Annotated in this window: 108 protein-coding genes, 3 tRNA genes and 2 rRNA genes (1 of these 113 running past the window's edge); 63 read left to right on the plus strand and 50 right to left on the minus strand. The window is 56.2% G+C overall.

Features of this window, described 5'->3' with window-relative positions; translation table 11 throughout:
- Positions 1-6 precede the first annotated feature (6 nt).
- The 3 genes from rrf (ID864_RS10090) to rrf (ID864_RS10100) all read left to right on the plus strand — a co-directional run bounded on the left by rrf (ID864_RS10090) (position 7) and on the right by rrf (ID864_RS10100) (position 397).
- A 5S ribosomal RNA gene (gene rrf / locus ID864_RS10090) occupies positions 7-122 on the plus strand.
- A gap of 48 nt (positions 123-170) precedes the next feature.
- A tRNA-Thr gene (locus ID864_RS10095) sits at positions 171-246 on the plus strand.
- Between the two features lie 35 nt (positions 247-281).
- A 5S ribosomal RNA gene (gene rrf / locus ID864_RS10100) occupies positions 282-397 on the plus strand.
- Positions 398-556: 159 nt separating this feature from the next.
- Here rrf (ID864_RS10100) and ID864_RS10105 read toward each other — a convergent pair.
- The 16 genes from ID864_RS10105 to acuI all read right to left on the minus strand — a co-directional run bounded on the left by ID864_RS10105 (position 557) and on the right by acuI (position 15940).
- The gene (locus ID864_RS10105) at positions 557-1318 is read right to left on the minus strand and encodes an amino acid ABC transporter ATP-binding protein (RefSeq protein WP_048914403.1); all 762 of its coding nucleotides are present in this window, start codon (positions 1316-1318) and stop codon (positions 557-559) included.
- 8 nt (positions 1319-1326) lie between these two features.
- Positions 1327-2427: an amino acid ABC transporter permease gene (locus ID864_RS10110; RefSeq protein ID WP_048914404.1), complete on the minus strand. Its 1101-nt coding sequence runs from the start codon at positions 2425-2427 to the stop codon at positions 1327-1329.
- Positions 2428-2442: 15 nt separating this feature from the next.
- A complete protein-coding gene (locus ID864_RS10115) occupies positions 2443-3621 on the minus strand; it encodes an amino acid ABC transporter permease (RefSeq protein WP_191149797.1) in 1179 nt (392 codons plus the stop codon).
- Between the two features lie 67 nt (positions 3622-3688).
- Positions 3689-4714 (minus strand): amino acid ABC transporter substrate-binding protein, encoded by a 1026-nt coding sequence (locus tag ID864_RS10120; protein WP_048914406.1) that lies wholly within the window; start codon positions 4712-4714, stop codon positions 3689-3691.
- 339 nt (positions 4715-5053) lie between these two features.
- Positions 5054-5974, minus strand: coding sequence for a kdo(2)-lipid IV(A) palmitoleoyltransferase (gene lpxP, locus ID864_RS10125; protein WP_048914407.1), 921 nt, complete (start codon positions 5972-5974; stop codon positions 5054-5056).
- Between the two features lie 345 nt (positions 5975-6319).
- On the minus strand, positions 6320-6616 hold the full coding sequence (gene fis, locus ID864_RS10130) for a DNA-binding transcriptional regulator Fis (RefSeq protein WP_003855228.1): 297 nt from the start codon (positions 6614-6616) through the stop codon (positions 6320-6322).
- Positions 6617-6641: 25 nt separating this feature from the next.
- Entirely contained in the window at positions 6642-7607 is a 966-nt protein-coding gene (dusB, locus tag ID864_RS10135; RefSeq protein ID WP_048914408.1) for a tRNA dihydrouridine synthase DusB, read from the minus strand.
- Between the two features lie 307 nt (positions 7608-7914).
- Positions 7915-8796, minus strand: a complete 882-nt coding sequence (prmA, locus tag ID864_RS10140) for a 50S ribosomal protein L11 methyltransferase (protein ID WP_048914409.1) — start codon at positions 8794-8796, stop codon at positions 7915-7917.
- Between the two features lie 11 nt (positions 8797-8807).
- Positions 8808-10262, minus strand: coding sequence for a sodium/pantothenate symporter (panF, locus tag ID864_RS10145; protein WP_048914410.1), 1455 nt, complete (start codon positions 10260-10262; stop codon positions 8808-8810).
- Positions 10252-10497 carry a YhdT family protein gene (locus ID864_RS10150; protein WP_048914411.1) on the minus strand — a complete coding sequence of 82 codons (246 nt, stop codon included), beginning with the start codon at positions 10495-10497 and terminating at the stop codon, positions 10252-10254. The genes panF and ID864_RS10150 overlap by 11 nt, the downstream gene beginning before the upstream one ends.
- Before the next feature lie 171 nt (positions 10498-10668).
- Complete coding sequence (accC, locus tag ID864_RS10155) at positions 10669-12018, minus strand: acetyl-CoA carboxylase biotin carboxylase subunit (RefSeq protein WP_048914412.1); 1350 nt, start codon at positions 12016-12018, stop codon at positions 10669-10671.
- Between the two features lie 11 nt (positions 12019-12029).
- Positions 12030-12506, minus strand: a complete 477-nt coding sequence (accB, locus tag ID864_RS10160; RefSeq protein ID WP_048914413.1) for an acetyl-CoA carboxylase biotin carboxyl carrier protein — start codon at positions 12504-12506, stop codon at positions 12030-12032.
- Between the two features lie 21 nt (positions 12507-12527).
- The gene (gene aroQ / locus ID864_RS10165) at positions 12528-12980 is read right to left on the minus strand and encodes a type II 3-dehydroquinate dehydratase (RefSeq protein ID WP_048914414.1); all 453 of its coding nucleotides are present in this window, start codon (positions 12978-12980) and stop codon (positions 12528-12530) included.
- Between the two features lie 240 nt (positions 12981-13220).
- Complete coding sequence (gene msrQ, locus ID864_RS10170; protein WP_048914432.1) at positions 13221-13820, minus strand: protein-methionine-sulfoxide reductase heme-binding subunit MsrQ; 600 nt, start codon at positions 13818-13820, stop codon at positions 13221-13223.
- Positions 13821-13823: 3 nt separating this feature from the next.
- Positions 13824-14828 (minus strand): protein-methionine-sulfoxide reductase catalytic subunit MsrP, encoded by a 1005-nt coding sequence (gene msrP / locus ID864_RS10175; RefSeq protein ID WP_048914415.1) that lies wholly within the window; start codon positions 14826-14828, stop codon positions 13824-13826.
- Positions 14829-14962: 134 nt separating this feature from the next.
- Entirely contained in the window at positions 14963-15940 is a 978-nt protein-coding gene (acuI, locus tag ID864_RS10180) for an acrylyl-CoA reductase (NADPH) (protein WP_191149798.1), read from the minus strand.
- A 223-nt stretch (positions 15941-16163) separates the two neighbouring features.
- Between acuI and csrD the strand changes: the two genes are divergently transcribed.
- From csrD to tldD, 8 genes are all read left to right on the plus strand, one after another.
- The gene (gene csrD, locus ID864_RS10185) at positions 16164-18113 is read left to right on the plus strand and encodes an RNase E specificity factor CsrD (RefSeq protein ID WP_191149799.1); all 1950 of its coding nucleotides are present in this window, start codon (positions 16164-16166) and stop codon (positions 18111-18113) included.
- A 314-nt stretch (positions 18114-18427) separates the two neighbouring features.
- Positions 18428-19471, plus strand: coding sequence for a rod shape-determining protein MreB (mreB, locus tag ID864_RS10190; RefSeq protein WP_003855260.1), 1044 nt, complete (start codon positions 18428-18430; stop codon positions 19469-19471).
- Positions 19472-19540: 69 nt separating this feature from the next.
- A complete protein-coding gene (mreC, locus tag ID864_RS10195) occupies positions 19541-20566 on the plus strand; it encodes a rod shape-determining protein MreC (protein WP_048914418.1) in 1026 nt (341 codons plus the stop codon).
- Complete coding sequence (mreD, locus tag ID864_RS10200; protein WP_048914419.1) at positions 20563-21051, plus strand: rod shape-determining protein MreD; 489 nt, start codon at positions 20563-20565, stop codon at positions 21049-21051. The genes mreC and mreD overlap by 4 nt, the downstream gene beginning before the upstream one ends.
- A 9-nt stretch (positions 21052-21060) precedes the next feature.
- Positions 21061-21654 (plus strand): Maf family protein, encoded by a 594-nt coding sequence (locus tag ID864_RS10205; protein ID WP_191149800.1) that lies wholly within the window; start codon positions 21061-21063, stop codon positions 21652-21654.
- The gene (gene rng / locus ID864_RS10210) at positions 21644-23113 is read left to right on the plus strand and encodes a ribonuclease G (protein WP_048914421.1); all 1470 of its coding nucleotides are present in this window, start codon (positions 21644-21646) and stop codon (positions 23111-23113) included. The genes ID864_RS10205 and rng overlap by 11 nt, the downstream gene beginning before the upstream one ends.
- Before the next feature lie 26 nt (positions 23114-23139).
- Positions 23140-26946, plus strand: coding sequence for an AsmA2 domain-containing protein YhdP (yhdP, locus tag ID864_RS10215; RefSeq protein WP_191149801.1), 3807 nt, complete (start codon positions 23140-23142; stop codon positions 26944-26946).
- A 251-nt stretch (positions 26947-27197) separates the two neighbouring features.
- Positions 27198-28643 carry a metalloprotease TldD gene (gene tldD, locus ID864_RS10220; RefSeq protein ID WP_048914423.1) on the plus strand — a complete coding sequence of 482 codons (1446 nt, stop codon included), beginning with the start codon at positions 27198-27200 and terminating at the stop codon, positions 28641-28643.
- Positions 28644-28727: 84 nt separating this feature from the next.
- Here the strand turns inward: tldD and aaeR are convergent, their stop codons facing one another.
- Positions 28728-29642 carry an HTH-type transcriptional activator AaeR gene (aaeR, locus tag ID864_RS10225; RefSeq protein ID WP_048914424.1) on the minus strand — a complete coding sequence of 305 codons (915 nt, stop codon included), beginning with the start codon at positions 29640-29642 and terminating at the stop codon, positions 28728-28730.
- Between the two features lie 267 nt (positions 29643-29909).
- Between aaeR and aaeX the strand changes: the two genes are divergently transcribed.
- The 5 genes from aaeX to ID864_RS10250 all read left to right on the plus strand — a co-directional run bounded on the left by aaeX (position 29910) and on the right by ID864_RS10250 (position 34938).
- Positions 29910-30113, plus strand: a complete 204-nt coding sequence (aaeX, locus tag ID864_RS10230) for a p-hydroxybenzoic acid efflux pump operon protein AaeX (RefSeq protein WP_048914425.1) — start codon at positions 29910-29912, stop codon at positions 30111-30113.
- A gap of 7 nt (positions 30114-30120) precedes the next feature.
- Entirely contained in the window at positions 30121-31053 is a 933-nt protein-coding gene (aaeA, locus tag ID864_RS10235; RefSeq protein WP_048914426.1) for a p-hydroxybenzoic acid efflux pump subunit AaeA, read from the plus strand.
- 13 nt (positions 31054-31066) lie between these two features.
- Complete coding sequence (gene aaeB / locus ID864_RS10240) at positions 31067-33025, plus strand: p-hydroxybenzoic acid efflux pump subunit AaeB (protein ID WP_133622587.1); 1959 nt, start codon at positions 31067-31069, stop codon at positions 33023-33025.
- Between the two features lie 137 nt (positions 33026-33162).
- On the plus strand, positions 33163-34617 hold the full coding sequence (locus tag ID864_RS10245) for an NAD-dependent succinate-semialdehyde dehydrogenase (RefSeq protein ID WP_099753740.1): 1455 nt from the start codon (positions 33163-33165) through the stop codon (positions 34615-34617).
- A 51-nt stretch (positions 34618-34668) separates the two neighbouring features.
- The gene (locus tag ID864_RS10250; RefSeq protein WP_099753739.1) at positions 34669-34938 is read left to right on the plus strand and encodes a barstar family protein; all 270 of its coding nucleotides are present in this window, start codon (positions 34669-34671) and stop codon (positions 34936-34938) included.
- A 79-nt stretch (positions 34939-35017) separates the two neighbouring features.
- Here ID864_RS10250 and yhcN (ID864_RS10255) read toward each other — a convergent pair whose 3' ends face one another.
- From yhcN (ID864_RS10255) to argR, 4 genes are all read right to left on the minus strand, one after another.
- Positions 35018-35281 carry a peroxide/acid stress response protein YhcN gene (yhcN, locus tag ID864_RS10255; protein WP_048914429.1) on the minus strand — a complete coding sequence of 88 codons (264 nt, stop codon included), beginning with the start codon at positions 35279-35281 and terminating at the stop codon, positions 35018-35020.
- Positions 35282-35385: 104 nt separating this feature from the next.
- On the minus strand, positions 35386-35655 hold the full coding sequence (yhcN, locus tag ID864_RS10260) for a peroxide/acid stress response protein YhcN (RefSeq protein ID WP_048914430.1): 270 nt from the start codon (positions 35653-35655) through the stop codon (positions 35386-35388).
- A gap of 107 nt (positions 35656-35762) precedes the next feature.
- Positions 35763-36026: a peroxide/acid stress response protein YhcN gene (gene yhcN, locus ID864_RS10265; protein WP_048914431.1), complete on the minus strand. Its 264-nt coding sequence runs from the start codon at positions 36024-36026 to the stop codon at positions 35763-35765.
- A 454-nt stretch (positions 36027-36480) separates the two neighbouring features.
- The gene (gene argR / locus ID864_RS10270) at positions 36481-36951 is read right to left on the minus strand and encodes a transcriptional regulator ArgR (RefSeq protein ID WP_048914434.1); all 471 of its coding nucleotides are present in this window, start codon (positions 36949-36951) and stop codon (positions 36481-36483) included.
- A gap of 368 nt (positions 36952-37319) precedes the next feature.
- On the opposite strand from argR, the gene mdh reads away from it, so the two are divergent.
- Positions 37320-38255, plus strand: a complete 936-nt coding sequence (gene mdh, locus ID864_RS10275; RefSeq protein ID WP_133622589.1) for a malate dehydrogenase — start codon at positions 37320-37322, stop codon at positions 38253-38255.
- 131 nt (positions 38256-38386) lie between these two features.
- Here mdh and degS read toward each other — a convergent pair whose 3' ends face one another.
- The 3 genes from degS to zapG all read right to left on the minus strand — a co-directional run bounded on the left by degS (position 38387) and on the right by zapG (position 41427).
- On the minus strand, positions 38387-39442 hold the full coding sequence (gene degS / locus ID864_RS10280; protein WP_133622590.1) for an outer membrane-stress sensor serine endopeptidase DegS: 1056 nt from the start codon (positions 39440-39442) through the stop codon (positions 38387-38389).
- Between the two features lie 82 nt (positions 39443-39524).
- A complete protein-coding gene (degQ, locus tag ID864_RS10285; protein WP_048914436.1) occupies positions 39525-40907 on the minus strand; it encodes a serine endoprotease DegQ in 1383 nt (460 codons plus the stop codon).
- Positions 40908-41028: 121 nt separating this feature from the next.
- Positions 41029-41427 carry a Z-ring associated protein ZapG gene (gene zapG / locus ID864_RS10290; protein ID WP_048914437.1) on the minus strand — a complete coding sequence of 133 codons (399 nt, stop codon included), beginning with the start codon at positions 41425-41427 and terminating at the stop codon, positions 41029-41031.
- A 176-nt stretch (positions 41428-41603) separates the two neighbouring features.
- On the opposite strand from zapG, the gene zapE reads away from it, so the two are divergent.
- The 5 genes from zapE to sspB all read left to right on the plus strand — a co-directional run bounded on the left by zapE (position 41604) and on the right by sspB (position 45268).
- A complete protein-coding gene (gene zapE / locus ID864_RS10295; RefSeq protein ID WP_099753736.1) occupies positions 41604-42731 on the plus strand; it encodes a cell division protein ZapE in 1128 nt (375 codons plus the stop codon).
- Positions 42732-42975: 244 nt separating this feature from the next.
- Entirely contained in the window at positions 42976-43404 is a 429-nt protein-coding gene (gene rplM, locus ID864_RS10300; RefSeq protein WP_048914439.1) for a 50S ribosomal protein L13, read from the plus strand.
- Between the two features lie 15 nt (positions 43405-43419).
- The gene (rpsI, locus tag ID864_RS10305) at positions 43420-43812 is read left to right on the plus strand and encodes a 30S ribosomal protein S9 (RefSeq protein WP_034890399.1); all 393 of its coding nucleotides are present in this window, start codon (positions 43420-43422) and stop codon (positions 43810-43812) included.
- A gap of 308 nt (positions 43813-44120) precedes the next feature.
- Positions 44121-44762 (plus strand): stringent starvation protein SspA, encoded by a 642-nt coding sequence (gene sspA / locus ID864_RS10310; RefSeq protein WP_048914440.1) that lies wholly within the window; start codon positions 44121-44123, stop codon positions 44760-44762.
- Positions 44763-44767: 5 nt separating this feature from the next.
- Complete coding sequence (gene sspB / locus ID864_RS10315) at positions 44768-45268, plus strand: ClpXP protease specificity-enhancing factor (protein ID WP_048914441.1); 501 nt, start codon at positions 44768-44770, stop codon at positions 45266-45268.
- A 40-nt stretch (positions 45269-45308) separates the two neighbouring features.
- On the opposite strand, the gene ID864_RS10320 is transcribed toward sspB, so the two are convergent.
- On the minus strand, positions 45309-47066 hold the full coding sequence (locus ID864_RS10320; RefSeq protein WP_191149802.1) for a sulfite reductase subunit alpha: 1758 nt from the start codon (positions 47064-47066) through the stop codon (positions 45309-45311).
- A gap of 35 nt (positions 47067-47101) precedes the next feature.
- Entirely contained in the window at positions 47102-52633 is a 5532-nt protein-coding gene (locus tag ID864_RS10325; RefSeq protein WP_191149803.1) for a glutamate synthase-related protein, read from the minus strand.
- Positions 52634-53616: 983 nt separating this feature from the next.
- Between ID864_RS10325 and arcB the strand changes: the two genes are divergently transcribed.
- The 9 genes from arcB (at position 53617) to dagF (ending at position 64900) form a co-directional block, all read left to right on the plus strand.
- Complete coding sequence (gene arcB, locus ID864_RS10330; protein WP_048914444.1) at positions 53617-55956, plus strand: aerobic respiration two-component sensor histidine kinase ArcB; 2340 nt, start codon at positions 53617-53619, stop codon at positions 55954-55956.
- A gap of 793 nt (positions 55957-56749) precedes the next feature.
- Positions 56750-57475 carry a monofunctional biosynthetic peptidoglycan transglycosylase gene (gene mtgA, locus ID864_RS10335; RefSeq protein ID WP_099753735.1) on the plus strand — a complete coding sequence of 242 codons (726 nt, stop codon included), beginning with the start codon at positions 56750-56752 and terminating at the stop codon, positions 57473-57475.
- 106 nt (positions 57476-57581) lie between these two features.
- Entirely contained in the window at positions 57582-60353 is a 2772-nt protein-coding gene (locus tag ID864_RS10340; protein WP_191149804.1) for a sigma-54-dependent transcriptional regulator, read from the plus strand.
- A gap of 117 nt (positions 60354-60470) precedes the next feature.
- Positions 60471-60893 carry a PTS sugar transporter subunit IIA gene (locus ID864_RS10345; protein WP_230049532.1) on the plus strand — a complete coding sequence of 141 codons (423 nt, stop codon included), beginning with the start codon at positions 60471-60473 and terminating at the stop codon, positions 60891-60893.
- 22 nt (positions 60894-60915) lie between these two features.
- Positions 60916-61401 carry a PTS system mannose/fructose/N-acetylgalactosamine-transporter subunit IIB gene (locus ID864_RS10350; RefSeq protein ID WP_187496952.1) on the plus strand — a complete coding sequence of 162 codons (486 nt, stop codon included), beginning with the start codon at positions 60916-60918 and terminating at the stop codon, positions 61399-61401.
- Between the two features lie 24 nt (positions 61402-61425).
- Positions 61426-62178: a PTS mannose/fructose/sorbose/N-acetylgalactosamine transporter subunit IIC gene (locus ID864_RS10355; RefSeq protein WP_191149806.1), complete on the plus strand. Its 753-nt coding sequence runs from the start codon at positions 61426-61428 to the stop codon at positions 62176-62178.
- Entirely contained in the window at positions 62175-63032 is an 858-nt protein-coding gene (locus ID864_RS10360; protein ID WP_187496950.1) for a PTS system mannose/fructose/sorbose family transporter subunit IID, read from the plus strand. Before ID864_RS10355 ends, ID864_RS10360 begins: the two co-directional genes overlap by 4 nt.
- A gap of 10 nt (positions 63033-63042) precedes the next feature.
- Positions 63043-64152, plus strand: coding sequence for a D-glucosaminate-6-phosphate ammonia lyase (dgaE, locus tag ID864_RS10365; RefSeq protein ID WP_191149807.1), 1110 nt, complete (start codon positions 63043-63045; stop codon positions 64150-64152).
- A 1-nt stretch (position 64153) separates the two neighbouring features.
- Positions 64154-64900 (plus strand): 2-dehydro-3-deoxy-phosphogluconate aldolase, encoded by a 747-nt coding sequence (gene dagF, locus ID864_RS10370; RefSeq protein WP_191149808.1) that lies wholly within the window; start codon positions 64154-64156, stop codon positions 64898-64900.
- 47 nt (positions 64901-64947) lie between these two features.
- Here the strand turns inward: dagF and npr are convergent, their stop codons facing one another.
- From npr to ID864_RS10425, 11 genes are all read right to left on the minus strand, one after another.
- The gene (gene npr, locus ID864_RS10375) at positions 64948-65220 is read right to left on the minus strand and encodes a PTS phosphocarrier protein NPr (protein WP_048914448.1); all 273 of its coding nucleotides are present in this window, start codon (positions 65218-65220) and stop codon (positions 64948-64950) included.
- Entirely contained in the window at positions 65217-66071 is an 855-nt protein-coding gene (gene rapZ / locus ID864_RS10380; protein WP_048914449.1) for an RNase adapter RapZ, read from the minus strand. The genes npr and rapZ overlap by 4 nt, the downstream gene beginning before the upstream one ends.
- A 41-nt stretch (positions 66072-66112) precedes the next feature.
- Positions 66113-66595 carry a PTS IIA-like nitrogen regulatory protein PtsN gene (ptsN, locus tag ID864_RS10385; RefSeq protein WP_048914450.1) on the minus strand — a complete coding sequence of 161 codons (483 nt, stop codon included), beginning with the start codon at positions 66593-66595 and terminating at the stop codon, positions 66113-66115.
- Between the two features lie 176 nt (positions 66596-66771).
- On the minus strand, positions 66772-67059 hold the full coding sequence (hpf, locus tag ID864_RS10390) for a ribosome hibernation promoting factor (RefSeq protein ID WP_062818062.1): 288 nt from the start codon (positions 67057-67059) through the stop codon (positions 66772-66774).
- A 22-nt stretch (positions 67060-67081) separates the two neighbouring features.
- The gene (gene rpoN, locus ID864_RS10395; protein ID WP_048914454.1) at positions 67082-68515 is read right to left on the minus strand and encodes an RNA polymerase factor sigma-54; all 1434 of its coding nucleotides are present in this window, start codon (positions 68513-68515) and stop codon (positions 67082-67084) included.
- A gap of 48 nt (positions 68516-68563) precedes the next feature.
- A complete protein-coding gene (lptB, locus tag ID864_RS10400; protein WP_048914455.1) occupies positions 68564-69289 on the minus strand; it encodes an LPS export ABC transporter ATP-binding protein in 726 nt (241 codons plus the stop codon).
- A 5-nt stretch (positions 69290-69294) separates the two neighbouring features.
- On the minus strand, positions 69295-69843 hold the full coding sequence (gene lptA / locus ID864_RS10405) for a lipopolysaccharide ABC transporter substrate-binding protein LptA (protein ID WP_048914456.1): 549 nt from the start codon (positions 69841-69843) through the stop codon (positions 69295-69297).
- The gene (lptC, locus tag ID864_RS10410) at positions 69815-70390 is read right to left on the minus strand and encodes an LPS export ABC transporter periplasmic protein LptC (RefSeq protein WP_048914457.1); all 576 of its coding nucleotides are present in this window, start codon (positions 70388-70390) and stop codon (positions 69815-69817) included. The genes lptA and lptC overlap by 29 nt, the downstream gene beginning before the upstream one ends.
- On the minus strand, positions 70387-70953 hold the full coding sequence (gene kdsC, locus ID864_RS10415) for a 3-deoxy-manno-octulosonate-8-phosphatase KdsC (RefSeq protein WP_191149809.1): 567 nt from the start codon (positions 70951-70953) through the stop codon (positions 70387-70389). The genes lptC and kdsC overlap by 4 nt, the downstream gene beginning before the upstream one ends.
- Before the next feature lie 17 nt (positions 70954-70970).
- Complete coding sequence (gene kdsD / locus ID864_RS10420; protein WP_133622602.1) at positions 70971-71957, minus strand: arabinose-5-phosphate isomerase KdsD; 987 nt, start codon at positions 71955-71957, stop codon at positions 70971-70973.
- Between the two features lie 15 nt (positions 71958-71972).
- A complete protein-coding gene (locus tag ID864_RS10425; RefSeq protein WP_048914460.1) occupies positions 71973-72953 on the minus strand; it encodes a calcium/sodium antiporter in 981 nt (326 codons plus the stop codon).
- A gap of 228 nt (positions 72954-73181) precedes the next feature.
- Between ID864_RS10425 and mlaF the strand changes: the two genes are divergently transcribed.
- The 7 genes from mlaF (at position 73182) to murA (ending at position 78107) form a co-directional block, all read left to right on the plus strand.
- Entirely contained in the window at positions 73182-73994 is an 813-nt protein-coding gene (mlaF, locus tag ID864_RS10430) for a phospholipid ABC transporter ATP-binding protein MlaF (RefSeq protein ID WP_191149810.1), read from the plus strand.
- A 7-nt stretch (positions 73995-74001) separates the two neighbouring features.
- Positions 74002-74784, plus strand: coding sequence for a lipid asymmetry maintenance ABC transporter permease subunit MlaE (gene mlaE, locus ID864_RS10435; protein ID WP_048914462.1), 783 nt, complete (start codon positions 74002-74004; stop codon positions 74782-74784).
- A 4-nt stretch (positions 74785-74788) separates the two neighbouring features.
- Entirely contained in the window at positions 74789-75337 is a 549-nt protein-coding gene (gene mlaD / locus ID864_RS10440; RefSeq protein WP_048914463.1) for an outer membrane lipid asymmetry maintenance protein MlaD, read from the plus strand.
- 11 nt (positions 75338-75348) lie between these two features.
- A complete protein-coding gene (gene mlaC, locus ID864_RS10445; RefSeq protein ID WP_048914464.1) occupies positions 75349-75984 on the plus strand; it encodes a phospholipid-binding protein MlaC in 636 nt (211 codons plus the stop codon).
- Entirely contained in the window at positions 75984-76280 is a 297-nt protein-coding gene (mlaB, locus tag ID864_RS10450) for a lipid asymmetry maintenance protein MlaB (protein ID WP_048914465.1), read from the plus strand. Before mlaC ends, mlaB begins: the two co-directional genes overlap by 1 nt.
- Positions 76281-76507: 227 nt before the next feature.
- Complete coding sequence (gene ibaG, locus ID864_RS10455; RefSeq protein ID WP_048914466.1) at positions 76508-76762, plus strand: BolA family iron metabolism protein IbaG; 255 nt, start codon at positions 76508-76510, stop codon at positions 76760-76762.
- Between the two features lie 76 nt (positions 76763-76838).
- On the plus strand, positions 76839-78107 hold the full coding sequence (gene murA / locus ID864_RS10460) for a UDP-N-acetylglucosamine 1-carboxyvinyltransferase (RefSeq protein ID WP_099753981.1): 1269 nt from the start codon (positions 76839-76841) through the stop codon (positions 78105-78107).
- 51 nt (positions 78108-78158) lie between these two features.
- Here murA and ID864_RS10465 read toward each other — a convergent pair whose 3' ends face one another.
- Positions 78159-78419 carry a helix-turn-helix domain-containing protein gene (locus ID864_RS10465; protein ID WP_048914468.1) on the minus strand — a complete coding sequence of 87 codons (261 nt, stop codon included), beginning with the start codon at positions 78417-78419 and terminating at the stop codon, positions 78159-78161.
- A 239-nt stretch (positions 78420-78658) separates the two neighbouring features.
- Positions 78659-79633, minus strand: coding sequence for an octaprenyl diphosphate synthase (ispB, locus tag ID864_RS10470; RefSeq protein ID WP_048914469.1), 975 nt, complete (start codon positions 79631-79633; stop codon positions 78659-78661).
- Positions 79634-79888: 255 nt separating this feature from the next.
- On the opposite strand from ispB, the gene rplU reads away from it, so the two are divergent.
- The 4 genes from rplU (at position 79889) to cgtA (ending at position 82749) form a co-directional block, all read left to right on the plus strand.
- The gene (gene rplU, locus ID864_RS10475) at positions 79889-80200 is read left to right on the plus strand and encodes a 50S ribosomal protein L21 (RefSeq protein ID WP_048914470.1); all 312 of its coding nucleotides are present in this window, start codon (positions 79889-79891) and stop codon (positions 80198-80200) included.
- A 15-nt stretch (positions 80201-80215) separates the two neighbouring features.
- Positions 80216-80473 carry a 50S ribosomal protein L27 gene (rpmA, locus tag ID864_RS10480; RefSeq protein ID WP_048914471.1) on the plus strand — a complete coding sequence of 86 codons (258 nt, stop codon included), beginning with the start codon at positions 80216-80218 and terminating at the stop codon, positions 80471-80473.
- Between the two features lie 105 nt (positions 80474-80578).
- Entirely contained in the window at positions 80579-81574 is a 996-nt protein-coding gene (locus tag ID864_RS10485) for a DMT family transporter (RefSeq protein ID WP_048914472.1), read from the plus strand.
- Positions 81571-82749 carry an Obg family GTPase CgtA gene (cgtA, locus tag ID864_RS10490; protein ID WP_048914473.1) on the plus strand — a complete coding sequence of 393 codons (1179 nt, stop codon included), beginning with the start codon at positions 81571-81573 and terminating at the stop codon, positions 82747-82749. The genes ID864_RS10485 and cgtA overlap by 4 nt, the downstream gene beginning before the upstream one ends.
- 49 nt (positions 82750-82798) lie before the next feature.
- Here the strand turns inward: cgtA and ID864_RS10495 are convergent, their stop codons facing one another.
- From ID864_RS10495 to dacB, 8 genes are all read right to left on the minus strand, one after another.
- Positions 82799-83170: a hotdog fold thioesterase gene (locus ID864_RS10495; protein ID WP_048914474.1), complete on the minus strand. Its 372-nt coding sequence runs from the start codon at positions 83168-83170 to the stop codon at positions 82799-82801.
- Between the two features lie 49 nt (positions 83171-83219).
- Entirely contained in the window at positions 83220-83978 is a 759-nt protein-coding gene (gene dhbA / locus ID864_RS10500; protein WP_048914475.1) for a 2,3-dihydro-2,3-dihydroxybenzoate dehydrogenase, read from the minus strand.
- Positions 83978-84832: an isochorismatase gene (locus ID864_RS10505; RefSeq protein ID WP_048914476.1), complete on the minus strand. Its 855-nt coding sequence runs from the start codon at positions 84830-84832 to the stop codon at positions 83978-83980. Before ID864_RS10505 ends, dhbA begins: the two co-directional genes overlap by 1 nt.
- A gap of 15 nt (positions 84833-84847) precedes the next feature.
- Positions 84848-86461, minus strand: coding sequence for a (2,3-dihydroxybenzoyl)adenylate synthase (locus ID864_RS10510; RefSeq protein WP_048914477.1), 1614 nt, complete (start codon positions 86459-86461; stop codon positions 84848-84850).
- Between the two features lie 11 nt (positions 86462-86472).
- Positions 86473-87648, minus strand: a complete 1176-nt coding sequence (locus tag ID864_RS10515; RefSeq protein ID WP_048914478.1) for an isochorismate synthase — start codon at positions 87646-87648, stop codon at positions 86473-86475.
- Between the two features lie 227 nt (positions 87649-87875).
- Positions 87876-88931, minus strand: coding sequence for a two-component system sensor histidine kinase PmrB (gene pmrB / locus ID864_RS10520; protein ID WP_062818064.1), 1056 nt, complete (start codon positions 88929-88931; stop codon positions 87876-87878).
- Positions 88928-89590 carry a two-component system response regulator PmrA gene (gene pmrA / locus ID864_RS10525; RefSeq protein WP_191149811.1) on the minus strand — a complete coding sequence of 221 codons (663 nt, stop codon included), beginning with the start codon at positions 89588-89590 and terminating at the stop codon, positions 88928-88930. The genes pmrB and pmrA overlap by 4 nt, the downstream gene beginning before the upstream one ends.
- A 4-nt stretch (positions 89591-89594) precedes the next feature.
- Positions 89595-91028: a serine-type D-Ala-D-Ala carboxypeptidase gene (dacB, locus tag ID864_RS10530; protein ID WP_099753983.1), complete on the minus strand. Its 1434-nt coding sequence runs from the start codon at positions 91026-91028 to the stop codon at positions 89595-89597.
- Positions 91029-91277: 249 nt separating this feature from the next.
- Here dacB and greA point away from each other — a divergent pair, with 249 nt between their 5' ends.
- Positions 91278-91760 carry a transcription elongation factor GreA gene (gene greA, locus ID864_RS10535; protein ID WP_048914481.1) on the plus strand — a complete coding sequence of 161 codons (483 nt, stop codon included), beginning with the start codon at positions 91278-91280 and terminating at the stop codon, positions 91758-91760.
- A 130-nt stretch (positions 91761-91890) separates the two neighbouring features.
- Here greA and yhbY read toward each other — a convergent pair whose 3' ends face one another.
- On the minus strand, positions 91891-92184 hold the full coding sequence (gene yhbY / locus ID864_RS10540) for a ribosome assembly RNA-binding protein YhbY (RefSeq protein ID WP_048914482.1): 294 nt from the start codon (positions 92182-92184) through the stop codon (positions 91891-91893).
- 128 nt (positions 92185-92312) lie between these two features.
- On the opposite strand from yhbY, the gene rlmE reads away from it, so the two are divergent.
- From rlmE to ID864_RS10625, 17 genes are all read left to right on the plus strand, one after another.
- Positions 92313-92942: a 23S rRNA (uridine(2552)-2'-O)-methyltransferase RlmE gene (gene rlmE / locus ID864_RS10545; protein ID WP_048914483.1), complete on the plus strand. Its 630-nt coding sequence runs from the start codon at positions 92313-92315 to the stop codon at positions 92940-92942.
- 102 nt (positions 92943-93044) lie between these two features.
- The gene (gene ftsH / locus ID864_RS10550) at positions 93045-94979 is read left to right on the plus strand and encodes an ATP-dependent zinc metalloprotease FtsH (RefSeq protein WP_048914484.1); all 1935 of its coding nucleotides are present in this window, start codon (positions 93045-93047) and stop codon (positions 94977-94979) included.
- Between the two features lie 159 nt (positions 94980-95138).
- The gene (gene folP / locus ID864_RS10555) at positions 95139-95975 is read left to right on the plus strand and encodes a dihydropteroate synthase (protein ID WP_191149812.1); all 837 of its coding nucleotides are present in this window, start codon (positions 95139-95141) and stop codon (positions 95973-95975) included.
- Between the two features lie 4 nt (positions 95976-95979).
- Complete coding sequence (gene glmM, locus ID864_RS10560) at positions 95980-97314, plus strand: phosphoglucosamine mutase (protein WP_099753985.1); 1335 nt, start codon at positions 95980-95982, stop codon at positions 97312-97314.
- Positions 97315-97582: 268 nt separating this feature from the next.
- Entirely contained in the window at positions 97583-97915 is a 333-nt protein-coding gene (gene secG / locus ID864_RS10565) for a preprotein translocase subunit SecG (RefSeq protein ID WP_048914487.1), read from the plus strand.
- Positions 97916-97970: 55 nt separating this feature from the next.
- Positions 97971-98057, plus strand: a tRNA-Leu gene (locus ID864_RS10570).
- A gap of 48 nt (positions 98058-98105) precedes the next feature.
- Positions 98106-98182: transfer RNA gene (locus tag ID864_RS10575), tRNA-Met, on the plus strand.
- A gap of 212 nt (positions 98183-98394) precedes the next feature.
- A complete protein-coding gene (gene rimP / locus ID864_RS10580; RefSeq protein WP_048914488.1) occupies positions 98395-98847 on the plus strand; it encodes a ribosome maturation factor RimP in 453 nt (150 codons plus the stop codon).
- A 24-nt stretch (positions 98848-98871) separates the two neighbouring features.
- Positions 98872-100377, plus strand: a complete 1506-nt coding sequence (gene nusA / locus ID864_RS10585) for a transcription termination factor NusA (RefSeq protein ID WP_048914489.1) — start codon at positions 98872-98874, stop codon at positions 100375-100377.
- 24 nt (positions 100378-100401) lie between these two features.
- Positions 100402-103095 carry a translation initiation factor IF-2 gene (gene infB / locus ID864_RS10590; RefSeq protein WP_048914490.1) on the plus strand — a complete coding sequence of 898 codons (2694 nt, stop codon included), beginning with the start codon at positions 100402-100404 and terminating at the stop codon, positions 103093-103095.
- Positions 103096-103310: 215 nt separating this feature from the next.
- Positions 103311-103724: a 30S ribosome-binding factor RbfA gene (gene rbfA / locus ID864_RS10595; RefSeq protein WP_048914491.1), complete on the plus strand. Its 414-nt coding sequence runs from the start codon at positions 103311-103313 to the stop codon at positions 103722-103724.
- A complete protein-coding gene (gene truB / locus ID864_RS10600; protein ID WP_048914492.1) occupies positions 103724-104668 on the plus strand; it encodes a tRNA pseudouridine(55) synthase TruB in 945 nt (314 codons plus the stop codon). Before rbfA ends, truB begins: the two co-directional genes overlap by 1 nt.
- Positions 104669-104775: 107 nt before the next feature.
- Complete coding sequence (rpsO, locus tag ID864_RS10605; protein ID WP_048914493.1) at positions 104776-105045, plus strand: 30S ribosomal protein S15; 270 nt, start codon at positions 104776-104778, stop codon at positions 105043-105045.
- A 308-nt stretch (positions 105046-105353) separates the two neighbouring features.
- Positions 105354-107492: a polyribonucleotide nucleotidyltransferase gene (pnp, locus tag ID864_RS10610; RefSeq protein WP_099753986.1), complete on the plus strand. Its 2139-nt coding sequence runs from the start codon at positions 105354-105356 to the stop codon at positions 107490-107492.
- 129 nt (positions 107493-107621) lie between these two features.
- The gene (nlpI, locus tag ID864_RS10615) at positions 107622-108506 is read left to right on the plus strand and encodes a lipoprotein NlpI (RefSeq protein ID WP_048914495.1); all 885 of its coding nucleotides are present in this window, start codon (positions 107622-107624) and stop codon (positions 108504-108506) included.
- A 110-nt stretch (positions 108507-108616) separates the two neighbouring features.
- Positions 108617-108691 carry a protein YrbN gene (gene yrbN / locus ID864_RS23955; RefSeq protein WP_224750487.1) on the plus strand — a complete coding sequence of 25 codons (75 nt, stop codon included), beginning with the start codon at positions 108617-108619 and terminating at the stop codon, positions 108689-108691.
- Positions 108684-110597, plus strand: coding sequence for a DEAD/DEAH family ATP-dependent RNA helicase (locus ID864_RS10625; protein WP_062818065.1), 1914 nt, complete (start codon positions 108684-108686; stop codon positions 110595-110597). Before yrbN ends, ID864_RS10625 begins: the two co-directional genes overlap by 8 nt.
- Before the next feature lie 89 nt (positions 110598-110686).
- On the opposite strand, the gene ID864_RS10630 is transcribed toward ID864_RS10625, so the two are convergent.
- A complete protein-coding gene (locus ID864_RS10630) occupies positions 110687-111697 on the minus strand; it encodes a luciferase-like monooxygenase (RefSeq protein ID WP_191149813.1) in 1011 nt (336 codons plus the stop codon).
- Between the two features lie 339 nt (positions 111698-112036).
- On the opposite strand from ID864_RS10630, the gene ID864_RS10635 reads away from it, so the two are divergent.
- Genes ID864_RS10635 through ID864_RS10645 form a run of 3 tightly spaced genes read left to right on the plus strand, consistent with a single transcriptional unit; the run spans position 112037 to position 115253 of the window.
- The gene (locus tag ID864_RS10635; RefSeq protein ID WP_048914498.1) at positions 112037-113008 is read left to right on the plus strand and encodes an HlyD family secretion protein; all 972 of its coding nucleotides are present in this window, start codon (positions 112037-112039) and stop codon (positions 113006-113008) included.
- Positions 112990-114144 (plus strand): ABC transporter permease, encoded by a 1155-nt coding sequence (locus ID864_RS10640; protein WP_048914499.1) that lies wholly within the window; start codon positions 112990-112992, stop codon positions 114142-114144. The genes ID864_RS10635 and ID864_RS10640 overlap by 19 nt, the downstream gene beginning before the upstream one ends.
- Complete coding sequence (locus tag ID864_RS10645; protein WP_191149814.1) at positions 114141-115253, plus strand: ABC transporter permease; 1113 nt, start codon at positions 114141-114143, stop codon at positions 115251-115253. The genes ID864_RS10640 and ID864_RS10645 overlap by 4 nt, the downstream gene beginning before the upstream one ends.
- Positions 115254-115335: 82 nt before the next feature.
- Here the strand turns inward: ID864_RS10645 and ID864_RS10650 are convergent, their stop codons facing one another.
- Positions 115336-115343, minus strand: partial view of a U32 family peptidase gene (locus ID864_RS10650; RefSeq protein WP_048914501.1) — the 3' end only. 871 nt of this gene lie beyond the right edge of the window; only the last 8 of its 879 coding nucleotides appear in the window; its start codon lies off the right edge, out of view — the gene reads right to left on this strand; it ends in the stop codon at positions 115336-115338.

Genomic DNA, 115343 nt, shown 5'->3' on the forward strand with positions numbered 1-115343 from the left:
AATTTGCCTGGCGGCTTTAGCGCGGTGGTCCCACCTGACCCCATGCCGAACTCAGAAGTGAAACGCCGTAGCGCCGATGGTAGTGTGGGGCCTCCCCATGCGAGAGTAGGGAACTGCCAGGCATCAATTTAAAAAGGGCGACATTCGTGTCGCCCTTTACAGTTAAAAATGCTGATATGGCTCAGTTGGTAGAGCGCACCCTTGGTAAGGGTGAGGTCCCCAGTTCGACTCTGGGTATCAGCACCAGTTATAAAGCGTGAGTTCGGTAAATCAAGAATTTGCCTGGCGGCTTTAGCGCGGTGGTCCCACCTGACCCCATGCCGAACTCAGAAGTGAAACGCCGTAGCGCCGATGGTAGTGTGGGGTCTCCCCATGCGAGAGTAGGGAACTGCCAGGCATCAATTAAACAGACAAGCCTCATGCGAAAGCATGGGGCTTTTTTGTTTGTGCGCAATCCAGGAAAACACAATATTAGCGGATAACCGTTGAAAACATGGCGTTAAAAAAGCCCCAGCCATTACTGGTCGGGGCTTTGTACCTCAGTTACCACGTGAAATTAGTGGATGACCTGCGACAGGAAAGCGCGGGTGCGTTCTGACTTAGGATTAGAGAAGAACTCCTGCGGCGCAGCCTGCTCAACGATCTCACCGCGGTCCATAAAGATCACCCGGTCGGCCACGGTGCGCGCAAAGCCCATTTCATGGGTTACGCAAAGCATGGTCATACCATCTTCTGCCAGGCCAATCATGGTATCGAGAACCTCCTTCACCATCTCGGGGTCCAGCGCTGAGGTCGGTTCATCGAACAGCATGATTTTCGGCTTCATGCACAATGAGCGGGCAATCGCCACGCGCTGCTGCTGGCCACCGGAGAGCTGCCCCGGGAATTTGTGCGCATGCTCTGCAATACGCACGCGCTCGAGGTAATGCATCGCCAGCTCTTCAGCTTCTTTCTTCGGCGTTTTGCGTACCCAGATAGGGGCCAGAGTACAGTTCTGCAATACGCTCAGGTGCGGGAAGAGATTGAAGTGCTGAAACACCATGCCGACTTCCGTGCGCACGCGTTCGATATTACGCAGATCGTCATTAAGCAGGGTGCCATCTACCACAATACGGCCCTGCTGATGCTCTTCCAGATGGTTGATGCAGCGGATCGTTGTCGATTTTCCCGAGCCGGAAGGCCCGCAGAGTACGATACGTTCGCGCGGTTTTACCTGCAGATTGATATTCTTCAGGACATGAAACTGACCATACCACTTGTTCACGTTTTCCAGCGTAATCATCATCGCGTCGTCAGCTTGAGTAATAATTTGAGTCATGTTGAACCTCAGTGTGGCGTACGCCCGGTGTTAAAGCGCTTCTCCAGATACTGGCTATAGCGCGACATGCTAAAACAGAAAATCCAGTAGACCAGTGCAGCAAAGACGTAACCCTCGGTGGACATACCCAGCCAGGTTGGGTCGACGGTGGCCTGCTGCACGCTACTGAACAGATCGAAAAGGCCGATGATGATCACCAGGCTGGTATCTTTGAACAGGGCGATGATGGTGTTAACCAGCCCGGGGATGACCAGCTTCAACGCCTGCGGCAGGATCACCAATCCCTGGGTTTTCCAGTAGCCCAGCGCCAGCGACTCAGCGGCTTCGTACTGACCTTTTGGCAACGCCTGCAACCCGCCGCGCACCACTTCGGCAACATACGCTGACTGGAACAGGATCACCCCAACCAGCGCACGGATCAGCTTATCAATAGTGCTGCCTTCCGCCATAAACAGCGGCAGCATCACCGAGGACATAAACAGCACGGTGATCAGCGGGACGCCGCGCCAGAACTCGATAAACAGGATACAGAGCGTGCGCACCACCGGCATACGTGAGCGACGGCCCAGCGCCAGCAGAATCCCCAGCGGCAACGCACCGGCGATACCCACTGAAGCGATGATCAGCGTCAGCGTCAGGCCGCCCCACTGTCGGGTTTCCACGCGTTCCAGCCCCAGATAGCCGCCGTACAGCAGGAACCACACCACAATCGGATAGATCACGGCCCAGGCGGCGATATAGCTACCGCGACGCGGCAGGTTTTTCAGGAACATCGGGACGATTGATAGCAGGCCGATAACCAGCGCCAGATTAATGCGCCAGCGTAACTCGTGGGGATACAGCCCATACATAAACTGGCCGAAACGCGCATGGATAAACACCCAGCATGCGCCTTCCCTGGTACAGTCTGCACGGGTGTTGCCGAACCAGTTCGCCTGGAACACCAGCCAGTTCAGCGCGGGGGGGATCACCACCCACATCACCCAGATACAGAACAGGGTCAGCAGTGAGTTTCCCCAGCTGGAGAACAGATTTTTTCTTGCCCAAACGACGGCACGTGAGAACGCGTTAGTCGGTACGGGCGGAGTGTCATGAGTCGTTACAGTCATAATTATCCCGTTCTCTTAGCGTTCAATCAGCGCGATTTTGCGGTTATAGATATTCATTAACAGCGAAATCGTCAGGCTGATGATGAGATAAACACCCATGGTGATGGCGATTGTCTCAATGGCCTGGCCCGTCTGGTTCAGCACCGTCCCGGCAAACAGCGACACCATATCGGGATAGCCAATCGCGGCAGCCAGCGAGGAGTTTTTCACGATATTGAGATACTGGCTGGTCAGCGGTGGAATGATCACGCGCATCGCCTGTGGGATGATGACCTGGCGTAGCGTCACCGGGTTTGGCAGGCCGAGCGAGCGGGCAGCCTCATGCTGACCGTGCGGTACGGACTGAATGCCTGAACGGATCACCTCCGCGATAAATGACGAGGTGTAGATCGACAGCGCCAGCGTCAGGGCCGCCAGCTCAGGGATCAGAACAAAGCCACCGCGATAGTTAAAGCCCTTCAGCTCCGGGATATCCCAGTGCATCGGGCTGCCGGCAAACGTTGAAGCCAGCAGCGGAAACAGCACCAGCATCGCAATCGCCGCCGGCCAGGTGCGGCGCAGCTGGCCGGTTTTAAGCTGATGCTTTTTGTTATAGCGGAACAGGCCGGCCGTCGCCAGGACGGCAAGCAGTAGCGCCAACAGAAATGGCAGGGTGCCCGGCGCGTACTCAGGCCATGGGATGTAGAGCCCACGGTTACTGACGAAAGCGAGATCAAAGGCATTCAGCGCCTGGCGCGGTCCCGGCAGATTGCGCAGCACCGCAAAGTACCAGAAGAAGATCTGCAGCAGCGGGGGAATGTTGCGAAACGTCTCAATGTAGATATTGGAAATTTTCCGCAGCAGCCAGTTGTCAGACAGACGTGCCAGACCAATAAAGAAGCCGAGAAAAGAGGCAAAGACAATACAGAGTGCGGAAACCAGCAGCGTGTTAGTGAGACCCACCAGGAACACGCGTGCGTAGGTATCCCCCTCGCTGTAGTCGATCAGATGCTGGACGATACCGAAGCCAGCGCTACGTTCAAGGAAACCAAAACCGGAAGTAATGCCACGGCTTGCCAGGTTAATGATGGTGTTATGAATCAGATAACCTGCTACGGCAACAACCGCGACGATCGCAATGATCTGGTAAAGCCAGGCGCGCACCGCAGGATTGCTGAATGAAAAATCCCTTTTTACGGTTGGGCGTTGAGACATGATGAGACCTCAGTAACGAAAATTCTGTCGTGGGCACCCGCACACGGGTGCCCGGTAATCGGGGGAATTAACGTACTGGTGGCGCGTACTGGATGCCGCCCTGGTTCCACAGCGCATTCTGACCACGGGCAATTTTCAGCTGGCTATCTTTACCAACGTTACGGTCAAAGACTTCCTGATAGTTACCCACCTGCTTGATGATGTTGTAAGCCCATTTGTTGTCCAGCTTCAGGTCTTTACCGAAGTCACCTTCGGCGCCCAGCAGGTGAGCCATATCAGGGGTAGAGGGTTTAGCCGTCATCTCGTCGACGTTTTTAGAGGTAATACCCATCTCTTCCGCGTTCAGCATGGCGAACAGGGACCATTTAACGATGGTGAACCAGTCATCATCACCGCGACGTACTACCGGGCCCAGAGGCTCTTTAGAGATCACTTCCGGCAGTACGATGAACTCGTTTGGTTTGCCCAGCTTGATGCGCAGTGCATACAGCTGAGACTGGTCAGAAGCGAGGGTATCGCAACGACCGGTATCCAGCGCTTTCGCCGACTCGTCAGAACGGTCGAAGGTCACCGGGGTATACTGCATTTTGTTGGCTTTAAAGTAGTCCGCCACGTTCAGTTCAGTGTCGGTACCGGCTTGTATGCAAACGGTTGCGCCGTCCAGCTCTTTAGCACTTTTCAGACCTGCTTTCTGGTGGGTCAGGAAGCCGATGCCATCGTAGTAGTTAACGCCAGCGAAGATGAAGCCCATGCCGCCGTCACGTGCAGAAGTCCAGGTGGTGTTACGTGACAGGATATCCACTTCACCTGACTGCAGTGCGGTGAAACGCTCTTTTGCCGTCAGCGGGGTGTACTTTACCTTGGTCGCATCACCAAATACGGCTGCGGCAGCCGCACGACAAACGTCCACGTCGATGCCGGAAAACTTACCGCTGGCATCCGCATAGGAGAAGCCCGGTAAGCCGTCACTGATACCGCACTGCACAAAGCCTTTCTTCTTAATGGCGTCCAGCGTGGTGCCAGCGTGAGCCTGATTCGCAACCGCAAACAGCGTAGCAGCGGCAACCAAAGTTGAAAGCATCATCTTTTTCATAAAGCATCCTGTGTGGCGAAAACGTTTTGTTATGTTTAATGCACGCTTTGGTGCACTTTGCCTGTCTGTGGCCGAAGCCATTCACTGCTTTGCAAAGGTAATGCCAGATTTGCAGAGCCCTGAATCTATTGGAAAGCATTGCTAATATTCAGAAGCATTTGGTAAGTTCGATTAATATCGCGCACCAGGACGGGGCAAAAATAGCACTAATGGTCACAAATAGTGCAAATAGTTTCACTATATGGAAGCAGTGTGAGGGAGATAGCAGTTTTAGTGACTGAAGTGTAAAAAGAGTGGCTAACTCCAGCGCGCAGAGGCGCTGGAGGGGGGCAACGCGGGTTAATAGAGGGAACTGGCTCCGCCGGGACGCGTTTTAAAGCGGCGGTGTAGCCACATATACTGATTGGGCGCACGCATGATCTCGCGCTCAATGACGCGGTTCATGTACTCGGCGGCCTGCTGCTCGCTTTCGATGGGATAATCTTTCAGCTCTGGCTGGATCACTAATTCATAGCCGCTGCCGTCTTCGTTGCGAATCAGCACAACGGTGATCAGCGCAGGTTTTGCCATGCGTGCCAGCATCCAGGTGCCGCTGGTCGTGGCCGCCTCAGGCACGGCAAACAGCGGGGCGAAAACGCTACCTTTCGGGCCGTAATCCTGGTCCGGTGCAAACCACACCGCCTCACCCTGTTTCAGCGCCTGCACCATACCGCGCAGATCGCGACGATTGATCATCGCTTTGTTCGAGCGCATGCGTCCTTTAGTCTGCACCCACTCCATGAATTTGTTGTTATGCGGGCGATACATGGCCATCATCGGCTGACAGAGGCCCATTGCCCGTCCGCCAAGTTCCAGCGACATAAAATGCACGCCGATAATCAGCGCGCCACGGCCATCGGCCTGTGCAGCCTGCAGGTTGTGCAGCCCATTAACTTTAAACCAGCGCTTCACGCGGCGGTCGGACCAAAACCAGGCCATGCCGGTTTCAATCAGGCCCATACCCAGGGATTCGAAATTGCCGACGATGCAGCGCTCCAGCTGCTCTTTGTCCATATCCGGAAAGCACAGCTCCAGATTGCGGCGCGCAATCGAGACGCGGCGCTTCATAAAGCGCATAGAAGTGCGTCCTATCCAGATGCCGAACTTATGCAGTAAAGGATACGGGAGTTGGACCAGCAGAAAGAGTACGCTGACGCCAAACCAGGTTAACCAGTAGCGTGGGCGAAGAAAACCCCGGCGGAATTTTTGTGACGGCTTCATCTATTGCTCATTTTGACGTTAAGGACCAGAGAACCTGTAACGCAAGTTGACAACAATCAGCTGCGATACAATAACTCAGACACCCATTCAGGACGATGGTTTAGCCTGCTTCCTGAGATGGCAGAACTTTACATTTGCGGGGCGTGACTCACGGCTATCAGAAAGGTAAGGGCTGCAGGCCTGGGTAGGCATTTCCATTGGCTGTAATTTTACACAGATTAACGGGACTTCAGGAAGATGTGCAGAGGAATAATCTGACAAGAAAATTTTATCCGCTCAAAAAATAAAAAAGCGCCAGCCCCGAAGGGACAAGCGCTTTCGCAACAACATGATAGCCAAAGACTATTAGTTCATGCCGTATTTTTTCAGTTTCTTACGCAGTGTACCGCGGTTGATACCCATCATCAGGGCTGCACGGGTCTGGTTGCCACGGGTGTATTGCATCACCATGTCCAACAGAGGCTGCTCTACTTCAGCCAATACCAGCTCATACAGATCACTTACATCTTGACCATTCAGTTGAGCAAAATAGTTCTTCAGTGCCTGTTTGACCGAATCACGAAGTGGCTTTTGGGTCACCTGATCCTGTGAATTTACGGTAGATACGGTCAGTACGTCAGAATTTACGCGTTGTTCGAACATAGTTCTGTCAGCTCTTTATTTCTAATTACGCAAGATTTTCGAAGTATGCCTCCAACGCCTCCAGCTGTTCGCTGGCATCCTCTATGGCGTTGAATGTGCGCCGAAACTGGTCGTTTGGGGCGTGCTCCTGCAGATACCAGGAGACGTGCTTCCGGGCAATACGGTATCCCTTGCGATGACCATAAAAGTCGTGCAGTTCCCGTAAGTGCCCGATGAGCAAGCGCTTTACTTCAGCTAGTGGCATCGGTGCCAGCAGCTCCCCAGTGTCCAGATAGTGCTGGATTTCCCGGAAGATCCACGGTCTTCCCTGAGCCGCCCGTCCTATCATCAGGGCATCAGCCCCCGTATAGTCAAGTACGGCTCTGGCTTTATGCGGGTCAGTAATGTCTCCATTCGCGATAACCGGAATGGATACGTTCTGCTTAACTGTCCGAATGCTGTCGTACTCAGCTTCGCCGTTGAACAAACACGCGCGTGTGCGTCCGTGAATGGTCAGGGCCTGAATCCCACAGCGTTCAGCCAATTGGGCAATCTCTACGCAGTTGCGGTTGTCGCTATCCCAGCCAGTGCGAATCTTTAAGGTCACCGGTACGTCGACTGCATTAACCACCGCTGAGAGGATAGACTGCACCAGCTCAGGATGCTGCAGCAGTGCCGAACCTGCCATCTTACGATTCACTTTTTTGGCCGGACACCCCATGTTGATGTCGATGACCTGCGCACCCGATGCTGCATTGATACGCGCGGCTGCCGCCATCTCTTCCGGGTCACAACCGGCAATTTGCACGGTACGAATACCAGGTTCGTCACTGTGAACCATACGCAACCGTGACTTATCGCTGCTCCAGACTTCAGGATTAGACGACATCATCTCGGAAACAGTCATCCCAGCGCCCATTGCATAGCAAAGGGTCCTGAATGGCCTGTCTGTTATCCCGGCCATCGGGGCTGCAATCAAACGATTACGAAGCTGGTGATTTCCTATGCGCATGAAAAAAAAGTGACCATAGTGTGTCCGCAAGGCGGCGTATATTACGCATTTTTTCAGGAAGATGAAAGGCCAAACTTTGAACAATTCGCTGTTGCCAGGGGCTGGTAAGCCTTACCCGGCGGGCTTATTTTTTTAAATCATTTATAAAACAATGGATTAAAAAAAATTGACGAAATTGTGTACAAAGATTTTTCTTTTTTTGTGACCTGGATAACAACATAATTCACGTCAGTTTGCCTGTTATTCGGGACATCTGACGGATGTAAAGCGCTGGCGCAGCTCATCCGATCTGCGCCAGGTGGTTGTTTTATCGGCGGATCCCGGTAATGCGACACCACTCTTCTTTCTCGGCCACCGGGTCGAGAACAAAGGTATCGGCATAGGCTTCACACACGCTCTCGGCCTGGCTGGCCAGTACGCCGGAAAGGCCCAGATGCCCGCCGCCGATCGGCAGTACGCTAATCAGCGGTGCCAGTTCGCGCAGCGGCCCGGCAAGGATATTCGCCACCACCACATCGGCACTGAGGTTCTCCGGCTGCTGATGTGGCAGATAGAGCGACAGACGCTCTGATACGCCGTTACGCTCGGCGTTATCACGGCTGGCCTGAATCGCCTGTGGATCGATATCAATGCCGATGGCGGCGGCGGCCCCCAGCTTCAGCGCGGCAATCGCCAGAATGCCGGAGCCACAGCCGAAGTCGATCACCGTTTTGCCTGCCAGGTCGAGGCCGTCAAGCCAGGCAAGGCACAGCGCGGTAGTGGGATGGGTGCCGGTGCCAAACGCCAGGCCCGGGTCAAGCATCACGTTCACCGCCAGCGGGTCCGGCACATCGCGCCAGCTCGGGCAGATCCACAGGCGCTCGCCGAAACGCATCGGGTGGAAGTTATCCATCCACTCACGCTCCCAGTCTTTGTCCTCGATCTGCTCAATTTTATGCGGAAAACCTGCGCCTAACAGCGGGCACTGCTCCAGCCCGGCGATGACATCTTCCATCTCCGTTTCGGCATCAAACAGGCCAATCACATCGGTATCGCCCCACAGGCGCGTTTCGCCCGGCAGCGGCTCAAACACCGGATTATCATGCGTATCCTGGAAGGTGACCGAAACGGCCCCGTTTTCGATCAGCGCGTCGCTCAGCTCTTCAGCCTGGGCGCCGGTGCTGTTAATTTTCATTTGTATCCAGGGCATAGCGATTCTCTTTATTCAGACAATAGGGCGGCAGCGTCCGCTTCGGCGTCAACACGGCCAAAGCGGTTGCCAATGACAAACGCCAGCAGGCTAAGCAGCAGCGCTGGCACGATAGGGTGGAAGCCCCACGGTTGCAGATTCAGGCTGGCGAGCAGGGTATAGCAACCGGCACCGGCGATCATACTGCTCAGTGCGCCAGCAGCGTTAGCGCGCTCCCAATAAAGGCCCAGTACCAGCGGCCAGAGGAACACCGCCTCCAGACCGCCAAAGGCCAGCAGATTAAGCCAGATGATCATATCCGGCGGGTTCCAGGCCGCCAGCAGCAGCAGCATGCCCAGCACCAGGGTAATCGCGGAAGAGAGACGTTTCAGCAGCGGTTCGTTATCCAGGTGCTGCGGGCGCACGCGCAAAAACAGATCTTTAACGATCGTCGCCGATGATTGTAGCAGCTGGGCATTAATGGTGGACATGATCGCCGCCATCGGTGCCGCCAGGAAAACGCCGGCAGCCAGCGGCGGCAACACCTGGATCATCAGCGTCGGGATCACCTGATCGGGGATCGCCAGGTCAGGCAGCACCGCGCGTCCCAGCGCGCCCGCCAGGTGCATACCCAGCATCAGCACGGCGACCACCACGGTGCCGAGCAGGATCGCCAGATGCATCGCCTTACTGTCTTTATAGGAGATGCAGCGCACCGCCGTATGCGGCAGGCCAATCACCCCAAAGCAGACCAGCACCGAAAACGAGGCAAGGAAGGTGGGCGTCAAAATGCCCCCGACGCCGGATGAAGAGACCAGCTGCGGATCAATTTTCTGCAGCGTGCTGACGGCGCTGTGCATTCCGCCTGCGGCATGGATCACGGCAAACAGTAACAGGAAGGTGCCAATCAGCATCACCACGCCCTGCATCGCATCATTCAGCACGCTGGCGCGGAAGCCGCCAAGGGCGGTATACAGCGCAATGGTGCTGCCAAAAATCAGCAGACCTTTGTCGTAGGGGATCCCGGCGGCGGTTTCCAGCAGGCGCGCTCCGCCGATGAACTGCACGGTCATCGCGCCGATAAAGGCGACCAGCAGGCTCAGGCTTGCCAGCCACACCAGCAGCGGGCTGCGATAGCGCGCGTACAGCATATCGTTGAGGGTGACTGCATTGTAGCGGCGCGCCAGAATGGCAAACTTCTTGCCCAGCACGCCAAGCGACAGCCAAACGGCAGGCACCTGCACCATCGACAGCAGCACCCAGCCGAGCCCATATTTATAGGCTGCTCCCGGACCGCCGATAAATGAACTGGCGCTGATATAGGTGGTTGTCAGCGTCATGGCCAGCACAAAGCCGCCCATCGAGCGGCTGCCGAGGAAATACTCGCTCAGGAAGCTGCCGGCGCGGCGCTGGCGCATGGCAAAGACAGATAATCCGGCGACCAGCAGCAGATAGCCAATCAGCGGCAGAATAATTTCAAACTTCATGTTTATCGTCCTCCAGAGGAATGTCGCGGAAGACGACGCGCACCATCAGCCAGCAGAGAAAGATAAACAGGCCGGGTATCAGCAGGCAGGCCATTTCGAACCAGTGCGGCAGGCCAGTTACCCCCTGCGCGTCGCCCGGCAGCCAGGCTGACAGCGCCCAGCAGGCGAGATAAGCCACCGCCAGCCAGAAAGACCAGCGAGCTTCACGGTGGGCCTGTACAAAGCGTTTTTCCATGCGTTTCTTTCCCAAATAAGAAGGGGCCGAATAATCGGCCCCTCTGCATATCGATCGCTGACATTGTTGCGGGCCGGGCATGCCCGGCCCGCAACAATAGCGCAGTGGCGCGATAACCGCCCCCCACGGGACACAATCCCGCAGGGGCAGGCATGCCAGACCCGCGCTTGATTACTTCTCCTGCAGGCCGAGTTTCTTCTCCAGGTAGTGGATATTGGTCCCACCGTGCTGGAAGTTCTCGTCTGACATGATTTTCATCTGCAGTTCGATATTGGTTTTGATCCCATCGATGATCAGCTCAGCCAGCGCATTTTTCATGCGTGAAATCGCCACATCGCGGTTCTCACCGAAAGTGATCAGTTTGCCGATCATGGAATCATAGTACGGCGGCACGGTATAGCCGGCGTAGATATGAGATTCCCAGCGCACGCCAAAGCCACCCGGTGCATGGAAGCGGGTGATCTTGCCAGGGCTTGGCAGGAAGGTGTTAGGATCTTCAGCGTTAATACGGCATTCCACCGCATGACCACGGATGATCACCTCTTCCTGTTTGATCGACAGCGGCTGACCGGCAGCAATGCGCAGCTGCTCTTTGATCAGGTCAACGCCGGTGATCATCTCGGTAACCGGGTGCTCAACCTGAATACGGGTGTTCATCTCAATGAAGTAGAACTCGCCGTTTTCGTACAGGAACTCGAAGGTACCTGCACCGCGATAGCCGATCTCCACGCAGGCTTTCGAGCAGCGCTCGCCGATGTAGCGGCGCATCTCTTCGGTGATGCCTGGTGCTGGCGCCTCTTCCACGACTTTCTGGTGACGGCGCTGCATGGAGCAGTCACGTTCTGCCAGATAGATCGCGTTGCCCTGACCATCTGCCAATACCTGAATTTCGACGTGGCGAGGGTTTTCCAGGTACTTCTCCATGTACACCATGTCGTTGTTGAAAGCCGCTTTGGCTTCCGCTTTCGTCATGTTGATGGATTGTTCCAGATCTTTGTCGCTGCGCACGACGCGCATACCACGACCGCCGCCGCCGCCGGAGGCTTTGATGATTACCGGGTAGCCGATACGTTTGGCGAAGGCACGGTTTTTTTCCATATCTTCGGTCAGCGGACCGTCAGAGCCAGGTACGGTCGGTACACCGGATTTTTTCATCGCGGTAATCGCCGACACTTTGTCGCCCATCAGGCGGATCGTGTCAGCTTTCGGGCCGATGAAGATAAAGCCAGAGCGCTCAACCTGCTCAGCAAAGTCGGCATTCTCAGACAGGAAGCCGTAGCCAGGGTGGATAGCCACGGCGCCGGTGATTTCCGCCGCGGAGATCAGCGCCGGGATGTTCAGATAGCTTTTAACCGATGGAGCCGGGCCGATACAGACGGTTTCATCCGCCAGCAGCACGTGCTTCAGGTCGCGATCGGCCGTGGAGTGGACAGCAACGGTCTTGATGCCCAGCTCTTTACAGGCACGCAGAATACGCAGCGCGATTTCACCGCGGTTAGCAATTACAATTTTATCCAGCATGGTTCGCCTCGTTATTCGATGACTACCAGCGGCTCGTCAAACTCAACAGGCTGACCGCTTTCGACCAGAATCGCTTTCACAACGCCGGATTTATCGGCTTCGATCTGGTTCATCATTTTCATCGCTTCAACGATGCACAGGGTGTCACCGGCGTTAACTTTCTGACCGATTTCCACAAACGCTTTCGCGTCAGGGCTTGGGGTGCGGTAGAAAGTACCGACCATTGGGGAACGCACGATATGGCCACTGATCTCGGCAGCAGCTGGCGCTTCCATTGCTGGAGCGGTCGCTGGAGCAACGGCGGTAGCCAGAGCTGGCTGCTGCTGCTGCATCATCGGCGCAGCATACGCCTGCTGCATCATCGGGTAACCGACGTTAGCTGGTGAGCGGCTGATGCGAACTGACTCTTCGCCTTCAGAGATTTCCAGTTCAGCGATGCCTGATTCTTCAACCAGTTCGATCAGTTTTTTAATCTTACGAATATCCATGAGTGTGGTTCCGTACTCTGTTTAATTAGATGGTGACAGGCGTTTAACTGCCGTCTGTAAAGCCCAGGAATAACCGTCGACGCCAAGTCCACAGATCACGCCGGCAGAAATATCAGAAAGATACGAATGATGGCGAAAGGGCTCACGAGCATGCACATTGGACAGGTGAACTTCGATAAACGGAATACTCACCGCCAGCAGCGCATCACGCAGTGCTACGCTGGTATGAGTGAATGCCGCCGGGTTAATGACGATATAATCGACATTGCCTTTCGCTTCATGAATGCGATCAATTAACGCATGTTCCGCATTGGACTGGAGATGGCTCAGAGTCACGTTGAGTTTGCCTGCCTGTGCGGTCAGATCGCTGACAATATCGGCCAGCGTGGTGTGACCATACTTCTCAGGCTCACGGCTCCCCAGCAAATTCAGGTTGGGGCCGTTTAAGAGCAGTACATGAAACTTATCGGTCATCTTGCTGCTATCTCCTGCGATAACTGAGGCATCGCACAAAATACATCGCCAAAGCCGATTTGTCACCTTTTCAGATGAAATTTGGCCCTGGTCACCCTTCGAAGTCGGGCATTATAACGATATCAACGCAATTAGCAGCTAAATACTGGTCGTATCAGCGAAGATGATCAACCGCGCCGCTGAAAAAAGGCGCAGTTGAGTGTAGCAACTGTGGGGTGGGACACAATATTCGCGGTTCGCTTATCGGAACCAATTGCGAATCTTCTTATAGCGCCAGGCCAGCAGGATCGCCGCAATTAGCGCATAAATCCACGGCTGCGGGGAATAAACCTTAACCGACCACAGGTAGTGAATGGGCGCAAGGATCGCGACCAGATAAACGCCATTGTGCAGCAGCTGCCAGCGTTTACCCAACTTGCGCTGCGCTTTCTGGAAAGAGGTGAGTGCCAGCGCCAGCAAAATAAGCCAGCTGATAATGCCGAGCGTCAGATAAGGGCGCGAAACCAGCTCCGAGCCGAGCAGGCCAAGATTGCTGATACCCAGCTCCAGCAGGGAGTAGCTCACCAGGTGCAGGGTCGCCCAGGCAAAACACCACAGCCCGAGCAGACGGCGCACGCGGATCAGCAGCGGTTGCTTACCATAGCGCGCCAGCGGAGTGATAAGCAGCGACCCCAACAGAAATTTTAACGCCATCCTGCCGGTAAAATGCTGGATATCTTTCGCTGGATCGGCGCTAAACCAACCCTGATCGATGGATAACAGCAGCCACAGCAGGGGCAGAAATCCGGCGAGATGCAGCACAACCTTCAGTCCGGTGATCTGTTTAACCGACAGGCGCACCATTTAGAAGTTTTCCCGCAGATTCAGCCCGCGATACAGCGAAGCGACCTGGTCAGCATAGCCGTTATACAGCAGCGTTGGCTGGCGTTTCACATCGAGAATACCGCCGGACCCGATAAAGCGTTCGCTGGCCTGCGACCAGCGCGGATGGTCGACGTGTGGGTTCACGTTGGCAAAGAAGCCATATTCGTTCGGGGCGGTCTGGTTCCAGGTGGTCGGCGGCATATCCTTCACCAAAGTGATTTTGACGATCGACTTGATCCCTTTGAAACCGTATTTCCACGGCACCGTCAGGCGAATAGGGGCGCCGTTCTGCGGCGGCAGGGCTTTGCCGTATACGCCGGTGGTGAGCAGGGTGAGTGGATGCATCGCTTCATCAAGGCGCAGCCCCTCAACATAGGGATAATCCATGCCGCCGCCGATAAAGCGGTCCTTCTGGCCGGGCATCTCATCCGGCGCATAAATGGTCTGGAAGGCCACATAGCGCGCATTGCTGGTGGGCTCAGCAGCCTTCAGTAGTTTGCCCAGCTCAAAGCCAATCCACGGCACTACCATCGACCAGGCTTCAACGCAGCGCATGCGATAGATGCGCTGTTCCTGCGGGAAGCGTTTAAAGATGTCATCCATATCCAGCGTCAGCGGTTTACCGACCTCGCCGCCGATCTCAATTTTCCAGTCGGTGGTCTTCAGCGTCCCGGCATTGGCTGCCGGATCGGCCTTATCCAGCCCAAATTCATAATAGTTGTTGTAGCCGGTGACTTTATCTTCCGGCGTCAGGGCAAGGTCGGCCTGATACTGCTGTGGCTTACTGAAATCAAGTGGCTTACCGGCGGGTGCAGGTGGGCGATCGTGGCCTTTAAACCACGACAGCACATCCGCGCGTGCGGCGTTCGGCAGCGACAGGGCCGCCGCGCTCAGGCCCAGGGTTTTCAGCAGCGTGCGGCGACGGCTGTTGAACACGCTTTCCGGCGTGACGTCATTTTCAGTCAGTTTATTCACGGGTTTCATCGGCGACCCTTGCTCTTTGTAGGGGAATAAGGTTGAGCATGGCTCAGGGCCGGAGTTTGCGCGAGTAATCGGCAAAAAATGTGAAATTTCCTGGAAGAGATCCCCCGCCGGGCGGCAGGGGGAGGGGCGGTCAGTTAGCGGATGCGCACCAGCGTGCGGCCGGTGCTCTGATTATTCAGCAGCTTTTCTGCAGCAGTGGCGGCGTCGGCAAGGGAAAACTCCGTCGTGGCCTGCTGATAAAACGCGGCGGGCAGCACTTTCAGCAGGCGTTTCCACGCTTCGATGCGGCGCGGCGCGGGCGTCATGACTGAGTCGATACCCTGCAAGCGCACGTTGCGCAGAATAAACGGCATCACGCTGGTGGGCAGCGCAAAGCCGCCCGCCAGGCCGCAGGCCGCGACCACGCCGTTGTAGTGCGTCTGCGCCAGCACGCTGGCCAGCACGCGATCGCCTACGGTATCGACGGCCCCGGCCCAGCGCTGTTTCTCCAGCGGGCGCGACTGCGCGCTGAAGTCGCTGCGCGGCAGGATTTCATCGGCGCCGAGCTGACGCAGATAGTCGTGCGTTGATTCACGTCCGCTGACCGCCGCCACCCGATAACCCAGCGCGTGCAGCAGCGCCACGGCGGTACTGCCCACGCCGCCGCTGGCTCCGGTAACCAGTACCTCGCCACTGTCAGGGGTGACGCCTCCCTCTTCCAGCGCCATCACGCACAGCATCGCGGTGAATCCGGCGGTGCCGATAATCATCGCTTTGCGCCCGTCCATGCCCTCCGGCATTGGCACCAGCCAGTCCGCCTTAACCCGCGCCTGCTCGGCCAGCCCGCCCCAGTGATTCTCACCCACCCCCCAACCGGTCAGCAGTACCGGCTGCCCGCTGTGAAAACGCGGGTCGCTGCTGGTATGCACCCGTCCGGCGAAGTCAATGCCGGGCACCATTGGGAACTGGCGGATAATCTTGCCCTTACCGGTTATGGCCAGCGCGTCTTTATAGTTAATGCCTGACCAGTCAATGTCCACCGTCACATCGCCCGGCGGCAGCGTATCCGTGTCGATCTGCTTAACCGTCGCGACGGTGTGGCCTTCAGACTGTTCGAGAACCAGTGCCTGCATAAGAATCTCCTGAAAATGATGTCTGTAACGAAAATAGCAGCCTGCTGAGACTATACTCGCGAAAATGCGTTTTTATCTGACGCCGGGCAAGCAATCGGCGCGATGATTGTGTTATTTTTGCCCGCCGCTGCCGCCAGGTAGCCGAAATTCTCCGGTCGTTAACAATCAGGCTGCGGTTCAGTGTTAATGACGACTCGATCACCGCTGTTACATGGGCACAAGGATGCGATTAACCACCAAACTCTCTGCGATAGTCACGCTGCTTTGTTCACTGGCGACATTACTGATGCTGGTGGGCTGCGTGCTGAGCTTTTTTTATCTCAGTAACCAGCGGGCAGAACATCGGCTCCAGCGGATGGCCGATGATGTGGATAGCGCACTCCTCACTCAGTCGCCACAGCAGGTTGAGCCCTGGCTGCGTCAGCTAATGAATCCGCTGCAAATTGAGCGAATTGAGCTGCTGCGCCATCAAACGCCCCTTCTGCAGCTTGCCCGCCATCAGCAGTCGCTGCTGGACGACGAACCCAACCGCTACCGCCAGATCCTGCTACCGCTGCCGCGCCATGCGGATATGGCGCTGCGCGTGCAGTGGGTCGATCTCAGCCGCACCTGGTTTACCTCATTTATTGGCGCCTCAACGCTGTCGGCAATTGTCGCGGTGGTGGTGATCATGACCCTGCTGCTGTTACAGGCTCACCGCTGGATGTACCGTCAGCTGCGGGGAATGGAGCGGCTGGAGGCGCGTGCCGAAGCGATCATCAGGGGCGAGCGTTCATCAGTGCGCTCCGGTTCGGTCCATGAGTGGCCGCCCAAGGCCAGTAGCGCTATCGATCTGCTGCTGAGCGATCTGAAAGAGGCGGGCGAGCAGCATAATCGCATCGATACGTTAATCCGCGCGTTTGCCGCTCAGGATGCCCGCACCGGGCTGAACAATCGTCTGTTTTTCGATAATCAGCTGACCACGCTGCTGGAAGACCCCGAAGCGGTCGGGACGCACGGCATGGTGATGATGATCCGCCTGCCGGATTTCGACAGTCTGAGCGAACGCTGGGGCCATGCGGCGGTGCAGGATTATCTGTTTGCCCTCGTCAATATCCTTTCTACCTTTGTACTGCGCTATCCCGGCGCACTGCTGGCGCGTTACTTCCGCAGCGATTTTGCCGTTCTGCTGCCGCATCGCAGCGTTAAAGATGCGGACGGCATCGCCTCGCAGCTGATTAACGCTGTGGATACACTGCCGCCGACGCGTATGGTCGATCGCGACGATATGATCCATATCGGCATCAGCGGCTGGCGCAGCGGGCAGAGCACGCAGCAGGTGATGGAAAATGCAGAGCTGGCGACGCGGCAGGCGACCTTGCTGGGCGGCAATAACTGGTCAGTCGGTGAAGGCGGGCAGCAGGATCTGGCGCGCGGTAGCGTGAAATGGCGCACTTTACTGGAAAATACCGTCAACCGTGGCGGGCCGCGGCTCTACCAGAAACCGGCAGTCAATGCGCGCGGTGAGGTGGATCACCGGGAGATGATGCCGCGCATCTTCGACGGCGAGAAAGAGCTGCTCTCTGCGGAGTATCTGCCGATGGTGCAGCAGCTGGGGCTGGCGGAACGCTACGACAGGCTGATGGTGATGCGTATCGTGACGCTGATCGAACTCTGGCCGGAGGAAACGCTTGCTATCCCGTTGACCCTCGACTCATTATTACAGCGCTCATTCCTGCACTGGCTGCGCGATATGCTGCTGCAATGCACTAAATCGCAAAGAAAACGTATTTTATTTGAACTTGCAGAAGCGGATGTGTGTCAACACATCAGCCGCTTAGAACCGGTGTTCCGCTTACTCTACGGTTTTGGCTGTAGCGTAGCGGTGAATCAGGCAGGGTTAACGGTGGTCAGTACCGCCTATATCAAGCAGCTTCAGGTGCGGCTGATCAAGCTGCATCCGGGCCTGGTACGCAATATCGATCGGCGTACCGAAAATCAGCTGTTTGTACAAAGCCTGCTGGAGAGCTGTAAGCAGACTTCAACTGAGGTTTTTGCCGCAGGAGTGCGTTTTAAGGAAGAGTGGCAAACCCTGGTTGAGCTGGGCGTTACTGGTGGTCAGGGGGACTTTTTCGCTACCTCACAACCGGTTAACAGTAGCGTGAAAAAATATTCGCAAAGATATCGAGTTTAGTCTCACGTCTGGCGGGTTTTCACGTAGAATACCCGCGCGGTCATGGTGCGATGCGGATTTGTCGCAGACCCAGGCGAAACTGAAAATGTTAATTTTTATGTATGTTATGTCCGCTGAATCGTCGGAAAACCAGAGCAGATTGCCGGAATGACGGCCTCTGTCTCACAACAGATGCTTAAGGTTGTGACGCTGGCGCGAGATAGCATGATTTTTCACCGGAGCAGAACGTTTTTGCGCCTTGTCGCTGCTTCGTGTGGTTGGTAAAGTAAGCGGATTTTATTTTCCGCCCCCAGCTTGCAGGATTATCCTTTAGTATGTTTAAAAAATTCCGTGGCATGTTTTCCAACGACTTGTCCATCGACCTGGGTACCGCCAATACCCTGATTTACGTGAAAGGGCAGGGCATTGTTCTTAATGAGCCTTCCGTCGTTGCTATCCGTCAGGATCGTGCCGGTTCCCCTAAAAGCGTGGCGGCAGTCGGTCATGACGCCAAACAGATGCTGGGTCGTACCCCCGGCAATATCGCAGCTATTCGCCCAATGAAAGATGGCGTTATCGCCGACTTCTTTGTCACCGAAAAAATGCTGCAGCACTTTATCAAACAGGTTCACAGCAACAGCTTCATGCGCCCAAGCCCGCGCGTGCTGGTGTGTGTACCGGTAGGTGCGACTCAGGTCGAACGCCGTGCCATTCGCGAATCCGCGCAGGGCGCTGGGGCACGTGAAGTGTTCCTGATTGAAGAACCGATGGCTGCGGCAATCGGTGCTGGCCTGCCCGTTTCTGAAGCGACCGGCTCAATGGTGGTGGATATCGGTGGTGGTACCACTGAAGTCGCCGTGATCTCGCTGAACGGTGTGGTTTACTCCTCTTCTGTGCGTATCGGCGGTGACCGCTTCGACGAAGCGATTATTAATTATGTGCGCCGTAACTACGGCTCTCTGATTGGTGAAGCCACCGCAGAGCGCATTAAGCATGAGATCGGTTCAGCCTACCCGGGCGACGAAGTGCGCGAAATTGAAGTCCGCGGTCGTAACCTGGCAGAAGGGGTTCCGCGTGGATTCACTCTGAACTCCAACGAGATCCTCGAAGCGTTGCAGGAGCCGTTAACCGGTATCGTGAGCGCGGTGATGGTTGCGCTGGAACAGTGTCCGCCAGAACTGGCATCGGACATCTCCGAACGTGGCATGGTACTGACCGGTGGTGGTGCGCTGCTGCGTAACCTGGACCGCCTGCTTATGGAAGAGACCGGGATCCCGGTGGTCGTTGCAGAAGATCCACTGACCTGCGTTGCGCGCGGCGGTGGTAAAGCGTTGGAAATGATCGACATGCACGGCGGCGATTTGTTCAGCGAAGAATAATCTGCCTGAAGGAGTGCCGGGGCGCTGCCCGCACTCCTTTTTCATGTTGTCGAGGAAAACGCCGAGTTTATGAAGCCGATGTTCAGCAGGGGGCCTTCCCTGCAGTTACGCTTATTTTTAGCGGTTATAGTGGCAATAGGCGTAATTGTTGCCGACAGTCGTATGGGAGCTTTCTCCCAGATCCGCACCTATATGGACACTGCCGTCAGTCCATTCTACTTCCTGGCCAACGGGCCGCGTCAAATTCTGGACAATGTTTCTGAAACATTGGCCTCCCGCCAGCAGCTCGAGCTGGAAAATAAAGCCTTACAGCGTGAACTGATCCTGAAAAACAGCGAATTGCTGATGCTGGGGCAGTTTAAGCAGGAAAACGCCCGCTTACGCGAACTGCTGGGTTCACCACTGCGTCAGGATGAGCAGAAAATGGTGACGCAGGTGATCTCTACCGGTACCGATCCTTACACCGATCAGGTGGTGATCGACAAAGGCAGCGTCAACGGCGTGTATGAAGGTCAGCCGGTGATCAGCGATAAAGGCGTGGTCGGCCAGGTGGTGGCGGTGGGTAAAATCACCAGCCGCGTGCTGCTGATCTGCGATGCTTCACACGCGCTGCCCATTCAGGTGCTGCGCAATGACATCCGGGTGATTGCTGCCGGTAACGGCTGCACCGAAGATCTTCAGCTGGAGCATCTGCCGGGTAACACCGATATCCGCGTCGGTGATGTGCTGGTGACCTCCGGGCTGGGTGGACGCTTCCCTGAAGGCTATCCGGTTGGCGTAGTGTCATCAGTGAAAGTTGATACCCAGCGCGCTTATACCGTGATCCAGGCACGTCCAACCGCTGGCCTGCAGCGCCTGCGTTACCTGCTGCTGCTGTGGGGCGCAGATCGCAATGGCACGATGCCCATGGCGCCGGATGAAGTGCACCGCGTGGCCAACGAGCGCCTGATGCAGATGATGCCGCAGGTGTTACCGCAGGCGAGTGAAGTCGTCGGGCCACCGGCACCGCCAGCCCCTGCGGCGGCCACGCAAACTGCCGCGCCGGCAGCGGCGCCTGTGCGCACCCAGTCCGCCGTGCGTGGGGTGCAGCCTTGAGTCGCTATCGCAGTCAGGGGCGCTGGGTCATCTGGCTCTCCTTCCTGGTCGCGCTGGTGCTGCAAATTATGCCGTGGCCGGAACAGTTCTATATGTTCCGGCCCTCCTGGCTGCTGCTGATCCTCATTTACTGGACGCTGGCGCTGCCGCACCGTGTGAATGTCGGTACCGGCTTCGTGATGGGATCTATAATGGATCTCATCTCCGGTTCGACCCTCGGCGTGCGTGCACTGGCGCTGAGCATCGTCGCATACCTGGTGGCATTCAAATTCCAGCTGTTCCGCAATCTGGCGCTGTGGCAGCAGGCACTGATGGTGATGGTGCTGTCGCTGGCGATGGATGTTGTTGTTTTCTGGGCAGAGTTTTTAGTGATTAATGTCTCTTTTCGCCCGGAAATATTCTGGAGCAGCGTCGTCGACGGTGTACTCTGGCCGTGGTTGTTCTTACTGATGAGAAAGATTCGCCGCCAGTTCGCCGTACAATAAAGGACAATTATGGTATCCCTGTATCTGGCTTCTGGCTCCCCCCGTCGTCGTGAACTGCTGACTCAGCTTGGCCTGTCATTTGAACGCCTCGCCACCGAGGTGAAAGAGCAGCGGCATGACGGCGAAACGGCGCAGCAGTATGTCCGCCGACTCGCCCATGATAAAGCGCAGGCGGGTGTCGCCGTGGCGGCACAGGATCTGCCGGTGCTGGGGGCGGATACCATCGTGGTACTGAATAATGAAGTGCTGGAGAAGCCGGTCGATACGGCCGCCGCAGGCGCGATGCTGGCGAAGCTCTCCGGCCAGACGCATCAGGTTATGACCGCCGTTGCGCTGGCAGACCGTCAGCAAACGCTGGATTGCCTGGTGATCACTGACGTCACTTTCCGCGTGCTCACGCCCGAAGATATTGCCAGCTATGTTGCCAGCGGTGAACCGATGGACAAAGCCGGGGCATATGGTATTCAGGGACTGGGCGGCAACTTTGTCAGAAAAATTAATGGAAGCTATCACGCGGTCGTTGGGCTGCCACTGGTGGAAACCGCCGAGCTGTTCAGCCATTTTCAGTCGCTGCGTGAAGTGAGAGGTCAAGATGACAGCTGAACTGCTGGTAAATATTACCCCGTCAGAAACCCGCGTTGCCTATATTGATGGCGGGATCCTGCAGGAGATCCACATTGAGCGTGAAGCGCGCCGCGGTATCGTAGGTAACATCTACAAGGGCCGCGTCAGCCGGGTACTGCCGGGAATGCAGGCAGCGTTTGTCGATATCGGCCTGGAAAAAGCCGCGTTCCTGCACGCTTCCGATATTATGCCGCACACCGAATGCGTGGCGCGTGACGAAAAGAAAAACTTTATCGTGCGCGATATCTCCGAGCTGGTGCGTCAGGGCCAGGACCTGATGGTGCAGGTGGTGAAGGATCCGCTCGGCACCAAAGGCGCGCGTCTGACCACCGATATTACCCTGCCTTCGCGCTATCTGGTATTTATGCCGGGTGCATCGCACGTAGGCGTATCGCAGCGCATCGAGAGCGAAGCCGAGCGTGACCGCCTGAAGGCCGTGGTTGCAGGTTACTGCGACGAACTGGGCGGCTACATTATCCGTACCGCCGCCGAAGGCGTGGGTGAGGATGAGCTGGCCTCCGACGCAGCGTTCCTGAAGCGGCTGTGGACCAAGGTGATTGAGCGTAAGAAGCGCAACCAGACGCGCTGCCGCCTGTATGGGGAAGTTGCCCTGTCGCAGCGCATCCTGCGTGACTTCGCCGGGGCTGCGCTTGACCGCATCCGCATCGACTCACGTCTGACCTTCGAACATCTGGTGGAATTTACCGGTGAATATATCCCGGAGATGACCGCTAAGCTGGAGCTGTACACCGGCAAGCAGCCCATCTTCGATCTGTTTGATGTGGAAAACGAGATCCAGCGTTCTCTCGACCGTAAGGTTGAGCTGAAATCCGGCGGCTACCTGATCATCGACCAGACCGAAGCGATGACCACCATCGATATCAATACTGGCGCTTTTGTCGGCCACCGCAATCTCGAAGAGACCATTTTCAATACCAATATTGAAGCGACGCAGGCGATTGCCCGCCAGCTGCGCCTGCGCAATCTGGGCGGGATTATCATTATCGACTTTATCGACATGAATAATGAAGATCACCGCCGCCGCGTGCTGCACTCGCTCGACCAGGCGCTGAGTAAAGATCGGGTGAAAACCGGGGTCAATGGCTTCTCCCAGCTCGGGCTGGTGGAGATGACGCGTAAGCGCACCCGTGAAAGTATTGAGCATGTATTGTGTCAGGATTGCCCGGTATGCAAAGGTCGCGGCACGCTGAAAACCGTGGAAACGGTATGTTACGAGATCATGCGTGAAATCGTCAGGGTGCATCATGCCTATGACTCCGATCGTTTCCTGGTCTATGCTTCTCCCGCGGTCGGCGAAGCGCTGAAAAGTGAGGAGTCGCACGCGCTGGCGGAAGTGGAAATATTTGTCGGCAAACAGGTTAAAGTCCAGGTTGAACCGCTCTATACCCAGGAGCAGTTTGACGTGGTGATGATGTAGATTCAGGCTGTGACAAGGAGAGGTATGTGAGGCGATTGCCGAGGATTTTGCTACTGACGGGCGCAACGTTAGTCGTGGTGACTGCGCTACTGGTCAGTGGCTTACGCCTGCTGATGCCTCACCTCAACGGCTGGCGCACGCCTGTCCTTGAACATATCTCCTCCGCCACCGGCGTGCCGGTGCAGGCCAGCTCTTTAGAAGGCAGCTGGGAAAACTACGGCCCGCGCCTTGAGATTAGAGACATTCAGGCCGGATTGCCCGACGGTGGCGAACTGAAAATTCAGCGCGTGACGCTGGCGCTCGACGTCTGGCAGTCTCTGCTGCACCTGCGCTGGCAGTTTCGTGACCTGACCTTCTGGCAGTTCCATCTGGTCACCAATACCCCGCTCAGCTCCGGCGACAATGGCAAATCCAACATTCAGGTAGAGCAGCTCAACGACCTGTTCCTGCGCCAGTTTGACCATTTCGATCTGCGCGACAGCGAAATCAGCTTTGTCACGCCCTCCGGCCAGCGTGCCGAACTGGCGATCCCTCAGCTGACCTGGCTGAATGAGAAAACCCGTCACCGTGCGGAAGGACTGGTCAGCCTTTCCAGCTTTACCGGGCAGCACGGGGTGGTGCAGGTACGCCTCGATCTCAGCGACAGCAACGGCTATCTGGACACCGGCCGCGTGTGGATGCAGGCCGATGACGTCGATGTGAAGCCGTGGCTGGGCCAGTGGATGCGCGATAACACCAGCCTCGACAGCGCGCGCTTCAGCCTGGCGGCGTGGATGAGCGTGAAAAATGGCGAAGTGCACGATGGCGATGTCTGGCTGAAGAAGGGGGGCGCGAACTGGCAGGGCGATCGACAGTCGCACCATCTCAGCGTTGATAACCTGACCGCGCATATCAGCCGTTTCAACAGCGGGTGGAACCTCTCTATCCCGCAGACGCGCTTTATTACCGACGGGCAGCCGTGGCCGCACGGTCAGCTTTCCCTGATGTGGCAGCCGGAAAACAGCCTGCTGCCCGGGCCGGATCATCAGCCGGAACTGCGCGTGCGCGCCACCGACCTCGATCTGCAGCGTCTTGATCCGCTGGTGCCGCTTTTCGCCAAACTTTCACCGCAGCTGCTGGATAACTGGCGTTCGATACAGCCGCGCGGACAGCTACAGGCGCTGGCGGTCGATGTGCCGCTGCAGCAGCCGGAGCGTACGCGTTTCCAGGCGAAATGGCAGGATCTGAGCTGGCAGCAGTGGGAGCTGTTGCCGGGCATGGAGCATTTTAGCGGCTCACTGAGCGGGAGTGTCGCCGACGGGCAGCTGGCGTTCGCCATTCAGCAGGCCTCGCTGCCTTACGGTGAGATGTTCCGGGCGCCGCTGGAGATTAACCAGGCTAGCGGAACGATTAACTGGCAGTACGGCGAGCAGGGGCTGACGTTATCCGGTCAGCAGCTCGACGTGCAGGCGAACTCCCTGTGGGCGCACGGTGATTTCAGCTATCAGCAGCCAAAAGGGCAGCCGCCGCGCCTCAATATTCTCGCCGGTATTAACCTGAGCGATGCCAGCCAGGCCTGGCGTTACTTCCCTGAGCCGCTGATGGGCAAGAATCTGGTGCACTATCTTACCGGCGCGCTGAAAGGCGGGCAGGTCAGCAACGCTACGCTGCTGTTTGCCGGTAACCCGCAGGATTTTCCGTTCAAGCATAATGAAGGGATGTTTGAAGTGGCCGTGCCGCTGCGCAAGGCCACCTACGAATTTGAGCCCGGCTGGCCCGCGTTGGAAAACCTTGATATTGACCTCGACTTCGCCAACAACGGCCTGTGGATGAAGGCAGAGAAGATCAAGCTGGGCGAGGTGGACGGGCACAATATCTCGGCGGTGATCCCTGACTATCTGCAGGAAAAGCTGATCGTTGATGGCGATATCAAAGGCGGCGGGCCGCAGATCCGCGACTACTTCAATCAATCCCCGCTTAAGCCTTCACTCGGCGGCGCGCTGGATGAGCTGCAAATTGGCGGTGATGTGAGTGGTCACTTACATCTTGATATCCCGCTGGACGGCGAGCAGGTGCGTGCCACGGGCGATGTGAACCTCAATAATAACTCGCTGCTGGTTAAACCGATTGAAACGCGCTTTGAGCAGCTTTCCGGCCGCTTTACCTACGATAATGGTGACCTGAAAAGTGATGCAATGACGGCGCGCCTGTTAGGTCAACCGATCGGCGTCAGCTTTAATACGCAGGAAGGCGAGAAAGATTACCAGATAGGCGTCGATCTCAACGCAAACTGGCAGCCGGGCAATATTGCGCAGATCCCTGAAGCCGCGCGCAAAAAGCTGGGCGGCAGCGTGCCGTGGCGCAGCAACGTGCTGATTAGTTTACCGCACGGCGGCGGAGCTAACTATCAGGTTAATGTCGACGGCGATCTGAAAAATGTGAGTAGCCGCTTACCTTCTCCGCTCGATAAGAAGGGCGGCAGCGCCATGCCGGTGAAGGTACTGGTAAAGGGTAATCTCAACGGCTTCAATTTGAGCGGCGCGGTCGGTGAGCGCCATCGCTTTAACAGCCACTGGCTACTGGGCAAACAGCTGCGCGTTGAGCGCGGCATCTGGGAGAATGACACCCAGCGCACCCCTGCGCTGCCGGATACGCGCGGCATGGTGCTGAACCTGCCGCCGCTGGACGGTGAGGCCTGGATTGGGCTGCTCGGTGCTGGTGCTGGTAGCGGTGCGGGCGGTCAGGCAGGCAGCGCGTATCTGCCGGGCGATATTAAACTGCACACCCCGACACTGACGCTGGCGGGCCAGCAGTGGCAGGATCTGACGGCGACCCTCAGCCAGGCAATGGGGGGCGAGATGACGGTACAGGCACAGGGCAAAGAGATTAACGGATCGCTGGCGATTGCCAAAAATGGCCCGTGGCTGGTTAACCTGAAATACCTTTATTACAACCCGCAGTGGGACAGTAAAGGGACCCGCTCGGTACCGCTGCCGCAGGACGCCTCGTCGATCAACTTCAGCCGCTGGCCGGCACTGCGCCTGAATTGCGATGAGTGCTGGCTACGCGGGCAGAAATTTGGCGTGATGAAAGCCGAGCTGACGCCGTCCGGCGATACCCTGACGTTAGCCAACGGCCTGATAGACAGCGGCAATACCCACCTGACGGTCAATGGTGAGTGGGTCAACAAGCCCGGCGAGCAGCGCACCTCACTGAAAGGCGTGCTGAGCGGTAAAAAAATCGATGAGGCCACCAACTGGTTTGGCGTTACGTCGCCACTGCGCGATGCGCCGTTCAGGCTCGAGTATGACCTGCACTGGCGCTCTGCCCCGTGGCAGCCTTCGGAAGAGACGCTGAGCGGCGTACTAAAATCCCACCTTGGCGCCGGACAGATTGCCGACGTCTCCACCGGGCGCGCCGGGCAGCTGCTGCGGCTGGTGAGCTTTGATTCGCTGGTACGCAAGCTGCGCCTCGACTTTAGCGATACCTTCAGCCAGGGCTTCTGGTTTGACTCGATCAACGGCACGGCCTGGATCGAAAATGGCATGATGCGTACGGATAATCTCCTGGTGGACGGGCTGGAAGCGGACATCGCGATGAAAGGCAATGTGGACCTGGTTAAACGCCGCATCGATATGGAAGCCACCGTCGCGCCGGAAATCTCCGCCACTGTTGGCGTGGCGACGGCCTTTGCGGTCAATCCGGTTATCGGTGCCGCCGTGTTTGCTGCCAGTAAGGTGCTCGGCCCACTGTGGAATAAAATTTCGGTGCTGCGCTACCACATTAGTGGGCCAATCGATAAGCCGCAGATTGACGAAGTGCTGCGCAAGCCGCGTGAAAACAGCGAGAAGTGAATTTGACGTAGACCCGCTAATGCCTCAGGCTGTTATACCCTTCATACTTGAAGTCCCCTCGTAGGGTCTTTTGGTGTAGCAGTGTTAGCTGCGTGCGTTCACCCCGGTCACTTACCGATGTAAGCTCCCGGGGATTCATTTATTTGCTGCCTTGCTGCAACGCCAATTATTTTGGGTAAACCATCGAAAATCGTCATAATTGACAATTGAAAGCCAGCAGCCACTGGCTCATCCACACAGAGCGAGAATTCATGAGTCTGAATCTGGTAAGTGAGCAGTTACTAACTGCTAACAACATTAGTCAAAGCGACCTCTTTTCCATTCTCGGCCAGCTGTCCGAGCGCAAGCTGGATTACGCTGACCTCTATTTTCAGTCCAGCTACCATGAATCCTGGGTGCTGGAAGACCGCATTATTAAAGACGGCTCCTACAATATCGATCAGGGCGTGGGCGTGCGCGCCATCAGCGGTGAGAAAACCGGTTTCGCCTATGCCGATCAGCTGACGCTGAATGCCCTGCATCAGAGCGCCACGGCGGCACGCAGTATCGTGCGCGAGCAGGGTAATGGCCAGTCACGCACCCTCGGGGCGGTGGCAAACCGCCCGCTCTACCCGGCGCTTGACCCGCTGCAAAGCCTGACGCGTGAAGAGAAAATTGAGCTGCTGCACCGCGTCGATAATGCGGCGCGTGCTGCCGATAAGCGCGTGCAGGAAGTCTCCGCCAGCCTTACCGGCGTCTATGAACTGGTGCTGGTGGCGGCAACCGACGGTACGCTGGCAGCGGATGTGCGCCCGCTGGTGCGCCTGTCGGTCAGCGTGCAGGTTGATGATAACGGCAAACGCGAGCGCGGCTCCAGCGGCGGCGGCGGCCGTTTCGGCTATGAGTTTTTCCTCGCCGATGAAAACGGTGAGATGCGTGCCGAAGCCTGGGCGCGCGAAGCGGTGCGTATGGCGTTGGTTAATCTGAATGCGGTAGCGGCCCCGGCGGGGATGTTCCCCGTGGTGCTCGGTGCGGGCTGGCCGGGCGTGCTGCTGCACGAAGCGGTCGGTCACGGGTTGGAAGGCGACTTTAACCGTCGCGGTACCTCGGTGTTCAGTGGTCAGATGGGCCAGCTGGTGGCCTCCGAACTGTGTACCGTCGTGGATGATGGCACCATCGATGGCCTGCGTGGCTCGCTGGCGATTGATGATGAAGGCGTGCCGGGGCAGTACAACGTCCTGATTGAGAACGGCATTCTGAAAGGCTACATGCAGGACAAACTGAATGCGCGCCTGATGGGGGTGCCGCCAACCGGTAACGGTCGCCGCGAGTCTTACGCGCACCTGCCGATGCCGCGTATGACCAACACCTATATGCTGGCGGGTAAATCAACGCCGCAGGATATCATTGAAAGCGTAGAGTACGGCCTGTACGCGCCGAATTTCGGCGGCGGCCAGGTCGATATCACCTCCGGCAAATTCGTTTTCTCCACTTCAGAAGCCTATCTGATTGAGAACGGTAAAGTGACGACGCCGGTTAAAGGTGCCACGCTGATTGGTTCCGGCATCGAAGCGATGCAGCAGATTTCGATGGTCGGCAACGATCTGGCGCTGGATAAAGGCGTCGGCGTCTGTGGTAAAGAGGGGCAGAGCCTGCCGGTTGGCGTGGGTCAGCCAACCCTGAAGCTGGATAAACTCACCGTCGGCGGCACCGCATGATATCGGGCGGACCGGAAAAAAAGGTCCGCCCCTACCACTGAGTCCTGCGTAGGGGGCGGCCATTTTTCCGGTCGCCCCTGCGGGCTATTTGCGAAACTCGCGATAGATCTCCGCCACCTTGTCAAAATATTCGGTCAGATGGTTAATACACACCTGTACCTTTAGCGGTAGTTTGTCCTTCTGCGTGTACACGGCATACACCGGGCGCGGCACCGACTGGTAGTGCGCGAACAGAATTTCCACCTCCCCGGCATTAATCTCTTCGATAATCCACATCAGCGGCACATAGGCGATCCCGGTTCCGGATTTAAGCCAGCGGATCAGCGTTTGCGAATCATTAGTGGCAAAGCGCCCCTGCGGCGACAGGCGAATAGCGGTACCTTCCGGTGAGGTCAGCTCAAAATCGTTGTCCGGGCGCACGCTGTATTCCAGCCACGAAAAGTTGCTGATATCGGCAGGATTTTCCGGAACGCCATGCTGTAACAGGTAGCTTTTCGCCGCGCAGACCACCATCGGCATCGAGCCAAGGCGCTTCGAAAACAGGTTGGAGTCCCGCAGTGCGCCAACGCGGATCACCAGGTCCAGCCCGTCGGCAATCAGGTCCGGTGCCGGGATACCGGTTACCAGATTCACCGTCAGCCCCGGATACTCTTTCAGCATCTCTTCCGTCATGGGTGCCAGCAGGTTCTGCGCCATGGTGGAGGAGCTGCCGATACGCAGCAGGCCAATCGGGGTGTTATTAAATGCCCACAGCTGTTCATGCACCTGCTGAGCTTCGGAAAGCATGCGGCGACAGCCCTGGAAGTAGATTTTACCTGCCTCGGTCAAGCCGATGCTGCGGGTGCTGCGGTTGAGTAGTTTGACCTGCAGCTCATCTTCCAGCCGGGCAACCGTCTGACTCACTGCGGATACGCTTAACTGCAGATGCTGCGCCGCGGCGGTAAATGAGCCCATTTCAACGACTTTGGCAAAGACGGACATGCCCTTGAGTCTTTCCATTGTTAACCCTGGGTTAAAAGTGATTTAGATCACATTTGGTAGATTACTTATAGTCAGGCACGTTACTATAGCATTGTTGGGTTACTGCTCCGTAACGCTATCCCTTTAAATGCTCCTTGCCGGATACGCTATTATTCATTCAGTATCGGTTCTGATTCGCACCCTTCGTCAGGTCATCATTACCCGCACGCGTAGCCGCCCTGAAACCGGGAGGGGATAACGTTATGCCAGCAGATTTATCCGGCATAGTATCAACAAGGATAAAAGATGAGTGTACTTCCGGTTATTGTGGTGTTCGGGCTGTCGTTCCCACCGATATTTTTTGAAATTATTGTGTCACTGATGCTGTTCTGGCTGGTACGACGGTTGCTGACTCCGACCGGAATTTACGATCTGGTCTGGCACCCTGCACTGTTTAATACTGCGTTGTACTGCTGCCTGTTCTGGCTGGTATCCCGTTTGTTCGTCTGAGGTCTGAGTGAAAGCACTTACAAGAAAAATTTCTCGCGTCGCCATTACCCTGCTGCTGGTGATCGTTGCCGTTGTCCTTATTTTCCGCGTATGGGTGTTCTATACCGAATCGCCGTGGACGCGTGATGCCAAATTTACCGCCGACGTGGTGGCAATCGCCCCTGACGTCAGCGGTTTGATCACCGATGTGCGCGTGCATGATAACCAGCTGGTCGCTAAAGACCAGGTCCTGTTCACTATCGATCAGCCGCGCTACCAGCAAGCGCTGGATGAAGCGCAGGCTGATGTCGCCTACTATCAGGCGGTGCTGAGTGAAAAACGTCGCGAGGCGGCGCGCCGCAACCAGCTCGGGGTTTCCGCCATGTCGCGTGAGGCTATCGACCAGGCAAACAACGACTTCCAGACCACTGAACATCAGCTGGCGAAGGCCGTCGCCGTGCGCGACCTGGCGAAGATCGACCTCGATCGCACCGTGGTGAAAGCCCCATCCGCAGGTTGGATCACTAACCTGAATGTCTATACCGGGGAGTTTATTACCCGTGGTTCTACCTCGGTAGCGCTGGTGAAAAAAGACTCCTTCTACGTGCTGGCCTACCTTGAAGAGACCAAGCTGGACGGGATCCGCCCAGGTTTCCGCGTGGAAATTACGCCGCTGGGCAGCAATGCGGTGCTGTATGGCTCTGTGGATAGCGTTGCCGCGGGCGTTACCAACAGCAGCAGCACGGTCGACAGCAAGGGCATGGCCACCGTCGACTCCGACCTGGAATGGGTGCGGCTGGCGCAGCGTGTCCCGGTGCGTATTCACCTTGATAAGCAGCCGGGCAACCTCTATCCGTCCGGGACCACCGCGACCATCGTGGTGACCGGGGCGCAAGATCGTCAGCAGCACGAGATGTCGCCAATGATGAAACTGATGCATCGCCTGCGCGAGTTTGGCTAAGGCGGGGCCTATCATGCAGTGGTATCGTCTGCGCTATCCGATCAAACTGACCTTTGCCATCCTTCTGGCGCTGTGTGTCGGCTTTGAATTTAATCTCGAAACGCCGCGCTGGTCGGTGATGACTGCGGCAATTGTCGCGGGCGGCACCGGGTTTGCTGCCGGAGGCGATCCGTTCTCCGGCGCGCTGCGTCATCGCGGCATGCTGCGTATTATCGGCACCTTTATCGGCTGTATCGCCGCGCTGGCCATCATGATCACCACCATTCGTGCGCCGGTCGTCATGCTGCTGCTGTGCTGCATCTGGGCTGGCGTCTGCGTCTGGCTCTCCTCGCTGATCAAGGTCGAGAACTCCTACGCGCTAGGACTGGCGGGCTATACCGCGCTGATTATTGTGGTCAGCGTTGACGCTAACGGCTCCCTGCTGCTGGCTCCGCAGTTTGCGGTTGAGCGCTGTAGCGAAATCGTAATCGGTATTGTCTGTGCCATCCTCGCCGATCTGCTGTTCTCCCCACGCTCAATCAAGCTGGATATCGACCGTGAAATCGATGCGCTGCTGGTGGAGCATTATCGTCTGATGCAGCTGTGCGTTTCGCATGGCGATAAAGAAGAGGTCGATAAGTGCTGGGCCGGGCTGGTGCGCCGTACCACCGCGCTGAACGGCATGAGAACGCATCTGATGATGGAGTCCGGGCGCTGGCAGAAGGTCGATCGCCGTCTCAAGGTGCTCCACTCCCTCTCACTGACGCTGATCACCCAGGCTTGTGAAACCTTCCTGATCCAGAACACGCGTCAGGAGTATGTCCCGCCGCAGTTCCACCTGTTCTTTGAAAAACCGGTGGAAAATATCAGCGATATCCACAAGCGCATGAAGATTATGCGCCGGGTCATCACCCTTAGCGGCAGTAAAAATACCCCGGAAACCATCCGTAACTGGGTTGGCGCCGCCAGCCGCTATCTGCTGTTAATGAAGGGCATTCACACCAACAGCAGCATCAGCCGGATGGAAGAAGAGGTGTTAAATACCGAACCGGTGGTAAAAATGCGTTCGGCAGAAACCCGTCACGCGCTGGTTAACGGCGTGCGCACCTTTGTTGCCACCGCCGTCGGTTCGCTGTTCTGGCTGTGGACCGGCTGGACTTCCGGCAGCGGTGCGATGGTGATGCTGGCGGTGATTACCGCGCTGGCAATGCGCATGCCGAACCCGCTGATGGTGGCGAAAGACTTCCTGTACGGCATGATCGTCGCCATTCCGGTTGGCGGGCTGTACTACATGGTGATCATGCCGAACACCCAGCAGAGCATGCTGCTGCTCTGTATTGCGCTGGGGATCATGGCCTTTATCTGCGGCATTCTGATCCAGCGCCGCCAGATCGGTACGCTCGGCGGGCTGGTGGGCACCATCAACATCCTGACGCTGGATAACCCGATGAAGTTCAACATCAGCGTGTTTCTCGACGGGGCGCTGGGCCAGGCGATCGGCTGCTTTGTCGCACTGCTGGTGATCCTGCTGATCCGCGATACGTCGAAAGCCCGGGTTGGCCGCACGCTGCTTAATCGCTTTATGTATGCGGCGGTTTCGGCGATGACGACCAATACGGCGCGCCGCCGCGAGAACCATCTGCCCGCGTTGTACCAGCAGCTGTTTATGCTGCTGAATATCTTCCCCGGCGATGTGAACAAGTTCCGTCTGGCGCTGACGCTGATTATCGGCCATCAGCGGCTGCGCGCCGCTGACGTTCCCGTCAATGCCGATCTGTCGGCTTACCACAAGCAGCTGCGCCACACCGCCGACCGGGTGATCTCCGCCAGCAGTGATGGCAAGCGGCGCCACTACTTTGAGCGCCTGCTGGCGGAGTTCGACATTTATCAGCAAAAGCTGGAGCAGTATCAGGCGCCACAAAGCGTGACCGAGCCCGTTGCGCTGCTGGCTGGCATTCTGAAGAAATATCAGAATACCCTGATCGAGATTTGATCTTGCCGCTGACGGCGCCTGCCGTCAGCATTTTTCCCGGCCATAATCCCCGCGATGATGCCCTTTTGTCACAAAACCTCGCGGTTTTGCCATCTATACTTGATCCAGCTGAAGGGTAAACACATCTGGAGAAAATCATGACGATCTCAACGCTTAAGGACAACGACCTGTTTCAGACCGGTTTCCTGGTAAACGGAAAGTGGCAGCAGGCGGCCAGCACTTTTGAGGTGCTCAACCCGGCGACGGGGGAAGTGGTTGCTGCGGTGGCTAAAGCGGGTAAGGCGGAAACGGAACAGGCGATTGCCGCCGCCGCCGCGGCATTCCCGGCGTGGCGGGCAAAAACGGCCAAAGAGCGGGCAGAGATTCTGCATCGCTGGTATCAGCTGATGATTGAAAACAAAGCCTGGCTCGGCCAACTGATGACCGCCGAACAGGGCAAGCCGTTAAAAGAAGCCGAGGGTGAAGTGGAGTACGCCGCCAGCTTTATTCAGTGGTTTGCCGAGCAGGCCAAGCGCGCCAACGGTGAGATTATCCCACCGGCCAAGCCCGGCAGCCGTATTCTGGCCACGCGCGAGCCGATTGGTGTGGTGGCGGCAATTACCCCGTGGAACTTCCCGATGGCGATGCTGACGCGCAAGCTGGGTCCGGCATTAGCGGCGGGCTGCACCGGCATCATCAAACCGGCGAATAACACCCCGCTTTCAGCCTTTGCCCTGCTGGCGCTGGCGAAAAAAGCGGGCGTACCGGACGGCGTTCTCAATGCGGTCGCGGGCGATACTCACGCCATCAGCGACGCGATTATGGCCAGTAAAGCGGTGCGCAAAATCTCCTTTACCGGTTCCACCCAAGTCGGCAAGCTGCTGATGCGCAATGCGTCAGAGACGATGAAAAAAGTCTCGATGGAGCTGGGGGGCAACGCGCCCTATATCGTGTTTGAGGATGCCGATATAGATGCGGCGGTAAAAGGGGCCATCGCCAACAAATTCCGCAACGCCGGGCAGGTCTGCGTCAGCGTGAATCGCTTCTATATTCATAACAGCGTCTACGACCGCTTCGTTAACCAGCTGGCAGACGAAGTGAAAAAGCTAAAAGTGGGCAATGGCATGGATGAGGGCGTCGTGGTTGGCCCGCTGATTGAAGCTTCGGCGCTGGAAAAAGTCGAGGAGCACGTCAATGATGCGCTCAGTCATGGCGGCAAGGTCATCACCGGGGGAGCGCGTCACGCGCTGGGCGGTAACTTCTGGCAGCCTACGGTGATTGCCGAAGCGAATGAAAGCATGAAGCTGTCACGGGAAGAGACCTTTGGTCCAGTGGCGGCGTGCTTCCGCTTTGATGAGGAAGAGGAGGTGATCCGCCGTGCCAACGACACCGAATTTGGCCTGGCAGCTTACTTCTATACGCAAAACCTGCAGCGCGTATTTCGCGTCTCAGCCGCGCTGGAAAGCGGCATGGTGGGAATTAACGAGTGTGCGGTGTCCACCGAGCTCGCGCCGTTTGGTGGCGTAAAAGAGTCGGGATTAGGGCGTGAAGGCTCGGTGCTGGGGCTGGAAGAGTATATGGAAGTGAAAGCCCTGCATATTGGCGGACTTTAACCCAACGGGCGGCAGTCGCCGCCCAGCTGTGTGTCCTGCGGAGCAGACCGAATGAAAAGAGAGATTTTCGACTTTGATGTGATTGTCGATCAGGCGCATTTCTTCCGACAGTTCACTGAACGCTTTGCCCTGACGGATCGTACCATCGCCGATCTGGACAGTCTGTGGGATGCTATCACCGGGCCGCAAATGCCCTTACCGTTGGAGATTGAGTTCGTCAATTTGGGCAGCGGCCAGAGGCGACGCTACGGCGCGCTGATTCTGCTATTTGATGAAGCGGAAGAGGAGCTGGATGGCGAGTTTCGCTTTAACGTTAAATAGTCAGGCAAAAAAAGGGCCCCGGCGAACGGGGCCAAAGGGTTCGTCTTGCCGGGCAACGGGTGTGCCCATCGACGAGGAATTACTTATACAGCTCGGCGGTGACATGCCAGTTATCCTGATTGCGCGCTTCAACAATTCGGTAAGCACTGGCACCTTCACTATCCGCTTTCTGTGACACCTGCTGACGGATATCCGACGGCACGCCTGCCACACCGCTTAATGTAATCGTCCCCGCAGATTGCAGATTCTCAGCCTGTTGGTTATTGACCAGCTGTGCGGCGCTGGCGCCGAAACTGACCAGTGAAAACAGGCTCAATGCAGCGATGGTTGTTTTGATTTTCATATTTAATCTCCTCATTGTGACCAACAACCTGCGGGCTTCGACTTTATGACCGCGGTCATGTCACGGACGGGCGCTGACAGCGCCCGATGTCTGTTCGTTAACGGTTATTTATACAGTTCAGCCGTTACGTGGTAGTTGCCGTCGTTACGCGCTTCAATCACACGGTAGGCGCTGGCACCCTGCTGATCCGCTTTCTCAGACAGCTGATGACGAATATCCATGGTAGTGCCGTTAATGCCGCTCACGCTGACGGTACCGACTGACTGCAGGTTCTGATTATTAACCTGGTCGTTAGTCACCAGGCTGGCAGCGCTGGCACCAAATGAAAGAACGGAAGCAAGACCTAAAGCAGCGATGGTGAAGGTAGTTTTCATGATATGACTCCAGAAATTGGGTTGGGAGGTAACCGAAAGGGCTAAAAAACGTTTATTATTCTTGGGGTTACCGTAATTTTTGTTTTTACTCTCAGACAGATACGAACTTATTTGTACAGCTCGGCAGTAGCATGCCAGTTGCCATTCACATTATTTTCGATAACGCGATAAGCGGTGGCACCTTTCTGGTCGGCTTTATCGTTCAACGCCTGGTGGATATCCATCGGTGAACCCGCAATGCCGCTTACGCTGACAGTGCCGATTGGCTGAAGATTTTTAGCCTGTTCTGCGCTGATAGATTCAGCGGCGAAAGCGCCGAATGACAGAGCAGAAAGAAGGCCAAAGGTAGCAATAGTAGTGGTAACTTTCATGATTTGATTCCTCGTCAACTGTTTTTATCTTTTTAATTACTGTGATTTGCATCACGAAAACAAGTATAGATCTAATAACGTAAAAAATTAATAGCATGCTAATAATGTTTTGTTGGGATTCTTGTGATGTGAAGGGGTTTTTAATAACCAGCCGTTATAAAAAACGCTTATATTTTACCCTCACCCCGTTAAATGCTTGGAAAAACATCAGGCTGCGTGAAATTAACAATTTGTGCGCTTATCTGCAGTTGATCACATTGCTGGAAGAAATTTAAGCGGGTGATGGCGGGCGTATTGACCAGCAAAGGCAGTGAGATCTGCTGCTGAGTATTGAATTATCAGGGGAATAGCAAAGGGCCGTATGATGACGGCCCTGAGGATTTGGTGGCATAGAACAATGTTGTACTGAGGAGACCTACGCCACGATATGCATAAGTCTTATAACCGGCATGCTTTACAGTTCCTGTTCGAACAGGACCAGAATGGCATCGTGCAGCTGCTTAACGGTGAACGCACGGGCTGGCGTAATAAAGATAGTGTCATCACCGGCAATGGTTCCGAGGATGCCTTCGGCTTTGCCCAGTGAATCCAGCAGGCGTGCGATCAGCTGCGCGGCACCTGGGCTGGTGTGAATAACCACCAGTGCATCATTGAAGTCGATATCCAGCACCAGATTCTTAAGCGGGCTGGTGGTGGTCGGCACGCCCAGCTCAGCAGGCAGGCAGTAGACCATCTCCATTTTCGCGTTACGCGTGCGCACCGCGCCGAACTTGGTCAGCATGCGTGAGACTTTCGACTGGTTGATATTTTCGAAGCCATCTTCCTGCAGCGCGCTGACGATTTCGCCCTGCGAGCTGAATTTTTCTTCTTTTAGTAAGGCCTTGAACGCCTTAATTAACTCTTCTTGTTTTGATGGGTTACGCATAGGTTACCGATTCGAGGAAAATAGAAGCCATGCCCGTGGCGGGATATTAAATTATTATGCAATTAAATGAATTTTTATGCAAATGGGAAATGGTGCAGCCGCCGGCTAAAGCCGCCAGGGGCGTGCAGTTTAACAGAGTTTGAATGGGAAAAAAAATTTGCTGACGGCTTGCTGAAGCGGGCAAGAAGTGAACGATTTGTTATAATAATGAGGTTGTTCCAGTTAGCGCTAACGGTGTAATGTAACGCCGAATCACGATGATATCCTGTCGTGCTGAACCGCCAGCTAAACTCGCGTTTCAGCAAATCCGGATAGAGCAACATGGATTTCACGGCACAATAAATGCTTAATATAATAAGGAGTTTAGGATGAAAGTTGCAGTTCTCGGTGCAGCAGGTGGTATCGGCCAGGCATTAGCCCTCCTGCTGAAAACCCAGCTTCCGGCAGGTTCAGAACTCTCTCTGTACGATATCGCCCCAGTGACTCCCGGCGTGGCGGTCGACCTAAGCCATATCCCTACCGCAGTGAAAATCGAAGGCTTCAGCGGCGAAGATGCCACCCCGGCGCTGAAAGGTGCTGACGTGGTGCTGATCTCCGCAGGCGTGGCGCGTAAGCCGGGTATGGACCGTTCTGACCTGTTCAACGTCAACGCCGGTATTGTGCGTAACCTGATTGAGCAAGTCGCCTCAACCAGTCCTGGCGCCCTGATCGGTATCATTACTAACCCGGTTAACACCACCGTCGCGATTGCAGCGGAAGTGCTGAAGAAAGCCGGTGTTTATGACAAAAACAAACTGTTCGGCGTCACCACGCTGGACATCATCCGCTCCAACACCTTTGTTGCTGCGCTGAAAGGCAAGCAGCCAGAAGAACTCAACGTGCCGGTGGTTGGCGGTCACTCAGGCGTGACGATCCTGCCGCTGCTGTCGCAGATCCCAGGCGTCAGCTTCAGCGAGCAGGAAGCTGCTGACCTCACTAAACGCATTCAGAATGCCGGTACCGAAGTGGTTGAAGCGAAAGCGGGTGGCGGATCGGCCACGCTGTCGATGGGCCAGGCCGCGGCGAAATTTGGTCTGTCACTGGTACGTGCGCTGCAGGGCGAAAGCGATGTAGTGGAATGTGCTTATGTCGAAGGGGACGGCGAATATGCGCGTTTCTTCTCGCAGCCGCTGCTGCTGGGTAAAAAGGGGATTGTTGAGCGCCGTCCGATTGGCCAGCTGAGCGCCTTTGAACAGCAGTCGCTGAATGGCATGCTGGATACGCTGAAAAAAGATATTGTGCTGGGTGAAGATTTTATCAAGTGATTAAGTCTTCCCCAAAATAATTGGCGTCGCAACAAGGCGGCAAATGTACGAATCCCCGGGAGCTTACTTTTGTAAGTGACCGGGGTGAATACATGCAGCCAACGCAGTTGCGGCGTCAAGTATGAAGGGGATTATTGCGTCTGGATCTCGTCCGGATATTCCAGCACCGTGACCGGCATCGTCATCTTCTTCTCGTTACGCGTGATATCGACGTTAATCACCGTGCCCGGGCGGATCTCAGCCACCTGGTCCATGGTTTCTACCGGTGATACCGCCGCCGCATTATTCACGCGGGTAATCACATCATTGACCTGAATACCGGCTTTATCTGCCGGGCCGCCGGCCTTGACCTCAGTCACCACGATGCCCTGATTATGATCCATGCCTGATGTCTGACCGCTGTAGCGGCGGAATTCGCGCCCGGTAATGCCGATATAGCCGCGTATTACCCGCCCGTCGCGGATCAGTTTCTCCATCACCTTCGTCGCCAGCTTGGTAGGAATTGCAAAGCCCAGACCTTCCGGCGTTTCGCCGTTGCTGCTTTTATCAAAGGAGAGGGTGTTAATGCCCATCAATTCGCCCAGCGAGTTAATCAGCGCGCCGCCTGAGTTGCCGCGGTTGATAGACGCATCGGTCTGCAGGAAATCCTGATGGCGGGAAGGGCTGAGGCCAACCCGTCCGGTGGCGCCAATGATACCCTGCGTCACCGTTTGCCCGATGTTATACGGATTACCGATCGCCATCACCAGGTCGCCAACGTGCGCGACGCGCTGCGGATTGATCGGGATCACCGGTAAATTCACCGCATTGATTTTCAGCACCGCCAGGTCGGTCAGTGAGTCAGAACCGACCAGCATCGCTTCAAAGTAGCGGCCATCCTGCAGATTGACGATGATCTGGCTGGCGTCGTTGATCACATGCTTGTTGGTCAGAATATAGCCGCGCGGATCCATGATCACCCCAGAGCCGAGCACATCGCTGGTGCCATTGGCGCTGCGGTTGTAAACATACACTACCGCAGGCGCGGCGCGTTTTACCCCCGCGTTGTAGCTGACCGGCTGAAGATCGGCGCTGTCGTCGGCAGTAGACAGCAGATCGCTGCCCAGCCGCAGGCCCGGCACGGCTACCAGAAGGATAGCGGCCACAATCAGGCCGAAAATCGCTGAACGCAAAAGTTTAGGAAACATGGTTTTAGGCAGTGTATGAATAAACGACTGGCAGGATAGCATGAGTTACGCGGACACAGTAGCCTGTGTCCGCGTGGCAGGGTTAACGCAGCAGCAGATAGATATTCTCATCGCCGCGCATGATGCTCAACGCCAGCAGGTCCGGTTTGGTCTCCAGCAGTTTACGCAGCTCTGCCAGATTCTGTACCGGCGTGCGGTTAACGCCAACGATCACATCATCCTTCTGCAGGCCAAACTGCGCCGCCGGAGTCGCTTTCGCCACCTCGTCGACTTTGACACCTTTGGTGCCATCTTTGGCCGCGCCGTCGCTCAGGGTGGCCCCTTGCAGCGCTGGGGTCATCAGTTCGGCACTGGCGGTCGTCTGGCTGCTGTTATCCAGCTTAACGGTGACCGTGACCGGTTTACCGTCACGCAGCAGGCCCACTTTCACTTCCTGGCCCGGCGGCGTGGTGCCGATTTTCACCCGCAGTTCAGCAAAGTTAGCGACGTTTTTGCCGTCGACGCTGGTAATGATATCGCCCGCTTTAATCCCGGCTTTCGCGGCCGCCGACTGCGGCAGCACCTCGTTGACGAAGGCGCCGTGCTGGATATCAACCTTAAAGGCTTTCGCCATATCGGCGGTCATCTCAGTGCCCTTGATGCCCAGCTGGCCGCGTTTCACTTCACCAAACTGGATCAGCTGCTGGGCCAGGCCCATCGCCATATTGCTTGGAATCGCAAAGCCAATGCCGATATTGCCGCCGCTTGACGCAAGGATGGCCGTATTCAGCCCGATCAGCTCACCGTTAAGATTCACCAGCGCACCGCCGGAGTTACCGCGGTTAATCGCGGCATCGGTCTGAATAAAGTTTTCCAGCCCCTCAAGGTTAAGACCGCTGCGGCCGAGCGCCGACACGATCCCCGAGGTTGCCGTCTGTCCCAGGCCAAACGGGTTACCGATGGCCACGGTAAAGTCCCCGACCTTCAGCTGGTCAGAGTCAGCAATTTTTATCTGGGTCAGATTCTTCGCATCGATCAACTGGATCAGTGCGATATCGGTCTGCTCATCGTGACCGACCAGCTTGGCCGTGAATTCGCGACCATCGCTCAGCTGCACGCTGATTTTATCTGCGCCATTCACCACGTGGTTGTTGGTCAGCACATAGCCTTTGGCGGCATCAATAATCACCCCGGAGGCCAGCCCTTCAAACTCCTGCGACTTATCGTCACCGGGGGCACCTTCCTCTCCATCCTGACCAAAGAAGCGTTTTAGCTGGTCGGGGATCTGCTGCTGGCTCTCTTTTTCTGTCCCTTCAACGTGAACGCTGACGACGGCCGGCAGAACTTTCTCCAGCATTGGTGCCAGGCTCGGCAGCTGCTGACCCTGAATCTGTCCAGGAAGAGCAGCCACAGCCGCAGGGACTGTGGCCATATTGACACCGACACTCAATGCTAATGCGCTTAACAGAAATAATTTGTTCTTCATCGGAAGCAAACTCTCGCTAGCAGGGAAATGATGCCCATCGCCAAAATGGCAGGCTGTATGTGTCTTGCAGTGAACTGAACGGTGCTTGAAACGTGGGGTGGCTGGCACCCCACGAAGATGATTACTTGGTAGCGCGCTCGCCACGCAGCAGGCCAGAGGCGCTGTCCGGGTAGTCACGCGGCATCTCTACCGGCACCTGGTCGTTATCCGCTTCTGATTCTGTCAGCTGATAAGCAAACGGGTTTTTCTCACCCGGCAGGTTTGGCAGCAGGTCATTAGAACCTTTCGCCATATGCTGATACAGCTGACGGTAGTCGCGTGCCATGTTGTCCAGCAGCTCGGCGCTGTGGGCAAAATGGTTAGTCAGCTCTTCACGATAATCCGCCAGCTCTGCCTTGCTCTTTTCCAGCTCGTACTGCAGGCTGCGTTGCTCGCGCAGTTTTTTGTTGCCGAAACGCATTGCTACCGCGCCAATAATAATCCCAACTACTAACCCAATAAGCGCGTATTCCCAGGTCATAATGACTCCCATATAGTCTTCGTTGTTACGTAGGGCTTTTCCATCTGATACCAGCCACTATAACCGCTAATGTATTGGAAGTGGAATCCTGCGGCAGCTTCGCTTAGTGTAGAACGACTTTTTTTTCGACGATCAACACCGGCATAGGCCTTTTTTTCAGGGAATGTGACTCAATTATGCAAACGATGTCCCCGCTGGTGCGCTATCAGCAAGCGCTGGAAAACGGCGAGTATCAGCCCGATGAAGTTCAGCGCGCCGCCATGACCCGCTTAGACGGTATCTGGCAGGCGTTAAGCCGTGTTAGCCCTCCTGCGTCTGCCGCCAGCGGCGGTCTGTTTGGCAAGCTCAATAAGCTGATGGGCAAAAGCAAATCGACGGTCCAGGCACCGGCGCGCGGTCTCTATATGTGGGGCGGCGTTGGGCGCGGCAAAACCTGGCTGATGGATATGTTTTTTCAGTCGATTCCTGGTCAGCGTAAGCAGCGCCTGCACTTTCATCGCTTTATGCTGCGCGTGCATCAGGAGCTGACAGAACTGCAGGGGCAGAGTGACCCACTGCAGATTGTCGCCGACCGCTTCAAGGCAGAAACCGACCTGCTGTGTTTTGACGAATTTTTTGTCTCAGACATCACCGATGCGATGCTGCTCGGCACATTGATGGAAGCGCTGTTCAGCCGTGGCATCACCCTGGTCGCCACGTCAAATATTCCGCCGGACGATCTCTATCGTAACGGTTTGCAGCGCGCACGTTTTCTACCTGCGATTGAGATGATCAAGCAGCACTGCGAAATCATGAATGTTGATGCCGGTATCGATTACCGCCTGCGCACGTTAACCTCGGCGCACCTGTGGATGACGCCGCTCGGTGAAGAGACCGCCAAAGAGATGGAGCGGATGTTCGTGGCGCTGGCGGGAAAACCGCGTCAATCCCATGAACCGCTGGAGATTAATCACCGTAAGCTGCCCACGTTGGGCGTGGCTGAGGGCGTTGTGGCGATGAGTTTCCTTGCGCTGTGTGGGGAAGGGCGCAGCCAGCACGACTATATTGAACTGTCGCGCCGTTTTCACAGCGTATTGCTGTATGATGTGCCGGTGATGATTTACAAGACCGAAGACCAGGCACGGCGATTTCTGGCGCTGGTGGATGAATTCTACGAGCGGCACGTCAAGCTGGTGGTCTCGGCGGAAGCATCACTGTACGAGATTTATCAGGGCACGCGGCTGAAGTTTGAGTATCAACGCTGCGTATCCCGTCTGCAGGAAATGCAGAGTGAAGAGTATCTGCGACTGCCGCATTTGCCCTGAAACTTGAATGGGCGTGGCGGGATGAGGATTTTATCGCAGAAAACGTTCGATCTTTTTGGGCGACTTCTCTATAATCTTGCGACCCCACGTTACAGCAAAGGTTTTTTTCCCAAAACTCTTTGTGTTCCAGTAACTCTATCCGAAGGGGTGGGCTTACTGGTCAAGATGGTCGTGTGAGCTCCAACCGTTTATTCAAGCGTTTGGGATTTCACCAACGTGTAACTTAATTTGGGTAAGCTTTTAGATGAAAACTTTTACAGCTAAGCCAGAATCGGTCCAACGTGACTGGTATGTTGTTGACGCAACAGGCAAAACATTAGGTCGTTTAGCGACTGAATTGGCTCGTCGCCTGCGCGGTAAGCACAAAGCGGAATATACTCCGCACGTTGATACTGGTGATTACATTATCGTTCTGAACGCAGAAAAAGTTGCCGTAACCGGTAACAAGCGTACCGATAAAGTGTATTACCATCACACCGGTTTCGTCGGTGGTATCAAGCAAGCGACCTTCGAAGAGATGATTGCTCGCCGTCCTGAACGCGTGATTGAAATCGCGGTTAAAGGCATGCTGCCAAAGGGTCCGCTGGGCCGTGCTATGTACCGTAAACTGAAAGTTTACGCGGGCAACGAGCACAACCATGCGGCACAGCAACCGCAAGTTCTTGACATTTAATCGGGATTACAGGCAATGGCTGAGAATCAAAACTACGGCACTGGTCGCCGCAAAAGCTCTTCCGCACGCGTCTTTATTAAGCCGGGTAGCGGTAACATCGTTATCAACCAGCGTTCATTAGAACAGTACTTCGGTCGTGAAACTGCCCGCATGGTAGTTCGTCAGCCGCTGGAACTGCTGGACATGGTAGGTAAATTCGATCTGTACATCACTGTTAAAGGTGGTGGTATCTCTGGTCAGGCTGGTGCGATCCGTCACGGTATCACACGCGCTCTGATGGAGTACGACGAGTCCCTGCGTGGCGAACTGCGTAAAGCAGGCTTCGTTACTCGTGATGCTCGTAAAGTTGAACGTAAGAAAGTCGGTCTGCGTAAAGCACGTCGTCGTCCTCAGTTCTCCAAACGTTAATTTTTCCTGCTCACGCAGAAACGATTATCGGAAAACCCGGTGCCTGGCGCCGGGTTTTTTATTTCCTGCCTGTACAAAAAGCGCGAAACACCCACGGCTTTGTTATTTTCCCCCGCAATTCGACACTCCGCTCCCCACAAGCTGGCTAAAATCTGGTAAACTGTGTGTCACTTTGTGCCCATTGGCCGGGCAATGACGCTGGTATCCTGTGCAATGGACGATCGGTCAAACTTCGGGCTGATGGCAATAATGAGTCGCCGCGTGGATGGCTATTCGCAGTAATTTTCTCGATAAACTTGGAGGTTTACATGGCTGTCGCTGCCAACAAACGTTCGGTAATGACGCTGTTTTCTGGTCCGACTGACATTTTCAGCCATCAGGTACGTATTGTCCTGGCTGAGAAGGGTGTTAGTGTCGAGATCGAGCAGGTTGAAACGGATAACCTGCCGCAGGATCTGATCGACCTCAACCCGTACCGTACCGTACCCACCCTCGTTGATCGCGAGCTGACGCTGTATGAATCGCGCATCATCATGGAGTATCTGGACGAACGTTTCCCGCATCCACCGCTGATGCCGGTTTATCCGGTTGCGCGTGGTGAAAGCCGCCTGATGATGCACCGCGTCGAGCAGGACTGGTACAGCCTGATGCGTAAAGTCGAAAACGGCACGGCGCAGGAAGCGGAAGCAGCGCGCAAGCAGCTGCGTGAAGAACTGCTGGCCATCGCACCTCTGTTCGCCCGCACCCCGTTCTTTATGAGCGAAGAGTTTAGCCTGGTAGATTGCTACCTGGCCCCACTGCTGTGGCGTCTGCCACAGATGGGCATTGAGCTGATTGGTGCCGGTTCGAAAGAGCTGAAAGGCTATATGACGCGTGTCTTCGAGCGTGATTCCTTCCTGGCTTCCCTGACGGAAGCGGAACGCGAAATGCGCCTGCAAACGCGGGGCTGATTACGATGGAAATGTCTCAACTTACCGCACGTCGTCCCTATCTGCTGCGCGCTTTTTATGAGTGGTTGCTCGACAACAATCTCACGCCGCATCTGGTCGTAGACATTAATTTGCCGGGTGTCATGGTGCCCCTGGAATATGCCCGTGATGGTCAGATCGTTCTGAACATCGCGCCGCGTGCCGTGGGCAATCTTGAGCTGGGCAATGACGAAGTGCGCTTCAGCGCGCGTTTCGGCGGCGTTCCACGTCAGGTTTCCGTGCCGTTAATGGCGGTGCTGGCGATCTACGCCCGTGAAAACGGCGCAGGAACGATGTTTGAGCCAGAGCCAGCGTATGAAGAAGCGGGTGAATACGATGCTGCTGACGCGCAGGATAGCGCACCGGAAACGGTGATGTCGGTTATCGATGGCGATCGTCCTGACGACAGCGGTCAGGATGACGACAACGGTCCTGACGATGAGCCGCCGCCGCGCGGTGGTCGTCCGGCGTTACGCGTCGTGAAATAAAAAACGGGCCGTCAGGCCCGTTTTTTTATGCTGCGAAGGCTTAATACACGTCGCGCAGGTAACGCTTCTCTTTCTTCAGCTGGTCAACGTAGTCGGCTGCACGCTCCGCAGACATGCCACCAAACTGAGTAATCACCTGGTACAGCGCCTTATCGACGTCTTTTGCCATGCGTGATGCATCGCCACACACGTAGAAGTACGCCCCCTCTTCCAGCCACGCAAACAGCTCTGCGCCCTGTTCCAGCATGCGGGTCTGCACGTAAATCTTCTCAGCCTGATCGCGGGAGAACGCCAGGTCAAGGCGGGTCAGCAGACCTTTCTCTTTCCAGCTATTGAGCTCGTCCTGATAGATATAGTCATGTTCCTGATGCTGGTCGCCGAAGAACAGCCAGTTTTTGCCTTTGGCGCCCAGCGCATCACGCTCCTGAAGGAAGGCGCGGAACGGTGCGATACCGGTGCCCGGGCCAATCATGATCAGCGGCGCATCGCCGTTGGACGGCACGCGGAACGCTTTATTTGGCGAGATAAAGATCGCCGGCTTTTCACCGCGCTTCACGCGTTCGGCCAGGTAGGTCGAGCATACGCCGCTGCGCGCGCGTCCGGCGCTGTGGTAGCGCACGGAAGCAATCGTCAGGTGCACCTGATTCGGGTGCGCCTTCTGGCTGGAAGAGATGGAGTAAGCGCGGTGCTGCAACGGGCGCAGCAGGGCAACAAACTCAGGAATGCTCAGCGCACAGGTGACGTCGAGCTGCAGCAGATCGAGGGTATCTTTGCCCCACAGCCAGACTCCCAGCGCATCTTTATCATCGTGCTGCAGGACGTGGCGCAGCTCCTGGTTGGTGGTGTTCTGGCCCACCCACTCAATCAGCTTGCGCGAAGGCTCGGAGATCTCGAACTGATAGGTCAGCAGGTCACCGAGGCTACGTTCGAAGCCAGGGACCGGCGTATCGTAGTCGGATTTTAGCTGCGTCAGCAGCAGGTTAACCAGTGCCGGTTCGTTCACCGGGATCACCCCCAGCGCGTCGCCCGCTTCGTACTTCAGCCCGCTGTCGGTCAGGTCAAACTCGAAGTGACGGATGTCCTTACCGGAGTTTTCACCGGACAGACGCTTGTTGGTCGCCAGCGCTGCCGCATACGGGTTGTTCTTGTTGCTGCCCGGAATGACCGGCGCTTCCGGGGCGCTCTCCAGCGCTGTGCCGCTGCTGCCCGCGCTGGCGGCAAACTGAGGCATGGAAGCGGCGATCCACTCATTGGACGGCTCTTCAAAGTCGATGTCGCAGTCAATGCGGTCGTAAACGCGTTTCGCACCCAGCTGCTCCAGGCGCATATCAATAAATTTACCTGCCTGGCAGAAGCCGTCGTAGCCGGTATCACCGATAGCCAGAACCGCAAAGTGCATCTGCTCAAGACGCGGCGCGGTGCTGGCAGAAATCGCCTGCCAGAACAGCTGGGCGTTATCCGGCATCTCGCCTTCACCGTAGGTGGAGGTGATCACCAGCACGTGACGCATGGTGGCGAACACTTCAATATCTACTTCGCCCAGCCCCTGAACCACGGGCACCAGACCTTTGGCGCGGGCGGCTTTCGCCGCGCTCTGCGCTAAGGCTTCAGCATTACCGGTCTGTGAACCAAACAGGATATGCAGCTGGGTGTTGGCAGCCGACGCTGCCCCGCTTGCCGCCTGCGGCTGGTTTTCCAGCACCAGCAGGCGTGAATGTAACCCGGCAAGAAAGCCCGCCAGCCAAAATTTCTGTTCGCCATTGAATGGCGCATCTTCAGGAATATAAGGAATCTTCATCGCTTTTATCTACTCAATCCCGTTCTCATTATTTATCAGGCTAATTTGCCAACCGCCGCCGCCAGTTCTGGCAGTGCAGCGCGCGCAAACAGCTCTTCAAAGTCAGGCAGACGTCCCAGCACTTCCCGGTTACAGGCATCCTGATACATGATCCAGCCATAGGTTGCCAGGCTGTCCATGGAGCGGATATTACGCTGCGTCAGGGCGGCTTTATAATCCGACATACGCTTGGCGCCAATCAGGCAGGAAAGCTCTTCGTCGCTGTAGCTTTCAATCGCGGCACGACCGTGGCGCTGCAGCTTGCTGATCAGGGTGAAATCTTCCGTCATCAGCAGGTTGCGCACCGCTTTCTCAACGGCTGGGTCCTGCACCGGCGTGCCTTTCGGCAGGCGGGAGAGCGCCAGCTGCTGTGCCGAACTCAGCACGGTGTAGTTGTTCAGCAGCACCAGCATTTCAGGGGTGTCGGTGGCGCCGTAGCCCGGAACCGCACCGTTAGCGATCGCCTTGCCATCGCGCCACGCCGCTTTAAACTTCGCCACCTGGTGACCGGCCAGCGCGGTAGACAGCTCCTCCAGCAGATCCTTACGGGTCTTGGCTTTCAGGATCTCAGCGCCGTCCTGGTAGAGCAGCAGGGAGCGCGGCATCACGTAGACGAAATGCTGACTCTCGCTTTCCCAGTGATCCAGCAGCCACTGCGCACGCGGCGAGCGGGTCGCTTCCAGATGCCAGTTCAGCATCGTCAGCACCGCGTCTTTGTGTACGCGCGCCATCTCGTTGTCGTCGGTGATCGAACCCAGCATCACCGAGTCAGCCGCCACGGAACCCGCCAGCGTGCCGTACGGGTCATACTGATAGGCGAAGCCGCCGCTCATCCCGTTGCCGAAGCCGGTACCGTAAGTGCCGAGGTTCAGCACTGCGCCGTTGGTCATATATTCGCAGCAGAAATCACCGACGCCTTCGACGACCGCCGTGGCACCGGAGTTACGCACGGCGAAGCGGTCACCTGCCTGGCCCTGAGCAAACAGACGCCCGCCGGTGGCACCGAACAGCGCGAAGTTACCGACCAGCACGTTGCCCTCTGCATCCTGCGAGCCGCCGCCAGGCGACATCACCACGATTTCACCGCCGCACTGGCCTTTACCGACGCCGTCGTTACAGGTGCCGTAATGCTCAAGGCGCATGCCGTCATTGCAGAACACGCCGTAAGACTGACCGGCAGAGCCGGACGTGGCGATGGTGACGGTACCCGGCGCCAGATAACGGCGACCGCGATCGTCCAGCAGGGCTGCCGGAATAGCGCTCAGCTGCTCCGCATCCAGCTGATGGTTCAGCAGGCGTTCGATATCAATCGCCAGCTGGCCACCAACGCTCTTATTACGGTTGTTCAGGATGATGCCATCGCCAAGGGCGATCGCGGTCGATCCCTGATTGACCAGTTGATCTTTCACCAGCTCGACCCAGCCATCGTCCAGCTCGAAATCTTTTTCCAGATAGACCGGGTGGGCAATTTTCAGCTCCGGCACCACGGTTAACATGGCGCGCAGATCCAGCTTGCCGACTTCCAGCGGGTGATCCATCAGGTGCAGCAGGTCAGAGCGTCCACGCGCTTCGCGCAGAGAGCGCAGGCCGAGGCGCGCCAGCATCTCACGCACTTCGTGCGCAACGTTGATAAAGTACTGTGCCAGCTGGCGCGGATCGCCATCAAACGCTTCGGCGTTGGTGGTTAAACCGGCCGGGCATTTCACGTTACAGTTTTTCGCCATCACGCATTTCAGCATCATCAGTGCGGTAGTACCGAACTCGAAGCTGTCGCCGCCCAGCAGCGCGGATTTCACCACGTCGCTACCGGTCTGCTGAGCGCCGGAACAGCGCAGCAGCACTTTTTCGCGCAGGCCGTTGGCACACAGCGCCTGGTGAACTTCGGCGATGCCGATTTCCGCCACGCGGCCAGTGTATTTCAGGCTGGTTACGGAAGCCGCACCGGTGCCGCCGGTGTTACCCGCGACGTTAATCACATCGGCGCCGGCTTTCGCCACGCCAACCGCGATGGTGCCGATACCCTCGGACGACACCAGCTTCACGATCACGCGCACGCGCGCTGCTTTACAGTCGTGGATCAGCTGTGCCAGATCCTCGATGGAGTAAGTGTCGTGGTGCGGCGGTGGTGAAACCAGCTCAACGCCCGGTGTGCCCCCGCGCGCTGCGGCGATCTCAACGGTAACTTTCGCCGCCGGTAACTGACCGCCTTCGCCCGGTTTTGCACCCTGGCCGATTTTAATCTCCAGCTCTTCCAGCATCGGGTCCGCCAGATAGGCTGCCCAGACGCCGAAGCGGCCGGAAGCCAGCTGCTTGATGCGTGAAGCGCGAATGGTGCCGTGGCGCGAATAGTGCTCGCCACCCTCACCACAGTTGCTCATGCCGCCAACCATGTTAGTGCCGTGCGCCACCGCTTCATGCGCCGGAGCCACCAGCGCGCCGTGGCTCATCGCACCGGAGGCAAAGGTACGGGTAATTTCATGCGCAGGCTGCACTTCGCTCAGCGGCAGCGCCGCAGAGATGGTGAAGATGCGCGACAGGTAGTCGGCCGCCTTGCCGTTAGCGCTGATGTGCAGCGCGTCCGCGCTGATTTCGCTGTGCTCAATGGCATCACCGAAGCGTTTTTTCAGCACGCCGGACAGGGTGGTCAGGCGATCGTGCTCGCTTTTCAGGCCGACGATGGCATCGGTCAGGCGCAGCGTGAACTGGCCTTCACGGCCTTCGACCGCCTGGCACACCATACCGCGCACCGCAAAGCCATTGTTGACCAGCGAGTAACGGCCCAGCTTACGGGTAAATTCGGCTTCGCTGTCGACGTGGGTCAGGTCCGCCGGGAAGGCGAGAATGTCACGCAGCGCCGCAGGACGGCGTTTACGCTCTTCCAGCATCAGGCTGGAGAACTGACGGTAGTCCGGGGTGATAGCAAAGTTATCGATCACCTCGTTCGGAATGCGCTCAAAGCTGCTGTCCTTAAAGGATTTGGCTTTGATGTTAAAAGCGTTATCCAGCTTGGCCAGCGTCATCAGGCGGATAAAGTTATCCTCCTCACGCGGCTTGTCGGCGAAGCGGATCGGCTGCTCGGTCATATCGATGAAGGTGCGCACGGCGATGGTGCCGTAAGAGTGGCCGGCCCCTTCCGCGCGCTCTTTAAACAGGCCGAGCAGCGGCACTTCGTTTTCGCCTTGAATGCGCAACGCGCTCTGATGCCAGTCCACCGCCATCTGCGCGATGCTGGCAAAACCTGCGCCGCCGACCGGGGTCTTGATGTTCGGGAAGTACTTCTTCAGCACGCGATCTTCGGTATCAAGGAAGTTCGGCTCGAAGAACTCACCGCAGCTATAGCTCTCAACGGTACACAGGCCGACTTTGCCCATGGTTTTCATCAGCGCTTTTTCTGCGGCTTTGGCATAGCGTTTAAAGGCTTTGTTGCCGCCTTCGCCTTCACCGTACTTCTCTTCCGCACGCATCTGCACGCCCAGCGGATAGACCGCGGAAGCGCCAAATCCGAGGGTGGCCGCGATATGGTGTGACGAGATGCTCTGGCCGCTCTCCACCACCAGCGAAACGTCGAGGCGCAGACCTTCCTGCACCAGGCGCTGGTTAATGGCGGAAACCATCAGCAGCATGGGAATGCTGGCGCGGGTTGAGGAGATGTGGCGATCGGTGATCACCGCAATGCCGCCCTGTTCGCGGGCGAAATCGACCACTTCCTGAGCTAAATCGTCGATGGCTTTTTCCAGCGCGTCCGCGTTGGCGGCACGATTCAGCGGGTCGACGCCAATTACCGGGGTGTAGAGCATCTCAAAGCGTTTGTACGGAGCAACGGTCTGCTCACGCAGCTGCAGCATATCCAGGTGGGTCAGGATCGGGCTTGGTACCACGATCTGCTTGCCTTTGCTGCGGCCGAGGTGCGGTTTGGCACCCAGCGCCACGCGCAGCGTCATGCCGTCGGCTTCACGAATGGAGTCGAGCGGCGGGTTAGTCACCTGCGCAAAGCGCTGGGAGAAGTAGTGCGCCATGCCGCCTTCGTGGTCGGACAGGGCGTTGATAGCGTTGCCGTAGCCCATCGCGGAGATTTTCTCTGCGCCGGTGGTGAGCATCGGGTCCATCATGAACTTGAAGCTTTCCTGGTTGTAGTAGTACGCCACAAAACGCTGATAGGTTTTGAGGTCGCCGCTATAACGCAGTGGGGAGCCTTGCTGCTCCGCTGGGATCACCGGCAGCTCTTCGAGCGTGACGCGCGACTGTGCCAGCAGCGCCGGGTAATCCGCTACCGCCGCCAATTTTTCCAGCGCTTCGAGGGTGGTGTAGCTGCGCTTTTCGCGGTGATCGTAATACAGCATCCCGCCCGCTTCGATACGGCCACGGCGCAGCACGCTCTCCGGTGGGAAGGCGATCTGACCGGCTTCGGACATGGCACCGATGTACTCTGCGGTCTCAACGGAACGCAGCGGGCGCAGGCCCAGGCGGTCCAGACGGGCACCAATCACTTCACCGTTGCCGAAGATCAGCGCAGCCGGGCCGTCATTCTTCTCTTCATACAGGGAGAAGTACTCCAGCATCGCGCGCACTTCCGCAGACAGCGACGGGTCGTTCTCCCACGCAGGCGGCATCATTGAGACCACGGCGGTGATCAGGTCGAGGTTATCTTCCATCAGGCGGCTGTGGATGCTCTGGTCAAGGCGTGAGCTGTCGGACTGGCCTTTCGGACGCACAATCTTCTTGCCACGGGCCAGCGCCAGCGCCGACTCCGCAATGCGGTTTTTACGGTCGGTATTCAGCTCGCCGTTGTGCGCCATCAGGCGGAACGGCTGCGCCATGGTGGTATGCGGGTCGGTATTGGTTGAGAAACGGGTATGGAAGAACAGACCGCGCACCTGATGGTCGGCGTCGGTCAGATCCTGGAAATAGGGGATCACTTCGTTTGAGTTCAGGCGTGCTTTAAATACCTGAGTGCGCGAAGAGAGCGACAGCGGGTAGAGACCGCCAAATTCGCTTTCGGTAAAGGCGCGTGCTTCGATATCCAGCAGCGCGCGATAGATGCGCTTCTCGAAGTCTATCTGATGAGTGATATCGGCCGGGGCAGTAAACACCCACTGCACGATAGGCAGCTGGAACGGGATCGCCGCCGGGCGCAGCACGCTGGTATCCAGCGGCATGTCACGCTTAATGATAATGGCAAGATCATAAGTGGCCAGCGTCTCTTCTACCAGACGCTCGGCGTTGGCACGCAGCGCAGCATCTTTCGGTACGAAGAAGTTACCCACGCCAAAGCGACCGGCCTCTAACGGCAGCCCGGTGACTTTGCGGAAGAAGTGCAGAGAGAGGTCAACGTTCACCCCGGCTCCGTCACCGACGCCTTCAGCAGACATGCCTCCACGGTGAGGTACGGTGCAGAGTGCGCTGTGCGCCATTTGCAGAACCTCATGAGTTTGCTCGCCGTCCTTACGAGTAATGAAACCCACACCACAACTGTCACTGTCTTTTGATGGATCGTACAGTCCATAAGGATAAGGTTTTGAGTTGGACATCGAGGGCCTCCTTAACTGCTTTGACATTACCACTAATCTTCAGGCACAGAGGGCGCTCGGCATCTCTCCAGGCTCTGTATCCTATTTTTGCCGCTGTTTGTTACGGACACCGTGAATCCGGGCATCCTTCGCCAGATATTTTCTAAAACATCCTTGAAGGGGACCGCTCACTTTAATTCCGGGTCTCTGGGTGGAGATAACTTGCATCACAAGGGAGTCTGGTTGCTGCATAGATATGCCAAGACGCTGACCCCTGAGGAAATCTTCCAGCGGATTTCCAACTTATCGGTAAAGCGTACTCAGGTCAAATAGCGTTCTTACTTATGCTTTTTGACGCTTTGAGTGAGTTATCTTATTGATATATATGGTTATCACCACCATTTTTCACGCTGTTCAACATGAGTTGTCAGGGGGCGAAGTGTGAGCTGACTCACTATAGGGCAGGCGCCAAATCTCTGCACCATGCTGGTGCCGGAGGTAATGGCAGCAGAATGTGCTGTAAGAATGAGTATAACCGCAGGAACGCACTGTTTTTAATTAGTGGGGTTATTTGAATATAATAGGGGGTGTCATTAGTAAAATTAATCATGCCAGGTGTGATTAATATTTCATGAATTGTGAATGGTTATTCGTTTGGATGAGACAAAAGAAGGCGAGTGATTTCCATCATCGCTAAGAAAAACATCATCTGAGAATGGCGCGGCGAACTGGCAGCGGCCCTACAGATTATGCAGTTATAAAATTTAGTCAATATGCGCAGGCGTAACTTTTTTTATCCGTGCGAAATGCGTACCTGGCGCGGGATAGCAGCGATCCGCAGCCGTTGCCTGACGGCGACGATAATCCCGCCATAAGCGGCCGCCGCCTGTGGGTGGTGCTGCACTATTACCGTGCAGCTGCTGGCAGTGTCCTGCGGTCAATCGTGCGTTGGTCTTTTGTCCAATTCCGGTATGATTGCGGCTATCAGGCGGAAGGGATCCTTTATGAAACAAATTCGTTTATTAGCGCAGTACTACGTTGATTTGATGGTGAAGCTGGGGCTGGTGCGCTTCTCGTTGCTGCTGGCCTCTGCGCTGGTGGTGCTGGCGATGATTGTGCAGATGGCCGTCACCATGGTGCTGCGCGGCCACGTCGAAAGCATTGATATGGTGCGATCGGTGTTTTTCGGCCTGCTGATCACCCCGTGGGCGGTCTATTTCCTCTCGGTAGTGGTAGAGCAGCTGGAGGAGTCGCGCCAGCGCCTGTCACGGCTGGTGGATAAGCTGGAGGAGATGCGTAATCGCGACCTTGAGCTGAACCAGCAGATGCAGGGCAATATCACCCAGCTAAATCAGGAGATTGCCGACCGTATCAAAGCCGAAGAGGCGCGCCTGCAGGTGATGACCCGGCTGAAAGAGGAGATGGCGCGGCGTGAAGAGGCGCAGATCGAGCTGGAACAGCAATCCTCCTTCCTTCGCTCGTTCCTTGATGCTTCCCCCGACCTGGTTTTCTACCGTAACAGCGACCAGCAGTTTTCCGGCTGTAACCGGGCGATGGAGCTGCTGACCGGCAAAAGTGAGAAGCAGTTAATCGGCCTGACACCCAAAGAGGTGTACGACGACGATGCCGCCACCAAAGTGCTGGAAACGGACGAAAAAGTGTTCCGCCACAACGTCTCACTGACCTACGAGCAGTGGTTACAGTATCCCGACGGGCGCAAGGCCTGTTTTGAGATCCGTAAAGTGCCTTATTACGACCGCGTGGGCAAGCGCAGTGGGCTGATGGGCTTCGGGCGCGATATAACCGAGCGTAAGCGCTATCAGGACGCGTTAGAGAACGCCAGTAGGGAAAAGACCACCTTTATCTCTACGATTAGCCACGAGCTGCGTACGCCGCTTAACGGCATTGTCGGTCTGAGCCGCATCCTGCTGGATACCGATCTCAATCAGGAACAGCTGAAATACCTCAAAACCATCCACGTTTCGGCGATCACTCTTGGCAATATTTTCAACGACGTGATTGAGATGGATAAAATCGAGCGGCGCAAAGTGCAGCTGGATAACCAGCCGATCGACTTCACCGGCTTCCTCGCCGATCTGGAAAACCTCTCCGGCCTGCTGGCGGAGCCGAAAGGGCTGAAGTTTGTACTGGCGCCCGACCTGCCGCTGCCGCACAAAATTATCGCCGACGGCACGCGCCTGCGTCAGATCCTGTGGAACCTGATCGGCAACGCGGTAAAGTTTACCCAGCAGGGCGAAATTGTGGTGCGCGTTGGCTACCTGGAGGATGACTGCCTGCGCTTTGAGGTTGAAGACTCCGGCATGGGCATTCCGCAGGACGAGCAGGATAAGATCTTCGCCATGTACTACCAGGTAAAGGATCAGCGCGGCGGCAAACCGGCGACCGGAACCGGCATCGGGCTGGCCGTTTCCCGCCGCCTGGCGCAGAGCATGGGCGGAGACATCAGCGTGCGCAGCGCCCCGGGCCAGGGCTCCTGCTTTACCCTGACGCTGAACGCCCCGCGTATCGCGGAACAGGTGGAGGATGAGCAGCCGGAAGACGACCTGCCGCTGCCTGCGCTGCATGTGCTGCTGGTAGAAGATATTGAGCTGAACGTTGTCGTCGCGCGCTCGGTGCTGGAGAAGCTCGGCAACAGCGTGGAAGTGGCGATGACCGGCCAGGCGGCGCTGGATATGTTCAACCCGGATGAATTTGACCTGGTGCTGTTGGATATCCAGCTGCCGGACATGACCGGGCTGGACGTGGCGCGTGCTATTCATCGGCGCCACGCGGGTGAGCAGCTGCCGCCGCTGGTGGCGCTGACCGCTAACGTGCTCAAGGACAAGCGTGAATACCTGGATGCCGGCATGGACGATGTGCTGAGCAAACCGCTGGCGGTGCCTGCGCTGACGGCGATGATCAAAAAATACTGGGATTATCAGGAAGTCGAGCTGCCAACCCTAACGGAGAGCAACATGGATGAGAAACAGCTGGCGCTGCTGGATGTGCCAATGCTTGAGCAATATATCGAACTGGTCGGGCCGAAGTTGATCCATCAGAGTCTGGAGATGTTTGAGCAGATGATGCCGGGTTATCTGGAGGTGCTGGATTCCAACATGATGGCGCGCGATCAGAAAGGGATTGCCGAAGAGGGCCACAAGATCAAAGGGGCTGCAGGATCGGTCGGTCTGACCCACTTACAACAGGTTGCCAAACAGATTCAAAGCCCGGAACTGCCAGCATGGTGGGATAACGTGCAGGAGTGGATTGATGAGCTGAAACAGGAGTGGCGCAATGATGTTGAAGTACTGCGTCAATGGGTTAGGGATGCTGAAAAAAAATGACCCCGACCGAGGCCGGGGTGCGCGAATACTGCGCCAACACCAGGGAAACTGGAAACCTGCGCTATTTTGATAGGAATCGTCGGGAGCGCAGATTTGGTATTGGGTGAACCACTAATAAGCTCAGGAACTACTTTAGCAAATCTCACATCACATGTTACCAGATTCATTAAAATGTGTGATGTGGAGCAGCCTTGGTAAATAGAAGACCTTAATTTTACTTCTCAGTCAAGTAACGAATGCAATTGATTGCGGATTTGTCTTATTTTTGACCATATGTGCTTTTTTTTTCGCCAGTCAGATTGACGCAAACTTTTTACCGCAGGGCCATTTTCACATAAGCTTATGCGGTAATGGAATTTGGCCAAATACGTGTTACTAACTCAATGTTTTATGGTTGTTTTTAGGTGTTTTTAAACAGCCTTTCCGAAACGTTTAGGTTTCTGCTAGCACAAATCCTGAGTGGGCCTTTCTGCATAAGTCAAAAGCTGACTCCGTTCAGCAGGGTATGCGATGGCGATGACCTCGCTCCGCGGGTGAAAAAACGGTCAAACCGGCATCATTTGCGAGTGATTTTCTTTTGTAGCAGATCGGTTTTCGAATACGACAGGGCGAAATTTATAAGCGCTGCGAACCAATCAGGTGGTAACGCTTTCATCCTGTGCCAGGTCCAGCGCATTACAGAGCGAAATCAGCTGGCGTGATGGAACCGATTCCAGTTACATCGCTTAACTAAAGGCATTCGAATATTTCGGGTGTATTTCCGTACTAATCACTTTTTAAAACAGGTTCTGGCATGAGTCGTCGTAATAACAGCGTCACCGCACGCATCAAATCGGGTTTGCTTCGCCTCGTTCTCGGCGTACTGGGTTTATGGCTTACCGGCATTATTGCCTTTGCTTTTCTTCCGGTGCCATTTTCTGCCGTGATGGTTGAGCGGCAGCTGGGTGCCTGGTTTAGCGGCAACTGGAGCTATGTTGCTCACTCGGACTGGGTAGGGATGGATGAAATATCACCGTGGATGGCACTGGCGGTGATCGCTTCCGAAGACCAGAAATTCCCGACCCACTGGGGCTTTGATGTTGCGGCGATCCAGTCGGTGCTGGACAGCGAAGGCGAGAAGGCCGGAATGCGTGGGGCATCGACCCTGTCCCAGCAGACGGCAAAAAATGTGTTCCTGTGGGACGGCCGCAGCTGGATACGTAAAGGGCTGGAGGCCGGGTTAACGGTGGGGATCGAAACCGTGTGGACCAAACGCCGCATTCTCACCGTTTACCTTAACGTGGCGGAAATGGGCAAAGGGGTATTTGGCGTGGAGGAGGCTTCACAACGCTATTTCCATAAGCCAGCCAGCCGCTTAAGCATGTCTGAAGCCGCGCTGCTGGCCGCGGTACTGCCTAATCCGATTCGCTTCCGCGCCGATGCGCCATCCGGCTATGTGCGCCAGCGCCAGCAGTGGATCCTGCGCCAGATGCGTCAATTGGGCGGTGAAGGTTTCCTGCGCCAGCATAAACTGGATTAGGAACATCCCTGTTTTTATGGGCAGCGGAGAGAGACCACATTTTTAGCGGAATTTTTGTGCTAGCGTGACCCTGTTGTAACATATTGTTAAACAGGGATAAATTATAATGAAACGCATTGATGTGGTCTGCAAGGAGTTGGAGCGTCTGACGCTGCAAGCGGGAAATCCACAGGCAACCGCACAAAAAATCGGCCTCAACCTGGGCCTGGCGCGTAACTCCGTTAGCAAAGAGCTTAACCAGCTGTGGGGTGAAGGCCGGGCAATCAAGATTAAATCCCGCCCGGTCTATTTTCTGCATCGTGCGTCACTGGAGGCCCAGGCCGGGCAGCCACTCCCCGCGGAATTCAGCGATCTCGATGCTCTGAATCAGCGCTTAAACCCGCATACCGTTGTCGTCAGCGATCCTTTTCAGGCCATGATTGGCCATCAGCGCAGCCTGCGCAGCGCCATTGAAAAAGCCAAAGCCGCCGTGCTCTATCCTGCCGGGCTGCATGTGCTGCTGACCGGGCCTTCAGGCGTGGGGAAAACCTGGTTTGCCGAGCTGATGCACCAGTTCGCCAGCCATCATCAGCCGGGCATTGCTCTGCCGTTCATCTACTTCAACTGTGCGGAGTATGCGCATAACCCGGAGCTGCTTTCATCCCACCTGTTTGGCCATCGCCAGGGAGCCTTCACCGGTGCGGGCAAAGATAAGGTCGGGCTGGTGGCGCAGGCTGACGGCGGCTATCTGCTGCTGGACGAGATCCATCGCCTGCCATATGAGGGGCAGGAAAAGCTGTTCTCCCTGCTGGACCGCAACGAATATCGGGCATTGGGTTCGAGTGGGGAGGCGCAGCGAGTCAACATTCGCCTGATCTGCACCACCACTGAAGCGGTGGATTCGGCACTTTTACGCACCTTTATGCGCCGTATTCAGGTCAGCATTACGCTCCCCGCCCTGCGTGAACGGTCACTGGAAGAGCAGATTGAACTGAGCAGCTTTTTTCTCCAGCGTGAAAGTGCCAAAACGGCACGTACGCTGCGGGTGGATAAGACGCTGATGCAGTGGCTGCTGGCGAAGCCGCTTGCCGGAAATGTCGGCCAACTGAAAAGTGATATTCAGTTTATCTGCGCCCAGGCCTGGGCGGCGGATATCGCACAGCCGCAAGGGGCACTGACGCTGGATAAACGCTTTGCCCTACCGGCCGTGGTACCTTCTGCGGCGCTGCGTCAGCGCATTGATGCGCTGTTTGCCGACCGCCCATGGCTGGAGATTGGTGCCCGGACCAGGGTCCCGTCATCTGCCGCGCTGCCCGATGCCCTCGAACAGGAAGAGAGCGATCATTTTTATCACTTCCTCACCCGCGAATATGTCAGCCTGCGCAACAGTAATGTTCCGGCGCTGGAAACGCTGGCAATTCTGAAAAACAAGCTGTGCTCAATATTTAAGTACGGCCTCTACAGCCGCGACAGCGCCACCATCGGCATTAACGCTCAGCTGGAGCAGCGGCTTTCGGCTCTCATCCAGCGCATTGAGCGGATCACCGGTTTCAGCCTGCCGGAGAACATGATTAATCATCTGCGTAAGCATATTCTGGTGCTGCTGGACTACGTGCAGCGTGGGATGATCCCGCAGTTATACTCCTCCAGCCTGATCCTCGACCACTGCCAGGATGAATACCCGCACGCGGTACAGCTGGCGCGCTTTATCGAAGAAGCCTTTGCCATCCAGTGCCCATCCACCGAGATCGTCTATCTCTGCCTGTTCCTCAAAGCCTGCCGTCAGTACCGCGAACAGCTGGCAACCAGCCCGGATCTCGGCGCGATCCTGATCGCCCACGGTGCAACGACGGCGACCAGCATGGCGCAGTATGCCAACCAGGTGCTGGAACAGGATCTGTTTAGCGCCATTGATATGCCGTTTGAGCAATCGGTGCACGACACGTTGGATCAACTGACGCAGCGTATCCGTCAGCGCGGCTATGGTCGCCTGATCCTGATGGTAGATATGGGATCGCTGGTGCATTTTGCCAGCACCGTCAGCCAGCTATTCAATATCGATGTGCTGCTGCTGCCGTGCATCAGCCTGAGCAGCCTGCTTGAAGTGGGGTTGGATCTGACCTACGACACGCGTGAGCTCACGCAGCTGCATCAGCTGATGGAGGACAAAGGTATTGACTGCCAGCTGTGTACCCCGGAGCAGGTGGCGGGCGGCCGGGTGCTGGTGGTTTCCTGCATTACCGGCATGGGCACGGCGGAGAAGATCCGCAAAGTCTTACAGGAGAGCTTCGGCGAACTGATGGGGCAGGATTCACGACTGCTGATGCTCGACTATGGCGAAGTGCGCAGCCTTGAGCGCCTGCGGCAGTCACTACAGCCCGGAGAGCGGCTGGTGGGCATTGTCGGCACCTTCCAGCCGGGGCTGCCGGATATTCCGTTTATCTCGCTGGAGGAGCTGTTTTCTGAGCAGGGGCCGGAGCTGATCCTCGGCCTGTTTGACCCGGATTTGCACCGCGCCGAGCGCCGTCAGGAGGTGGAGCGCTGCGCGCTGCGTTTTGTCAGCGCGCTGACGCTGGAGAGCATTATCAACCAGATTTCGCTGCTTAACCCGCGCCGCATCCTGCAGGAGATGGAGCAGATTTTACAGCAGCTGTGCCAGCAGCTGGATATCAGCCCGGGCCGCCAGGTGACACTTCGTTTCCTGATCCACTGCTGTTGTATGGTTGAGCGTATCGTGATTAGCCGCAAACCGTTACAGATGACGCTGGAAAGCGCCAGCGGGCAGGAGAAAGCGGCGATAAATGTCATCAAAAGCCAGTTTGCCGTGATTGAAGCGGCATATTCTATTCAGCTATCCGATGCTGAATACCACTATATCTATCAATTGCTGTACAGCTGAGACCAACAATGGCGGGCCTCAGCGCCCGCTATGACCCTTCATCCAGCCCGCGTGACACATTCTCTGGCACAGCCGTTGCAATAGTGACCTCACCACAATACTGAGCGGATGAATCACGTGACGGAAAACAAAACGGCTTTGCCTGAAATACTCATTTTGACCCACGGTGGCTGGGGCGCGGAGCTGTGTAACAGCCTGCGCATGGTCGTCGGTGACATTGCCGGGGTGCATACCCTGGCCCTGATGCCGGTGGATACCTTCAGCGACTTCTACCAGTCGGTGCAGCAGGTGGTGGCGAAGATGCCGGTCGGTTCGCTGATCCTGACTGATTTTATCGGCGGCACCACCTCAAATGTCGCCGCCCGTGTCAGCCTCGACCATCCTATCGCGGTGGTCTGCGGGCTGAACGCCACGCTGCTGCTGCAGGCGCTGGACCTGCGCGAGCAGGGCACCCTCACCACGCAGGTTGCCGGGCTGGTTGAAGCCGGGCGCGAAAGCTGCCGCGACGTGGCGGCTCATATTCAACGACAACAACCTTAACCATCACCCAGGGAGCATTCTCATGGCCACAATTACTTTATGCCGAATCGACAGCCGCCTGATCCACGGACAGGTGGTGACTAAATGGGTTGGACAGTCGCAGTCCAACCGTATTGCGGTGGTCAGCGACGAGCTGGAAGCCGACCCGTTTATGAAAAATATCTATCTGATGGCCGCACCGCCGAGTGTCAAAGTGGACTGCTACAGCAACAGCAGCTTTGCCGCAGCCTGGCAGGAAAACCAGCTGGGTGAGGGCAACGTGCTGGTGCTGTTCCCGTCGCTGGCAGCGGTACTGGAAGCGGTACAGCAGGGCTTCTCGGTCGCGGCTATCCAGGTTGGCGGTCTCGGCGGTGGGCCGAAGCGCAAAGCGGTGTTCCAGAACATTACGCTGGATGATGCTGACGTGGCGATCCTCGGCGATCTGCAGGCAAAAGGGATCAAGGTCCTGTTCCAGACCATTCCGGAAGATAAGCCGCAGTCGCTGGACGATATCCTGAAAAAATACTAAGCCTCTCACTGTAAGGAGCACGCTATGGATACGTTATGGATCGCTGTCTGTATGGGGTTGTACTACTGGTTTGCCCGCCTGCGGCTCGGCTACTCCTTCTCGGGAATGCTGGTGCAGCCGATTGTGATTGCGGTGTTTGTTGGTCTGATCCTCGGCAATATGCAGACGGCGATGATTATTGGCGCCGGGATGCAGCTGGTGTATCTCGGCGTCACCTCGACGCCCGGCGGTAATGTGCCGTCTGACCCTGCACTGGCTGCCTGTATCTCGATCCCGATAGCGGTACAGGCCGGTATGGAGCCGAATCTCGCCATCGCGCTGGCGATTCCGTTCGGCGTGATCGGGGTGTTCCTCGACCAGCTGCGCCGCACGCTGAATGCCGCCTGGGTCCACATGGCGGACGCCCACGCAGAGGAGGCAAATATCGGCGGCATTATGCGCTGTGCCTTCCTCTGGCCCGCGCTACTCGGGCTGGTTATCCGCTTCCCGGTGGTGTTTGCGGCCAACTATTTTGGCCAGAACGTGGTGGAAAAATTTCTCGCGCTGATGCCGCACTGGCTGACGCATTCGTTTGAAATTATGGGCGGCATCCTGCCCGCGCTCGGCTTCGCCATCACCATAATGATGATTGGTAAAAAGAGCCTGCTGCCGTGGTTTATTGGCGGATTCTTCGCGGTGCTGTACCTGAAGGTCGATATCATGGCGATGGCGATTTTCGGCACCTGCGTCGCGTTCCTGATTAAAGGCCTGGGAAAAACAGAAGGGGCTTCCTCATGAGCAATACCGCTATTCCACAAGAGCTGCTGGATCGCGCTCGCGCAAGCAAAACGCTGACGCGCCGAGACATCACCAAAGCCTGGTTTATCTACTGGCTGGGTGCGGAGGTTTCAAACTCTTATGAACGCTTACAGAGCCTGATTTTTTGCGCCTCCATGACGCCGATCATCAAGAAACTCTATCCTGAAAAAGAGGAGCGGGCTGAGGCGTTGAAACGCCATCTGAATTTCTTCAACAGCGAGCAGACCTTCGGCGCGGTGATCCAGGGCGTGGCGATCGCGATGGAAGAGCAGAAAACCCGAGGCGAAGCGATCTCCGATGCCTCAATCACCGGGATCAAGACCGGGTTGATGGGGCCGCTAGCGGGGATCGGCGACTCGGTGATCTGGGCCGCAGTGATGCCGCTGCTGATCGCGATCTTTATCCCGTTTGCCGCCAACGGCAGCGCGTTCGGCGGCATTATGCCACTGATGCTGTATACCGCCATCACCCTGGCGGTGAGCTATGGGCTGGCACATAAAGGCTATACGCTGGGGCGCGAGTCGATCATCGGGCTGTTGCAGGGGGGCAGGATCAAAGAGCTGATCTACGGTGCCAACGTGCTGGGATTGATCATGATGGGGGCGCTGTCCGCCAGCTACGTGAAGATCACCACGCCGTTTAAGATCGTCGCTCTTGAAGGATCGGAAGTGGTATTTCAGCAGATCCTCGATTCGATCGCCCCGGGCCTGCTGCCACTGGCGGCGGTATTTTCCATCTATTTCTACCTGGTGAAAAAAGGGCCGCGTTACACCACTATTCTGCTGTCGGTGGTGGTGATTAGCCTGCTCGGCTCACTAACCGGTTTGTTATAAGGAGCGCCTCATGACAGGGAATATCTATCAAAGTCTGGGCCTGAAAAGGGTGATTAACGCCTGCGGAAAAATGACCATCCTCGGCGTTTCCAGCGTGCCCGCCAGCGTAATGGCGGCGGTGGCGCAGGCCGCAGGCAGCTTTGTTGAAATTGATGCGCTGGTGGATCGCGTGGGCGAGCGGGTGTCTGAGTTTACCGGCGGGCAGGACAGCTACGTGACCTCCTGCGCCACGGCGGGCATTGCCATTGCCGTCGCGGCGGCGGTCAGCCGCGGCGAGCCGGATCGCGTGGCGCAGCTGCCGGACAGCAGCGGCATGGCGAATGAGGTTGTGATGCTGCGCGGGCATAACGTTGATTATGGCGCCTCGATAATGAGCGCCATCCGCCTGGGGGGCGGGCGCATTGTTGAAGTGGGGCACAGTAATCTGGCCTACCTGTGGCAGCTGGAAAAAGCCGTTACGCCACAGACCGCCGCGCTGCTGTATGTGAAGTCGCACCATGCGGTACAGAAAGGGATGCTGACGCTGGAGACCTTCGTTGAGGTGGCGCGCAGCCACCGGCTGCCGCTGATTGTCGATGCGGCGGCGGAAGAGGACCTGCGGCGCTACGTAGCGGCCGGGGCTGATATGGTGATCTACAGCGGGGCGAAGGCGTTTAACGCGCCCACCTCGGGTTTTATTACCGGGGGTAAGCAGGGGATCGGCTGGTGTAAGGCGCAGCATAACGGCATTGCGCGGGCGATGAAGATTGGTAAGGAAAATATGGTCGGTCTGGTGAAGGCGCTGGAGCTGTATCACCAGGATCAGAATCATGCATCGGCGGATGCGCTGCTGCCGGCAGTGGCGGCAATCAACGCGCTGACGGGCTTTGCCGCCGATATTGAACAGGATGAGGCCGGGCGTGCTATCTGGCGCATTCGTATCACCGTGGATGCCGTGCTGCTGGGGCTGAATGCACGCGAAGTGGTCGAACTGCTGCGCCATGGCGACATCGCGATTTACCCACGCTGCTATGCGCTGCATCTGGGCGTTTTCAGCCTCGATCCCCGCACGCTGGCGCAGGGCGAGCTGAGTCTTATCGTCGATCGGCTGGCAGAGATCGCTAAACAACAGGGAGAGTGAAATGCAACATATTAATTTTTATCGCGGACGCGTGGCGATTAACGTTCTGGCCTGCGATCTGGTAAACGCACGCGAGGTGTATGACGCGTCTGAAGGCCATGCGGTGATTGGCGTGCTGTCATCGCAGTTTGCGGATGTCGGGCAGGGCGTGCAGGAAGTGGAGCTATGGACCAGCTTCATTCCGGCGATCTCTGTCGGGCTGGGGGCGGGCGACCCGACGCAGTATGCCAAAGCTGCGCTGATTGCTGCCGCGACGCGCAGCGCGCACGTCAACCAGACGTTTACCGGGGCGGGGTTCGCTGCCGGGGCGCTGGCGCTGGCGGGCAACGCACATACCTGCATTAATGCGCTGGTCAGCCCGAGCGGGCAGCCGGGCAGGGTGATTATATCAACCGGAGAACGCAGCGGGCAGCAGCAGCCGGTACTGGCGGATTGCGATAGCGCAGTCTGCATGATGCTTGATATGGGGGCGCACGCGGCGAAGTTTTTCCCAATGGGCGGTGAGAAATCGCTGGCGGAGTTAAAAGCACTGGCGGAAAGCGCGGTGCGCCAGGGGATGACGATGATCGAACCGACCGGCGGCATCGATCTGGCAAACTTCAGCGTGATACTGGAAACCTGCCTGCGCGCGGGCGTGCCGAAAGTCATGCCGCACATCTACAGTTCGATTATTGATAAGCAGAGCGGCAGAACGCGCCCGGAAGATGTGGCAAATCTGATGCAGCAGGTGAAAGCGCTGCTGTCGTAATGCCTGCCAGCTAAATAACAAGGCCGGTGAATACCGGCCTGAGAGGCTTAGTCTTCGTCGAACCCGGCGTTAAACAGGTCAATCACCGCCGCCAGCGCTTCCTCTTCCTGCAGGCCGCTGGCCTCCACTTCAATATGCCCACCCTTGGCGGAGTCGAGCATCAGCAGGGCAATCACGCTGCTGGCTTCTGCTTCCGTGCCGCTTTCATTGCGCAGCAGCACTTCTGCATCAAAACTCTGTACCAGCTCAAACAGCTTCATCGCCGGGCGGGCGTGCATGCCCAGCTTGTTTTTAATTTCAACGGTTTGCTTCACGGTCATGATTTGCGTTTTTCCAGCGTGCGATGACGGGACTGTACGTTTTTCCCGCGCGAGCGGAAATAATCTGCCAGCTGTTCGGCTATGTACACCGAGCGGTGTTTACCGCCGGTACAGCCAATCGCCACGGTCAGATAGCTGCGGTTATTGGTTTCCAGCATCGGTAACCACAGCTCAAGGTAGCTGCGCGTCTGGTAGATAAAATTGTGAACTTCGGTGTGGCGGTCAAGGAAGGCAGCAACCGGGCGGTCGAGGCCGGTCATAGGGCGCAGCTTCGGGTCCCAGTGCGGATTAGGCAGGAAGCGCACGTCAAACACGTAATCAGCATCAATCGGGATGCCGTGCTTGAAACCAAAGGACTCAAACACCATCGTCAGCTCGCGCTCGCGCTTGCCCAGCAGTCGGGTACGCAGCATTTCGGCCAGCTCGTGCACTGACATTTCCGAGGTGTCGATAATCAGGTCGGCGCGCGAACGCAGCGGCTCCAGCAGATCGCTCTCTTCATCGATCGCGCTTTCCAGCGACAGATTCTTGCTGGAGAGCGGATGCAGACGACGGGTATCGCTGTAACGGCGGATCAGCGTGTTGCGGTCGGCATCCAGGAACAGCAGCTGCGGCGAAAAACAGTCCGGCAGGCTGTTCAGTGCAGTTTCAAACACTTCCGGGGATTCCGGCATGTTACGCACGTCAATGCTCACCGCGGCGGACATGTTACGCTCAGAAAGTGAGCGAGCCAGGTCTGGCAGCAGTACCACGGGTAAGTTATCCACGCAGTAAAAGCCCATATCTTCCAGCGCCCGCAGGGCGACTGATTTACCTGAGCCAGAACGTCCGCTGACGATCATCAGCACCATTAACTCTTCTCCCCGTTTGTCTCAACGCGATACAACTGCGTTTAGCTCTCTTCGTGATCTTCCGTGATGATCTCATACAGATCTTCATCGGTCTGAGCGGCACGTAAACGGCGCAGCACCGTTTTATCGGCCAGGCGTTTGGCCACCAGCGACAGCGTGTGCAGATGCGTCTTGCACTGATCTGCCGGAACCAGCAGGGCAAACAGCAGGTCCACCGGCTGATTATCAATGGCGTCAAACGCGATAGGCTGGTCAAGGCGGATAAACACGCCAACGGCGCGCAGCGTATCTTCTTCCAGCTTACCGTGCGGGATGGCAATGCCGTTGCCAATGCCGGTACTGCCCATACGCTCACGCGTCAGGATAGCTTCGAAAATTGTCTGGTGCGGCAGATTTAACTGCTTCGCTGCCAGCTCGCTGATAATTTCCAGCGCCCGTTTTTTGCTCTGACAGTGCACGCCATTACGGGTACATGCAACGCTCAATACGGAGCCCAGTTCCAGTTTCAGATCATTGTTCATCATAGTTTCACTTAGGTATTCACTTGCACAGGGCGATAGCTCGAACCCGACATTCGGATCGCGAGATTAACATGCCGTATTGATTAACGGCTCGTCTTCCCGAAGGAACACGAGCCGAAAACGCTCCCGGCTTAACTGATATTGGGTTCGCCGAAAAAACAATCAATGTACAGTGAAGTTTAGTGTTGTTTTAGCTTATCTTTATGTTTATTTAACTGGCGGGCGAGCTTATCAACCAGCCCGTCAATCGCCGCGTACATATCTTTATCTTCCGAGGTGGCGTGCAGCTCCCCACCGTTCACATGCAGCGTGGCATCTGCAATCTGTGTCACTTTCTCCACCTTTAACACGATATAGACCTGATTGATGCGGTCAAAGTAGTGTTCCAGTTTGGCAAACTTTTCAGTTAAAAAATCACGCAGTGGCTGGGTGATTTCAACGTGTTGTCCAGTGATATTGAGCTGCATAGTGTCTTCCTTCTCAGTGCTTTCAGACCAGCTGTTTGCGCTGGTTTGATGGTGGGATGGATAAAGACTCTCGGTATTTTGCCACAGTGCGCCGGGCCACCATAATCCCCTGATCGGAAAGAAGGGTGGTGAGCTTGCTGTCGCTGAGCGGTTTGGCGGGATTCTCCGCCGAGATTAATTTCTTCACCAGCGCACGGATCGCCGTGGAGGAGGCTTCGCCACCACCCTCGGTATTGACGTGGCTGGAGAAAAAATACTTCAGTTCAAAAATGCCGCGCGGGCTGTGCAGGTATTTCTGTGTGGTCACGCGCGAGATAGTCGACTCGTGCATTTCTACGGCGCTGGCAATATCGGCCAACACCATCGGACGCATGAACTCTTCACCCTGTTCGAAAAAGGCCTGCTGCTGGTCGACGATACAGCGCGTCACCTTCAGCAGCGTGTCGTTGCGGCTTTCCAGGCTTTTAATCAGCCACTTTGCTTCCTGCAGATTGCTGCGAATAAACTGCGTGTCGCTGTCGCTGCGCGAGCTGGCGCCGAGGGAAGCGTAATGCTGGTTGATCTTCAGGCGCGGCACGCTGTCGGCGTTGAGTTCCACCGTCCAGCGATTGCTGGCTTTGCGCACCAGTACGTCCGGAATGACGTATTCTGGTTCCTGGGTGTTGATCGACTGGCCCGGGCGCGGGTCGAGGGTCTGGATCAGCTGCATCGCCCCTTTCAGCACCTCTTCCTTCAGGCGGGTGACGCGCATCAGGCTGCGGAAGTCGTGGTTTGCCAGCAGATCCAGGTGCTCGCCGACGATCAGGCGCGCCTCTTTCAGCAGTGGAAAATCAGTCGGAAACTGAGAGAGCTGCACCATCAGGCAGTCGCGCAGATCGCGGGCGCAGACGCCGACCGGGTCAAAACGCTGCACGCGCTTCAGCACCGCTTCAACTTCATCCATCGACAGCTCGTCATCACCAATGCTGCCGAGGATTTCATCCAGCGTCACGGTGAGATAGCCTGTATCGTCAACCGCATCAACAATTGAGGTTGCTATCGCGCGGTCAGTGTCGGTAAACGGCGTCAGCTCAACCTGCCACATCAGGTAATCCTGCAGCGTCTGGGTGGTTTCACCCTGGTAGACCGGCAGTTCATCATCATGATAGTCAGTGCCCGTACCGGATGGCGTGCCGGCGGTGTAGATCTCATCCCAGGTGGCATCGAGCGGCAGCTCTTCCGGCATGTCCTTCTGTTCCAGCGCTTCGCGGGTATCCAGCGCTTCGGTTTCCTGATATTCGCGGGTATCAACTTCTTCGTGAATGTCGGTCTGTTCAAGCAACGGGTTACTTTCCAGCGCCAGCTGAATTTCCTGCTGTAGTTCAAGCGTAGAGAGTTGCAGCAGGCGAATGGCCTGCTGCAGTTGTGGCGTCATGGCAAGCTGTTGGCTCAGCCTGAGTTGTAAACCTTGCTTCATATTCAGAATATTAATTCCCCAGAAATCTTACCGAATGTGAACACCTTATCAGAGTCTGAACTCTTCACCCAAATAGACGCGCTTAACTTGCTCATCGGCCAGGATCGCTTCCGGGGTGCCATGGGCGATCAGATGCCCCTGGCTGACGATATAGGCTCGTTCGCAGACTGCCAGCGTTTCGCGTACGTTATGGTCGGTGATCAACACGCCCAGACCGCTGTCACGCAGGTGCTCAATAATCTTTTTAATATCAATGACGGAGATCGGGTCAACACCGGCAAAGGGCTCATCCAGCAGGATAAATTTCGGGTTAGCGGCCAGCGCGCGGGCAATCTCGACGCGGCGGCGTTCACCACCGGAAAGCGCCTGACCCAGGCTGTCGCGCAGGTGCTCAATGTGGAACTCGGCCAGCAGTTCATTCGCGCGGTCGTCGCGCTGCTCGCTGGTCAGGTCATCACGGATCTGCAGGACGGCCATCAGGTTGTCGTAAACGCTCAGACGACGGAAGATGGAGGCTTCCTGAGGCAGGTAGCCAATACCACGACGCGCACGGGCATGCAGTGGCAGAATACTGATGTCTTCATCGTCGATCACGATACGGCCCGCATCACGCGGCACAATCCCAACCACCATGTAGAAGGTGGTGGTTTTACCTGCACCGTTCGGGCCCAGCAGGCCGACGATTTCGCCGGATTTAACTTCCAGGCTGACATCTTCAACCACGCGACGGCCTTTGTAGGCCTTCGCCAGGTTTTCCGCAATTAAGGTTGCCATGTTAGTTAGTTACTCTTTTTCTGACCGTTTGACTGAGTGCCTTTATCCTGCAACTGCGACGGCACTAACACGGTGGTGACGCGTTTGCCGGTGCTGCCAAAGGCCTGCATTTTTTGCTCTTTGACCAGATAGGTGATTTTGTCACCTTTCACGTTGCTGTCGAGCTGTTCCAGATAAGCGTTGCCGGTCAGTTCGACCAGGTCTTTTGCGAGCTCGTAATGCATTTTCTGGGCGTGGCCCTGCACCGGCTTGCCGTTATCCTGCATCTGGTAGAAAGTTGCAGGATTACCATAGGCATCAACAATGGTTTTATTGCTGTCGCCGCCCGGACGGGTCACCACCACTTTATCCGCGGTGATTTTGATCGAACCCTGGGTGACGATAACTTTGCCGGTAAAGGTAGCCACGTTGCCCTGCATATCCAGCGCCTGGTTTTCTGAATCGACGTTAACCGGTTTCTCGGAGTCGCCGGTCAGTGCCAGAGCGGGCAGGCTGGCGGCAAGCAGCAGTGATGCCGTCAGAAGTTTAAGGCTGTTGTTCATTTTGAATTTCATAAGATGTTTTGACCTTTTCAATCAACTCGGCAGTTTTCTTCCGTAAATTCCCACGCATCTTCATACCTGTAGAGTTAAAGCTGCGGCCATAAAGCGTAACCTGATCGTCTGAAGTGACATCCTGAGTGGTCAGGTTAATTTGAGCGTTATCGGTTTTAATCCGCTCAAGCTGAGCGTCTTTGGTCAGGCTGTTCACTTCCACATGACCATAGAGATAAAGCATGCGGTCATTAGTGAGCTTGGCTTTGTCCGCCCGCACCGACCAGGTTGGAATTTTGTTTTCGTCGTAGGTCGTCATCACCGGGTTATCGAACCAGCTCACCGCTTCGGTCTGGAAGTAGGTGACCTTGTCTGACACCAGCTTATAGCTCAGCGCGCCCTCAGGGTTGTACACCACCGTATGAGAATTATCGCTCATGTAGGTCGGTTCCGTGTCGTCACTCCGGGTAGCGTTGCTATCGCTGTCGTTTCCGGTCAGGTTCCAGCCGATCAGCACAATGGCGACCAGCGCCAGTATCAGCGTTATCCAGCGTCTTGTTTTGCTCATACTGACTGCCCTTTGGCCTCTTCAAACTTACCTTGCGCGATCAAAATAAGATCGCAAATTTCCCTCACGGCACCGCGTCCACCGGCAATTCGGGTCACGTAGTCCGCACGGGGCAATAAAACAGGGTGTGCATCGGCCACGGTCACACTCAGGCCAACTTCCGCCATGACCGGCCAGTCGATCAGGTCATCACCAATATAGGCAACCTGCCCGGCACGAAGCGATAGTGTATCCAGAAGTTCACGGAAGGCCAAAAGCTTATCTGTCTGTCCCTGGTAAAGATGGGTAATTCCCAGCGTGGCGCAGCGATCTTCCAGCAGTTTGGCTTTACGGCCGGTAATAATCGCCACTTCAATGCCGCTGGTCAGCAGGCAGCGAATGCCATAACCATCGCGCACGTTGAAGGCTTTGAGCTCTTCACCGTTATTTCCCTGGTAAATCACCCCGTCGGACATCACGCCGTCAACGTCACAAATCAACAGCTTAACTTGCTGTGCCTGCGCCATGACCTGCTGGCTGACTGCGCCATAACAGGTCTCAATGGTGGCTACTGGATTGCTCATTATTTTCAGTTCCTGGTTTATACAACGCCTGCGCGCAGCATGTCATGCATGTGAACCACGCCGAGCAGCTGATCGCCATCGGCGACCATTACGCAGGTAATATTTTTATTCTGCATCAGGTTTAACGCATCCACGGCCAGCGTATTCGGGCGCACGCGCACGCCACCTGGCGTCATCACGCTGGCGATACTGGCATGCTGGATATCAATGCCCATATCGAATACGCGGCGTAAATCACCGTCGGTAAAGATGCCTTCGATTTTCATCAAGTCATTGCAGATTACCGTCATTCCCATGTTTTTACGGGTGATTTCCAGTAGAGCATCACGCAGAGAAGCATCACGGCTGACGTGCGGCATCTCGCTGCCGGAGTGCATGATATCATCAACGCGCAGCAGCAGTTTACGGCCCAGCGCCCCGCCAGGGTGAGAGAGCGCAAAATCTTCCTGGGTAAAACCGCGAGCTTTTAGCAGCGCAACGGCCAGGGCATCACCCATCACTAAGGTTGCGGTGGTGCTGGTGGTCGGGGCGAGGCCCAGCGGGCAGGCTTCCTGCGGCACTTTAACACACAGGTGGATATCTGCCGCACGTCCCATTGCGCTGTCAGGGCGGCTGGTGAGGCAGATCAGCGAAACATGCAGGCGTTTTAGCACCGGGATCAGCGCCAGAATTTCGGAGGACTCGCCGGAGTTGGAAATAGCAATCACCACATCGGATGGGCTTACCATACCGAGATCGCCGTGGCTGGCCTCAGCCGGATGAACAAAAAATGCTGACGTACCGGTGCTGGCAAAGGTCGCCGCCATCTTCTTACCGATATGACCGGATTTGCCCATCCCCATCACCACGACTTTGCCACGGCAGCGATAAATCAGCTCGCAGGCCCGGCTAAAGTCGTCGTTAATGTACCGATCGAGCTGTTCCAGCCCTTCACGTTCAATCCGTAAAACCTCTTTCCCGGCCTGTTGAAAGTCAAAGTCGGGATCGGCCGTGATATGCGCCATAATTCTCCAGTCCTTTTACCAGAAGGTCACTGAGGGGAACTGATACAGCATTCCCACCCAGACGATAAATCCGCACAGCAACAACGCGCCTGCCAGCCGACCAATGCGGCGACTGCGCTGCAAACAGATCAGTGTAAACAGGGCACTGACTCCCAGCATCACCCAGTAATCACGGGCGAAAGCGGCGGAGTCGAGTGTGCCTGGGTGAATCAGTGCCGGAATGCCCAGCACAATTGCCATATTATAAATGTTAGAGCCGATAAGGTTGCCGATGGCGATATCATCTTCGCCCTTCAGCGCGCCAGCAATCACCGTTGCCAGCTCCGGCAGGCTGGTGCCGACCGAAATAATTGTCAGGCCTATCACCAGTTCGCTGACGCCGAAATAGTCGGCAATCACCGTGGCGTTGTCGATGACCATGCGTGTCGACATCGGCAGCACAATCAGCGCCACTGCCAGCCACAGAAAGGCGACAGTATTGCCGACGTCATCTCGCGGCAGTTCAGCCAGCTGCTCACGCGTGAGCGAGTCGCTGTTTTCGCGTTCGGCGCGGCGAGCAATCTTGATGATAAACATCAGATAGATAGCGGCAATGGCGATCATCGCCAGTCCATCGTTGCGGCTCAGCTCGTTATCAAACAGCATGACGCCGCACAGCAGCGTCACCAGCAGCATCAGCGGCAGCTCACGGCGTACCAGTCTGGAGTGGACGGTGAGCGGGTGCAGCAGCGCGGCGCCGCCAAGGATCAGTAAAATATTGGTAATATTTGACCCCATCGCGGTGCCAACTGCGATATCCATCTGCCCGTGCGTGGCGGCGGAAAAGGAGACAATCAGCTCCGGTAATGAGGTGCCAATGCCCACCACCGTCATGCCTATAATCAAGGGTGGAATCCCCAGCGACCGGCACAATATTGCGGCGCTAAACACCAGACGATCGGCTCCATAAACCAGTAAGACTAAACCGATAATCAATAGTGCTGTAGCTACGAGCATGAAGTGTCCTTTGGATCGGGTATAATCGTTGGTTACCGTTTGCTTTAAAGAGTTAAGGCAAAGAAAATTTAATGGCTGTGATTTTGACGGTCTGCGAGTGAAAAGTAAAACTTATGCCAGCTTTAGCTACGTTATTGCGGTAAGTTTCTGTAAAAGTGTCCGGTCCGATAGGTAATACGTTACCATTGGGGGTAAATTTAACGCCTGAGAATAAGGAATGAGGTAACTATGAGCCAGACGGAGACGAATTTGGTGGATGTGCGGGGCGTGAGTTTTTCCCGTGGCAACCGGCCGATTTTCGATAACATCTCGCTTACGGTGCCCAAAGGGAAGGTCACCGCGATAATGGGCCCTTCCGGCATAGGCAAAACCACTTTACTGCGTTTAATCGGCGGGCAGATCCCTCCGGACAGCGGTGAAATCTGGTTTAACGGCGAAAATATTCCCACGCTGTCGCGCTCACGCCTGTATGAGGCGCGTAAAAAAATGAGCATGCTGTTCCAGTCAGGGGCGTTATTCACCGATCTTAGCGCGTTTGACAACGTGGCATGGCCGCTGCGTGAACATACCCAGCTGCCAAAAGCGCTGCTGCATAGCACTGTGATGATGAAGCTAGAAGCGGTGGGCCTGCGCGGTGCCGCCAATCTTAAGCCTTCTGAACTTTCCGGCGGGATGGCGCGCCGTGCGGCACTGGCGCGAGCAATCGCGCTGGAGCCAGATTTGATCATGTTTGACGAACCCTTTGTCGGCCAGGATCCCATCACCATGGGCGTGCTGGTGAAGCTGATCGACGAACTGAACCACTCGCTGGGCGTCACCTGTATCGTGGTATCGCACGATGTGCCTGAGGTGCTGAGCATTGCCGATTACGCTTATATTATCGCGGATCAGAAAGTGATCGCTCAGGGGACAGCCCCTGAACTGCGTGATAACGAAGATGCCCGCGTGCGTCAGTTTATTGACGGCATTGCTGATGGCCCGGTACCTTTCCGTTTCCCGGCAGGGGATTACCTGCAAGATTTAGTCGGCTCAGGGAGTTAACAGACTGATGTTTCTAAGAGCACTGGCGTCATTAGGGCGTCAGGGAATTAATACCTGTGCCTCGTTTGGCCGCGCCGGACTGATGCTGTTCCATGCGCTGTTTGGCATCCCCCGTTTTCGTAAGCACGCTCACCTGCTGGTTAAACAGCTGTACAGCGTCGGCGTGCTTTCACTGCTCATCGTGATCGTATCCGGGCTGTTTATCGGCATGGTGCTTGGCCTGCAGGGCTACCTGGTGCTGAAAACCTACAGCGCGGAAACCAGCCTGGGGATGATGGTCGCGCTGTCGCTGCTGCGCGAGCTGGGGCCGGTGGTGACCGCGCTGCTGTTTGCCGGGCGTGCCGGTTCGGCCCTGACGGCAGAGATTGGCCTGATGAAAGCCACCGAGCAGCTCTCCAGCATGGAGATGATGGCCGTTGACCCACTGCGCCGCATTATATCGCCGCGTTTCTGGGCGGGCTTTATCAGCATGCCGCTGCTGACGCTGATTTTTGTCGCGGTCGGGGTGATGGGTGGCGCGCTGGTGGGCGTGGGCTGGAAAGGGATCGACCCTGGCTTCTTCTGGTCAGCGATGCAGAGTGCGGTCGACCTGCGAACAGATATTATCAACTGCGTGATCAAGAGCGCCGTATTTGCGGTGACTGTGACCTGGATTGCGCTGTTTAACGGCTATGACGCCATCCCGACTTCTGAAGGGATCAGTCGGGCAACGACGCGTACCGTGGTACATGCTTCACTGGCAGTACTCGGTCTGGATTTTGTGCTTACGGCACTGATGTTTGGGAACTGATGCAATGCAAACGAAAAAAAGCGAAATTTGGGTAGGCGCCTTCTTACTTTTAGCGCTGTGCGCGATCATCTTTCTCTGTCTGCGCGTTGCCGACCTGAAATCCCTCGGCAATGAACCGACCTGGAAGCTTTATGCTACTTTTGACAATATTGGTGGCCTGAAAACCGGCTCCCCGGTCAAGGTTGGTGGTGTGGTAGTGGGGCGCGTAACCGATATCACGCTGGACCCGAAAAACTACTCACCGAAAGTCGCTATGGATATTGAAGACAAATATAACAATATCCCTGACACCAGCTCGCTGGCAGTACGGACTTCCGGTCTGCTGGGCGAACAGTATCTGGCGTTGAATATCGGTTTTGATGACCCGGAAATGGGCACCGCAACCCTGAAAGACGGCGGCACCATCCAGGACACCAAGTCAGCGATGGTGCTGGAAGATCTGATAGGCCAGTTCCTCTACAAGAGCGGGAACGGCGACAACAAGAATCCACCTGCCGCGGGCGATGAGGCGGCTCCGGCCGCAGCAGCGCCTGCTGCGGCGAATAATCCATAAGAGGGCAAGTAATGTTTAAACGTTTACTGATGGTCGCGATGCTGGTCATTGCACCCGTAGCGGCGAATGCCGCAGCCGATCAGACCAATCCTTACAAGCTAATGAATGAGGCGGCGCAGAAGACCTTTGACCGCCTGAAAAACGAACAGCCTAAAATCAAGCAGGATCCTAACTATCTGCGGCAGATCGTGCGCGAAGAGCTGCTGCCGTATGTGCAGGTGAAATATGCGGGGGCGCTGGTGCTGGGCCGCTACTACAAAGAAGCCACCCCGGCACAGCGTGAAGCCTATTTTGCGGCTTTCAGCGACTATCTGACCCAGGCATACGGCCAGGCGCTGGCGATGTATAACGGCCAGACTTATCAGATCGCCCCGGAGCAGCCGCTGGGTGATGCAAACATTATCGCTATCCGCGTCACCATCATCGACCCGAACGGCCGACCACCGGTGCGCCTGGACTTCCAGTGGCGTAAAAACAGCGTCAGCGGAAACTGGCAGGCGTTTGATATGATCGCTGAAGGCGTGAGTATGATTAGCACCAAGCAGAATGAGTGGAGCGGCGTGCTGCGTCAGCAGGGCATCGACGGCCTGACCGCGCGCCTGAAGTCGGCAGCAAATGAGCCTATCACGCTGGACAAGAAGCAGTAATGGACGGGCAACTGCGCTGGCAGGTCGAGGACGACCGGCTAACTCTTGCCGGCGAGCTGGAACGTGAAACGCTGCTGCCGCTTTGGCAGCAGCGTGCTGAGGTGATGGGCCGGGTTGAGATTATCGACGTTGCGGGCCTGCAGCGCGTTGACTCCGGTGGCCTGGCCCTGCTGGTCCATCTGCGGCAGATCGTGCTAGCGCGTGGCAAAGCGCCGCGTTTCACCGGTATCACGGATAAACTGCGTTCGCTGATCACCCTCTACAACCTGCAGAAAATTATTGCCGAAGGCGAGTAAGGCACTGGGCGCGTTAGTCCGGTAGTAGTAGCCGTGGAACGCGTTGAGTTTACTCGTTTTTACCCAAGGGAGCGCATTGTCGCTCCCTTCTTCGTTACGCGCCGGGAGTGTTATCTGTTCTCATTTAGGCTTTTTCTCAAAGCGCAGGCATTTTTTGCTTGTTTAAGAGTCGGGCAGATTCCACTAAGATGTGTGCCTGTTTATTATCAAGTGAATTTAAGAGCATCATGGAAACCAGTGAAATTCAATCCGTGCTGATGAGCGCGCTACCGCTGCAGGAAGTCCACGTAACCGGAGATGGCAGCCATTTCCAGGTGATTGCCGTGGGTGAACTGTTTGGTGAACTGAGCCGCGTTAAGAAACAGCAGACTGTCTATGCTCCGCTGATGGAGTACATCGCGGATAACCGCATGCATGCGGTTTCCATCAAGACTTATACCCCTGAAGAGTGGGCGCGTGACCGTAAGTTAAACGGTTTTTAAGCTGCCAGAGTTTGCCACGCGTAACGTGGTGAGGCGCTGGCGGCAGATTTTTAGCTGACAACAGAGAGCAGTTGCAATGGATAAATTTCGTGTACAGGGTCCGACCCGTCTGAGTGGTGAAGTCACTATTTCCGGGGCCAAAAACGCCGCATTGCCGATCCTGTTCGCTGCTTTGCTGGCTGAAGAGCCGGTAGAGATTCAGAATGTCCCGAAGCTGAAGGACATCGATACCACCATGAAGCTGCTCAGCCAGCTGGGTATGAAAGCAGAACGTAATGGTTCCGTGCATCTGGATGCCAGTGAGGTCAACATTTACTGTGCGCCTTACGATCTGGTGAAAACCATGCGCGCTTCTATCTGGGCGCTTGGTCCGCTGGTGGCGCGTTTTGGCCAGGGGCAGGTTTCACTGCCCGGCGGCTGCGCTATCGGTGCGCGCCCGGTTGACCTGCATATCACCGGTCTGGAGCAGCTTGGCGCCACGATTAAGCTGGAAGAGGGCTACGTGAAAGCCTCGGTTGATGGCCGCCTGAAAGGCGCACATATCGTGATGGATAAGGTCAGCGTTGGCGCAACCGTAACCATTATGAGTGCGGCCACGCTGGCCACCGGCACCACCGTGATTGAGAATGCGGCCCGCGAGCCGGAAATCGTTGATACCGCTAACTTCCTGAACACGCTGGGGGCGAAAATCACCGGCGCAGGCAGCGACCGCATCACTATTGAAGGCGTGCAGCGCCTGGGCGGCGGCGTGTACCGCGTACTGCCTGACCGTATTGAAACCGGCACCTTCCTGGTCGCTGCGGCGATCTCCGGCGGTAAAGTGGTGTGCCGTGCGGCACAGCCTGACACTCTGGATGCCGTACTGGCTAAGCTGCGTGAAGCGGGTGCCGATATCGAAACCGGTGAAGACTGGATCAGCCTGGATATGCACGGTAAGCGTCCTAAGGCCGTCAATCTGCGCACCGCGCCGCATCCGGGCTTCCCAACCGATATGCAGGCCCAGTTCAGCCTGCTGAACCTGGTAGCGGAAGGGACCGGTGTAATTACCGAAACCATCTTCGAGAACCGCTTTATGCACGTGCCAGAGCTGGTACGCATGGGCGCACACGGCGAGATCGAAAGCAACACGCTGATCTGCCACGGGGTGGAAAAACTGTCCGGTGCACAGGTTATGGCTACCGATCTGCGTGCTTCCGCCAGCCTGGTTCTGGCTGGCTGTATCGCAGAAGGCACCACCATTGTGGATCGTATTTACCACATCGATCGCGGTTACGAGCACATTGAAGACAAGCTGGCCGCTCTTGGGGCGAATATTCAGCGCGTAAGCGGCAGCAGCGAAGAGTAATCTTTGCGCGCAGCAAGAAACAGGGTCGGTAGATAATACCGGCCCTTTTTTTTACTTGCGGATGCGCTGCTTGCGATCGAGCAGCCGGTGGGTGTGCGGATCATAGTAGCGGCTCGGCCAGATCTCCGATGGATGAATATTCAGCGCATCAGCAATCAACCATTCACCTTTCGGCCACGGGCGGCACAGGGTGTTGGCGAGTGTCGATGAGCTTAAGCCAGCCTGTCGGGATTGTGCGGCTAGCGTGGTGCCTTTTTTACGCAGCGCGGCAATAATATCGGCGGGGTGCCAGTCTTGCTGATTGTGTCTCACGTGCTTACCCTCCTTGGGCACTTTTGGATATAACAGGTGCTTTATAGCAAATAATTTCCATTTATTTCCAGTAAAATGAGCGGCTAAAACATTTTTTGCGTAGTACTGCGCAAAAGTACAGGTAATGGCGTGAGGTTGTTGCATAAAGATGAGAAGGCGGGCAGAACTGCCGGGCTAAATAGCCGGATCGTGGAGAGAAAAAAAGCGCGGCAGGCCGCGCTCTTAAAGCAGAATCGAGATTAGAATTCGCGCTGTACTGACATATGTGCCAACGCTTCCAGCGCGCTACGCCACGGTGATTCCGGTAATACATTCAGCGCAGCGATCGCCTTATCGGCTTCTTTCTCTGCGGCGTCGCGGGTCCATTCCAGGGAACCACATTCACGCATGGTTTCCAGAACGGGTTCCAGTAAATGACGGCCGTTACCCTCTTCAATCGCCGAGCGAATCATCGCAGCCTGCTCCGGGTTACCGTTACGCATCGCGTGCAGCAGCGGCAGCGTTGGTTTGCCTTCGCTCAGGTCATCACCGACGTTTTTCCCCAGAGTTTTGCCATCGGCACTGTAATCGAGAAGATCGTCGATCAGCTGGAAAGCGGTACCGATATAGCGGCCATAATCCTGCAGCGCCTGCTCCTGTGCGGCTGTGGCACCGGCGAGGATTGCCGAAGATTGCGCCGCCGCTTCGAACAGGCGTGCGGTTTTGCTGTAGATCACCCGCATGTAGCTCTCTTCGGTGATATCCGGGTCGTTACAGTTCATCAGCTGTAACACTTCCCCTTCCGCAATCACGTTCACCGCTTCCGACATCAGCGCCAGCACCTTCAGTGAACCCAGGCTGGTCATCATCTGGAAAGCGCGGGTATAGATGAAGTCGCCGACCAGCACGCTGGCGGCATTGCCAAATGCCGCATTGGCGGTAGCTTTGCCGCGCCGCATATCGGATTCGTCGACGACGTCGTCGTGCAGCAGCGTCGCGGTGTGAATAAATTCGATCAAAGCTGCCACGGTAATGTGCTGCTTACCGGAGTAATCATTCACCGCGCGTGCAGCCAGCACGGCGATCATTGGGCGGATGCGTTTCCCTCCGCCGCTGATAATGTAGTAGCCCAGCTGGTTGATAAGGGATACATCGGAGTTCAGCTGGTCGAGTATTGTCGCATTGACGTCCGCCATATCTTGCGCGGTGAGTTCGTTTATCTGTTCTAAGTTCATCAGTCTTTTCAGCTATCGCTCAGTTCGCTGCTATGATAAGCGCCTTAACCCGTGCCTGTGGCATGAAATGTATGACAGATTGTACTGCAAAAACGCGGCGGTGAAACGTCTCCATTCATGTTGCGTTTTTTTTCTGCAATACAGCGTAACAGGCACTTGTCTTTAGTGAGGAAGTTGCGTAGAATTCGCGCCCTATTGTGAATATTTATAGCGCAGCCCGAAATCAAAGAAGGCAAGCGCGAGAGCGGAGTTTATATGTACGCGGTTTTCCAAAGTGGTGGTAAACAACACCGAGTAAGCGAAGGTCAGACCGTTCGCCTGGAAAAGCTGGACATCGCAACCGGCGAAGTTGTTGAATTCGACCAGGTTCTGATGATTGCTAACGGCGAAGACGTTCAGATCGGCGCACCATTAGTTTCTGGTGGCCTGGTTAAAGCGGAAATCGTTGCTCACGGTCGTGGCGACAAAATCAAGATTGTTAAGTTCCGTCGTCGTAAACATTACCGTAAGCAGCAGGGTCACCGTCAGTGGTTCACTGATGTGAAGATCACTGGCATCAGCGCTTAATAGGAGATCTGACAAATGGCACACAAGAAAGCTGGTGGTTCGACTCGTAACGGTCGTGACTCCAACGCAAAACGCCTGGGCGTAAAACGTTTCGGCGGCGAAACTGTTCTGGCTGGTAGCATCATCGTTCGTCAGCGTGGCACCAAATTCCACGCGGGCACCAACGTTGGCTGCGGCCGTGACCACACTCTGTTTGCAACTGCAGACGGCCAGGTCAAATTCGAAGTTAAAGGCCCGAACAACCGTAAATACATCAGCATCGTTGCTGAGTAATTAGGTTTTCGTGCCGCAGAGTGGCAAATGCCGCTCTATGCGACGACGAAAAGAAAAGCCCCGCACTAGACTGCGGGGCTTTTTACATTCTGCCAGGGAACACCGATGTCAGTCAGTAAGCAGCAGGCAGGGATAGGGACCGCTCTCGCGCTGGTCACTGCAATGAGCTGGGGCTCGTTGCCTATTGCGATGAAACAGGTGCTGGTGGTGATGGATCCCGCCACGGTGGTGTTCTACCGTTTTCTCCTTGCAGCAGCAGGCCTGGGCGCAATTTTAGCGCTGAAACGCCAACTGCCGCCGCGTGACTTCTTTCGTCACCCGCGCTGGCTGGTCTGGGTGTTAATTGCCACCGCGGGTCTGGTGGGCAACTTCGTGCTGTTTGGTTCTTCGTTGCAGTATCTCAGCCCTACCGCCTCCCAGGTGATTGCCCAACTGGCACCGCCGGGCATGATGCTCGCCAGCGTATTCATCCTGAAAGAGAGGATGCGTGGCAGCCAGATCGTCGGTGGGGTGATGCTGTTATGCGGACTGGTGATGTTCTTTAACACCAGCCTGATTGAGATCTTCACGCGCCTGACGGATTACACCTGGGGTGTGATCCTCGGTGTCAGCGCGGCCATGGTGTGGGTAGTGTACGGCGTGACGCAGAAAATTTTGCTGCGCCGTCTGGGCTCGCAACAAATCCTGTTTTTGCTGTACACTTTATGTGCAGTGGCGCTGTTACCGATGGCTCGGTTGGAGCTGTTGTGGCAGCTGGACGGCTGGCAGTTAGGCTGTCTGTTATTTTGCGCGCTCAATACCCTGGTGGGTTATGGCGCGTTGGCGGAAGCCTATGCACGCTGGCAGGCGGCACAGGTCAGCGCAATCGTGACGCTGACGCCCTTATTTACCCTGCTGTTTTCAGAATTTTTATCGCTTGGCTGGCCCGACTTTTTTGCCATTCCGCAACTCAATACCTTAGGGTTCGTTGGAGCAATCGTCGTGGTGTCAGGCGCCATGTTTTCCGCAATTGGTCATCGCTTATGGCCACGGCGGAGCAATCCCGACCCGCTGCCAGCAGGCAGTGAGCCCGGGCGAATGAGTGACGGAGAAGTAAAATGAAGTTTGTTGATGAAGCGACGATTCTGGTAGTAGCGGGCGACGGCGGCAATGGCTGCGTCAGCTTCCGTCGTGAGAAATATATTCCGCGTGGTGGTCCAGACGGGGGTGATGGTGGTGACGGCGGCGATGTCTATATGCAGGCTGATGAAAACCTCAACACCCTGATTGACTACCGTTTTGAGAAATCCTTCCGTGCCGAGCGCGGGCAGAACGGCCAGAGCCGTGACTGTACCGGTAAACGCGGCAACGATATCCTGATCAAAGTGCCGGTCGGCACGCGTATTATCGACCAGGGTACCGGTGAAACGCTGGGTGATATGACTCACCATCAGCAGCAGATGATGGTAGCGAAGGGCGGCTGGCACGGTCTGGGTAACACCCGCTTCAAATCCTCCGTAAACCGTACGCCACGTCAGAAAACAATGGGCACCCCGGGCGAAAAGCGCGACCTGCAGCTGGAGCTGATGCTGCTGGCCGACGTCGGTATGCTGGGCCTGCCAAACGCCGGTAAATCGACCTTTATTCGCGCGGTTTCTGCCGCCAAGCCAAAAGTGGCCGATTACCCGTTTACCACCCTGGTGCCAAGCCTCGGCGTGGTGCGCATGGACAGCGAGCAGAGCTTCGTGGTGGCCGATATTCCAGGGCTGATCGAAGGTGCATCGGATGGTGCTGGCCTGGGTATTCGCTTCCTGAAGCACCTCGAGCGCTGCCGCGTTCTGCTGCACACTATCGATCTGGCGCCGATTGACGAAAGCGATCCGGTTGAGAATGCGCGCATCATCCTCGGCGAGCTGGAAAAATACAGCGACAAGCTGTTCAATAAGCCACGCTGGCTGGTGTTCAACAAAGTTGACCTGCTGGATGAGGAAGAGGCGCAGGCGCGTGCTAAAGCGATTGCAGACGCGCTGGGCTGGACCGAGAAGTATTACCTGATCTCCGCGGCGAACCGCGTGGGCGTCAATGCGCTGTGCTGGGACCTGATGTCGTTTATCAACGCCAACCCGAAAGAAGCAGAACTGGAAGCGAAGCAGCCAGAGAAAGTGGAATTCATGTGGGATGACTACCATCGTCAGCAGCTGGAAGAAGCACAGCCAGAAGTTGAAGAAGACGATGACTGGGATGACGACTGGGACGAAGACGACGAAGAAGGTGTCGAAACGGTCTATCAGCGTTAATCCACGCTAAAAAAAACGGGACGCCACTGGCGTCCCGTTTTACATGGTGCTAACCGATAATCGCGGTGGTCAGGCGAGAGATGCAGCACAGCCGATCCCGCGGGTCATATATCTCAATTTGCCACACCTGATTCAGTCCGCCGAGGTGCAGGGCGCGACAGACGCCGCGCACCGATCCGCTGTACAGGGCGCGCAGATGCGTGGCGTTAATATCAATCCCTACCACATTCTGACCCGGCAGCGAGCAGAGCCAGCCCGCCATTGATCCCAGCGACTCTGCCAGCGCCACCGATGCGCCGCCGTGCAGCAGGCCAAAAGGCTGCCGGGTACGATTATCCATCGGCATGACGGCTTCCAGCCAGTCTGCTTCCAGCCGGGTAAACACCATCCCTAAGTGGGCAATCAGCGTATCCTGCGCCATCTCGTTTAGCTCGGCCAGAGTGCTTTGCCGTTTCCACAACCGCTGTACGTCAGGCACCGAGGGTCGCCCCACCGTCGATGACGATATCCTGCAGCACGATATGGCTGGCGCTGTCGGAAGCCAGGAACAGCACCGCGTTAGCGATCTCTTCCGGCTGTGCAATTTTCTGTAACGGAATACCCAGCTTGTACTGCTCCGGATAGCCGGCAATCATCTGCTGCTCATCCTCCGGCCTGCTCCACAGGCTGCGCTGCATGGCGGTGTCGGTAGAGCCCGGCGAGACAATATTACAGCGTACGCCATACGGTGCCATCTCCAGCCCCACCGTCAGGCACAGGCTGCGCAGGGCGGCCTTTGAGGCGCCATAAGCGGACATGCCGATGCGCGGGGCATGGGCGGCGTTGGAAGCGACCGTGACAATGGCCCCGGCGCGCTGCTGACGGAACAGCGGCAGCGTCTGCTGGAAAAGATTGAACGCTCCCCCGGCGTTAACCGCCATGCAGGCCTGCCAGTCTTCTACCGCCAGTTCGTCGGTGGCCCCGGTGCGCAGGATGCCGGCAGCGTTCACCAGCACGTCCAGACGCTGAGTATCTGACAGCAGGCGCTGGCAGACGCGTTTTACCTGGTCGGCGTTAGCGATATCTACGATAGCGCGCTGAAACGGGTAATGACTCTGGGAAAACTGCTTATCAAAGCCCACTACCGTGGCCCCTGCGGCGACAAACGCCAGCGCGCTATGATAGCCAATTCCCTGACCGGCACCGGTCACCCACACCTGTTTTCCACTAAAGTCAAAGCGGCAGGACATCAGGCAGGCTCCCTCGACAGCAGTGACCACCAGCCATCAATGCTGGGATCCTTCGCCAGCGCAACGAAATCGATATCGCTGTGCACCTGGCGCCAGCGGGCGGCCAGCGCCATCATGCGCACGGAATCGAGGCCATAGTCGATGAGGTTTTCGCCATCATCCAGATCTTGCGAATCCTCGTCGAGCAGCGGCAGCACCACTGCGCGCAGCTGTGCTTTGCTCTGCGGGACCGGCAGCAGAGCCTCGGTCATGACCACGCGGCCGCTGCGGCCTGCCGTATAGGTGAGGGACATCATATGCTCTTCGCGGCTGAAGTCCGCCAGCGCATCGGCAACCATAAACGGCTTAATATTGCGCATAAACGCATCGGTAGCGGTAGTTAGGCAGCCGATATGGGCATACACGCCGCAGATGATGAGCTGGTCGCGTCCGGTCTCGTTGAGAATCGACTCCAGCGGCGAGCGGTGGAAAGCGCTGTAGCGCCACTTCACCAACACCTGGTCATGTTCATCCGGGGCCAGTGCGGCCACGACTCTCTGCTGGTCAGGATGCCTGTTCAGGCCCGGTCCCCACATATCATTCAGCAGGGCACGATCTTCGTCGCTCTGCTGGTTCGGCTGCGCGGTGTAGAAAACCGGAATGCCCTGTGATTTGCAGTAATGGCGCAGCTGGGCAATATTCGCCACCACTTGCTGCACCAGCGGGCTATCTTCACCCCAGAAGTTGAGGAAATATTCCTGCATATCGTGGATTAATAACGCCGCGCGCGCCGGTTCAAACGCCCAGTTCACTTTATTGGTCGGCAGCTCGGCTGCGGTTGGCAGCGCGTAAGATTCGAGTTTTGGAATAGCCATGTTATCTCCTGAAAGTTATCCGTTTTGCCGGTCGGCGAGCTGCTGGCGCAGGCGTTTTTTATCCACTTTGCCAACCGGCGTCAGCGGCAGCGAGTCAACGCACTCGATGCGGTCCGGCAGTTTGAATTCCGCCACGCCCAGTTCACGCAGGTGACGGCGCAGTACCACCGGCTTCAGCACGCTGCGGGCAATGATAAACGCGCAGCTCTTTTCGCCCATCAGGCTATCCTCCATCGACACCAGCGCGGCGTGGATCACCTCCGGGTGGCGATGCAGCAGGTTTTCAATCTCTTCGGCGGCGATCTTTTCCCCACCGCGGTTGATCTGATCTTTCTCACGCCCCTGCACGGTGATATAGCCATCTTCGGCGATGGCGATCAGGTCGCCTGAGCAGTAAAAGCCCTGCGCATCAAAGCTGGCGGCATTGTGCTCCGGGCTGTTGAAGTAGCCGCGGAAGGTGTAAGGGCCACGCGTCATCAGACGCCCGGTCTGGCCGGCTGGCAGCGGATTACCCTCTGCATCCGCCACCCACACTTCATCATCTGCCGAGATTGGGCAGCCCTGAGTGGTGAGGATATGCTGCTGGTCGTCGTCCAGACGGGTGTAATTGACCAGCCCTTCGGCCATGCCAAATACCTGCTGCAGCTGGCAGCCAATTTCTGTCTGGATACGTGCCGCCAGCGACTCGCTGAGTTTGGCGCCCCCCACCTGCAGCAGCTGAAGCGAGGCCAGAGCACGGTTGCTGCCCCATTCGGCTATCGCCTGCAACCACAGGCTGACGGCCGGGGGCACCAGTGCGGCGACGTTAACCTGATGTTTTTCAATCAGCGGGAAGCAGAGATTGGCGCTGGGATCGTTGGCCAGTACCACGCAGCCTGCGCCATAAAAGACCCCAAGGGAGCCCGGGGAGCTCATGGCGTAGTTGTGGGCGGAGGGCAGGGCATTGAGGTAAATCGTCGCCTGATTGAAGCGGCAAATCTCCACGCTGGCACGAATGCTGTAGTAGTAATCGTTGTGGGTGCGCGGAATGAGCTTTGGCGTGCCGGTGCTGCCGCCGGAAAGCTGGAAGAAGGCGACTTCATCCGCCGCTGACGGGCTGGCGCAGAAATTCCCGGCGGCTTCATCAATCAATCCGGCCAGCGACAGCGCCGTGCTGTGGTCATTGTGCAGAGCCACCACGCGCAGCGCCGGCATCGCCTGACGCAGCTGATTAAGGTAGTCATCGTTAGCAAACAGCGCGTGCTGGCGGTCGGCAATCAGCAGCGCGGGCTGGATTTGCAGCGCGTAGGCATTCAGTTCGCTGCGCTGATGGCTGAACAGCGCGTTAACCGGGGCGACGCCCAGCTTCATCAGGGCAAAAAAAGTGACGTAAAATTCGGCGATATTACCCAGCTGCACCAGCGCCGTGTCGCCCATTTTCAGGCCGCGACGCTGCAGTGCGGCAGCAAGACGGTCGGACTGCTGCGCCAGTTGAGCGTAGCTGTAGCGGTGTTCCCCGTCGATGACAGCGATGGCGCTGTTGTTTTGCTGACGCTGTAAAATATCGGTCAGCGGCAGATCCAGCCAGTAGCCTTGCTGACGATAGCGGGCGGCCAGATCGTCCGGCCAGCGGGTATAAGGGATAGTCATTGTGCTGCTTCTCAGTTAAGGCCAAAGGCACGGAGCATGGTGTTAAGTTTGACGCCGGTTTCACGCCATTCAGATTCCGGGCTGGAGGCCGGGACAATCCCGGCACCGGCAAACAGCCGCACGCGGTTGCCGTTGACTTTGCCGCAGCGGATGGTTACCACCCACTCACCGTTACCCTGCGCATCGCACCAGCCGACAATGCCGCCAAACAGCCCGCGGTTGAACGGTTCCAGCTCGGCAATCAGCTGCTGGGCGAGCGCGTGCGGAAAGCCGCTCAGGGCGGGGGTGGGATGCAGCAGGCAGGCCAGCGACAGGGCGCTATCAGCCTTATCACTCACTTCCCCTTCGATGGCGGTGCCGAGATGCCACAGCGTCGAGGTGGTGAGCAGTTCCGGCGTTTCAGGCAGCGTCAGCTGCGCGCTGCGGGGTTGCAGCACGTCGCGCATGGCGTCGGTTACCAGCTTGTGCTCGTAGCGGTCTTTGCTGGAGTTCATTAACTGCTGCCCGGCTGCACGGTCGCGGGCGTCATCTTTTTCGCGCCGTGCTGAACCGGCCAGCGGATGGGTAAAGAAACGATCGCCCTGTTTGCGCAGCAGCAGTTCAGGGCTGGCACCCAGCAGGGACCCGCCTTCCGCCAACGGTACGTGGAAGTTATAGCTGCCCGGGTTCTGCGCGATCACCCGCGTCATCAGGCTGGCAATATCTATCGGTTGTGCAGTGGCGATCTCCATCAGGCGGGACAGGACGACTTTATCCAGCTGCTGCGCTGAGGTGGCGTCCACGGCGCGGCTGACCATCTGCATAAACTCATCCTGCTCCGGCAGCGCGGTGCGGCGAATCACCTCCGGCAGCGCAGCCTGGCTGGTCGCCATCTGCTGGCGCCAGGCTCTGCTGTCGAAATACTGGCTGGACTCAGGGATAAACAGCGCAGAGGGCTGGCTGGCGTCGAAGGGGATGGCACCGACCAGTATTGGGTTGGCAATCCCCTGGCGCTTCGCCTCGGCGAAACGCTGGTGGATCTCCTGCTGAAACTCTCCGTGCAAAGACTCTCCGCCCAGGGCAGGGGTGCTGATAGTCGTGAAGCACCCCTGTGCTGCCAGGCTACGCCAGGGGGACATGAAGAAGAAGCCGCTGGCGGCGGCTTTTGTCGCGAACTGCAGCGTGCTTTCTGACGTTAACGATTCCATCGGGCATCCTTTGATAAATGATAAACGTAGTAAGAACTATTATCATTTGCTTTCAGGTGCAGTAAATTACGTCGAATAGGGCATAGTGTCAATAAAGGTAAATTAATTTAATTAGCGTAAAGGGAGGCTTACATTCAGCGCAAATTCCTTGCCGTTAGCGGTGTTATCGCCAGGTAAGGGGGCGCCATAGGTAAGCGCCGCTGGGGGAAGGCGGGGGAGAGCTGTGATTAACCGAGTTGGTAAGGTAGCCAGCAGGTGGCGATCAATCCCTGGCGGTCTGTGCGGTTGGCCAGCTCAAAATTGCCATGGTGAATCTGGATAATGCGCTGGACGATATTCAGCCCGAGGCCGCTGCCACCGTAGCGCTGGTCCATCCGGCGGAAGGCTTTTACCACTTCTCGCACTGCGCTTTCTTCGATGCCGGGGCCTTCATCGCAGACGGTGATTTCACTGCCATCATTGCTGGCAGTGATATTCAGTGTGACGGTGCTGTGCTGTGGGCTGTAGCGTGAGGCATTTTCCAACAGGTTGCGCAGCATCAAACGCAGCAATACCGCGTCGCCTTGAGCCGTCAGCATCAGATCACCGCTGACGATCAGCTGCTGCTGACGCAGGGCCAGCAGTTCATCAATCTCTTCGCGCAAGGGTTCAACGATCTCCTGCCACGATACCGTCTGATAATGCCCGCTGGCCAGCGCGTGGCCAGCACGCGACAGCATCAATAGCTGTTCGATAACGTGCATCAGCTGATCGATGCGCTCAACCAGCATTGGCCCTTTTTTTACCCCTTCCTGCTCCAGCAGTTCCAGATGCAGACGCAGGCCCGCCAGCGGGGTGCGCAGTTCATGCGCCGCGTCGGCGGTGAATAATCTCTCCTGCTGCAGCTGATGATCCAGGCGGCCTAGCAGCTGGTTTAGCGCGCCGGTAACCGCGACAATTTCATCCATGTCAGAATGCAGCGGCAGCGGGGTGAGATTATCGGCAGAGCGGGCGGTGAGGCTTTTTTGCAGCGAACGCAGCGGGCGGATGATCCAGCTGATGGCCCAGAATGAGAGCAGCAGCGTGAAGCACACCATCACTAAAGAGGGGAGCAGCAGTGAGGCAATCGCCTCGCGGATCTCATTTTCGACGTGCTCATTGCGGGAATGGGCGGAGAGCGTTTCGTTGACCAGAAAGCTGATCTGCTCACGGCTCTCATGCCACAGCCATAACGCGCTCATCAGCTGGCAGCTGAGCAGGATCAGCGCCAGCATGATCAGCAAACGCCGACGCATACTGTTCATTCACGCTCTTCCAGGCGATAACCGACGCCGCGTACCGTTTTGATCCGATCCTTACCCAGCTTGCGGCGCAGATTGTGAATGTGAACCTCAAGGGTGTTGGAGCCGGTATCATCCTGCCAGCTGTAGAGATCCTGCTGTAAGGTTTCGCGATGTACGGTCTGACCGATGCGCATTAATAGCCGGGTCAGCAGGGCAAACTCTTTCGGGGTGACTTCGACCGGCTTGCCCTCAACCCCCACCTGCTGCGAGGAGAGATTGAGCGTAATGTCACCATGCTGCAGCAGGTTATCGCTCTTACCCTGGTAGCGGCGGATCAGTGCACGGGCGCGCGCTTTCAGCTCTACCAGCGCAAACGGCTTGATCAGGTAGTCATCTGCACCGGCATCCAGCCCCTCCACGCGATCTTCTAACGCATCGCGTGCGGTGAGGATCAGCACCGGCAGGTCTACCTGCTCTTTGCGCCACTGGCGCAGCAGGTCGGCTCCGTCCCGGTCCGGCAGGCCAAGGTCGAGCACGATTAAACTGTACTGAGCGTTTTGCAGCAAGGCCACCGCTTCGCGGGCGTTGGCGGCACAGTCAACCGCATATCCCTCACCGGTCAGGGCGAGGGATAATCCTTCCTGCAGCAGCACATCATCTTCAACGATCAGTATTTTCATCGGCTCAGTTGTTCTGATAAACGTCTTTATACAGACGGCTTTCGAAGCGCACCAGTGGGATACGGCGCTGACGCTGATCCTCAGGTGGTACGGCGTAACCAGACAGATACTGGACAAACGCCACGCGCTGTCCGCTGGCGGTGGTCATAAAGCCGGCCAGGTTGTATACCCCCTGCAACGAACCCGTTTTGGCGGACACTTTGCCATCCACGCCGGCTTCATGAAGACCGCCGCGATAGCGTAAGGTTCCGTCATAACCCGCCAGCGGCAGCATAGAAATATAGTTTAGCTGCTGATCGTTCTGCGCAATGTACTGCAGCACCTGCATCATTGTCGCAGGGGAAATCAGGTCGTGGCGCGACAGGCCGGAACCGTCGACCTGAATGCTGTTACCGAGATCGATATTGGCTTTCTGACGCAGGATCTGACGCACGGCATCCGAGCCTGCTCGCCATGTGCCCGGCACGCCGAAGCGCTCATGACCGATGGTGCGGAACACCGTATCGGCGATCATATTGTCGGATTTTTTCAGCATGATCTTCAGCAGATCGTGCAGCGGAGCCGACTGCGTCGCGGCCAGTACGGTACCGGGTTGCGTCACCTGCGTCTGGCGCACCAGATGCCCGGTATAGTCGATACCGGCGCTCTGAAGTTCGGATTTGAGGATAGCACCCGCATAGCTGGCTCCATCCTGTATCGCGAACGCCAGCGGCAGCGGCTCACTGCGCTGCGTCAGGCAGCCGGTGAGCGTAAAGCGGTTCAGCTCACCGGGGACCACGTCCAGCTCGCAATACTGCGCATCCGGTGACCCTTTTGCCAGAGTGCGCACTTCGCTGAACATATTGACCGGATACCAGGAGGCGACGCGTATAAAGGCTTTTTCTCCCGGATTCGGCGCGCTGTACAGCGACACCGAGAAGCAGTTACGGTCAACGATAGCGGCGCCAGGCGGAGCACTAAAGCACTGGGTCATATCATTCCACGGCCAGCCGGGGGCTTTGTCGTGGCTGGCGAACACCGAGGTGTCGATCACCAGGTTGCCGTCAATATGCTGCACGCCCTGTTTCTTCAGTGCCGCCACCATATTGCGCAAGTCCTGACGCGTCAGCGTCGGGTCACCGCCGAAGCGTGCGACCAGATCGCCACGCAGCGTATCGCCGCTCAGGCTGCCTTTGCTTTCGAGCTGGGTGTGAAAACGGTAATCAGGACCAAGCTGTAACAGTGCCGCCAGCGCGGTAATCACTTTCATGGTACTGGCCGGCAGCGCCATCTGCTGGCTGTGATAATCAATCGAGGGCGACGCAGCGCCAATTTTCTGCACAATCAGCGCCAGGTTCGCGCCGTCGGGTAAGTATTGGGTGTAGTCTTCGACGGGGGCTGCCTGCGCTTGCAGCATAAATGCGCAGCTAATGCCGGTGACAATTCGTGAAAATCGCATAATCTCGCGGTAACTGACAGGTGATGCTGTCATACTACGGTGCATCGTGGTGGAAAGTAAACGATGACCCTTGAGGAACTCTGGGGTAAAATACGTATCAAATTGCAAAATAAGCCAGACCCTGGAAACTGCTCCGGGTCAGGCTTCTTTCGTTTTAAATCAGTAATAAGCGCCGCGGGACGCCTTTCCTGCATGCCACCCGTCAGGACGACGACACATTGAACAGGACAGATTTTACGAGGTATTGAGATGAATCAGATTCCGATGACGTTAAAGGGCGCGGAAAAATTGCGCGAAGAGCTGGAAGAGCTGAAAACCGTAAAACGCCCAAGAATTATTGCCTCAATTGCGGATGCAAGGGAACACGGCGACTTAAAAGAAAATGCGGAATACCATGCTGCCCGTGAGGAGCAGGGGTTCTGTGAAGGCCGTATTCAGGAAATCGAAGCCAAGCTTTCCAATGCTCAGGTGATCGATGTCACAAAAATGGCCGGCAATGCGAACGGCCGCGTGATTTTTGGCACCACCGTTACCGTGCTGAATGTCGAAACGGACGAAGAGTCGACCTACCGCATTGTGGGCGATGATGAAGCCGATTTTAAAAAGAACCTGATTTCAGTGAACTCACCGATGGCGCGCGGTTTGATTGGTAAAGTCGTTGATGATGTTACCATTGTCAAAACCCCCGGCGGCGATGTCGAATACGAAATCCTGAAAGTAGAGTATCTTTAATTATTCTCTGAAGGTTTTGTAAAGATAAGAAAAAGGCCGCATCGCGGCCTTTTATCAGAATCAGGAGCATGGCACTTTCTCCAGACCTGAGCTTAGTATGGTCGGGCCGTGACGAAAAACGGCCGACTCCTCAGCGCGGAATGGAGATCTTGCGTTCCTTCGTTGGACGGTACAGCACCAGCGTCTTGCCGATGACCTGCACGTTAACTGCACGTGTTTCGCGCACGATAGCTTCCACTACCAGGGCTTTCGTCTCACGATCTTCTGTGGCGATTTTCACCTTGATAAGTTCATGGTGCTCAAGTGCTTGTTCGATCTCGGCCAGCACCCCTTCGGTCAAACCATTGTTGCCCAGCATGACAACGGGCTTCAGAGGATGGGCCAGGCCTTTCAGGTGCTGTTTTTGTTTGGTACTCAGATTCATCGTATTTTTTACTTACATTGGGATTGAAAACGGGTCATTCTACCGCCATCTCTGGTGTATCACCAAATCGGCAGAGCTGATTTGCGCGGTTTATTTATCGCGAACAACGAATCATAGTTGGAAATTGTATGACTGGTAAAAAGCGTTCGGCCAGTTCCAGCCGCTGGCTACAGGAACACTTTAGCGATAAATATGTGCTTCAGGCACAGAAAAAAGGGTTGCGCTCGCGCGCCTGGTTTAAACTTGATGAAATACAGCAAGGCGACAAGCTCTTCAAACCTGGTATGACCGTGGTTGACCTCGGCGCGGCGCCAGGCGGCTGGTCGCAATATGTGGTAACGCAGATTGGGTCAAAGGGTCGCGTCATCGCCTGTGATATCCTGCCAATGGATCCCATCGTTGGTGTCGATTTCCTTCAGGGCGATTTTCGTGATGAACTGGTATTGAAAGCCCTGCTGGATCGCGTAGGGGATACCAAAGTTCAGGTTGTGATGTCAGATATGGCACCAAACATGACGGGTACCCCTGCAGTTGATATTCCCCGCTCGATGTATTTATGTGAGCTGGCGTTAGAGATGTGCCGTGACGTTCTGGCACCTGGCGGCAGTTTTTTAGTGAAAGTGTTTCAGGGAGATGGCTTTGAAGAATACCTGCGGGAAATTCGCTCCCTGTTTACGAAAGTAAAAATTCGTAAGCCGGACGCTTCACGCTCTCGTTCGCGTGAAGTGTACATTGTAGCGACAGGGCGCAAACTATAACCCTAATAGCCGGGATCACAGCGATTCCAGATATGACGGATATATAGTACCCTACGCTGTCTGTTAACACAGTTGTAATATGAGGTTAATCCCTTGAGTGACATGGCGAAAAACCTAATTCTTTGGTTAGTCATCGCAGTCGTGCTGATGTCTGTATTCCAGAGCTTTGGGCCCAGCGAGTCGAATGGCCGTAGGGTTGATTATTCAACCTTCCTGTCTGAAGTGAACCAGGATCAGGTCCGCGAGGCACGTATTAACGGGCGTGAGATTAACGTAACCAAAAAAGACAGTAATCGATATACGACCTACATCCCCGTCAACGACCCCAAGTTACTCGATAACCTGTTGACTAAAAATGTAAAAGTAGTGGGTGAACCACCAGAAGAACCGAGCCTGCTGGCTTCAATCTTCATTTCCTGGTTCCCTATGCTGCTTCTTATCGGTGTCTGGATCTTCTTTATGCGTCAGATGCAGGGCGGCGGCGGAAAGGGCGCGATGTCCTTCGGCAAGAGCAAGGCCCGCATGCTGACAGAAGATCAAATCAAAACAACCTTTGGCGATGTTGCCGGTTGTGACGAAGCTAAAGAGGAAGTGAGCGAGCTGGTTGAATACCTGCGCGAGCCAAGCCGCTTCCAGAAACTCGGCGGTAAAATTCCGAAAGGCGTGCTGATGGTCGGTCCTCCGGGTACCGGTAAAACCCTGCTGGCAAAAGCGATTGCCGGTGAAGCAAAAGTGCCTTTCTTTACCATTTCCGGTTCTGACTTCGTTGAAATGTTTGTTGGTGTAGGTGCATCTCGTGTGCGCGACATGTTCGAACAGGCTAAGAAAGCCGCACCGTGCATCATCTTTATCGATGAGATCGATGCCGTTGGCCGTCAGCGCGGTGCCGGTTTAGGTGGTGGTCACGATGAGCGTGAGCAGACATTGAACCAGATGCTGGTTGAGATGGACGGCTTCGAAGGCAATGAAGGCATCATCGTTATCGCCGCAACTAACCGTCCTGACGTACTCGACCCTGCGCTGCTGCGTCCGGGCCGTTTTGACCGTCAGGTTGTCGTTGGTCTGCCGGATGTTCGCGGACGTGAGCAGATCCTGAAAGTGCATATGCGCCGTGTACCGCTGGCGACGGATATCGATGCGGCAATCATTGCGCGCGGTACGCCTGGCTTCTCCGGTGCTGACCTGGCTAACCTGGTCAACGAAGCTGCTCTGTTCGCGGCACGTGGTAACAAGCGTGTGGTGTCGATGGTAGAGTTTGAAAAAGCCAAAGACAAAATCATGATGGGTGCGGAACGTCGCTCCATGGTGATGACCGAAGCACAGAAAGAGTCTACCGCGTATCACGAAGCAGGCCATGCCATCATCGGCCGTCTGGTTCCTGAGCATGACCCGGTACATAAAGTGACGATTATTCCACGTGGACGCGCTCTGGGTGTGACCTTCTTCCTGCCTGAAGGCGACGCCATCAGCGCCAGCCGTCAGAAACTGGAAAGTCAGATCTCCACCCTGTACGGCGGCCGTCTGGCGGAAGAGATTATCTACGGTGTGGAACATGTTTCTACCGGCGCGTCGAACGACATTAAAGTCGCTACTTCGATCGCACGTAACATGGTTACGCAGTGGGGCTTCTCAGAGAAACTCGGTCCGTTGCTGTATGCAGAAGAAGATGGCGAGGTGTTCCTCGGCCGCTCCGTGGCGAAAGCTAAGCATATGTCTGACGAAACCGCGCGTATCATCGACCAGGAAGTTAAGTCACTGGTAGAAGTGAACTACAAGCGTGCTCGTGTCCTGCTTGGTGAGAACATGGACATCCTTCACGCGATGAAAGACGCGCTGATGAAGTATGAAACCATTGATGCTCCACAGATCGACGACCTGATGGCACGCCGCGAAGTGCGTCCGCCAGCGGGTTGGGAAGACTCTGGTAGCAGCAACAGCTCAGACAACAACGGCACGCCTAAGGCGCCGCGTCCGGTCGATGAACCGCGTACGCCAAACCCAGGTAACACCATGTCAGAGCAGTTCGGCGACAAGTAATTTTGCCGCAGTAAGCTGTTATAATCGAAACCCCGGCGCTGACCGGGGTTTTTTTATATCCCAAATAATTGGAACTGCATCAAGGCGAGCAAACGCAGCCAACACAGATGCAGCTTCAAGTATGACGGATATATACTTGTTAACCGGAGACCATTCGTCATGAAGCTGTACGCCAGAGATTCCGTGCTCGACCTTTCTCATCCTCACGTTATGGGGATTCTGAACGTCACCCCCGACTCTTTTTCTGATGGCGGCAAACATAACGAATTGATTCAGGCACTGACCCATGCCAATGAGATGATCAACGCCGGTGCGACCATTATTGATGTGGGAGGGGAATCAACTCGCCCGGGCGCTGCTGACGTTAGCGTGGAGCAGGAGCTGGAGCGTGTTATTCCGGTGGTTGAGGCTATCGCTCAGCGCTTTGAAGTGTGGATCTCTGTGGATACGTCGAAGCCCGAGGTGATCCGCGAATCGGCGCGCGTTGGCGCCCATATCATCAACGATATCCGCTCCCTGCAGGAGCCGGGCGCGCTGGCCGCGGCGGCAGAGACCGGGCTGCCGGTGTGCCTGATGCATATGCAGGGTGAGCCGAAAACCATGCAGCAGTCGCCGCATTACCACAATGTTCTGCGCGATGTGGATCAGTTCTTTGTTGAACATATCGCCCGTTGCGAAGCGGGCGGGATCAAAAAATCGCAGTTGCTACTCGACCCGGGTTTCGGTTTCGGTAAGAATCTGTCGCACAACTATCAGTTACTGGCGCATCTGGCCGATTATCATCGCTTTGGGCTGCCGCTGTTAGTCGGCATGTCGCGCAAAAGTATGATTGGACAGTTACTCAATGTAGGCCCTTCGCAGCGCCTGACCGGCAGCCTGGCCTGCGCGGTGATTGCGGCAATGCAGGGCGCCCATATTTTGCGCGTACACGATGTGAAAGAAACCGTAGAAGCGATGCGCGTCGTCGAAGCTACACAGTCCGCAAGGGAAGAATAACACTATGAGTAACCGCAAGTATTTTGGTACCGACGGCATCCGCGGCAAAGTGGGTGAATCGCCAATCACGCCTGATTTTGTGCTGAAATTGGGTTTTGCTGCAGGCAAGGTGCTGGCGCGCCACGGCTCGAAGAAAATCATCATTGGTAAAGACACGCGTATTTCTGGCTACATGCTGGAGTCCGCGCTGGAAGCAGGCCTTGCCGCAGCCGGACTCTCTGCGGCATTTACCGGCCCGATGCCGACCCCTGCGGTTGCTTATCTGACCCGTACTTTCCGTGCTGAGGCTGGGATTGTGATTTCCGCCTCGCATAACCCGTTCGACGATAACGGCATTAAATTCTTCTCCACCGAGGGCACCAAGCTGCCGGACGACGTGGAAGAGGCGATTGAAGCCGAGATGGAAAAGCCGATCACCTGCGTCGAGTCCGCCGCGCTGGGTAGAGCCAGTCGTATTGTCGATGCTGCCGGGCGCTACATTGAGTTCTGCAAAGGAACTTTCCCGAGCGAACTGAGCCTGAACGGCCTGAAAATTGTGGTCGACTGCGCTAACGGTGCCACCTATCACATCGCCCCTAACGTGCTGCGTGAACTGGGTGCGACGGTGATTGCTATCGGCGTGCAGCCGGACGGCATGAACATTAACAAAGAGTGCGGTGCGACCGACCTGCGTCTGTTGCAGGAGCGGGTGCTGGCAGAAAAAGCTGACGTGGGTCTGGCCTACGACGGTGACGGCGACCGCATCATGATGGTTGACCACCTTGGTCAAAAAGTGGATGGCGACCAGATCCTCTATCTGATCGCGCGCGAAGGTCTGCGTCAGGGTCAGCTGCGCGGCGGCGTGGTGGGTACGCTGATGAGCAATATGGGCCTGGAGCTGGCGCTGAAGCAGCTTGGTATTCCGTTTGCGCGTGCCAAGGTCGGCGACCGTTACGTGCTGGAGAAGCTGAAAGAGAAGGGCTGGCGTCTTGGCGCTGAAAATTCCGGGCACGTCATTCTGCTGGACAAAACCACCACCGGTGACGGTATTGTGGCCGGCCTGCAGGTGCTGACCGCGATGGTGCGTAACCATATGAGCCTGCACGACCTGTGCAGCGGCATGAAACTGCTGCCGCAGATTCTGGTCAATGTACGCTTCAGCGGTAGCCACGATCCTCTGGAAGATGCCACGGTGAAAGCCGTCACGGCAGAAGTGGAGGCCGAGCTGAAAGGCCGTGGCCGCGTGCTACTACGTAAATCCGGCACAGAGCCGCTGATCCGCGTGATGGTGGAAGGCGAGGACGAAGCGCAGGTCACCGCGCTGGCGCACCGCATTGCCGATGCGGTAAAAGCGGTTTAACGCCGCAACCGATTTACCCAGGGGGCGACCTTTTTTCCGGTCGCCCCGTGCTGATGATTTGCACTGTTTCTCCCTCGTTCGAACGTAAATAGAGCGCTTTGCTGATTTTTTCCGCACTCAGCAGCAGCCTATGAAATTGCTCTTGCACGTGTGGCCGCCTTTGGTTAGTATTCACACCCGCTTCATAGGTAGGTTGTTACCTACTTATCAAGACTAACTGGTTTGAAGCTTTTGATGTGCGGTTAACGCGCAAGGAACAAGGTTGATTATGTACGAAGCTCTTTTAGTTGTTTTCCTTATTGTAGCGCTGGGCCTTGTAGGTCTGATCATGCTGCAGCAAGGTAAAGGCGCTGATATGGGAGCATCATTTGGTGCAGGCGCTTCTGGTACGCTGTTCGGTTCTAACGGTTCTGGTAACTTCATGACCCGTATGACTGCAGTGCTGGCGACCCTGTTCTTCATTATCAGTCTGGTTCTGGGTAACATCAACAGCAACAAAACTCAGAAAGGAAGCGAGTGGGAAAATCTGACCCAGCCAGCGCAGTCCCAACAGACTACGCCAGCTAAACCGGCAGCGCCGGGCAACGATATCCCGCAGTAAGCAGTACGCAGTAACCGTTTCGACGCGACAGAAATAAAAAAGTCGCCTCTTTAGTGCCGTGGTGGTGGAATTGGTAGACACGCTACCTTGAGGTGGTAGTGCCCGCATGGGCTTACGGGTTCAAGTCCCGTCCTCGGTACCAAATCTCAGTTGTGCTTGCAATTTATGCAAGTTTTGCGTAGTATTCGGACGCGGGGTGGAGCAGCCTGGTAGCTCGTCGGGCTCATAACCCGAAGGTCGTCGGTTCAAATCCGGCCCCCGCAACCACTTTCCCTTAGAGTTCTTTTTCAAATATACTGTTTGCACTACTTAATGGCGCACTGCAGCGATTTTGAAAAAAATTCTTTTGGACTGTGCCGAGCCGCCTTTGGCGGTTTACAGGGTCCAGTGACATTAAGCCCCGAATTTTCGGGGTTTTTTGTTATCAGGAAGCAGCATCACTGGGCTATAGGCCCTTTTTTTACGTCTTGGGGGTGGGATTGTCCACATTAGAGCAAAAATTAACAGAGCTGATCTCAGCACCGGTAGAAGCGCTAGGCTACGAACTGGTTGGTATTGAGTTTGTACGCGGTCGCACATCCACCTTGCGCATCTATATTGATAGTGAAGATGGCATCAATGTTGATGATTGTGCTGATGTGAGCCACCAGGTCAGTGCGGTATTTGACGTCGAAGACCCGATCACCGTGGCTTACAACCTCGAAGTCTCCTCGCCTGGCCTTGACCGTCCAATGTTTACCGCAGAGCATTACGTACGATTTACTGGCGAAGAAGTGAGCCTGGTTCTGCGTATGGCGGTTCAGAACCGACGCAAATGGCAGGGCATCATCAAATCTGTGGAAGGTGAGATGATCACTGTTGCCGTTGAGGGTAACGACGAAGTGTTCGCGCTGAGCAACATCCAGAAGGCGAACCTGGTTCCCCACTTTTAAAAGTCCGGATTGAGGCATACCAGGATGAACAAAGAAATCTTAGCTGTTGTAGAAGCGGTCTCTAATGAGAAGTCCCTCCCACGCGAGAAGATTTTCGAAGCGCTGGAGAGCGCGCTGGCCACAGCCACCAAGAAAAAATACGAGCAGGAAATTGACGTTCGCGTCAGCATCGATCGCAAAAGTGGCGATTTCGATACCTTCCGCCGTTGGCTGATTGTTGATGAAGTCACCATGCCTACCCGCGAAATTACGCTGGATGCGGCACAGTTCGAAGATGAAACTCTCGGACTCGGTGGCTTCGTTGAAGATCAGATTGAGTCTGTGACCTTTGACCGTATCACCACGCAAACTGCCAAGCAGGTTATCGTGCAGAAAGTGCGCGAAGCAGAGCGTGCGATGGTGGTTGATCAGTTCCGTGAGCAGGAAGGCGAAATCATCACCGGCGTGGTGAAGAAAGTAAACCGCGACAATATCTCGCTTGAAGTGCGTCCAAACGATGGTTCTAACACCAACGCGGAAGCCGTGATCATTCGTGAAGATATGCTGCCACGTGAAAACTTCCGCCCGGGTGACCGTATCCGTGGCGTACTTTACGCCGTGCGCCCTGAAGCGCGTGGTGCTCAGCTGTTCGTTAGCCGTTCCAAACCGGAAATGCTGATCGAACTATTCCGCATTGAAGTGCCGGAAATTGCTGAAGAAGTGTTAGAAATTAAAGCCGCTGCGCGCGATCCAGGCTCCCGAGCTAAGATCGCCGTGAAAACCAACGACAAGCGTATCGACCCGGTCGGCGCCTGCGTAGGTATGCGTGGTGCGCGTGTTCAGGCGGTATCCAGTGAACTGGGTGGCGAGCGTATTGATATCGTGCTGTGGGATGATAATCCTGCGCAGTTCGTGATCAACGCAATGGCCCCTGCGGATGTCGCCTCTATCGTGGTGGATGAAGATAATCACACCATGGATATCGCTGTAGAAGCCGGAAATCTGGCTCAGGCGATCGGCCGTAATGGCCAAAACGTGCGTCTGGCTTCTCAGCTGAGTGGCTGGGATCTGAACGTGATGACGGTCGACGACCTGCAGGCTAAGCATCAGGCTGAAGCTCATGCTGCCATTGATGTCTTCACCAAACACCTCGATATCGACGAAGACTTTGCTACCGTACTGGTAGAAGAGGGCTTCTCCTCTCTCGAAGAGTTGGCTTACGTGCCAATCAACGAGCTGTTGGAAATCGACGGTCTGGATGAAGACACGGTAGAAGCGTTGCGCGACCGGGCTAAAAACGCGTTGACCACCCTGGCACTGGCAAAAGAAGAGAGCCTCGGCGATACCAAACCGGCGGATGACCTGTTAGGTCTGGAAGGTCTGGAGCGTGAGATGGCCTTTAAGCTGGCGGCAAAAGGCGTTTGCACGCTGGAAGATCTTGCCGAGCAGGGTGTTGACGACCTGTCAGATATTGATGGCCTGAGCGATGAGCGGGCTGGTGAGCTGATTATGGCTGCACGAAATATCTGCTGGTTCGGCGACGACGCGTAATAAACTGTAGCAGGAAGGAACAGCATGACGACAGATGTAACCGTAAAATCGCTGGCCGCAGAGATTCAGACACCGGTAGAACGCCTGGTACAGCAATTTGCTGATGCAGGGATCCAAAAGTCTGAAACCGACTCTGTTACCCAGCACGAGAAAGAGACATTACTTACCCATCTGAATCGCGATCATGGCGGCGGATCTGGTAAGCTGACTTTGCAGCGCAAGACGCGCAGCACATTAAGTGTTCCAGGCACCGGGGGCAAAAGTAAGTCGGTGCAAATCGAAGTCCGCAAAAAACGCACTTATGTAAAAGGCGATCCGGCTGATGCTGAACAGGCAGAAGCAGAAGCCCAGGCAGAGCGTGAAGCGGAAGAACTGGCTCGTCGCGAGGCTGAAGAACAAGCCCAGCGCGCAGCTCAAGACAAAGCGAAGCGTGAAGCCGAGGAGCAGGCCAAGCGTGAGGCAGCTGATAAAGCCAAACGTGAAGCAGCGGAAAAAGATAAAGTGAGCAATCAACATACCGACGATACCACCCGGGCTTCCCAGTCCGACAAAGCCCGCCGTGAAGCGGAAGCGGCAGAACTGAAGCGTAAAGCTGAAGAAGAAGCGCATCGCAAGATCGAAGAAGAAGCGAAGCGCGTAGCCGAAGAAGCTCGCAAAATGGCGGCCGAACGAGGTGAAGAGTGGGCGCAAGTTAAAGAGGTTGAAGACACCTCTGATTACCACGTCACCACTTCAACTCACGCCCGTGCTGCAGAAGACGAAAACGACGCTCAGGTTGAAGGTGACCGTCGCACTCGCACTGCGGTCCGCCCAGCTAAAGCCCCGGTTCGCAAGAAAGGCAACAAGCATTCTGAAGCGAAAACTGACCGTGAAGAAGCGCGTGCGCAGGTTCGCGGCGGTAAAGGCGGCAAGCGTAAGCCAAGCACCCTGCAGCAGAGCTTCAACAAGCCTGTTCAGGCAGTTAACCGTGACGTCATTATCGGCGAAACTGTTACCGTAGCTGAGCTGGCTAACAAGATGGCAGTCAAAGGTTCCCAGGTCATCAAAGCGATGATGAAAATGGGCGCAATGGCTACCATCAACCAGGTTATCGATCAGGAAACTGCCCAGCTGGTCGCGGAAGAGATGGGTCACAAAGTGACGCTGCGCCGCGAGAATGAGCTGGAAGAAGCGGTAATGAGCGATCGTGATACCGATGCCGTTCACGAATCCCGTGCGCCGGTTGTCACCATCATGGGTCACGTTGACCATGGTAAAACCTCTCTGCTGGACTATATCCGTTCGACCAAAGTCGCCTCTGGCGAAGCGGGCGGCATTACTCAGCACATCGGTGCATACCACGTTGAAACCGACAACGGTATGGTGACCTTCCTGGATACCCCGGGCCACGCAGCGTTTACTTCAATGCGTGCACGTGGTGCTCAGGCAACGGATATCGTTATCCTGGTTGTTGCAGCAGACGATGGCGTGATGCCACAGACTATTGAAGCTATTCAGCACGCCAAAGCGGCCAAAGTGCCGGTTGTCGTTGCAGTGAACAAGTGCGATAAGCCAGAAGCCGATCCGGATCGTGTTAAAAACGAACTGACTCAGTACGGGATCATCCCGGAAGAGTGGGGCGGCGAGAACATGTTCGTCAACGTTTCTGCAAAAGCCGGTACCGGTATCGACGACCTGCTGAACGTTATCCTGCTGCAGGCTGAAGTTCTGGAGCTGAGCGCAGTTCGTCAGGGTATGGCAAGCGGTGTGGTTATCGAATCCTTCCTGGATAAAGGTCGTGGTCCGGTTGCTACCGTGCTGGTACGTGAAGGTACGCTGAACAAAGGCGATATCGTACTGTGCGGCTTCGAGTATGGCCGTGTGCGTGCGATGCGTGACGAACTGGGCCGCGAAGTGATGACTGCGGGTCCATCTATCCCGGTTGAGATCCTCGGCCTGTCCGGTGTTCCGGCAGCGGGTGATGAAGCGACCGTGGTACGTGACGAGAAGAAAGCCCGTGAAGTTGCGCTGTATCGTCAGGGCAAATTCCGTGAAGTTAAGCTGGCGCGTCAGCAGAAATCTAAGCTGGAAAACATGTTTGCTAACATGACCGAAGGCGAAGTTTCCGAGCTGAACATCGTGCTGAAAGCTGACGTACAGGGTTCTGTCGAAGCGATCTCCGAGTCCCTGATGAAGCTTTCTACTGATGAAGTGAAAGTGAAAATCATCGGTTCTGGCGTGGGCGGTATCACTGAAACCGACGCCACTCTGGCTGCTGCGTCTAATGCAATCCTGGTTGGCTTCAACGTTCGTGCCGATGCTTCTGCGCGCCGCGTGATTGATTCTGAAAGCCTGGATCTGCGTTACTACTCCGTCATCTATAATCTGATTGACGAAGTGAAAGCAGCGATGAGCGGTATGCTGGCACCTGAGTACAAACAGCAGATCATTGGTCTGGCTGCGGTACGTGATGTGTTCAAATCACCGAAATTTGGTGCTATCGCCGGTTGTATGGTGACTGAAGGTAACATCAAACGTCACAATCCAATCCGCGTACTGCGTGACAACGTGGTTATCTACGAAGGCGAGCTGGAATCTCTGCGCCGCTTCAAAGATGACGTTAACGAAGTCCGTAACGGCATGGAATGTGGTATCGGCGTGAAGAACTACAACGATGTGCGTGTTGGCGATATGATCGAAGTCTTCGAAATTATCGAAATCCAGCGTACCATTGATTAAGAGTCTGACAGATATCCAATAGATTTCGCGTCCCCTCATGGGGCCTACTTTTGGTGTAGCAAGGCGACAACCGATTGAATCCCCGGGAGCTTACGTCAGTAAGTGACTGGGGTGAAAGAGGGAAGTTAACGCAGCTACAGCGTGAAAGATGAAGGATATTAATTGACTGTATTTGGGAGGCTTCTGGCCTCCCAAATTATTTGGAGAGAATAATTATGGCGAAAGAATTCGGTCGCCCGCAGCGTGTATCACAGGAGCTGCAAAAGGAGATCGCAATGATCCTGCAGCGCGAGATTAAAGATCCGCGCCTCGGCATGATGGTGACGGTTTCTGGCGTTGATGTATCACGCGACCTGGCCTATGCCAAAGTGTTCGTGACCTTCCTCAACGACAAAGATGAAGCGGCAATCAAAGCTGGCCTGCGTGCGCTGGGCGATGCCTCAGGCTACATCCGTACCCTGCTGGGCAAAGCGATGCGCCTGCGCATCGTGCCAGAGCTGACCTTCTTCTACGATAACTCGCTGGTTGAAGGGATGCGTATGTCGAACCTGGTGACCAACGTCGTCAGAAACGACGAAGAGCGCCGTGGCCCGGCAGAAGATGAAGAGCAAGAAGGCAAAGCAGAGTAATGAGTCGTCCTCGTCGTCGCGGTCGCGATATTCACGGTGTACTGTTGCTGGATAAATCTAGCGGATTGTCCTCCAACGACGCGCTGCAGAAAGTCAAACGCCTGTATAACGCCAACCGTGCCGGTCATACCGGTGCGCTGGATCCGCTGGCAACCGGCATGCTGCCGATCTGCCTTGGGGAAGCGACTAAGTTTTCCCAGTATCTGCTGGAGTCCGACAAGCGTTACCGGGTGATTGCCCGCCTTGGGCAGCGCACGGATACATCTGATGCCGATGGCATCGTGGTCAGCGAGCGTCCGGTTACCTTCAGCGCTGATATGCTGGAGCAGGCGCTGGAGAGTTTCCGTGGTGAGACCCAGCAGGTGCCGTCGATGTATTCGGCCCTGAAGTACCAGGGGCGCAAGCTGTATGAATATGCGCGAGAAGGTATTGAAGTGCCGCGTGAATCACGCCGTATCGTGGTTTACGAGCTGCTGTTTATCCGCCATGAAGGGGATGAGCTGGAGCTGGAAATTCACGTGTCGAAAGGCACCTACATCCGCACCATTATCGACGATCTCGGCGAGAAGCTGGGCTGTGGTGCGCACGTGACCTATCTGCGCCGCTTACAGGTTGCCACCTATCCCATTGAAAAGATGGTGACGCTGGAACAGTTGCAGGAGCTGGCGGAAGAGGCTCATCGTCAGGAGAAAGCCCCGGCGGAGCTGCTGGATGCACTGCTGATGCCGATGGACAGCCCGGCAGCGGAATACCCGGTGGTTAACCTGCTGAGCTCGGTTGCCGCTTACTTCAAGCAGGGCATGCCGGTTCAGGCAGCAGGCGCGCCGGCCAGCGGGCTGGTTCGCGTGACTGAGGGTGACGAGCACAAGTTCATCGGCATGGCAGAAATTGCTGACGATGGACGCGTGGCACCGCGCCGCCTGGTTGTAGAATATTCCGACTAGCCATTTGCGATTAAGTGGCGCGCAGAGTAGAATGGCGCGGCTTTACACTGGGTTGCTGAATTAGAGATCGGCGCCTGTACATTTATCTTTTAATTTGGAGTTGTATCATGTCTCTAAGTGTTGAATCTAAAGCACAAATCGTTGCTGATTTCGGTCGCGGCGCAAACGACAGTGGTTCTACCGAAGTTCAGGTTGCTCTGCTGACCGCACAGATTAACCATCTGCAGGGTCACTTCTCTGAGCACAAGAAAGACCACCACAGCCGTCGTGGCCTGCTGCGCATGGTATCTCAGCGTCGTAAGCTGCTGGATTACCTGAAGCGTAAAGACGTTGCACGCTACACCAGCCTGATCGAGCGTCTGGGTCTGCGTCGCTAAGTCTTACGGGTTGTCCCGCCACGCTATCAGAGCAATCTGGCAGAAAAGTGGGGAAACCGGACAACCTGTGCGAGATTCGCTGGAAGGGGCCTTTATGGCCCCTTTTTTCACGCAAGCGGCAGCAATTATGCGCAAACTATTGTATTGTTGCTGGGTGTGATCTTCAGTTGCAGAGGTTCGCGCGGCTAATGAGAGGCTTTGTCCCAGCGGGGATTAGGGTTGTCATTAGTCGCGAGGATGCAAAAATGAAGATCGGAAATCCACGGCCGGTATAAAAAACTACCCGCCCTGATGTTAAGGAAATAATTTTGCTGAATCCGATCGTTAAAAAATTCCAGTATGGTCAGCATACCGTCACTATTGAGACCGGTATGATGGCTCGCCAGGCAACAGCTGCTGTCATGGTAAGCATGGACGACACTGCGGTGTTCGTAACTGTTGTAGGCCGTAAAAATGCAAAACCAGGTCAGGATTTCTTCCCGCTGACCGTTAACTATCAGGAGCGTACTTACGCTGCTGGTCGTATCCCAGGCAGCTTCTTCCGTCGTGAAGGCCGCCCAAGCGAAGGCGAGACCCTGACTTCACGTCTGATTGACCGCCCGCTGCGCCCACTGTTCCCGGAAGGTTTCGTCAACGAAGTCCAGGTTATCGCGACCGTGGTTTCCGTTAACCCACAGGTTAACCCGGATATCGTTGCCCTGATCGGTGCTTCTGCAGCGCTGGCGCTGTCTGGCCTGCCGTTCAACGGTCCAATCGGTGCTGCGCGCGTCGGTTACCTGAACGACCAGTACGTGCTGAACCCAACTACCGATGAGCTGAAAGAGAGCAAGCTGGACCTGGTGGTTGCAGGTACTAAAGCCGCTGTTCTGATGGTGGAATCTGAAGCTGAGCTGTTGAGCGAAGACCAGATGCTGGGCGCAGTGGTGTTTGGCCACGAGCAGCAGCAGATCGTTATCGACACCATCAACGAACTGGTAGCCGTTGCCGGTAAACCTCGTTGGGACTGGCAGCCAGAAGCTGTAAATGAAGCTTTACATGGTCGTATCGCTGCACTGGCGGAATCTCGCCTGAGCGATGCTTACCGCATCACCGAAAAACAGGAGCGTTACGCTCAGGTTGACGTGATCAAATCTGAAACCACCGCTGCGCTGCTGGCTGAAGACGAAGCGCTGGACGCTGGCGAAATCAGCGACATCCTGCACACGCTGGAAAAAAATGTGGTTCGTAGCCGCATCCTGCGCGGTGAGCCACGCATCGACGGTCGCGAAAAAGACATGATCCGTGGTCTGGACGTGCGCACTGGCGTACTGCCACGTACTCACGGCTCTGCGCTGTTCACCCGTGGTGAAACTCAGGCGCTGGTGACGGCAACTCTGGGTACTGCCCGTGATGCGCAGAACCTTGATGAGCTGATGGGCGAGCGTACCGACAACTTCCTGTTCCACTACAACTTCCCTCCATACTCTGTCGGCGAAACCGGCATGGTTGGTTCACCGAAGCGTCGTGAAATTGGTCACGGTCGTCTGGCGAAACGCGGCGTGCTGGCAGTGATGCCTAAAGGCGATGCGTTCCCATACACCGTGCGTGTCGTGTCTGAAATCACTGAATCAAACGGCTCGTCTTCAATGGCGTCTGTTTGCGGTGCTTCTCTGGCACTGATGGATGCAGGCGTACCAATCAAAGCTGCCGTAGCCGGTATCGCGATGGGCCTGGTCAAAGACGAAAACAACTTTGTTGTACTGTCAGATATCCTCGGCGACGAAGATCACCTCGGCGACATGGACTTCAAAGTAGCCGGTAGCCGTGAAGGTATCACCGCGCTGCAGATGGACATCAAAATTGAAGGTATCACCCGCGAAATCATGCATGAAGCACTGAACCAGGCTAAGGGCGCGCGTCTGCACATCCTCAGCGTGATGGAACAGGCTATCAGCACGCCGCGTGGCGACATCTCTCAGTTTGCTCCACGCATCCACACCATCAAGATTAGCGTTGATAAGATCAAAGACGTGATCGGTAAAGGTGGCTCGGTTATCCGTGCGCTGACAGAAGAGACTGGCACTACCATCGAAATCGAAGATGACGGTACTGTGAAAATCGCAGCAACCGACGGCGACAAAGCGAAGTTCGCGATTCGTCGTATCGAAGAGATCACCGCAGAAATCGAAGTGGGCCGTATCTACAACGGTAAAGTGACCCGCATCGTTGACTTCGGTGCCTTCGTTGCAATCGGTGGCGGTAAAGAAGGTCTGGTACACATTTCTCAGATCGCTGACAAGCGCGTAGAGAAAGTGACTGACTATCTGGCGATGGGTCAGGAAGTTCCAGTAAAAGTGCTGGAAGTTGACCGTCAGGGCCGTGTACGCCTGAGCATCAAAGAAGCCAGCGAGCAGGCTCAGCCTGAAGCAGCTCCAGAAGCGTCAGCGGCAACGCCTGAAGCAGAATAAGCGCATTACCATTGAGTTCCCCGCGCCAGCCGGTGCGGGGAATTGTTTGAACGCGAGGGCGGGATGGCCTTGTGCATGGCAGGCGGATGACAGGATGTGCATCCCAATGTTTGTTTTCAGGAGTGGGAAATGAAGCCATTTTTGCGCTGGTGTATTGTTGCGACAGCTTTAACGCTGGCAGGATGCAGCAACACCGATTGGCGTAAGAACGAAGTTTTGGCAGTCCCTTTGCAGCCTACGCTGCAACAGGAAGTCATTCTCGCTCGCATGGAACAAATACTTGCCAGTCGGTCATTGACCGATGATGAACGCGCACAGCTGTTATATGAGCGCGGAGTGTTGTATGATAGTTTGGGTTTGAGAGCACTGGCGCGGAATGATTTTTCACAAGCGCTGTCTATCAGACCCGATATGCCTGAAGTATTCAATTACTTAGGCATTTATTTAACGCAGGCAGGCAATTTTGATGCTGCCTATGAAGCGTTCGATTCTGTACTTGAGCTTGATCCAACTTACAATTATGCGCATTTAAATCGTGGTATCGCCCTGTATTACGGCGGAAGATTTAAACTGGCGCAAGATGATCTGCTGGCGTTTTATCAAGACGATCCTAACGATCCCTTCCGCAGCCTGTGGCTGTATCTCACAGAACGTGAGATCAACGCAGACCAGGCCAAAGTTTCGCTGAAACAGCGTTACGACAAAGCGGTTAAGGACCAATGGGGATGGAATATTGTCGAGTTCTACCTGGGTGACATCAGTGAAAAAACGCTGATGGAAAGGCTCCAGGCAGACGCAACGGATAACACCTCGCTCGCTGAACATCTCAGTGAAACCAACTTCTATTTAGGTAAGTACTACCTAAGTCTGGGGGAGAAGGACAACGCAGAAGCGTTGTTCAAGCTGACGGTCGCCAACAACGTTCACAACTTTGTTGAGCATCGATATGCATTGTTGGAGCTGGCGCTACTCGGCCAGACACAAGACGATTTATCAGAATCTGACCAGCAATAGCTGACGAACTTTTATTGCCCGAATTTTCGAAAAGTCATCATCTTAGCGGATGAGGGCCTTTTTGTTCGTCGAAACCACTAATTTGAGCCGGTTCACACTTTTTGATGAAAATGACTGAAAATTTTCACGACGAGTTATGTAGACTGGCCGCCGCAATCTACGAGGCACGTGTACTACATGACTGATATCCAAACTACTTTTGCTGACCTTGGCCTGAACGCCGACATCCTTGAATCACTGAACGGTATGGGCTACGTGAAGCCTTCCCCAATCCAGCTTGAGTGTATTCCTCATCTGCTGGCGGGCCGTGACGTGCTGGGTATGGCACAGACCGGTAGCGGAAAAACGGCGGCTTTCTCTCTGCCGCTGCTGCATAACATTGACCCAACTGTTAAAGCACCACAGATTCTGGTGCTGGCACCGACCCGCGAACTGGCGGTTCAGGTTGCTGAAGCCATGACCGAATTCGCGAAACACATGCGCGGCCTGAACGTGGTTGCCCTGTACGGCGGCCAGCGTTACGACGTGCAGCTGCGCGCACTGCGTCAGGGACCACAGGTTGTTGTGGGTACCCCTGGCCGTCTGCTTGACCACCTGAAGCGCGGCACGTTAGATCTGTCTAACCTGCGCGGCCTGGTGCTGGACGAAGCTGATGAAATGCTGCGTATGGGCTTCATCGAAGACGTTGAAACCATCATGGCGCAGATCCCAGAAGGTCATCAGACCGCGCTGTTCTCGGCTACCATGCCAGAAGCGATTCGTCGTATTACTAAACGCTTTATGAAAGATCCTCAGGAAGTGCGTATTCAGTCAAGCATGACGACGCGCCCGGACATCAGCCAGAGCTACTGGACTGCCTACGGCCGTAAAACTGATGCACTGACCCGCTTCCTGGAAGCTGAAGATTTTGATGCTGCTATCATCTTCGTGCGTACGAAAAACGCCACGCTGGAAGTGGCCGAAGCGCTGGAGCGTAGCGGTTACAACAGTGCTGCACTGAACGGTGACATGAACCAGGCACTGCGTGAGCAGACGCTGGAGCGCCTGAAAGATGGTCGTCTGGACATCCTGATCGCGACCGACGTTGCGGCGCGTGGTCTGGACGTTGAGCGTATCAGCCTGGTTGTTAACTACGATATCCCTATGGATGCCGAATCTTACGTGCACCGCATCGGCCGTACCGGTCGTGCTGGTCGTGCTGGCCGCGCGCTGCTGTTCGTTGAGAACCGCGAGCGTCGTCTGCTGCGTAACATTGAACGCACCATGAAGCTGACTATTCCAGAAGTTGAACTGCCTAACGCAGAACTGCTGGGTGAGCGTCGTCTGGCTAAGTTCGCCGCTAAAGTTCAGCAGCAGCTGGAAAGCAGCGATCTGGAACAGTACCGCGCACTGCTGGCTAAAATGCAGCCGGAAGATGAGCTGGATATTGAAACGCTGGCCGCAGCACTGCTGAAAATGGCTCAGGGCGAACGTCCACTGATCGTGCCTGCTGATGCGCCACAGCGCCCACGCAGCCAGTTCCGTGACCGTGACGAGCGTCGTGAAGGCGGTCGTGGTGACCGTCCAGAGCGTGGCCCACGTGAACCACGTAGCGAAGCTGCCGGTGACCGTCCACGCCGTGAACGTCGTGACGTTGGCGATATGGAAGTTTACCGTATTGAAGTTGGCCGTGATGACGGTGTTGAAGTGCGTCATATCGTTGGCGCTATCGCTAACGAAGGCGACATCAGCAGCCGCTACATTGGTAACATCAAGCTGTTCGGTACACACTCAACCATCGAGCTGCCGAAAGGCATGCCGGGCGATGTGCTGTCGCATTTCACCCGCACGCGTATTCTGAACAAGCCGATGAACATGCAGCTGATTGGTGATGCGGTTCCACGCAGCAACGACCGTGGCGGCGAACGTCGTCCAGGCGGCCCGGCACGCGGTGGCTTCGGCGCTGGTGCAGGTCGTGAAGGCGGTCGTGGTGCAGAAGGCGGTCGTCGCTTCAGCAACGAGCGTAGCGGTGAGCGTCGTCCAGGCGGCCCATCACGCGGCCCACGTCGTGAAGACACTGGCGCAGCGCCAACTCGTCGTCGTGATGCATAATCACTGACGCAAAATAAAAAACCAGCCTTCGGGCTGGTTTTTTTTTGCCTGCAGTTTACTCAGGGTCGAGGCACGCCCGACCTCTGATTCTACAGCGAGTTACGCGCCTGCATCGCCAGCTCGAAAGAGTAGAGCCGCGCCTGGCTGTCAAAGATCTGGCCATTCACCATAATCTCATCCGCCTGCGTTTCGCGCATCAGCGCCGCAAGGCCGTGACGTACCTTCTCTTTATCACCAACCACCGACATGCTCAATGCCTGCTGAACGCCATACTGTTCGGACGGCGACCACAGGTTATCCATGTTTTCTACCGGAGCCGGTAGCGGGCCGGGTTTGCCGCGGCGCAGATTGATGAACTGCTGCTGCATGGAGGTAAACAGGAAGCGCGCATCACGCTCGCTGTCGGCCGCTACCACGTTGACGCATACCATGGCATACGGTTTAGCCAGCCGTTCTGACGGCTTGAAGTTCTCGCGGTAGAGGTGCAGCGCCTGCATCAGCATTTCAGGAGCAAAGTGGGAGGCAAAGGCAAACGGCAGCCCCATCTGAGCCGAGAGCTGCGCGCTATACAGGCTGGAGCCGAGCAGCCAGACCGGAATTTTCAGTCCGGTACCGGGAACGGGCTGCACCGGCGGCGCGGGCTCGTCTTCGTGCGCATCGAACCAGCGGATCAGCTCAGCGACATCGGCCGGAAAATTGTCGACGTGGCCGGCCATATGGCGGCGCAGGGCCATCATGGTGCGCTGGTCTGAACCCGGCGCACGGCCAAGCCCCAGATCGATACGGCCGGGATAGAGCGACTCCAGCGTGCCGAACTGCTCGGCAATCACCAGCGGCGCATGGTTGGGCAGCATCACGCCGCCAGAGCCTAAGCGCAGCGTGTCGGTATTGGCCGCCAGATAACCGATCAGTACCGAGGTGGCGGCGCTGGCGATCCCGGTCATATTATGGTGTTCGGCCAGCCAGTAGCGGTGAAAACCGAGTTTCTCTGACTGCTGTGCCAGCGCGAGTGAAGCGTGGAAGGCATCGCGAGGAGAACGTCCGTGCGGGATCGGGGCAAGGTCGAGTACCGACAACGGTACATTTTTCTTATCAGGCATAGTTGCTCACTTTGTCTAACGGCCGGGAGTGCGCCATGTGCAAAATTACAGGCTACGGGATCTTCTGCCCCTGTAATTGTCCGTTCGCAGCACTTTTGCTAAAACGTTCGGCGATTAATTAGGCTGCTAGTTAAATAAAGTATTACCTAACTGCCAGCATAATTAAACCGCATTATTTACTCGGTTTCCCTCCCCCGGCCGCGCCGCAAAGTGGTTAAACAACAAAAATCGCCACCGGCGAGCGAGTATATTGCTGATAACCTGGACTTTCTTTGCGAAGGATATTGCAATGCTTTGCCTCAGTAACGCCACTAAGCGACTGATTTCAGGGGCTTTTCGATGAAAAAAAGAGCCTTTTTTACCCTGCTAATTATCATTTCAGGCATCGCTCTGGCCGTCCTTATCCGCGCGCATAATCACGACCTGCTGTTGCAGGGAGAAGTCGATGCCACCGAAGTGATCGTCTCCTCAAAAGCGAAAGGGCGCGTGGTGGAGAAGCGGGTACGGCGCGGCGACGATGTCAGCGCCGGGCAGTCTCTCATCGTGCTGGATGCCCCCGAACTGATTGCCCAGCTTAAGGCTGCCGAAGCGGCGCGTGACCAGGCGCAGGCGACGTTAGACCTCTCTCTGAACGGCACCCGTGAAGAAACGGTTCGCAACCTGAAAGCCTTGCTGCAACAGGCTCAGGCGACCTGGCGTGATGCCCAGTCCACCTGGCAGCGCGATCTGAGCGTGGCGCAGAAGGGCTATATCTCCGCCGAACAGCTGGATAATGCCCGCCAGGCGCGCGACGGTGCCTGGCAGCAGGTGCAGGCGGCGCGGGCTAATCTCGATCAGGGGGTAAATGGCGATCGCATCGAGCAGCGTGAAGCCTATCTGGCACAGCTGCACCAGGCAGAGCAGAACCTGCTGGAGATTAAAGCCCAGAGCGATGAACTGGTGGTGCATGCCCCGGTAGCGGGGGAGGTCGGGCCAATCCCGGCTGAGCGCGGGGAATTACTTAATGCAGGCAGCCCGCTGCTGACGCTGATCGAGCTGCCCACCGCCTGGTTCACGTTTAATCTGCGCGAGGACATTCTCGCTCACGTGCGCAAGGGCGATAAAATACGCATTCGCGTCCCGGCGCTGAATAATCGGGTGATCGAGGCGGAGGTGCGCTATATCGCACCGCTCGGCGACTACGCGACCAAACGCGCCACGCGCGCCACCGGGGATTTTGACCTCAAAACCTTTGAGGTGCGGCTTTACCCACTCACGCCGGTTGAAGGCCTGCGTCAGGGAATGAGTGCCCTGTGGTCTTGGCAGACGTAAAAGACGGGCTGTGGGCATTTGGCCATGCCTTCAGTCGTGAAGTCCGCGTTGCCTGGCGTAAACCAGTGTTCCACTGGCTGGGCTGGTGTTTTCCGCTGCTGCTGTTCGCCCTGATTGCCAGCGATTTCTCCGAGGGATCGCTGATGGATCTGCCGGTGGCGGCGGTCGATCAGGATCACAGCACGCTATCGCGCACGCTGATACGCAATCTGAATGCAGGCTCGCATGCCGATGTCAGCCAGGATGCCGGCGGTGAGCCGCAAGCGCTGGAGAAATTACGCCAGGCACAGGCATATGCTGTGCTGTTGATCCCGCCATTTTTTGAAGCCGATACGCTGGCGGGTCGTCAGCCGCGCGTCACGCTCTACTACAACGCGCTGTTTTATGGCGCGGGTTTTTACTCGACGCAGGATTTCGCCGGGCTGGTCAGTACGCTGAATGCGCAGTATCAGCCGGTGCTGGCGGCGGCCACCGGGCGGGCAATGCCAGCGCTACCCCACGCAACGCTGGCTTATGACAGCCTGTTTAACGCCAGCGGCAGCTATATCTACTATCAGCAGTTCGCCGCCAGTATTCATATGGTGCAGCTGTTCGCCGTCACCTGCATGATCTACGTGCTGGCGCGCAGCCGGCCGCTGATTTACCAACGGCATTTTGCTATGGCGCTGCTTGGTAAGCTGGCCCCTTACACGCTGTGCTACACGGTGCTGCTGGTGAGCGAAATCGCCCTGCTGGTCGGCGTATTCAGCGCGCGGGTGGTGGGAAACCCCTTCTATATTCTGTGCGTGGCTTTCTTCTACGTCATGGCGGCGCAAAGCCTCGGCATCCTGCTATTTAGCTTCACCGGGAGTGCGATCACCGCCTATATGATGATGGGGATTATGGTCAGCATTGCCCTGACATTTTCCGGCACGGCAATGCCGGAGCTGTCGATGCCGTGGCCGGCTCAGCTGATCTCTAATCTGGAGCCGCTCACCCACGCGCTGTATGCCATGTTTGATCTGTTCCTGCGCGACGTTCCGGGAAAACCGGTGGCCAGCGTCTGCCTGCTGCTGCTGGTCTATCCGCTGGCTGTGGCGCTGCTGGTGCGTAAACGCCTGTTCCGCCGTCTGGCAACGCCGGAGGAGATGCAGTGAGGCTGTGGTGGCAGGCCTTCACCACAACGCTCAGCGGGCTACTGCAAAAACCGATGTGGATGATGCTGCTCTGTTCGCTCTGCCTGATGAGTACGGTGTATCTCAATCACAGCGTCTGGGATCTGCCCGTCGCGGTGATCGATATGGACCACAGCCCGGCCAGCAGAATGCTGACTCGCCAGCTTGATGCTACGCCGAAAATCACCAATGTGGCCTACAGCAGCCTGCCGCAGGCGCTCAGCGACCTTGGCCTGCGCAAACTGTTTGCGGTGATTATTCTGCCGCAGGATATGGAACAGAAGATGTTGGCAGGGAAAGAGGTCACGCTGCCGGTCTACGGAGATGCCACCAACCGCCTGGCGAATGGTCAGATCCAGCAGGATGTCATGGCCGCCGGGCAGCAGGTTTTAGGGCGCTACAATCTCAAGCTGATGATGATGGCGGGTTTTAGCGAACGGCAGGCTTCGGTGGTGCTGACGCCATTTATTGGCCAGGCCATCGATGTATTTAACCCGGGGATCAGCTTTGCAGCGATTGTCTTTCCCGGCCTGCTGGTGATGCTGCTGCAGCACTCGCTGCTGATTGCCGGCGTGCGCGTCAGCATGACGCTGCGCAGCCAGGGGCCCTTACCCCTGCCGGTGACGCTAGACACGCTCTCCGCGCTGATCCCCATCTGGCTGTTTCTTTCTATCGTGCTGTTTGCCCTGTGGCCATGGGTACTGGGCTATCGGCAAACGGCCAGCATCCCCGAGCTGCTGATGCTGACGTTCCCGTTCCAGCTGGCGGTGCTGGGCCTGGCGAAGCTGGTGACCGAGTGCCTGCGTGAGGTAGAGCGCATCTACTTTTCGCTGTCGTTTATTACCACCCCGGTCTACTACCTTTCCGGCACGCTGTGGCCGGTGCAGTCGATGCCAGACTGGGTACGCGGCATTTCGATGATGCTGCCCTCAACCTGGGGCACGCGGATGATTGCCGGGGTAAATCAGATGGGGCTGCCGCTTAGCGAAGTGAGTCAAGATGTGGTGATGCTGCTGATCATGGCGGTGGTCTATACGGTACTGGGGATGGTGGTCGGAAAGCTGCGCGACTACCTCGGTCGTCGCCATTGACGGTGGGTCGGGCATGCCCGACCCCTACATGAATATGAGTTGGGGCGGCGGCATGCCCCGCCCGTACGTACAGACGGCGTAGTTACTCCA

Origin of the sequence: Erwinia aphidicola, from assembly GCF_014773485.1 — a bacterium.
GTDB lineage: Bacteria > Pseudomonadota > Gammaproteobacteria > Enterobacterales > Enterobacteriaceae > Erwinia > Erwinia aphidicola.

Bases quoted from the DNA above. Each gene is read 5' to 3' on its own strand.
- lpxP (WP_048914407.1), bottom strand. From the start codon at position 5,974: ATGAAGCCGTCACAAAAATTCCGCCGGGGTTTTCTTCGCCCACGCTAC.
- yhbY (WP_048914482.1), bottom strand. From the start codon at position 92,184: ATGAATCTGAGTACCAAACAAAAACAGCACCTGAAAGGCCTGGCCCAT.
- ID864_RS10150 (WP_048914411.1), bottom strand. From the start codon at position 10,497: ATGGAAAAACGCTTTGTACAGGCCCACCGTGAAGCTCGCTGGTCTTTC.
- mreC (WP_048914418.1), top strand. From the start codon at position 19,541: ATGAAGCCGATGTTCAGCAGGGGGCCTTCCCTGCAGTTACGCTTATTT.
- ID864_RS10110 (WP_048914404.1), bottom strand. From the start codon at position 2,427: ATGACTGTAACGACTCATGACACTCCGCCCGTACCGACTAACGCGTTC.
- dacB (WP_099753983.1), bottom strand. From the start codon at position 91,028: ATGCGATTTTCACGAATTGTCACCGGCATTAGCTGCGCATTTATGCTG.
- pmrA (WP_191149811.1), bottom strand. From the start codon at position 89,590: ATGAAAATACTGATCGTTGAAGATGATGTGCTGCTGCAGGAAGGATTA.
- aroQ (WP_048914414.1), bottom strand. From the start codon at position 12,980: ATGACCGATAAGTTTCATGTACTGCTCTTAAACGGCCCCAACCTGAAT.
- ID864_RS10360 (WP_187496950.1), top strand. From the start codon at position 62,175: ATGAGCAATACCGCTATTCCACAAGAGCTGCTGGATCGCGCTCGCGCA.
- yhcN (WP_048914430.1), bottom strand. From the start codon at position 35,655: ATGAAAACTACCTTCACCATCGCTGCTTTAGGTCTTGCTTCCGTTCTT.
- degQ (WP_048914436.1), bottom strand. From the start codon at position 40,907: ATGAAGAACAAATTATTTCTGTTAAGCGCATTAGCATTGAGTGTCGGT.
- ID864_RS10635 (WP_048914498.1), top strand. From the start codon at position 112,037: ATGAAAAAAAGAGCCTTTTTTACCCTGCTAATTATCATTTCAGGCATC.
- rpsO (WP_048914493.1), top strand. From the start codon at position 104,776: ATGTCTCTAAGTGTTGAATCTAAAGCACAAATCGTTGCTGATTTCGGT.
- mlaD (WP_048914463.1), top strand. From the start codon at position 74,789: ATGCAAACGAAAAAAAGCGAAATTTGGGTAGGCGCCTTCTTACTTTTA.
- npr (WP_048914448.1), bottom strand. From the start codon at position 65,220: ATGACCGTGAAGCAAACCGTTGAAATTAAAAACAAGCTGGGCATGCAC.
- mlaF (WP_191149810.1), top strand. From the start codon at position 73,182: ATGAGCCAGACGGAGACGAATTTGGTGGATGTGCGGGGCGTGAGTTTT.
- dgaE (WP_191149807.1), top strand. From the start codon at position 63,043: ATGACAGGGAATATCTATCAAAGTCTGGGCCTGAAAAGGGTGATTAAC.
- sspB (WP_048914441.1), top strand. From the start codon at position 44,768: ATGGAAATGTCTCAACTTACCGCACGTCGTCCCTATCTGCTGCGCGCT.
- nusA (WP_048914489.1), top strand. From the start codon at position 98,872: ATGAACAAAGAAATCTTAGCTGTTGTAGAAGCGGTCTCTAATGAGAAG.
- ID864_RS10205 (WP_191149800.1), top strand. From the start codon at position 21,061: ATGGTATCCCTGTATCTGGCTTCTGGCTCCCCCCGTCGTCGTGAACTG.
- rplM (WP_048914439.1), top strand. From the start codon at position 42,976: ATGAAAACTTTTACAGCTAAGCCAGAATCGGTCCAACGTGACTGGTAT.
- aaeX (WP_048914425.1), top strand. From the start codon at position 29,910: ATGAGTGTACTTCCGGTTATTGTGGTGTTCGGGCTGTCGTTCCCACCG.
- ID864_RS10510 (WP_048914477.1), bottom strand. From the start codon at position 86,461: ATGACTATCCCTTATACCCGCTGGCCGGACGATCTGGCCGCCCGCTAT.
- infB (WP_048914490.1), top strand. From the start codon at position 100,402: ATGACGACAGATGTAACCGTAAAATCGCTGGCCGCAGAGATTCAGACA.
- zapG (WP_048914437.1), bottom strand. From the start codon at position 41,427: ATGACCTGGGAATACGCGCTTATTGGGTTAGTAGTTGGGATTATTATT.
- ID864_RS10355 (WP_191149806.1), top strand. From the start codon at position 61,426: ATGGATACGTTATGGATCGCTGTCTGTATGGGGTTGTACTACTGGTTT.
- secG (WP_048914487.1), top strand. From the start codon at position 97,583: ATGTACGAAGCTCTTTTAGTTGTTTTCCTTATTGTAGCGCTGGGCCTT.
- ID864_RS10630 (WP_191149813.1), bottom strand. From the start codon at position 111,697: ATGCCTGATAAGAAAAATGTACCGTTGTCGGTACTCGACCTTGCCCCG.
- ID864_RS10105 (WP_048914403.1), bottom strand. From the start codon at position 1,318: ATGACTCAAATTATTACTCAAGCTGACGACGCGATGATGATTACGCTG.
- ID864_RS10325 (WP_191149803.1), bottom strand. From the start codon at position 52,633: ATGTCCAACTCAAAACCTTATCCTTATGGACTGTACGATCCATCAAAA.
- ID864_RS10340 (WP_191149804.1), top strand. From the start codon at position 57,582: ATGAAACGCATTGATGTGGTCTGCAAGGAGTTGGAGCGTCTGACGCTG.
- msrP (WP_048914415.1), bottom strand. From the start codon at position 14,828: ATGAAACCCGTGAATAAACTGACTGAAAATGACGTCACGCCGGAAAGC.
- mtgA (WP_099753735.1), top strand. From the start codon at position 56,750: ATGAGTCGTCGTAATAACAGCGTCACCGCACGCATCAAATCGGGTTTG.
- fis (WP_003855228.1), bottom strand. From the start codon at position 6,616: ATGTTCGAACAACGCGTAAATTCTGACGTACTGACCGTATCTACCGTA.
- mlaE (WP_048914462.1), top strand. From the start codon at position 74,002: ATGTTTCTAAGAGCACTGGCGTCATTAGGGCGTCAGGGAATTAATACC.
- lptB (WP_048914455.1), bottom strand. From the start codon at position 69,289: ATGGCAACCTTAATTGCGGAAAACCTGGCGAAGGCCTACAAAGGCCGT.
- ID864_RS10250 (WP_099753739.1), top strand. From the start codon at position 34,669: ATGAAAAGAGAGATTTTCGACTTTGATGTGATTGTCGATCAGGCGCAT.
- ID864_RS10350 (WP_187496952.1), top strand. From the start codon at position 60,916: ATGGCCACAATTACTTTATGCCGAATCGACAGCCGCCTGATCCACGGA.
- cgtA (WP_048914473.1), top strand. From the start codon at position 81,571: ATGAAGTTTGTTGATGAAGCGACGATTCTGGTAGTAGCGGGCGACGGC.
- ID864_RS10625 (WP_062818065.1), top strand. From the start codon at position 108,684: ATGACTGATATCCAAACTACTTTTGCTGACCTTGGCCTGAACGCCGAC.
- ID864_RS10245 (WP_099753740.1), top strand. From the start codon at position 33,163: ATGACGATCTCAACGCTTAAGGACAACGACCTGTTTCAGACCGGTTTC.
- lptA (WP_048914456.1), bottom strand. From the start codon at position 69,843: ATGAAATTCAAAATGAACAACAGCCTTAAACTTCTGACGGCATCACTG.
- panF (WP_048914410.1), bottom strand. From the start codon at position 10,262: ATGAAGTTTGAAATTATTCTGCCGCTGATTGGCTATCTGCTGCTGGTC.
- dusB (WP_048914408.1), bottom strand. From the start codon at position 7,607: ATGCGCATAGGAAATCACCAGCTTCGTAATCGTTTGATTGCAGCCCCG.
- kdsC (WP_191149809.1), bottom strand. From the start codon at position 70,953: ATGAGCAATCCAGTAGCCACCATTGAGACCTGTTATGGCGCAGTCAGC.
- ftsH (WP_048914484.1), top strand. From the start codon at position 93,045: ATGGCGAAAAACCTAATTCTTTGGTTAGTCATCGCAGTCGTGCTGATG.
- tldD (WP_048914423.1), top strand. From the start codon at position 27,198: ATGAGTCTGAATCTGGTAAGTGAGCAGTTACTAACTGCTAACAACATT.
- ID864_RS10120 (WP_048914406.1), bottom strand. From the start codon at position 4,714: ATGAAAAAGATGATGCTTTCAACTTTGGTTGCCGCTGCTACGCTGTTT.
- glmM (WP_099753985.1), top strand. From the start codon at position 95,980: ATGAGTAACCGCAAGTATTTTGGTACCGACGGCATCCGCGGCAAAGTG.
- prmA (WP_048914409.1), bottom strand. From the start codon at position 8,796: ATGCCCTGGATACAAATGAAAATTAACAGCACCGGCGCCCAGGCTGAA.
- lptC (WP_048914457.1), bottom strand. From the start codon at position 70,390: ATGAGCAAAACAAGACGCTGGATAACGCTGATACTGGCGCTGGTCGCC.
- pmrB (WP_062818064.1), bottom strand. From the start codon at position 88,931: ATGAACAGTATGCGTCGGCGTTTGCTGATCATGCTGGCGCTGATCCTG.
- zapE (WP_099753736.1), top strand. From the start codon at position 41,604: ATGCAAACGATGTCCCCGCTGGTGCGCTATCAGCAAGCGCTGGAAAAC.
- aaeB (WP_133622587.1), top strand. From the start codon at position 31,067: ATGCAGTGGTATCGTCTGCGCTATCCGATCAAACTGACCTTTGCCATC.
- ibaG (WP_048914466.1), top strand. From the start codon at position 76,508: ATGGAAACCAGTGAAATTCAATCCGTGCTGATGAGCGCGCTACCGCTG.
- ID864_RS10505 (WP_048914476.1), bottom strand. From the start codon at position 84,832: ATGGCTATTCCAAAACTCGAATCTTACGCGCTGCCAACCGCAGCCGAG.
- ID864_RS10485 (WP_048914472.1), top strand. From the start codon at position 80,579: ATGTCAGTCAGTAAGCAGCAGGCAGGGATAGGGACCGCTCTCGCGCTG.
- ptsN (WP_048914450.1), bottom strand. From the start codon at position 66,595: ATGATGAACAATGATCTGAAACTGGAACTGGGCTCCGTATTGAGCGTT.
- ID864_RS10515 (WP_048914478.1), bottom strand. From the start codon at position 87,648: ATGGAATCGTTAACGTCAGAAAGCACGCTGCAGTTCGCGACAAAAGCC.
- hpf (WP_062818062.1), bottom strand. From the start codon at position 67,059: ATGCAGCTCAATATCACTGGACAACACGTTGAAATCACCCAGCCACTG.
- ID864_RS10320 (WP_191149802.1), bottom strand. From the start codon at position 47,066: ATGAAGATTCCTTATATTCCTGAAGATGCGCCATTCAATGGCGAACAG.
- murA (WP_099753981.1), top strand. From the start codon at position 76,839: ATGGATAAATTTCGTGTACAGGGTCCGACCCGTCTGAGTGGTGAAGTC.
- rpoN (WP_048914454.1), bottom strand. From the start codon at position 68,515: ATGAAGCAAGGTTTACAACTCAGGCTGAGCCAACAGCTTGCCATGACG.
- rplU (WP_048914470.1), top strand. From the start codon at position 79,889: ATGTACGCGGTTTTCCAAAGTGGTGGTAAACAACACCGAGTAAGCGAA.
- ID864_RS10495 (WP_048914474.1), bottom strand. From the start codon at position 83,170: ATGGCGCAGGATACGCTGATTGCCCACTTAGGGATGGTGTTTACCCGG.
- degS (WP_133622590.1), bottom strand. From the start codon at position 39,442: ATGTTTCCTAAACTTTTGCGTTCAGCGATTTTCGGCCTGATTGTGGCC.
- mlaB (WP_048914465.1), top strand. From the start codon at position 75,984: ATGGACGGGCAACTGCGCTGGCAGGTCGAGGACGACCGGCTAACTCTT.
- truB (WP_048914492.1), top strand. From the start codon at position 103,724: ATGAGTCGTCCTCGTCGTCGCGGTCGCGATATTCACGGTGTACTGTTG.
- csrD (WP_191149799.1), top strand. From the start codon at position 16,164: ATGCGATTAACCACCAAACTCTCTGCGATAGTCACGCTGCTTTGTTCA.
- mreB (WP_003855260.1), top strand. From the start codon at position 18,428: ATGTTTAAAAAATTCCGTGGCATGTTTTCCAACGACTTGTCCATCGAC.
- nlpI (WP_048914495.1), top strand. From the start codon at position 107,622: ATGAAGCCATTTTTGCGCTGGTGTATTGTTGCGACAGCTTTAACGCTG.
- ID864_RS10425 (WP_048914460.1), bottom strand. From the start codon at position 72,953: ATGCTCGTAGCTACAGCACTATTGATTATCGGTTTAGTCTTACTGGTT.
- greA (WP_048914481.1), top strand. From the start codon at position 91,278: ATGAATCAGATTCCGATGACGTTAAAGGGCGCGGAAAAATTGCGCGAA.
- rbfA (WP_048914491.1), top strand. From the start codon at position 103,311: ATGGCGAAAGAATTCGGTCGCCCGCAGCGTGTATCACAGGAGCTGCAA.
- mlaC (WP_048914464.1), top strand. From the start codon at position 75,349: ATGTTTAAACGTTTACTGATGGTCGCGATGCTGGTCATTGCACCCGTA.
- accB (WP_048914413.1), bottom strand. From the start codon at position 12,506: ATGGATATTCGTAAGATTAAAAAACTGATCGAACTGGTTGAAGAATCA.
- sspA (WP_048914440.1), top strand. From the start codon at position 44,121: ATGGCTGTCGCTGCCAACAAACGTTCGGTAATGACGCTGTTTTCTGGT.
- ispB (WP_048914469.1), bottom strand. From the start codon at position 79,633: ATGAACTTAGAACAGATAAACGAACTCACCGCGCAAGATATGGCGGAC.
- kdsD (WP_133622602.1), bottom strand. From the start codon at position 71,957: ATGGCGCATATCACGGCCGATCCCGACTTTGACTTTCAACAGGCCGGG.
- dhbA (WP_048914475.1), bottom strand. From the start codon at position 83,978: ATGTCCTGCCGCTTTGACTTTAGTGGAAAACAGGTGTGGGTGACCGGT.
- rapZ (WP_048914449.1), bottom strand. From the start codon at position 66,071: ATGGTGCTGATGATCGTCAGCGGACGTTCTGGCTCAGGTAAATCAGTC.
- acuI (WP_191149798.1), bottom strand. From the start codon at position 15,940: ATGCAGGCACTGGTTCTCGAACAGTCTGAAGGCCACACCGTCGCGACG.
- ID864_RS10115 (WP_191149797.1), bottom strand. From the start codon at position 3,621: ATGTCTCAACGCCCAACCGTAAAAAGGGATTTTTCATTCAGCAATCCT.
- mdh (WP_133622589.1), top strand. From the start codon at position 37,320: ATGAAAGTTGCAGTTCTCGGTGCAGCAGGTGGTATCGGCCAGGCATTA.
- arcB (WP_048914444.1), top strand. From the start codon at position 53,617: ATGAAACAAATTCGTTTATTAGCGCAGTACTACGTTGATTTGATGGTG.
- folP (WP_191149812.1), top strand. From the start codon at position 95,139: ATGAAGCTGTACGCCAGAGATTCCGTGCTCGACCTTTCTCATCCTCAC.
- yhcN (WP_048914431.1), bottom strand. From the start codon at position 36,026: ATGAAAGTTACCACTACTATTGCTACCTTTGGCCTTCTTTCTGCTCTG.
- aaeR (WP_048914424.1), bottom strand. From the start codon at position 29,642: ATGGAAAGACTCAAGGGCATGTCCGTCTTTGCCAAAGTCGTTGAAATG.
- rlmE (WP_048914483.1), top strand. From the start codon at position 92,313: ATGACTGGTAAAAAGCGTTCGGCCAGTTCCAGCCGCTGGCTACAGGAA.
- rng (WP_048914421.1), top strand. From the start codon at position 21,644: ATGACAGCTGAACTGCTGGTAAATATTACCCCGTCAGAAACCCGCGTT.
- yhcN (WP_048914429.1), bottom strand. From the start codon at position 35,281: ATGAAAATCAAAACAACCATCGCTGCATTGAGCCTGTTTTCACTGGTC.
- argR (WP_048914434.1), bottom strand. From the start codon at position 36,951: ATGCGTAACCCATCAAAACAAGAAGAGTTAATTAAGGCGTTCAAGGCC.
- accC (WP_048914412.1), bottom strand. From the start codon at position 12,018: ATGCTGGATAAAATTGTAATTGCTAACCGCGGTGAAATCGCGCTGCGT.
- dagF (WP_191149808.1), top strand. From the start codon at position 64,154: ATGCAACATATTAATTTTTATCGCGGACGCGTGGCGATTAACGTTCTG.
- rpsI (WP_034890399.1), top strand. From the start codon at position 43,420: ATGGCTGAGAATCAAAACTACGGCACTGGTCGCCGCAAAAGCTCTTCC.
- rpmA (WP_048914471.1), top strand. From the start codon at position 80,216: ATGGCACACAAGAAAGCTGGTGGTTCGACTCGTAACGGTCGTGACTCC.